Origin of the sequence: Streptomyces sp. 2A115, from assembly GCF_052245575.1 — a bacterium.
Lineage (GTDB): Bacteria > Actinomycetota > Actinomycetes > Streptomycetales > Streptomycetaceae > Streptomyces.
The window spans coordinates 1-115,343 of the sequence record NZ_JBQQCG010000031.1; the positions used below are offsets into that span (position 1 = coordinate 1).

A 115,343-nucleotide genomic window follows, 5' to 3' on the forward strand; every position below is an offset into this window, starting at 1 on the left:
CCTTATACCTGCGCTGGCTCGGCTACACGGACATACGGCGAGCCGACCAGCGGCCGCCCTCCGGCATAGGCCTGGCGGCCCGCGGGATCGTCGCCCAGGTCGACCCGACCGTCCGCCCCGCCTCCCTGCGCGACGTGGAGTGCCTGTGGCTGACGGCGATGACGGAGTCGACGGGCTGCGTCTACTTCTCGCTGGCCGGCTACGAGGAGGACGCCCGAGCCTGCGCCGACTCCCTCGGCATCCCCCTCTTCGTCCTGGACCTCACCGGCACCCCGCAGCCCGTGAACAGCCTCGCCGACGAACTCATCGCCACCGGAGCCTGACCGCCCCGACTCTCCAACTCCCCCCAATGGTCGAGCCCGTCAAAGAAATCGACGAGGCCGGCCCCGAAACCACATACTCGACCGATGCCCATCAGACCCGCCGCTCCCGCCGACCTCCCGCTGCTCCAGGACATCGAACGCGCCGCGGGCGAATCCTTCCGGGCCCTCGGCATGCCGGAGATCGCCGAGGACGAGCCGCCCGCGCTGGACCTGCTGGAGGGCTTCCGACTGGCGGGCCACGCCTGGGTCACCGAAACCGAAGCGGACGGCCGGGTCGTCGCGTACCTGATCGGCGAGCCCGTCGACGGCGCGTTCCACGTCGAGCAGGTCTCCGTCCACCCGGACGCCGCCCACCGGGGCGTGGGCCGGACCCTGATCGCGTACGCCGCCGAGCGCGCACGCGACCAGGGCCTGACCGGTCTCACCCTGACCACCTTCACGGAGGTCCCCTGGAACGCGCCCTACTACGAGCGCATCGGCTTCCGCGTGCTGGGCGAAGCCGAACTCACCCCAGGACTACGGAAGATCCGCGCCGCCGAGGCCGACCACGGCCTCGACCGCTGGCCCCGGGTGTGCATGTACAAGGCCACGGACCCCGCTTAGCCACGGGCACGCCGCCCGCCCGATCCGCGTAACTCTCGCCTAGTCCGCGTACGTCTCCCGCAACTCGATCTTCCGTACCTTCCCCGACACCGTCATCGGGAAGGACTCCAGGATCCGCAGCCGACTGGGCACCTTGTAGTGCGCCAACTGCCCCTCGCAGAAGGCCCGCAGCTCCTCCAACGTCAGCGGATCCGCGGAGTCGCGGGGGATGACACAGGCGAGCACCTCCTCGCCGTACCGTTCGTGGGGCACACCGACCACCTGTACGTCGGCGATCTTCGGGTGCGCGTACAGGAACTCCTCGATCTCGCGCGGGTAGATGTTCTCGCCACCCCGGATGATCATGTCCTTGATCCGGCCGACGATCTGCACGTATCCGTCGTCGAGCATCACGGCCAGGTCCCCCGTGTGCATCCAGCGCCCGGAGTCGACGGCCTCCGCGGTCTTCTCGGGCTCGTCCCAGTAGCCGAGCATCACGCTGTAGCCGCGGGTGCACAGCTCGCCCGCCGAGCCACGGGGCACCGTCACCCCCGTCGCCGGGTCGACGACCTTGACCTCGATGTGCGGCAGGACGCGCCCGACCGTGCCGGTGCGGTGCTCCAGGTCGTCGTCGCGGCGGGTCTGGAGGGACACGGGCGAGGTCTCGGTCATGCCGTAGCAGATGGACACCTCTTCCATGTGCATCTCGGCGACCACCCGTTTCATCACCTCGACCGGGCAGGGCGAGCCCGCCATGATGCCGGTCCGCAGGGAGGAGAGGTCGTACGTCGCGAAGTCCGGGAGGTTCAACTCCGCGATGAACATCGTCGGGACGCCGTACAGCGACGTACAGCGCTCCCGCTCGACCGCCCGCAGCGTCGCCGTCGGGTCGAAGGACGGTGCCGGGATCACGATGCAGGCGCCATGGGAAGTGGCCCCCAGATTTCCCATCACCATGCCGAAGCAGTGGTAAAAGGGCACGGGCAGACACACTCGGTCCTGCTCGGTGTAGCCGATCGTCCGGCCCACCCAGTAGCCGTTGTTGAGGATGTTGTGGTGCGAGAGCGTGGCACCCTTCGGGAAGCCGGTGGTGCCCGAGGTGTACTGGATGTTGACCGGATCGTCACAGCTCAACTCGACCTGGGCGGCAGCCAGTTGCTCGTGCGGAACTGAAGCCGCTCCGGCTGCGAGCGCGTCCCAGCTCGGATCACCGATGTAGACCGTCTCCCGCAACTCCGGGCATTTTCCCCGTACTTGGCCGACCAGCGCCCGGTAGTCGCTGCCCTTGTGCGCGAGCGAGGCGACCAGGACCGAGATTCCGGCCTGCTTGAGCACGTACTCCAACTCGTGGGCGCGGTAGGCGGGGTTGATGTTCACCATGATCGCGCCGATGCGCGCGGTCGCGTACTGGACGAGGACCCACTCGGGGCAGTTGACCGCCCAGATGCCGACGCGGTCGCCCTTCAGCACACCCTTCGCGAGCAGCCCGCGCGCCACCTCGTCGACCGCTGCGCCGAACTCGGCGTACGTCCAGCGCCGTCCGGAGGGCACGTCCACGAGCGCGTCCCGCGAGGGATACTCGGCGACGGCCCGGTCGAGGTTGGCGCCGATGGTGTCACCGAGGAGTGGTGTCGTGCTGGTCCCATGCGCATACGAGAATCCGCTCACCGGAAGTCCTCCTCGCGGTACTCGGCGTCCGACCCCGCCGCCGTCGCCTCACGCAGCTCGATCCGCCGGATCTTGCCCGACACGGTCTTGGGCAGCTCGCCGAACTCCAGTCGGCGGATGCGCTTGTACGGGGCGAGGACGGTGCGCGCGTGCTCGAAGAGCACCTTCGCGGTGTCGGGCCCCGGCTCCCAGCCCTCGGCCAGGACGACGTACGCCTTGGGGACGGCGAGCCGCAGCTCGTCGGGGGCGGGCACCACAGCCGCCTCGGCGACCGCCTCGTGTTCGAGGAGCGCGCTCTCCAGCTCGAAGGGGCTGATCTTGTAGTCGCTGGCCTTGAATACGTCGTCGGCGCGACCCACGTACGTGATGTAACCGTCCGTGTCGCGCGAACCGATGTCGCCCGTCCGGTAGTAGCCGTCCGCCATCGCCTCGGCCGTACGGTCGGCGTCGCCGTGGTAGCCGGTCATCAGGCCCACGGGGCGCGCGGACAGGTCGAGCGCGATCTCGCCCTCCGCCGCGCCCGGCGCACCCGACACGGGGTCGAGCAGCTCGACCCGGAAGCCCGGGCTCGGCCGCCCCATGGATCCCGTCTTGAGTGGCTGACCTGGGCTGTTGGACACCTGCACAGCCGTCTCGGTCTGCCCGAAGCCGTCCCGGACGGTCACACCCCAGGCCTGCCTCACCTGCTCGATGACCTCGGGGTTGAGCGGTTCCCCGGCGGCGACGGCCTCGCGCGGCGGCGTTCGCAGCTGGGTCAGGTCGGCCTGGATGAGCATGCGCCACACGGTGGGCGGGGCGCAGAAGGTGGTGACTCCCGCCCGGTCCATCTCGGCCATCAGCCGGCCCGCGTCGAAGCGCGTGTAGTTGTGGAGGAAGACGGTCGCCTCGGCGTTCCAGGGCGCGAAGAGGTTCGACCAGGCGTGCTTGGCCCAGCCGGGCGAGGAGATGTTCAGGTGCACGTCGCCGGGCTTGAGGCCGATCCAGTACATGGTCGCCAGGTGGCCGACCGGGTACGACACATGGGTGTGCTCGACGAGCTTGGGGCGGGCGGTGGTGCCCGAGGTGAAGTAGAGCATCAGCGGGTCGTCGGCCCGGGTCGGGCCGTCCGGCCCGAAGGTGCCGGAGGAGGCTCGGTGGTACACGTCCTCGTACGACTGCCAGCCGTGGCGCTCGCCGCCGACGGCGACGCGCGTGTAGTCGCCGGGCACCTCGTCGAACTTGCCGGTGTCCTCGGCGCGCACGATCACGTGCCGCACCCGGCCCCGGTCGACGCGGTCCCGCAGGTCGGCGGGGCCCAGCAGCGGGGTGGCCGGGATGACCACGGCGCGCAGCTTCATCGCGGCGAGCGCCGTAACCCACAGTTCGGCCTGGTTGCCGAGCATGACCAGGATCCGGTCTCCGGCGCGGACGCCCAGCTCGCGCAGCCACACCGCGACCTCGTCGGAGCGCACGGACAGCTCGCCGAAGGACAGCCGGGTCTCGCGGCCGTCCTCCTCGACGATGTGCAGTGCGGTCCGGCCGTTGCCGTCCGCGATGACGTCGAACCAGTCGAGGGCCCAGTTGAAGAATTCGGGGCGTGGCCAGCTGAAACCCTCGTAGGCCGTGGCATAGTCCTCGCGATGCTCCAGCAGGAAGTCCCGCGCGCTGCGGAAGCGCTCCGTTGACGTCGGCGTCGTCGTCATCTGTCCTCCTCGGACCCGGCACCATTGCCGGATGGCTCAATGACATCGTGTAATCCGTGATGCGGGTCTCACTACCCCCGGACGGGGGGTGCGCGGCGGAGAAGGGACGGTCACGTGGCAACAGGCGCAGCCGAAGCGGTGGAGATGCGCGGCGCGCTGATGCGGCTGCGCCGGGCGACGGGACTGCCGGTCGCCTTCGGCGGGCTGGTCGAGCCGGGCCGGCGACAGGTACGTATCAGCGAGCTGAACGGGACCGCGACGGCGGTGCTCAGCGCGCTCGCCGTGTCGTCGGGCCACGGTCTGGGCGGCAAGGCGGTCGCCCTGGCCCGGCCGTGTGCCGTCACGGACTACTCCTCCTCACGCCAGATCAGTCATGAGTACGACGCCGCGGTCGCCGCGGAGGGGCTGCGCTCCGTACTCGCGGTGCCGGTCGTCGTACGGCGTCGGGTGCGCGGTGTCCTGTACGGCGCCCTGCGCACGGCCCAAGCCCTCGGTGACCGGACGCTCGCCGCGGCGGTGGAGGCGGCGCGGGACATGGAGCAGTCGCTGGTCGTACGGGACGAGGCGCGTGACCTGCTGGCAGCGGCGCGCGAGCCGGGGGTGACGGCGGAGGGCGCGGCGTGGGAGCAGGTCCGGGAGGCACACGGGGCCCTGCGGGCGCTGGCCCCGCGCATCGTGGACCCGGCGCTGCGGGCGGAGCTTCTCGCGGTCTGTGACACGCTGGCCGCCGCGCCGGCCCCGGTGCCGACGGACCGGCGGGTCCGCCTTACCCCGCGTGAGCTGGACGTTCTGGCCTGTGTGGCGGTCGGCACGACCAACGCGGCCGCCGCGGACCGCCTGGGACTGCGGCCCGAAACCGTGAAGGCCTATCTGCACTCGGCGATGCGCAAGCTGGGTGCGCACACGCGGCTGGAAGCGGTGGTGGCGGCGCGGAGGGCGGGGGTGCTGCCCTGAAGGTCCATCCCTCCCCCCGAGCGTTCCATTCATGCACGGGCGCTCTGAAATCCCGTATGCCAAATCTCTGTTATTTCCCTCACGATAGAACGCACCGAAATTCATCACCTCTTTGCATAATATTGAGCCGGACACGACACGGAAGGAGCGGTGCGCGTGCGACGGGATTTCGAGGAGCCTGTCAGACCCCGTTTCGACCAGGTCGTCGGGGCAGATGAGCCGCTCAAACGAGCAGGTGAGCAGCTCTCCCGAGGGGGTAGCGTCCTGCTGCACGGCCCGCCCGGAATAGGAAAGTCGACCGTCCTGCGGGCAATCGCCGCGAATTACGCCGAATCGGCCAGGACCGTGTTGCGCTGCTCGGCGACCGAGTCCGAATCCCATCTCCCGTTCCTCGCGCTGGTCGATCTGCTCGGCCTCATCGCCGACGAGGTCGCGGACGCACTGCCCGCCCCGCAGCAGGCCGCGCTCGAAGCGGCGCTCACCGGCCGCGCCGAATCGTCTCTGCACCGGGACGGCCTCGCGCTACGGCTCGCGGTGCTGTCGGTGCTGCGCGCGCTGGCGGCCAAGGGACCCGTTCTCCTGGTCGCCGACGACCTCCAGTGGCTGGACGCGCCGAGCGCCGAGCTGCTCGGCTTCGCCGCCCGCCGCCTCGGCGGGATGCCGGTGCGGATGCTCGGCGCGGTGCGTACCGGCACGGAGCCGAAGGAGCAGGAGCATGATCCGTATCTACGCGCGTATCCTCCGGAGACGCTGGCCCTGCGGCTGACCCCGCTCTCCCGGCCGCACGTCGCCGAGCTCCTCGTCGCCCGCGGCTACACGGGGCTGCGTCGCTCGACCCTGCGGGACATTCACCACACCAGCGGGGGCAACCCGCTGTTCGCGCTGGAGCTCGCCCGCGCCCTGGCCGAGAGCCCGACGCCGCCCCGGCCCGGCGAGCCGCTGCCGGTGCCGACCTCACTGCGTGCCCTCGTGCTCAGCCGCCTCGAACTGCTGTCCGCCGACGCCCGGCAGACGTTGCTCGTCGCCAGCGCGGGAGCCCGCCCCACCCAGGCGCTGCTGCACGCCGCGGGCCGTACGAACGCTGAGGCCGAGACGGCACTCGCGGCCTCGCTCGGACTGGTGGCGGCCCATGGGCCGGACGGGCAAGGTCCGGACGGGCAGGAGGGTGCCGTACGTTTCGCGCATCCGCTCGTCTCGGCCGCGCTGTACGCGCAGGCGACGCCCCAGGAACGACGGGCCGCCCATGCCGCGCTGTCCACGGCTGCCTCCGATCCGATCGAACGGGCCCGGCATCTGGCGCTGGCGACCTCCGGCACGGACGAGCGGGTCGCGGCGCGGCTCTCCGAGGCCGCTGCCCTTGCCCGGGACCGCGGCGCCCCCTCGGTCGCGGCCCAACTCGGGCTGCTCGCCGCCCGGCACACCCCGCCGGGCAGCCAACCCGGCGCGGACGAACGGCGGTTGCGGTCCGCGGAGGACGCGCTGACCTCCGGCGAGATCGACCTCGCCCGCGAAGTGGCCCGCGACGTCCTGGACCGGGCGACCGACGCGGCCGTCCGGGTACGCGCCTGGATGGTCGTGATCGACTCGGCGGGCCAGGCGATGGCCGAGGTCGAGTCCGTCTTCCCTCAAGCCCTCGCTGACGCGGGTGAGGATCCGCGGCTGCTCGCACTGGTCCACTACCAACTGGCCTGGCGGGCACTGCTCGTGGAGGGCGAGATGGGCAAGGGCCGCGAGCAGGCCGCCGAGGCCGCACGGCTCGCCGCCACGGCCGCCGACCGGAGCACCGAGCTGCTGGCCCTGTCCTTCCAGGCCCAGATGGAGACCCTGATGGGCCACCCGGAGGCCCCGGCGACCCTCGAGCGGGCACTGACGGAACCGCAGGACCCGAGGGTGGCCTGCGACCACAACGGGGCGGGCGCCACCCGGTTCCGCTGGCAGATCATGAGCGACCAGCTCACCGAGGCGCGTACGACGATCACCCGGCTCCTGGGCGAGGTGCGTCGGCGCGGCATGGTCGAGAGCGAGGTGCACTTCCTGCGCGGGCTCGCCGAGACCGAACTCCGTGCCGGGCACTGCGGGCGGGCGCTCGATCTCGCCCACGAGAGCCTGCGGCTCGCCCGGGACACGGGCATCGGTGAGGCCGCGGGCAACATGTTCACCTCGCTCGCCGAGGCCGCGGGCGGCGATGTGCACCGGGCGCTCGTCCTGGCCGGCGACGCGGTGCGCCGCGCCGAGGACGACGGCGACCTGATCTACCTCTCGCGTGCGCTGGGCGCGCTGGGGCATGCCCAGCTGGTGGCGGGAGACGCGGCGGGGACAGTCCAGTCTCTGCGCCGGGCAAGGGAGTTGGAGCAGGGCCTCGGCATCTTCGACCCCGCTCGGGGCCGCTGGCACGGCGACCTCGCCGAGGCGCTCGTACGCATCGGCGAACCCGGGGAGGCGCAGGACGTCATCACCGCCACCCGTGAGCACGCGATACGGCTCCGGCGGGCGAGCGTTCTCGCCGTACTGGACCGGGCCGAGGCCCTGGTGAAGGCGGCCGGCGGCCAACACGAGGCGGCAGCGGAGCAGTTGACGTCGGCGCAGGACCGCCTGGCGCAACTCGGATACGGGCTCGAAGAGGCACGGGCCGCCCTCGCACTGGCGCGGCTGCGGGCGGAGCAGTCGGGGCCGGGACGGGGCTCTTACGACGAGGCGGCGCGCCTGTTCCGCCGCTGCAAAGCCGCGCCGTGGCTCCGCCAGTTGAACCCGGTCTCCGGGTCCGGCCCTGCCGCCACTCCGCCGATCATCGAGTCCGCCTTGCCCCAACTCGACCGGCTGGCCTCGACGGAGCGCCAGGTCGCGGCCCTCGTCCTGGAAGGCGCCACCAACCGCGAGATCGCCGCGCGGCTGTTCATCAGCGTGAAGACCGTCGAGGCGACGCTCACCCGGGTGTACCGGAAGCTGGGGATCCGGTCGAGGGTCGACATTGTTCGGTTGGCGGCGGGGCGGCAGCGGGGGGATTGAGCCGGGGGCGGCGGTCGCAGGGCCGGGGGCCCGGGGCGGCCCCGCGGTCCGGGGTTGGGTCGGGGTTGGGGTCCACAGCCTGGGTCGGGGTCTGGGGTCGAGGTCTGGGTCTGGGGTCGAGGTCTGGAGTCGGGGTCCGCGGTCTGGGGTCGGGGTTCCGCGGTCTGGGGTCGGGGTTCCGCGGTCTGGGTCGCGGTCTGGGTCGGGGCCTGGGTCCAGGCCTGGAGCCCACGGTCCAGGGTTGCGATTGCGGGTGTCCGCCAAATCCCGGCAGTCGGTGGCCGGCAGTCGGCAGGTCCAGCGGTAAGTGACCGGCGGTGCGGCGTGCTTGGCGACGGGAAGTCCGCCGCTCGGAGGCCAAGTGCCGCTCGGAGGCCAAGTGCCGCTCGGAGGCCAAGAGCCGTTCGAAACCAAGGTGCGGTCGGAGACCCTGGTGTCGTCAGCGGCCCACCGACGGGTTCAGCGGTTGGTGTCAGCCCGGAGGGCCGTGGCAGGTGACCGAGGGTTTTCCCTCGTCAACTCCCGCAGGGAGTTCCCTCATTGGGGAGAGGACGGGTCCGCTTCTAGCGTGGGACTCGCCCCGCAGGCTGTCGCTACACCCCCCACGCCACCCCCCACCGGCACTCCTGAGGAGAACCATGTTCGGGCTCACCCTTGCCAAGAAGGCCGCCGCCGTGACCGCGGCGATCGCCGCCGCCGCGACGACCGGCCTGCTCGGCGTGTCCACCGCAAGTGCCGCTCCCCAGCCCATCGTCGGGGGCTCGACGACCACGGCGTCGGCGTACCCGTACGTCATGCAGATCACCAACGCCTCGCAGTCCCAGTTCTGTGGCGGCACCCTGGTGTCGGCGACCAAGGTGGTCACGGCCGCCCACTGCATGGTCGGGAGAACCACGAGCAGTACCCGTGTGGTCGGCGGCCGTACCTACCGCAACGGCACCAACGGCACCGTCAGCCAGGTCAGCAAGATATGGATCCACCCCGACTACACGGACGCCGAGAACGGCGACGACATCGCGGTCCTGACCCTGTCCACCTCGATGCCGTACACGCCCATCAGCTACGTCTCCTCCTCCGAGACCAGCGTGTACGCGGCCGGCACCACCGCGCGGATCACCGGCTGGGGCACGACCAGCTCGGGCGGTTCGTCCTCCAACCAGCTGCGCACGGCCACGGTCCCGACCGTGTCCAACTCCACCTGCTCCTCGGCGTACGGCTCGTCCTACATCGCCTCCGACATGGTCTGCGCGGGCTTCTCCTCCGGTGGTGTGGACACCTGCCAGGGCGACAGCGGCGGCCCCTTCGTCATCGGCGGCAAGCTCGCCGGTATCACCTCGTGGGGCTACGGCTGCGCGGACGCCGAATACCCGGGCGTCTACACCCGCCTGACCACCTTCTCGAACCTCGTGACGACGCAGGTCAACAGCTAGCACCTCTCGCGGTACCTCTCAGTACAACGGTCGGCACACCTCCGGCACCTCTACCAGTACGTCCCGTCCCGAGACTTCCTGAGCACGACTCAGGTAGCGCCAGGGGGCGTTGCGGGCCTCCACGAGCGGCCCGCAACGCCCCCTTTCCATGTGCTGGGGCATCTGCCGGGACATGTACCAGGACATCTGCCAGAACATCTCTGGACGCGGTGTCAGTGCCGCCTGTTTCAATGGATTCCGGTGCGGGTGATGGGCTGAGCGATGGAGGTGACGGGCATGGTGTCGACGGACCGGTTCCTGGCTTTTGCGGTGATGTCGCTGCTGGTGGTCATGATCCCGGGGCCGAGCGTGCTGTTCGTGATCGGCCGGGCACTCGCTCACGGCCGACGCACGGCGGTGGCGACGGCCATCGGGAACGTCATCGGCTCGTATCTGCTGGTTGTCGCGGTCGCGCTCGGGGTCGGCTCGATAGTGGAGCGCTCGGTCGTCGTCCATATGACGGTGAAGCTGGCGGGGGCCGCGTATCTGATCTTCCTCGGCGTGCAGGCGTTCCGGCACCGCAAGGAGTTGAGGGCGTCAGCCATCGACCAGCACGCGGCCAAGTCGCCCGCCCGCGGCGATCTGCGGACACTCCTGGACGGCGCCCTGGTCGGTGTCACGAACCCTAAGGGCATAGTCTTCTTCGCCGCTGTTCTGCCCCAGTTCGTGGACCACTCGGCCGGTCAACTGCCCCTGCAGATGCTCGTGTTGGGCCTGATCCCGATATCCATCGGCCTGGTCACGGACACCGCATGGGGCTTGACCGCGGCCAAGGCCCGCAGCTGGTTCGCCCGCTCGGACCGCCGGCTGTCGATGATCGGCGGCGCGGGCGGCTTCACGATGATCGGGCTCGGGGTGACGGTGGCGACGACGGGCCGGGCGGACTGAGCGCGTCCATCGCACACATTTCGACCGCTCTTGTCTGTCACCTCTTGTCTGTCACCTCTAGCCGTTGTTGCCTGTCACCTCTTGGCCGTTCGTGGCCGTCAGCCTCGTACGACGGTCCCGAACCGGATGTCGTACGAGGACGCCTCACTCAGCACCGACAACATCCGCTGTCCTTCCTCGACCACGTCGTCGCGCTGCCTCTTGCTGAGCGTGCCGAACGGCTCGATGGTGAGCACTGCCTGGTCGCGGGACTCCTCCAGCCGCCATACGCCCTGGAGGAAACCGTCGACGAGCAGCGTGCAGTAGGCCTGGTTGCCCCGCCAACTGCGGCCCCGGTTCTCGGCTGAGACGACCCGGGAGCGGTCGGCGTGCGAGAGGAGCAGATTGTCGAACTCGGGCAGCAGGCGCGGCGGCGCGGGGGTGTCCGCGTCCGGGCGGGGCGCGTCCGGGAGATCGAAGAGTTCGACGCCGTTCTCGTCGCGGAAGGTGACCAGTTGGGGCCGCAGCCGTTCGAAGGCCTCGCGGAGCCGGGTCAGGCCCGCCCAGGTCTGCATGTCCTTGACGGAGGCGGGGCCGAAGGCGGCGAGATAGCGCAGGACGGTGGCGTCGGGGGCCGGGGTCGGCTGAGTCGGCCGGCCGAGCCAGTGCTCGGCGGTGGTGAGCGCGACCTGTCCGCTCTTCCCCCACATGCCACGAGGGGTGACCTGGACGAGGGGCAGTCGGCAGCGGGCCGCGATGGAGAGGGCCAGCGGATCGGCGTCCGGCCACTCGGCGAGCAGCACCTCGCGCAGCTGCTTCATGGTGCGTGGCTCGGCCTCGACCAGCTCCCGGCTGATCGCGGTGAGCCGGTCGAGGTCCACTCCGACGAGCCCCTTGCGGAAGCCGTACAACTCCCGCTCGCGCGCGGCCTGCACGAGCGGGCGGAGAGTGATGCAGTCGTCGGCGGTATGGGTGTGGATGGTGGAGCGCATGGTCACGATCCGGACGACCTCGCGGGCGCCCATCGCGGCCGACAGTTCCTGGGGCGTGAAGCCGTCCAGGCGGGCGGCGAGGGCGTAGTACGGGGGCTTCACGTTCTGCGCCTGGAGGCCGACGAGGTGTTCGACGGCCTCCGTCGCGGACAGGGCGGTCCGGCGCAGGAGGAGTTGCCGGTCGAGGGTCGCGCGGTTCAGCTCGCGGACGCGCAGCACGGGGTCGGTCGAGGTCTTCGTCATACTCCGCACGCTATCGGGACTTGCGGACACGTTCGGTCCGCAATCCTGCCGATCTCTGCATCCAGCGCACGCCCCACGCGCCCATCTGGCTTACCAGTGGCCCTCTCTACATTTCGGGGCGGGCTGGTGTGAGCGTGAGCCGGTTGTCGCTGCCCGGCGTCTTCCAACTGACGGCGTTGGCGTGGACGATGTATGCCTCGCTGATGTCGTCCTGGCCCTCAACGCATATAAAGCGGCGGCTTCCCTTGACCGCCCCTCGGTCGATCTGGGTGAAGTCAGGGAAGGAACGCAGTATGGGGGTGATGTAGCGGGTGCCGAAGATGTCGAAGACCTCGTACTTCTCGGTCGTGTTGCGCTTTTGGTAGGCCAGACGGAGGTAGTGCGCCCCGGCGCCTTGGACGATCATGCGGTAGGCGGGGTGGCCTGGGACGGTGCCGAGGGTGGCGTTCTGGACGTTGCCTTTGTTGCCGGTCATCCCGAACAGCTTCAGGCCGTCGACCAGGGGGGCGATGGGCTGGGTGCACCAGGAGTCGGCGTCGGTGTAGATACCGCCGTACTGGGCGAGGAGTTCGAGGCGCAGCAGGTCGGCCCGTATGGCAAGCGGCTGGTCGGCCAGGGCGTCGTAGATCCACTTGTTGTGGAGTGGGGGGAGGTTCTTGTCGGTCCAGAGCTGGACCTGGTAGTCCGGGTTGTGCTTCTTCCAGGTCTGGAAGTTGTCCCGGTAAGGGAAGGCGTTCTTGCCGATCCATATGACGTGAATCAGTTTGGGCATGCCTGCCCGCGTGGTGTCCGCCGATATGGCGGCTGCGGTCGCAGCGGTGGGTGTGCGAAATCGGTTGAGGATCACGGCGCCTCCCAGCGGACCATGGTGACGGAAAGGTCGGCCGCCTGCGATGCGGCGATCGGCTCGTTGCGCTCGGCTGTCCGGGCCGGGTCGAAGCGCTCCGAGTCCTTGGTCGAGACGACGGGCAGGCCGCAGCGCATGGCCTCGACGGTCGTCGTGCCGAACGACTCCCGGCTTGAGATGACGGCGGCGAGGGCGATCGGGTGGGCAGAACCCATCAGAGAGAGGAACAGGGGCTCGTCGCGGTGGCCGAGCACCGAGACGGTCTCGACGTCATGCTCGGCAAGGTTGTACGTCGTCCGGATCGCCCTCCCAATTCCGTAATCGCTGCGTAACGCTGAGGAAATCTGCATGCGTCCCCGTATCTCCTTCTCATCCAGCTAACCGAGGGCTAGACCGGAGAGTTGGTGGAATGGTTGGGCTTGCTTACCAACTTGTTCTCGAAGAGTTGGGCTATCGGTAACCGCTTTCGGGAACGTTTTGCCACTGAGACGCATCAGGGAGTCCCCGCGCAGTGTCAGACCCCCGTCCCTGAGGGCGAGTTGCGACTGGACCGCGGGTTTTTGGACGGTGATGACGGGTCAGGTGGGCTCGGTCCGAGGCACCTGCGCCGTGTCCGCCGCCCCGGCCGGAGCCCACGCGAGCGGCCAGGTGACGCCCGCGCCGCCGGGGGCGCCTCGCCGTCAGCGGCGTACCGGACGTGGTGCTCGCGCGGTGGGCGGGCCTACACGAACGCAGCCTTCACCAAGGCCAAGTGCGTACGTGCACCCTGGCGTAGCGGACCTGCGCCCGGCGGCGACGGCGTGAGACGCCTTCGCACGGCGCCGGCAGCGACGGCGGGTGAGAAATGTGCGACCGGACCGGATCACTACTCGATCAGCGGACGTAGCGTCTGACTTGGCCCTGAAGAGCGTGCGGTAGTTTGACCCGTATATCCTGCGCCGTGATCGGAACGACAGACGTTCGACCCGGGAGGCAGCCGCGATGCCGGAGCGCCGAGCCCGCCCCGCACCCAGCACAAAGGGCAACGCGAAGGGCAACCGGAAGTCGGTATGGCGCCGCGCCATGACCGCGGCGACGCCACCGCCGAAGGATCCCCCGGCACCTCGTCCGGCCGACGCCGAGACGACCCCGGTGGAGCCCGGCAGCGTCGTACAGGCGGCGCTCTACCGCGACGGCGTGCGCGTCTCGACACCCGCCTCCCTCGCGGACACCTACCGCGAGCTGCGCAAGCAGCAGGACGGTATGGCGTGGATCGGTCTGGCCCGTCCGACGGGGGAGGAAATCCTGTCGCTGGCGGCCGAGTTCGACCTTCACCCGCTCGCCGTCGAGGACGCGATGGAGGCCCACCAGCGACCGAAGCTGGAGCGCTACGGCGACACGCTGTTCGTCGTCCTGCGCGCCGCCCGCTACCTCGACGCACCCGAGGAGGTCGACTTCGGCGAGCTGCACGTCTTCATCGGCCCCGACTTCCTGATCACGGTCCGGCACGGCGCCGCCCCCGACCTCTCCGCCGTCCGCCGCCGCATGGAGGAAACCCCGGAGCTGCTGAAACTCGGCCCCGAGGCGGTCCTCTACGCCATCCTCGACGCGGTCGTGGACGGTTACGCCCCCGTCGTGGCCGGTGTCCAGAACGACATCGACGAGATCGAGACCGAGGTCTTCGGCGGCGACCCCTGGGTCTCCCGGCGCATCTACGAACTCTCCCGCGAAATGGTCGAGTTCCAGCGCGCCACCCGCCCTTTGGTCGGCATGCTGCACGGCCTGATGGCCGGCTTCGCCAAGTACGGCACCGACGAGGAGCTCCAGCGCTACCTCCGCGACGTCGCCGACCACGTCACCCACACCAGCGAACGCGTGGACGGCTTCCGCCAGGCCCTCACGGACATTCTCACGGTCAACGCGACCCTGGTCACGCAGCAACAGAACGCCGAGATGCGGGCCCTCGCCGAGGCGGGTTTCGAGCAGAACGAGGAGATCAAGAAGATCTCGTCATGGGCGGCGATCCTGTTCGCTCCGACCCTGGTCGGGACCATCTACGGCATGAACTTCGACCACATGCCGGAGTTGCACTGGGTACTCGGATACCCCTTCGCGATCGTCCTGATGGCGGTTGTTTGCACCAGTTTGTACGTCATCTTCAAGCGGCGAGACTGGCTCTGAGTAGTCGGCTCGCAAGCGTCGGCACACCGGGCCCGACGGCGCGAACACGGCTGCCACAGGCACCGTTCAAGCCGCTGGGGAGAATCTGGGGAGAATGAAACGCGCCTCGCTTCGGCCGACCTCCCCCATCGCGAGGACTCTGCCTGGATCGCTCCCTCCGCACCATTGACCACCCGGAGCGTTGACAGACACGGAGAGTAAGCAACTTTGCAGGCTACGAAACACCGAGGAGGGGCGCAGCAGCGCTGCGCCCCTCCTGTTCCCACACCATAGGGAATCGTTTCTTCTATGCGGTTCCCGGAGTCCGATTGAGCAGGGCGTCGATGGCACCGCGCCCCTTCCCGCCGGCCTCGGGCATGAGTGGGCGTAGAAGTCCAAGGTGATGGTCGGGCTGGAGTGCCCGAGCCAGCGCGCAAGGGTGACGACGGATTCTCCCGCTTCGAGAATGACCGAGGCGTACGTGTGTCTCAGCACGTGGAAGCCGTCCTTGCGGGACGCCTTCCAGCGCTCGCCCTGCTTCCGCATGGGGATCACACCAGCCGCGGCCAGGGCGGGCTTCCACACGTCGACGTTGAAGATGTTCGCCCGGATGGCGTTGCCGTATGTCGTGGTCAGGATGAGCGGGAACTTCTCCCTCTCGCGGTCGGGCTCAGGACCTCCCCACGGCAGTTCGACCTCGACTGCGGGGTACTCCATGAAGTACTCGGCCAGCGCCGAGGCAACCGAGGAAGGCATGTCGACGACGCGCGTCTTGCCGCCCTTCGGGAGCGTGAAGTACAAGCGCCCGTGAAGGAGTTGAACCTGCCGACGGATGCGCAGCAGTCCGCGGCGGAAGTCGACGTCCTCCGGTGACAGCCCGAACACTTCGCCCTGTCGCAGTCCGCAGCCCAGGGCGACCACGGCGGCGATCCGATAGCGCGGGTTGATCGAGTCCCGAACCCGCAGCGCGGTCTCCAGCGGCCAGGCTTCCCGCTGGTCGTCAGGAGCCTTGGGCCAGCGCACCGACTTGGCCCGCAGCGGGTTGCGCACCAGACGCTTGTCGTCGATGGCGGTCTCGAAGATGTTCGAGAGCGTGGAGAGGATCTGTCGCGAGTACCGCGGGGAGAGGTCACTCACCAGCGTGGCGATGTAGCCCCGCAGAACCGTCGGTGTGATGTCGCGCAGGGCTGAGCTGTCGGCCGCGGAGACGGACGCCGAAGTGAACGTGCTGCCAGCCAGGGTCTTCCTGCCCGCGGCGACGGGCCGCGGACGGACTCATACGTCGAGGCGAACGGCACCTCATGCACAGTGCCTCTCGCGCGAATGCCGCTCACGCCGATGGCTGTGACTGCCGGGTCGGTCCAGTGGTGAGGGCCGTCGGCCGCGCCGGGACCGTGGTTTCGCCAGGTCCGCACCGGTACCTCCGAACCGACCATGAGGCAGTCGTCCCGTCCATCGTCCTGCACTACGGTTGCCCGCATGCCTGTCGAACAGAACACCGACCCCGCCCGCGTCGAGGCGGCCTGGCGGAACATCACCGCATGGCTCGCCGAACACGCACCCCTCTCGCACGCCTCACTCCTGCCGCCCGCGTCCGAGGCTGAGATCGAGCGCGCCGATACTCTTCTCCGCGAACGCCTCGGCTTTGAACTTCCCGCTGAACTTCGGCAGTTGTGGCGACTGTGCGGTGGTGTGGAGCACCAGGACATCGAGGCCGACGAGCAGGGCGAGGTCTTCTCCGGGGCGTTCTTCCCGGACGGGCTGCTTCTGTCGCCGTCCAAGGCGCTGGGGCCGCGCCTTCCCGGGCCTGGGACGGAGGACTTCTGGGGCGCCGAGGTTGTTCCCTGGCTCACGGGGGACGACGAGGACGCTCCACTGCAGGGCACCTACATCGGCGCCCGTGGTGTCGGGAAGTGGTCGTTCGAGGACAACCCGGCCGGCACGCCCGATTACCCGTCGATGGCCGTCTACCTGGAGAGCGTTCACCGCACGCTGAACGTAGGGCCTGCGAACCTGATGGGCTCCAATGTGCCCGGCGTCGTGTGGGGCTGCCTGATCTGGGACCGTCCTCAGGGGTCCTGGCTGACGGATGCCGCGGAGCACTGGAGCCCGGTTCACTGACCAAAGCGGTCCCCGCCCGGATCCGGGCGGGGACCGTCAAGGATTACTTGCTACGGCTTGCTACGGCTTGGCCATCGTGCAGACCAGTGTGGCCTTGGACGGGTCACACGCCTTGAACCAGGCATTGCCCGGGTCGAGGGTGTAGGCGTCGCCGTCCAGAACCCGGAACGTCTTGATGAATGTCGGATCGGTGAACCCGAACTTGTTCATCGATCCGGAGTTGACCTTCAGCGACATCGACGACCGGCCGCAGTTTTCCGCGAACGTCGGGGCGTCGTAACGGGTGTCATCGAGCAGGTGTTCACTGCCGTCGTCGGTCTTGGCCGCAACGGTCTGGATGCACTCGCCGCCACCGTTCGCACCAGCGGTGTTCATCCCGCCGTTCACCTTGGGCGTGCCGGGGGATTGGTAGGTGGAAGAGAACGGGAACTCATCGCAGGAGATCCCTTCAGCGGCGCCTTCGGTGATCTCCGGGTGCAGGGCCGTCCAGGGGTGCTTGAGGAACGGCTTGCTGGGAACCCATCCGTCTGTGCGCTTGGACCGGGACTTGGAGCACATCACCTTTTCCCGGTTGTTATCAGTGTCATAGCCGGTCGCGTTTCGCTTCTGGGGCGGCAGATAGGTCAGTGGATCGGAGCGGTTCTTGCCGCTTCCCTTGACCTTCGACTTGTTCTGGATCAGCCAGGCATGCGCCGCGGCGGCCGGGTACTTGCCGGTGTTGAACTTGTACTGAGGGAAGTGCTGCGGCAGCACACAGCCGGGGTCGGCGCCGTTCGCCGTGACCTTGTCGCAGCGCACGTCGATGCGCGGAGAGCGGAACGGAGTGTGAAAGGTGTCGTCTTTCTTGCCCTCGGCCGGCTCGTAGTAGGTGTCGAACTGGCCGATGAACCAGACCGGGAGCCCCTTCGACAGGTCGATGTCCCGGGAACCGGTGGCGCTGTTGACCGAACCGTCCCACTTGTGGCTGGCCGTTCCCGTGGCCATGTGGGTGTCGACCGGCTGACTGTCGCCGCCGCCCTTCCAGCTCAGGTCGTTGTAGAAGTCGAAGTTCCTCACGTCCCTGCTGTCCACGGCTCCCTCGCAGGCAGCGCTGAAGCACATGGAGTCGATGTACGCATCCTCGCTTCCCGCACCGAGCAGCACCGACTCGTCATGCCCGGGGAAGTCGTTGAAGATGGGGTTGATCTGGATCCACGTCTTGATGTCGCCGTTCTTCGGGTCGGTCTTGACCTGGTAAGCGACCTCGAAGGATGCGTGATGCTCGGCGACCGGGACGCCGTTCCAGCTGTATGTCGCGGTGAAATCCAGGCCAAAGAACAGGCACGCCTCATTGCGTGTGATCAGCGACTTCTGCGCTTCGCCGTACAGAGAGGGCTGGCACCAGTCACCCTTGATGATCGGGTCCGGGTAGTCGGGCGCCCGGGTCTCGTCCCGCTGAGCGGCTTCCTTCGCTGCCTTACGGGTCCCCTCCAGCGAGCGTTCCTGCAGCGGGGTGACGGTCACCCTTGTGCCGCCGCTGTCGAAGGTTCGCGGCTCCCAGCCCTTCCACGCGATGTTCCCGTCGTCCGGGTGGGCAGGCGGCGGCTGCGGGGCATCTGTCAGCACCGGGTCCACGGAGGCCGTGTCGAGCACGGGGAGCTTGATGTCCACCTTCTGGGCGCGGTTGTAGTTCCGGTTCCCGGCGGTGAACCCGTAGTCCTTGATCGGTCCCACGTTGCCAGCCCGGTCCACGGTGCGTGTCTGCGTCAGGTGGTTGCCGTCGGCGGCCGGGGTCGCGGTGTAGGAGGCTTCGGGCGCCACGGCCCTGCCGGACCCGGTCGGCGTGGTGGTGCGTACGGATGACCAGCCGTAGTCCGCGGCGTCGTCCTCGTAGGGGTCGAGGCGGTACTGCACCTCGTACGGGGACGCGTCGCCAGTCGCGACGTCGAAGGTGCCCACGACGCCGGCGCCGCCGCCGCCCCAGTTCTCCGGGTAGGTGGCGGAGGTGATGGAGGCCGGCTCGCCGGGTGCGGTGGTGTCGACGACGAACTGGGTCCAGCCGGACCAGCTCAGGTTGTAATGGGTGCCGTCGTAGGGGTTGGTGCGGAACTTGTAGGTCTTGCCGTCCCGGAGCTGGCCGGCCGGTACGGTGACGGACGCCGGCGTGCCCGAGGCGACGAAGGCGGAGACGAGCAGCCCCTCACCCGCCGGTGTGGTGATCGGGGTGTTGGTGGCGGCGTCGTAGACCTGGAAGGTGCCGTTGACGGTGTCACCGTCCGGGTCGGTGAAGGTGTCCCGCAGGGTCGGGGTGGTGGTGTTCACCACCCAAACCCCCGCGTACGACCGGAACGGGCCGCCCGCCTGACGGTTCGTGCCGTCGGAGGGACGGTAGTTGTACGTCACCGACAGCTTGGGCTGGTTGGCCGTGGCGTTCGCGGAGTTGACCCGCTTCCACGCGTCGGTAGAGTCGGTGGCGGCGCGCAGGCCCATGTGACCGCGGGTGGCCTTGGCCGAGGCCCAGGTCTGCACGAGGGCGTCGACGTCGGCGTTGATCCAGCCGTCCGGCTGAGTGGCCGTGCAGGACGGGTTGCCCTTGGTCTCCGTGGAGGAGTGGTACTCCTGATTCCACGTGGGCTGGGACGTCCAGCGCGAGGACGTGGAGGGGGCGGTGGTGTCCCAGACGGTCCACTTCTGGGCGCTGCAGTCGGTGTTGCCGGAGTGGAAGTTGTACAGCGACAGGTTGGTGTCGACGATCAGCGCGTCCTGGATCGGTGTGGTGTTCCAGGTGATGAAGGAGCGTGCGGTGCGTGGGGTGCCGTTGGAGTTGGTGGTGCCGGGGTTGCCGAGGTCGAGTTCGACGTCGCTGGACCAGTCGACGGTCTCGCCCTGCTGCACGTAGGTGTCGAAGGTGTTGGTCAGCGCGGAGGTGGACGGGTCGACGGTCACCGGGTACCGGGTGCCCGGGTCGGCGAGGAAGCCGGCGTCCGGGGTGACGACCAGGTCGAGCTCACCGGCGCCCTTGTCGACGACCTCCATGGCGACACGGACCCGGTTGGTGTGCTCGCCGGACCTCTTGTCCACGGCGGAGTCCCACATCACCGGGGCCGGCATCACGGCGCGCTCGGCGCCGGTGGCGGCGTCGGTGAAGGTGACCGAGCCGTCCTTGTTCGCCTTCGCCTTCAGGCCCTTCGCTTTGACGGGCAGGGTGTAGGAGTAGGCGCCGGAGGGCCGCTCTCCGATCTCCACGAACTGCTCGAAACCGGTACGGGTGGCCTCGACGATGACATCGGCGCCGGGCACCGCGTTCTCGTAACGGGCGCGGGGACCGTCCAGCTCGGGCTCCGGCAGACCGCCCTTCCACCCCAGCGTCACCTGGTCGTCGCCGGCACCGAGGGTGACCAGGTCCCGGGCTGTGGCGTCCTGCGCGGCGCGCAGCGACTTGGGCGGCGTGCCGCCCTTGCCGCCCAGCCGCAGCCCGTTCGGATGTGCCTTGGCGGTGATGGTGCCGTCGGCGGCCTTGGTGAGGGTGGCGTCGACCTTCCGCCACGCGCCGTCCTGCCAGGTCCGCTCCGGACCGGCGGTCAGCTCGGAGGTCAGCGTGCCGTCCGGATTGGCCACCGTGTAGGTGGTCGCCGACGTCTCGTCGGTGACGACGGTCTTCTTCCCGGTCCGCTCAGCCTCGGCCAGCGCCCACGCCCGCGAGCCCTTGGCGTGCGCGGCGGCCCAGGCCCGGTCCGACGCCTCGATGTCCGCCTTCGAGGGTTCTACGCCGCCGACCGAGGATTCCCCGTCACCCGGGGTGGGGGCCGCGACGGCCTGCCCGGTCAGGGCGATACCGGCCTGCGCGGTCAGCAGCAGAGCGGCGATCGCCGCCATGTGTCCGAGGCGTCTGCGTCTTGGCGCTAAGCGGGATCTCTGGTGTTGTTGCACGATGCACCGCGTCCTTCCTATGGAACTCCTGTGCGAAAAAGGGCACGAGGAGGGACTCTAGGAAGGGAGACCCACTTGGTGAATGAACTTTCCAGCCGAGCATGATCACGCCAAAGTCGGCGGCGCTAGCGGCGGAGCTGCCAAGGGTCCGCCGCCTCAAACGTAAGTAGCATCACATGGCTCGGCTCTTCCCAACCCGCTGGTCGCCCAGGCTTTGCCCGCCCCGCCACCAACTCCGCCCGCACCTCCAAGGGCATCGCCGACCCGTAGAAGCGCTGCGGCGGCAGACCAAGCACAGGCCGGCCCGGCTTGCCGCCGGCCTATAGCGGCCGCACCCGGCCCTGTTCGGCTAAACCGCTCCGGGACATCGGCTCTCTGCACCGCGGCTGTAACCGCTTGGGTTCTTCCTGATCGGACGCCCAGCCGTCCTTCCACTGCACGGGCGCAGCCGCCCGAGCAGACAGCTGGCCGCGAGGGCAGCGACCGCGGTGACGACGATGGCCATTACGACCACCGCATCCCGATCGGAGCGGTGTCGACGCGGTGCGCGGGACCCGGCGCCCTCAGGCGCGGTCGTCAGGCGCGGTCGTCCGGGGCTTCCGGCTTCCGGCTTCCGGCTTCCGGCTTCCGGCGTCCGGCTTCCGGCTTCCGGCTTCCGGCTTCCGGCTTCCGGCTTCCGGGGAACGAGTCGGCTGTGGGGCGCTGCGCCACACGGCGCTTCACGCAGCGCCCAGGGCCCTCCGCGATCAAGGGATTAAGAGGGGCTGGCTCAACCAGCGGGCTTTCAGGGCCGGTTATGCGGAGACTGAGGTTCCTGATGGTGCGGCTGGGCTGTGTGATGATGCACGGATGATGACCGGCCCTGGGGAGGGACCGGGTGCGTGAGAAGGGACCGGGAGCGCATCGTGGGCAAGGGTGGGGCGTCCATACCGGACGAGGAGTGGGAGCGCTTCCTTCGGGAGGCCGAGGCCGGGACTCAGAGCGCGCCCGAGGAGCCGTCGGCGCGCGCCCGGATGGTGACGCGGCGGCTGCGGGAGGAGACCGGCCGGCCGGAGGGGTGGCGGACTCACCAACCGGCGCGGCGGCGACGGGGCATGGGCTGGTACGCGGTCGGTCTGCTGGTCGCGCTCGTCCTGCTGGTCGTGGCACTGGCTCCGGGGCGGGTGGCTGGATGGTTCGGAGGCGGAGGCGGAGGCGGCGAGAGGCCACCGCTCGCCGTGGAGTCGGAGCGTCCGGATCAGCCGCCGGCGACCGCGGCGGCGGCCCAACTGCCCACGGTGGAAGAGCCGTTCCGGGGGTCGCCCGCGGTGCGGTGGGGTGACGGGACGGCAGGGATCGGCCTGCCCGCGGCACGGGCGACCGGCTGGATGAGCAAGAAGCAGGTCGCGCAGGCCCTCGATCGGACCCGGGACTTCCTTGCCGCGTCCAGTCTGGATCCTGGTGTGCTGCGCGGGGAGCGGCCGCGGAAGGCGATCGCGTTGATCAATCCGCATCAGCAGGATGTCCAGGACTACCTGGCGACCGCGTTCCGCGCGCCCAGCCGGGAGAACGATCCTCTGCTGTTGTTCAGCCGTTTCGCGAAAACGAAGGTCCGGCCGGTCGGGGACGTGGTCAAGACACGAGGCCGGATCGCGTACCGGGAAGGCAAGCGCGGTGCGGTCGAGGTGACCACCGATGTCACGTACGTCTATCCGGTTGTACGCGCCGCAGAGGGAAGCGGTGAAGTCGCACGCACCATCGTGCGCCGCGAGGTCGTGATGAGCTGGGACGACCCGGCCAAGGTGGTCGTCGAGCCGGGGACGTTCTCCCTCGTCTCCTACAAGGTGGACACCACCAACGGTGGCTGCGACACCTTCACCGGCTTCTTCATCCCCGAGTTCAGCGCCGAGCGCGTGGCACAAGGCCCGGGGGACGGCTCCGAGGTCGACCCGTACGACCGGAGCACGTCGATGGACGCGCGTATGCGAGAGGCCGCCGAAGAGGGATGTGGGACCGCCACACGGTCGTGAGCGGTGATGGCGGTGGGTTCCCGAACGGTCTGCCTGACGGCACGTCAGATTGGAGGCCGTCGTCAGGCAGAGCCGTCAGGCAGGCTGTCACCGTCGCTGTCGCTGTCGCTGTCCCAGAGCACATGCAGGGTGGGCGGCTTGCGGAAGACCAGGCCGTGCGGCGTGGTGGGACGGTCCGGGTCGAGGCGCAGGGCGGGGAGGCGTTCGAGCAGGTGCTGGAGGGCGATGCGCGTCTCCAGGCGGGCGAGGTGCGCGGCGAGGCAGTAGTGCGCACCGTGTGCGAAGGCCAGTTGAAGACGCGCGTTCTCGCGGCGGGCGTCGAACCGGTCGGGGTCGGGGAAGACGGCCGGGTCGCGGTTGGCGCCCGTCAGGGAGACGGTGACCAGGTCACCCCGGCGGATCGTGGCCGCGCCCAGGACGGTGTCGCGGGTGGCGTAGCGGTCCACGACCGCCGCACCGGGTTCGAGGCGCAGCGATTCCTCTATCGCGCCGTCCAGCAGGTCGGCGTCGGCCCGGACAAGGGCGAGTTGGTCGGGGCGTTCCAGCAGGTGCAGTAGCGCATTGGTGATCATCGCCTCGGTGGTCTCGATGCCTCCGAACATCAGCACCGCGGCATTGGACGCCACCTCGGGCAGCGCCAGCCGCCCGGCGGCGGAGACCAGGAGCGAGGCGGCGTCCCGGTCCGCGACGGTGGCTTCCACGGCGGCCCGTAGCTGCGCGTAGGCCGCGGCGCCGGCGGGCCCCGTCTCATGTCCGGCGGTGATGTCCGAGACCGACCGCACGATGGAGTCGTACCAGGCCAGGACCGTGTCCGCGGTCGTGCCGACCAGCCCGAGCGCCTCGGTCACGACGGCGACCGCGAGCGGCCCGGCGAAAGCACGGCGCAGTTCGACGCTGCCCGCCGGTTCCAGTGCGCTGATGAGCCGGTCGGTCTCCCGCTCGATGAACGAGGCGAAGCCGTCGTGCACCTCTCGGGGGCGAAAGGGAGCCGTGAAGGGCTCGCGGTGGCGGGCGTGCTGGTCGCCGTCCAGGGACAGCATGCTCGGCCCGACGATCTGTGCGGTGGAGAACCGGGGATCGTCGACGGTGAAGATCGCGGCGTCCCGCATCACGTTCAGCGCGAGGTCCCGGCGGGTCACCAGCCAGCCGCCCAGTTCGGGCAGCCAGGACACGGGTTCATGCGCCCGGAGCAGCGCCAGTCGCGCATGCGGATCCCGGGCGAGTTCGGCGAGCGTGGTCGCGGCGCCGAGCGGAAAGGAGTCGATGACGCTCATCGCGAGGCTGGGCCGGGTTTCAGGAAACGGATCACAGCCCAGGCTAACAATCGGCCCGCAGGCACGTCGCCCGTCGGTACGTCGCCCGCAGGCACGTCACCCGCCGGCCACGACCCCATCCTTGACTACTCCCGGGCCGTCGCCGGAGCCCTTTTCTTCGTCCCCTCGGCCGACTTCCTCCAGCCCATCCCCGGCAAGCACCCGTCCGATTGACCCACGCCAATCGGACCAACCCACGTCAGAGGGGCCCCCGCGGTACGCGGAGAGCCCCCTCAGTTGCGGTCGGTCAGCCGGTCGCACCGTCACCCGCCGACGGACCGCCCGTTCCGTTCACGTGTCCGCGTCGGTAGGCGAACCAGGGCGTGGTCGCCCTGCACGACCTCGGCCTGGCCGCCGTATACGCCGACCGAGCCGCCGTCCTCCACGACGGCCGCACCGCGGCCGACGGACCGCCCGCCGAGGCCTTCGAGGCCGGCCTCCTCACCCGCGTCCACCGCCAGCCCGTCGAGGTCCTGCCCCACCCCCACCGGCGCACCGCTCGTCCTGCCGGAACGCGCTCCCTGACGGGCAGGATCCCGGATCACCAGCCGGGCTTCAGCGCAACGTCAGCCGGTAGGTGAGCGGCGATCGTCCGGTGATCAGGACGCGGACGCCGTCCGGTGTGAGCGAGCCGTTCATCCAGGAGTACCGCTCGCCCGCGTCCACCACCGGCGGCTGCTTGCCGCCCTTTCCGTTGCCCGGGCCGAAGGTGATGCGGTCGCCGCCGACGGTGTACGTGGCTTCCCCGGTCACCAGGTGGTACTTGTCCGGGGAGTCCTTGACCTCCTCCAAGCCGGCGCCGGCCAGGGTGCCGCCCCGGCGGAAGCAGAGCTCCAGGGCGAACGGGACCTCGGAACCGGCCAGTTGGACGTCCAGGGCCCAGGAGCCGTCCGCCGACTCCTTCACCACCACTTCGGTACGGAGGGTGCGGTACTCCTTCGGCCGGTGCGGGAAGTCCATCGCCGACCAGAAGCGGCCGTCGTCGGTGAGCGGGTAGAGGCCGTCGGGGCGGCGGTGCTGTGGCGGCAGGGGCTGGTGGAAGGCGGCCCGCACCTCGGCGGTGAGACGCCAACCGCCGTCCGTGCGCTCCAGGTTCTCCGCCCGGAAGTGACCGAGCGAGAAGAACTGCGGGGCCAGCCGGAGGGAGTCGAGAATCGCGGCTCCCTTGCGCATCTTGAAGAAGGTGGGGTTCGTGGACAGCCCGGACGAGATGGCGTGCAGGTCGGGGAAGTCGGTACCGCCGAAGATGCTCGCGGTACGGTCGCCACGCCGTACGCGGACCAGGGCGCAGGCGGTGTCGTGGTGCTCGAAGTCCGTGGGAAGATCGGCCACTTGGGGCAGTTTCCGGGCCAGCTCCGGTCGGTCCAGGACTTCAGCGAGCCGGTCGCCCAGCGGGGTCTCACCGAACGTCTGACCCGCTCCCCGTTCCCGCAGGAGCGCGGCCACCGCCGCGAACCGGCCGTCCCCGTCCCGGATCGCCAACTCCCGGTACTGGAGCCAGAACTCCGGCAGGTAGCGCAGGGTGGTCTGGTCCTGCCGACGTGAATGGACCATCTCCACCTCGCCGTTGGGCTCGATGACGGGGAGGGAGGCGTTCAGATTCTCCCGGACGTTCGCGTACAGGTCCGGGCGGTCGTGGAAGCGGGCGATCGTCAGCAGGGCCGGGTTCGACACGACCGCCGCGTAGGTGGGGCTGCGCTCGCTGTACTCTCCGCCGGGCAGCTGATCGATGCCCTCCGCGAGCCAGTCGTCGATGCGCCGCGGGTACGCCGGGTCGGGCCAGCGACGGTGGATACGGGCCAGTGCCGCGCACACCAGCCAGCGGTGGTTCGCGGTGTGCAGCCCGCCGGTGGCGAGCGCCGGTCCCGCCGCACGCAGGATCCGCTCAACGGTGGCTCGTAGCGCCCGGGTCGGCCCGTGACCGTCCTCGTCCAACAGGCTGTACGCCAGGTTCAGGTCGACGATCGAGAAGGCGGTGTCCGGCGGCGAGTGGGCCGCGCCCTGGTCCCAGAGTCCGTCGTCGAACTGCTCCTCGGCCAGCGTGTCCGCCAACTCGCCCAGCGGGCCGAGCAGTTCGCCGTCGTGGTGGTGCGCCGACTCTTCGTGCACGTAGACCGAGGTGAGGGTGCGCAGCGCGCGGGCGGAGGAGCGCGCCTTGCCCTGGTCGCGCAACTCGGTGAGGTAGGCGGCGTATCCGTCGAGGATCGACTCGGCGCGGGCGTCGGCGGCAGTGGTGAGGAAGGCGAGGAAGTCGGTGTCCAGCCGGTCCCCGTCCTCACCGACTCCCGTGGCGGCAGCGGCGGTTCCCTGCCCGACAGGGGCCGTCGCGGCGGCACTGGAGGCGAGAAAGGTTCTGCGGGCCATCATGCGGTCTCCTTGTCAAAAGCGGCGGACTCCTCCGGAGCGGCGTCGACGCGGGGGGACAACCGCACGTCGACCGCCGTCAGCGCCAGCGCCAACGGCCCCGGTGCCAGGAACGCCAACGGAAGCAGCATCCACGCACACAGCGCGGCCGCCGCCAGGGCGAGCAGGACGAGTCCGCTGCCACCCACGTCCCGTACGGAATCCCGGGCGGCCCCGCCCACCGCCGCCCGCCAGCCGGTGAGCGACTCGGGCCGGGCGCAGGCACGCAGGCCGATGACGGCGGCGTACGCGCCGATGCAGGCGGCGACGACCGCGAAGACCGGCGCGCCCGGCAGCCCACCCCGGGCCAGGGCCAGGTCCGCCAGCACCAGCAGCACGCCCGCCACGGAGAGCGCACCGGCGGCCAGGTCACCGACGCGCAACCGGCGCCGCAGCACGGCCAAGTACCGCCCCGCCGTCGCGGGTTGGTCCTCGCGTGCCCCGCGCAGGACCGCACACGCCGTGGACAGCGCGGCGGGCAGCGTGACGACCGGCAGCGACGCCACCGCCGTACACACGCCCACACTCAGCACATCCGCGAACAGCGTCATCCGCGGCCCGAAGATCTCGCCCGTCTCGCGGGCCTGGCCGCCGCTCACCCCTTGATCCCGGAGTTCGCCATGCCCTCGACCAGGAACCGCTGGAAGGCGAGGAAGAACAGCACGATCGGCAGCAGCGCGATCACCGACATCGCGAACATCGGACCGAAGGCCGACTGGCTGGAGGCGTCCACGAACTGCCTGAGTGCCAGCGTGAGCGTGAACTTCTCCGGCGAGAAGAGATAGATCAGCTGGGTGAAGAAGTCGTTCCAGGTCCAGATGAAGGTGAAGATCGCCGTAGTGATCAGCGCGGGCCGGGTCAGCGGCAGTATGACGAGGAAGAAGCTGCGGAACGGGCCGCAGCCGTCGATCCGTGCCGCCTCCTCCAGCTCGCGCGGCAGCCCGCGCATGAACTGCACGATGAGGAAGACGAAAAAGGCCTCCGTGGCAAGGAACTTGGGCAGGATCAGCGGCCAGTACGTGTTCACCATGCCGAGCTGGTTGAAGATGATGTACTGCGGGATCAGCACGGCGTGGTGCGGCAGCATGATCGTCGCGATCATGAACGCGAACAACGGCCCTCGGAAGCGGAACCGCAGCCGGGCGAAGGCGTAGGCGGCGAGAGAACACGACAGCACGTTGCCGATGACGGCGCCGCCCGCGATGAACAGCGAGTTCCCGAGCAGCCGCCATACGGAGACGTCGTTCACGCCGTCGAGGGCGGTCGTGTAGTTGGACCACTCCAGGCTGCTGGGCAGCAGGTCGAGGCTGGCGATCACCTCGTCGGCGGGCTTCAGTGAGGTCGCGAGGAGCCACGCCAGCGGATACAGCATCACCAGGAGCGCGGCGAGACAGCCGACGTGCAGGGCGACGCGCCGCCAGGCAACGGGCTTGCGTACAGCGGCAGTTGTGGCGGTTGAGGTGGTCATCGGTCCCCCTCGGAGGCGTAGAAGACCCAGGAGCGCGAGGTCCGGAACAGTACGGCGGTGACGGCGCCGATGACGATCAGCAGTGTCCAGGCCATCGCGGAGGCGTAGCCCATGTGGGAGGCGACGAAGCCGCGGTCGTAGAGGTAGAGCGTGTAGAAGAGCGTCGAGTCGGCGGGGCCTCCCTTGCCGGCGCTGACCGCGAACGCGGGGGTGAAGACCTGGAAGGCCTGGATGGTCTGGAGCACCAGGTTGAAGAAGATCACCGGGGACAGCATGGGCACGGTGATGGACAGGAACTGCCGCCACCGGCCGGCCCCGTCCACGGCGGCCGCTTCGTACAACTCCCCCGGGATCTGCTGGAGTCCGGCGAGGAAGATGACCATCGGCGCGCCGAACTGCCACACCGTCAGCAGCGCGACGGCGAACAGCGCCCAGCCGGGTTGGTTGACCCAACCACCCGTCCCGAGCAGGTTGTCGACTGTGCCGCCGTCGTTGAAGACCGCTCGCCACACGAGGGCGATGGACATGGAGGCGCCGAGCAGGGAGGGCGCGTAGAAGGCCGAGCGGTAGAAGCCCCGGCCGCGCCGCATGGACTTCAGGGCGAGCGCGACGACCAGGGCGAGGCCGAGCTGGAGGGGCACAGCGATGACGACATACGTGAGGGTCGCGACCACCGAGCGCCAGTAGCGCGGGTCCTCGGTGAACATCTGTGTGTAGTTGCGCAGGCCCACCCACTGGGGCGGGTTGAACAAGTCGTAGTCGGTGAAGGAGAGATAGAGCGACACGGCCATCGGGAGCAGGGTCAGCACGGACGCGCCGAGGACCCACGGGGAGAGAAACACCCAGGCGGCGCCCTCCCGTTGGCGCTTGGACGGCTTCGCGGGGGCGGCCTTCGCGGCACGCGCGGGAGCCGGTACCTCTGTGGTGGTCATGACCTCAGCTCCGCCTTCGCCTCGGTGACGTAGTCCTCGGCCGCCTCACGGGGCGACATCCGCTCGAACGACACCTGGTCGTAGTCGCGCTGGAAGGTGGTCTGCAGGGCACTGTCGCCCGAAGGGGGCGCCTGGGGCGGGTCGTTGAGGTCGCCGTCCAGGGATGCCTGGAAGTCGGCGACCGTCTTGTCGAAGTCCTTCAGCTCGGGCGCGAGGTCCTCACGGATGGTCTCGTTGACGGGGATGCCGCGGGTGGCGCCCAGGATCTTCGCGGCGTCGGGGTCGTTCAGCATGAAGTCGATGAGCCGGGCCGACTCCTTCGGATGGCCGGAGCTGTCCGCGATGCCCATGAACATCGACGGCTTGAAGTACTGGCCGGGCGTGCCGTCCTCGCCGGACGGCATGGGGCCGAGGGTGACTCCGGTCGGGACGAGGGCCAGGAAGCCGCTGGACGGCGCGTCCCAGTTGTTGTCCGAGAGGGCCCTGCCGCCGCGCCCGAGCGGGGTGTTCTCGACGGTGCCGTCGAGCTGGGTGGTCTCCTCCGCCGGTGAGACGGCCCCCTCCCGGCGCAGTCGGTCGGTAAACGTCCAGTAGCGCGTCAAGTCGTCGGCGGTGAAGCCGAGTTTCCCGTCCTTGGTGTACAGGGACTTGCCCTGGCCGCGCAGCCAGACCTCGAAGGCGTCCTCGCTCCATCCCGGATCGGTGCCGCCGGGCTTGCCCGTCCTCTCGGCGAGGGCGCGCATGGAGTCGGCCCAGTCGCTCCAGGTCCAGCCCTCACGGGGCAGCTCGACTCCGGCGTCCTTCCACTGCTTCGTGTCGTACACGATGGTCTCGGTGCCGCGCGCCTGCGGGACCGCGTACTGCTTGTCGTCCACCACGCCCGTGGCCAGCAGCCCCGCGTCGATGTCCGCCGTGCTCAGCGTGGACCGCTGTTTCGCGAGGTCCAGCAGCACGCCCCCGGACGCGTACTGGTCGATCATGCGGTAGTCGAGCTGCATCACGTCGGGGGCGTCGCCGCCGGCCGCCTGGGTGGCCAACTTCTGCTTGTAGGCGTCGTATCCGGAGAACGACGTCTGTACGTCGACACCGGGGTTCCGTTCCTCGAAGAGCGCGACGGCCTCCTCGGTGCGTGCCGCCCGGTCCGGGTTGCCCCACCAGGTATAACGCAACACGACCTTGCCACCACCGCTCGATTCGCCGGATCCTGAGCAGCCGGTGAGCACCGCACAGAGTGCGAGCACCGTGGCCGTCGCGCAGGACCTCCTTGTCCTGTTTCCGGGCATGCGTTGGGTCACCTCTCCCAGCTAGAAAGCGCTTGCACCCACCACGGACCCTAGGTAACGTCCGGATGTCAGAACAAGACCCCTGCAGCGATAAACGGAAGGAACCCGACCGCCAACCTAGCTCTCGGCGGACGGATCCCGATCCTCACCGACTCCCGGTGGGCCGGGGTGACGGCCTCGCGTTGTGCGGGAGACGGTGTGAGCGGTCGCGACGCGGCGGAGGTTTCTCGCCGTGCACGGTGTCGGGCGTCAGCCGCCTTCGCTGTGGCCGACCGCCCTCGGGCGGGCCGTCGGCATCCACGGCTGGGACGCGTGACGCCCGACGCCCGCTCCCCCGTGGTCCGTCGGCGCGGCCCTTGTCATCCTCTGTGATCCGCAAGCGAACGGAGAGACTCCATGACTCCCGACACCGCAACCGCACGCCGCCGCTGTGCCGTGGTGGGCCTGGGCGCCCGCGCCCGGCTGTTCACCGAGGCGCTGTCCGGTCCTCACTCCGACCGGATCGACCTGGTGGGATTCTGCGATGTCAACGCGCACCGGATGTCCGTCCACAACGACTGGCTCGCGGCCGACCACCCGGGCCGAGAACCCGTACCGGCGTACGCGGCCGAGGACTTCGACCTGATGCTGCGCCGCGAACGCGTGGACCTGGTCGTGGTGTGCAGCGTCGACCGCACTCACGACCACTACATCGTGCGCGCCCTGGAGGCGGGCTGTGACGTGGTCACCGAGAAGCCGATGACCACCGACGCCGAGCGGGCCCGCCGCATCCTGGACGCCCGGCAGCGGTCCGGCCACGAGGTGCGGGTCGCCTTCAACTACCGCTACAACCCGGTGCATTCGGCCGTACGGGAACTCATCGCGGCCGGTGAGATCGGCGAGGTCGGCTCGGTGCACTTCGAGTGGCTGCTCGATCTGCGGCACGGCGCCGACTACTTCCGGCGCTGGCACCGGGACAAGGCCAACTCCGGCGGCCTCATGGTCCACAAGGCCACTCACCACTTCGACCTGGTGAACTGGTGGCTCGGTACACAGCCGGAGACGGTCTACGCACAGGGTGGATTGCTCTTTTACGGTGACGAGGCAGGGCAGCGACGCGGCCTCGCCCGCCCCTACGATCGGGCTCACGGCTCGCCCGCCGCCGATGGCGATCCCTTCGCCGTACGCCTGGCCGACTCCCCCGTGCTCAGCGCGCTGTATCTCGATGCCGAGGGGGAGGACGGCTACCACCGGGACCAGAACGTATTCGGCCCCGGCGTGACCATCGAGGACGACATGGCGGTACTCGTGCGGTACGCGTCCGGTGCCTCACTGACGTACCACCTCACCGCGTACGCCCCCTGGGAGGGCTACCGCGTCTGTTTCAACGGCAGCGAGGGGCGGCTCGAACTGCTCGTCGAGGAGACGACGTGGGTCCGGCCGGACGTCGAGCCCGGGGGTGCCGCCGGCCCGGTCATGCACGGCTCCGCCGTCGGCGAGGAGGCCGGGCGCACCGAGCTGCTGCTGCGCCGCTTCTGGGAACGGCCGCGTGAGGTGAAGGTGGCGAGCGGGGAAGGTGGCCACGGGGGCGGGGACGTCCGGATGCTGGCAGATCTGTTCGGGACGCTGACGGGCTCGGACACGGGGGCGGATGCGTTGGGGCGGGCGGCGGACGCGGTCGATGGGGCGCGGTCGCTGGTCACCGGTCTCGCGGCCAACGAGTCGTTCGAGACGGGGTTGCCGGTTCGGGTGCGGGATGTGCTGGACGTCTGAGGTCGCCGGGCCGCGGGCGGCATCACCAAGTGAGGGCGCCCGTCACCTGGTCCTTACGTGACTGAGCCCTCGTCGACCAACCGGACGCTGTGGGCGAACCCTGGCAGCAGTGCGGCGTGCTGGCCGACGCTGCCGGACCCCACGGTATGCGCTGGGGGATGTGACACTTCTCCGCAGAGTGTCACATCCCCTGACCGGCTACCCGGCCGGAGAGGATTCGCCCACGGCTTCCGGCCAACCGGCGGGGGCTCAGCGCCCGCTGTCCGGGCACCCTACGCATCGGGCGCATCGCGTCCTTTCATGGCAGCTCTCCCCGGCTCCGGGCGTTGGCCAGCGCCACGCCCGCCGACAGCCTCTCCGCCGCGGTAGCAGGCCGCAGAGGACCGTGCGCGTCCCACTCCCGCCCACCGCCGGGCGGCTTGAGCTGCCAGTACGGGCCGATGCGGTCGACGACCCGGCCGACCTTGCGCGTCGCCTCGTCCCATACGAGATCACCGATCTCCGGTGTGTACCCGTTCATGCGCACCCCCGCTGGACCACGTCGGCCAGCCGCAGCGCGACATCCGCGCGCACCCGGCCGAGGGCGATCAGGTTCAGTGAGGGCGGCGCCGTATCCGCCCTCAGCGACGGCAGCACGATCCCCGCCGCCGTCAGTGCTTCCCTCAGAGTGTCGACCGCCGCCGTGACACCCGTGGTACTCGGCTCTTGCTGTGCTGTTGCCATGAATTCAGCGTCGTGGGAAGCAAGCTGAGAGGGTCGGCGCAGGATCTTGGAGAACTGGCACGCGGAACTGTGGCTCGACGACGCCGACAGCGTCTCGACCCACCTGACAGCACGCCCGTCAGGGCACGCATACGATCACGACGTGGCCCTCTTCCTCATCTGCCGGAGCACACCGCTCGCCCCGATGGAGGCCTGGCGGCGGCTCACCGCCTGGGAGCGGCACGCGGAAGTGGTGCCGCTGACGCGGGTCGGGGTCGTCACGGGGCCGCCCACCCAGGAGGGGACCGTGTTCGTGGCCCGGTCCGGCGTGGGGCCGGTGGCGTTCGACGACCCCATGGAGGTGGTCGTCTGGCGGCCCCCTCAAGGCGAGGGCTCCGGGATGTGTCGGCTCGTCAAGCGGGGCATGTTCGTCATGGGGTGGGCCGAGATCGAGGTGCATCCGGTTCCGGTCGTGGGCGGAGGCTCGCGGGTGGTGTGGCGGGAGGAGTTGGCCGTGCGGGTGCTGCCCCGGCTGGTCGATCCCCTGTTGAAGCGGGCGGCTCGGTGGATGTTCGGGCGAGCCGTGGATCGATTGTTGCTGCGTCCCTGAAGGCCTCGGGAGCCGAGCCGGAAACCCCCGGGCAGCGCGTCGTACTTCAAGAACGCCTCCCGGCGACTCGGGACGAAGCGCCATTCCGACAGCACCAGCCGCAGCTCGGCCTCGATGCGCTTCAGAAACAATTGGAGTGGCCTGGGCCCAAGTTGCGAGACTTGGACTCATGAGCGACATGGAGCGGTTCCGTCGGGCGGTCGTGGAGTGGGCGGCCGGCGGCGCCGACGCGGCGGCGGCTGCCGTGGCCGCACAGGAACTGGCGGTCGGCGTCGGCGTGCGTACGGTCGTGCTCGTCGAAGGGGGCAGTGATCAGGTCGCGCTGGAAGCACTGGCCGCGCGTCGAGGCCGCGACCTCGACGCGGAGGGCGTCTCGGTCGTGCCGCTCGGGGGTGCGACGAGTGTCGGAAGGTTCGTGGATCTGTGCGGTCCTCAGGGGCTCGACGTGCGGCTGGCGGGCCTGTGCGACGCCGGTGAGGAGCGCTTCTTCCGGCGTGCTCTCGAGCGGGCCGGCCTCGGCTCCGATCTCACGCGCGACGGACTGGAACCACTCGGTTTCTACATGTGCGACGCGGACCTGGAGGACGAGTTGATCCGCTCCCTCGGCGCCGCCGCCGTGCAGCGAGTCATCGTCGCTCAGGGCGAGTTGCGCCCCTTCCGGACCTTCCAGAACCAGCCCGCCCAACGCGAACGCACCCTCGAGCAACAGCTCCGCCGCTTCATGGGTACCCACAGTGGCCGCAAGGCCCAATACGCCCACTCACTCGTCGAGAACCTGGACCTCACCCGGACACCACGGCCTTTGGACCGCCTGCTCGCGCACGTCTGACGTATCCCGGTCTCGATCCTGACCCCGGCCCGGACCCTCGACGACGTGCGAGATCAGCGAGTGGCGTCCAGCCGACGCCGGTACCGGACGCCAGGGCGCCCGTCGATCGTGATGTCCCCCACCGGGGTGAACCCGTTCCGTGCGAGCACGGTCCTGGACGCCGGGTTGTCGAGGGTGGTGACCGCTCTGAGTGCGGAGAGGCGGTAGGTCGCGGCGGCGAGGCGGCACGCCTCCGCGACCGCGGCGGTCGCGACACCCCGGCCCGTGGCGCGCTCGCCGATCCGGTAGCCGAGTTCGGCGCCGTCCTCGTCGACGTCGATGAGGTTGACACGGCCGATCAGGTCCCCGTGCTCGTCCAGGACGACATGGAAGTGGCAGACGCCGGCGTCCTGTTCGGCGAGGCGGGCGAGGAGGAGGGAAGCGAACTCGTCGAAGTACGCGTCGCCCCGGTCCGGCACGGACCGCGCGAAGTACTCCCGGTTCCGCTGCTCGAAAGCCAGCAGGGCAGGCGCGTGGTCGTCCCGGAGCCTCTCCAGCCTCAACATGCCCGGCATCATACGTAACGGTGATCGCGCCTGGATGCCCAGCGTCAGGCCACCGACCCGATCCGTCCCACCGGCGCCGACGTCGCCCCCGTAGCCGACGTCACGTCATGGTGAATCGGCGTGTGCGCCCCGGTCAGCGAAACCCCGCTCCCCCCACGCCGGTTGGCGACGATCTCCGAAGCGATGGACAAGGCCGTCTCCTCGGGCGTACGCGCCCCGAGGTCCAGCCCGATCGGGGACCGGAGCCGGGCCAACTCCAGTTCGGTGACGCCGACTTCGCGCAGCCGATCATTGCGGTCCAGATGCGTGCGGCGGGAGCCCATCGCGCCGACGTACGCGACCGGCAGCCGGAGGGCCAGCCGCAGCAGTGGCACGTCGAACTTGGCGTCGTGGGTCAGGACGCACAGGACGGTCCGTCCATCGACCCGCGTGCGCTCCAGGTACTTGTGCGGCCACTCGACGGCGATCTCGTCCGCGTCCGGGAAGCGGGCCGCCGTCGCGAACACGGGGCGCGCGTCGCACACCGTCACGCGGTAGCCGAGGAACTTGCCGATGCGGACCAGTGCCGACGCGAAGTCGATCGCGCCGAACACGATCATGCGGGGCGGCGGGACCGACGACTCGACCAGAACCGTGAGCGGTGCTCCGCAGCGAGAGCCCTGCTCGCCGATCTCCAGGGTGCCGGTGCGGCCGGCGTCCAGGAAGGCGCGCGCCTCGGCCGCCACCGTGCGGTCCAGTTCGGGGTGCGCGCGGAATCCGCCCTCGTACGGGCCGTCGTACGCGTCCTCGTACGAGCCCTCGGGGCGTACGAGCAGGGCGCGGCCCAGCAGTTCGCCCGGCCCGGAGACGATGCGCGCGACCGCCGCCGCCTCCCCGCGGGCGGCGGCGGACAGCGCCGACGCGAGCACTTCCCGGGCGGGCGCCGACGCGCGTACCGGTGTCACCAGGATGTCGATGATTCCGCCGCACGTCAGGCCCACCGCGAAGGCGTCCTCGTCGCTGTACCCGAAGCGTTCGAGGACCGACTCACCGTCCACCAACGCCTGTTGGCACAGCTCGTACACCGCGCCCTCCACGCAGCCGCCGGAGACCGAGCCGATCGCCGTGCCGTCGGCGTCCACCGCGAGGGCGGCGCCCGGCCGGCGGGGCGCGCTGCCGCCGACGGCCACCACGGTGGCCACGGCGAAGTCGCGTCCCTGCTCGACCCACCGGTGCAGTTCTTCGGCGATGTCCAGCATCTCTCGGTCTCCTGACAGCGGTTGGGCGGAGGGCTTCAGCAAAGCAGGTTCGACAAGGCGTCTAGTGGACGCCCATCCAGCTCTCGATCGGGTTCAGGGCGAAGAAGACGAGGAAGATCGCCGCGAGGCCCCACATGAACGCCCCGATCTCCCGGGCCTTGCCCTGGGCGACCTTGACGGCGACGTAGCTGATGACTCCGGCCGCGACACCCGCGGTGATGGAGTACGTGAACGGCATGATCACGACGGTCAGGAAGACCGGGATCGCGGTGGCGCGGTCCGCCCAGTCCACGTGCCGGGCGTTCGTCATCATCATGGCGCCGATGACGACCAGGGCCGCCGCCGCGACCTCGCCCGGGACGATCGCCGTCAGCGGGGTGAAGAAGAGGCAGGCCGCGAAGAACAGGCCGGTGACGACCGACGAGAGGCCCGTACGGGCTCCTTCGCCCACGCCCGTCGCGGACTCCACGAACACCGTCTGGCCGGAGGCGCCCGAGACGCCGCCGATCGCGCCGCCCGCGCCGTCGATGAACAGGGCCTTGGACAGGCCCGGCATACGGCCCTTCTCGTCGGCCAGCTTGGCCTCGGTGCCGACGCCGATGATGGTGGCCATCGCGTCGAAGAAGCCCGCCAGGACGAGCGTGAAGACGATCATCCCGACCGTCATCGCGCCGACCTGGCCCCAGCCGCCGAACTCGACGTCGCCGAAGATCGAGAAGTCCGGCATGGACACCGCGCTGCCGTGCAGCTCGGGTGCGCCGCTCGCCCACTGCTTGGGGTTGACGACGTCAAGGGCGTTGAGGACCACGGCCAGTACGGTGCCGCCGACGATGCCGAGCAGGATCGCCCCGGGGACGCCGCGCGCCTGGAGCATGAAGATCGCGAGCAGGGTCGCCGCGAACAGCAGGACCGGCCAGCCGGCGAGTTCACCGGCCGGGCCGAGCGAGACCGGGGTCGCCTTGCCCCGGTGGACGAAGCCCGCCTTGTAGAAGCCGATCAGGGCGATGAACAGGCCGATGCCCATGGTGATCGCGTGCTTCAGCGCCAGCGGGATCGCGTTCATGATCATCTCGCGCAGCCCGGTGACCACGAGCAGCATGATCACGACGCCGTACATCACGCACATGCCCATCGCCTGCGGCCAGGTCATCTGGGGCGCGACCTGTGAGGACAGGACGCCGGAGACGGAGAGTCCGGCGGCGAGGGCGAGCGGCACCTTGCCGAAGAAGCCCATCAGGAGCGTGGTGAAGGCCGCCGCGAACGCGGTCGCGGTGATCAGGGCGTTCTGGCCGAGCGTGTTCCCCGCCGCGTCCCTGCCGGACAGGATGAGCGGGTTGAGCAGCAGGATGTACGCCATCGCCATGAACGTCGTGACACCGCCGCGCACCTCACGCGCGACCGAGCTTCCTCGCCGGGATATGTGAAAGTAGCGGTCGAGCCAAGACCGGCCGGCCGGGACGCGGCTACCCGCGCCCGCGTCCGCCGCGACGGTCTTCGGCTCCAGTGACTGCTGGGTCATGTGGGCCTTCTCCCAAGGTTCAAAGGGGTTTGGGAAGGTGCTTCGGCCGCACGACCCGGGGGACGGCCCGAGACGAACGATCAGGAATCCGAGGGCGGGAGAGACGGAGTTCCTCCAGGAAGAACCCAGGAAGAACCCAGGAGGAATCCAGGAGCAATCCAGGAAGAGACCTCTCTCCCGGCCCCCGGAGCTTCTACGCCATGCCGGTCAGGTGTTCAGGCCGTACCGGCGTCCGGTTGAGCTCCAAGCCCGTCGCGTTCCGGATCGCCGCGAGGACGGCCGGAGTCGACGACAGGGTCGGGGCCTCACCGACGCCACGGAGCCCGTACGGGGCGTGGTCGTCGGCGAGTTCGAGCACGTCGACGGGGATGGTCGGCGTGTCGAGGATGGTGGGGATCAGGTAGTCCGTGAAGGAGGGGTTCTTCACCTTCGCCGTCTTCGGGTCGACGATGATCTCCTCCATGACCGCCATGCCCAGGCCCTGGGTCGTACCGCCCTGGATCTGGCCGATGACGGACAGCGGGTTGAGCGCCTTGCCGACGTCCTGGGCGCAGGCCAGCTCGATGACCTTCACCAGGCCGAGCTCGGTGTCCACCTCGACGACGGCGCGGTGCGCGGCGAACGAGTACTGGACGTGCCCGAAGCCCTGCCCCGTACGGATGTCGAAGGCCTCGGTCGGCCGGTGCCGCCACTCCGCCTCGACCTCGACGGACTCCTGCTCGAGTACGTCCACCAGGTCGGCCAGCACCTCGCCGCCGTCGGTGACGACCTTGCCGCCCTCCAGGAGCAGCTCGGCGGTGGCCCAGGCGGGGTGGTACGTACCGAACTTGCGGCGCCCGATCTCCAGGACCTTCTCACGGACGAGCTCGCAGGAGTTCCTGACGGCGCCACCGGTGACGTACGTCTGGCGCGACGCCGAGGTCGAACCGGCGGACCCCACCTGTGTGTCGGCCGGGCGGATCGTCACCTGGGTGACGCCCAGCTCGGTGCGGGCGATCTGCGCGTGGACGGTGACGCCGCCCTGGCCGACCTCCGCCATCGCGGTGTGGACGGTCGCGACGGGCTCGCCGCCCACAACCTCCATACGGACACGGGCAGTTGAGTAGTCGTCGAAGCCCTCGGAGAAGCCGACGTTCTTGATGCCGACCGCGTAGCCGACGCCGCGTACGACGCCCTCGCCGTGTGTGGTGTTGGAGAGGCCGCCCGGCAGTTGGCGGACGTCCGCCGCCTCGCCGGCGAGGAGCCACTGCTGCTCCGGCGGCATCGGCATCGCCTTGACTCGGCGCAGGAGTTCGGCGACGGGGGCCGGGGAGTCGACGGCCTGGCCGGTCGGCAGGAGCGTGCCCTGCTCCATCGCGTTGAGCTGACGGAACTCGACCCGGTCCATGCCCACCTTGTCGGCGAGCTTGTCCATCTGGGCCTCGTACGCGAAGCACGCCTGGACCGCGCCGAAGCCGCGCATCGCGCCGCAGGGCGGGTTGTTGGAGTAGAGGGCGATCGCCTCGATGTCGACGTCTTCGACCACGTACGGGCCGACCGACAGGGACGCCGCGTTGCCGACGACCGCCGGGGACGCGGAGGCGTACGCTCCGCCGTCCAGGACGATGCGGCACTTCATGTGGGTGAGCTTGCCGTCCTTGGTCGCCCCGTGCTCGTAGTGGAGCTTCGCGGGGTGGCGGTGGACGTGTCCGAAGAAGGACTCGAAGCGGTTGTAGACGATCTTGACCGGTTTGCCGGTGCGCAGTGCCAGCAGGCAGGCGTGGATCTGCATCGACAGGTCCTCGCGGCCGCCGAACGCACCGCCGACACCCGAGAGGGTCATACGGACCTTGTCCTCGGGCAGCCCGAGGACGGGGGCGATCTGGCGCAGGTCGGAGTGGAGCCACTGGGTGGCGATGTAGAGGTCGACGCCGCCGTCCTCGGCGGGGACGGCCAGACCGGACTCCGGGCCGAGGAAGGCCTGGTCCTGCATGCCGAAGGTGTACTCGCCCTTGACGACGAAGTCGGCCCTCTTGGCGGCCTCGTCGGCGTCGCCGCGGATGACCGGCTGACGATGCAGGATGTTCGGGTGCGGGACGTGGCCGAAGTGGTGGTCGGTGCGGCCCTCGTGGATCAGCGGCGCGTCCGGCGCGGTGGCGCTCGCCTCGTCGGTGACGACCGGCAGCTCGCGGTACTCGACCTTGATCTTGGCGGCGGCGCGGCGCGCGGTCTCGGGGTGGTCGGCGGCCACGATCGCGACGGGTTCGCCGTGGTGGCGGACCCGGCCGTGGGCGAGTACGGGGGTGTCCTGGATCTCCAGGCCGTAGTTCTTCACGTCGGTCGGCAGGTCGTCGTAGGTCATGACGGCGTAGACGCCGGCCTGTGCGAGGGCCTCGGAGGTGTCGATCGACACGATCTCCGCGTGGGCCACCGGGGAGCGCAGGATCTGGCCCCACAGCATGTCCTCGTGCCACATGTCGGACGAGTACGCGAACTCGCCGGTGACCTTGAGCGTGCCGTCCGGGCGGAGCGTGGACTCGCCGATGCCGCCCTTTGTCTGCGAACCCTGGGTGACCTTGGTCGGAGTGCCGACAGGGGCGCTGTTGCTGGGCATGTCAGACCGCCTCTCCCTGTCGGGCGGCCGCCAGGCGTACCGCGTCCATGATCTTCTCGTAGCCGGTGCAGCGGCAGAGGTTGCCCGACAGCGCCTCGCGGATGTCCGCGTCGGTGGGCGTCGGGTTGCGCTCCAGCATCTCGTCGGCCGCGACCAGCAGGCCGGGGGTGCAGAAGCCGCACTGGACGGCGCCGGCGTCGATGAACGCCTGCTGGATCGGGGCGAGTTCGGTGCCCTCGCCGGTCTGGGAGTCCTGGGGCCCGGCCTGCCACTGCCTGGCCGCGTCGAGCGGCGTCCCGGACGCACCGGCCGTACCGGCCGTACCGCAGGCGCCTGTCGCGCAACTCCCGTGCTCCGTACGCTGCTTGGCGTAGTCCGCCAGCCCCTCCACCGTGACGACCTCGCGCCCCTCGACCTGACCGGCAGCGACCAGACAGGAACACACCGGCACGCCGTCGAGCCGTACGGTGCACGACCCGCACTCGCCCTGCTCGCAGGCGTTCTTCGAACCGGGCAGGCCCATGCGCTCCCTCAGCACGTACAGCAGGGACTCGCCCTCCCACACGTCGTCGGCTTCCTGCGGACGCCCGTTGACCGTGAAATTGACGCGCATTACGCGACTCCCTCCGTGACGGCGGCGGTGCCGCGGTACGACTCCCAGGTCCAGGTCAGGGTGCGGCGGGCCATGATGCCGACCGCGTGGCGGCGGTAGCTCGCCGTGCCCCGGACGTCGTCGATCGGGTTGCAGGCGGCGGCGCAGAGGTCCGCGAACTGTTTGGCGACCGACGGGGTGATGATCTTGCCGTTGTCCCAGAAGCCGCCCTCGTCCAGCGCCGCGTTCAGGAACTCCTCGGCGGTCTTGGCGCGGACCGGGGTGGGCGCGGCCGAGCCGATGCCCGTGCGGACCGTGCGGGTCTCCGGGTGCAGGGCCAGGCCGAAGGCGCACACCGCGATCACCATCGCGTTGCGGGTGCCGACCTTCGAGAACTGCTGCGGGCCGTCGGCCTTCTTGATGTGTACGGCCCTGATCAGCTCGTCGGCCGCGAGCGCGTTGCGCTTCACTCCGGTGTAGAACTCGTCGATCGGGATGAGCCGGGAGCCCCGTACGGACTCGGCCTCGACCTCGGCACCCGCCGCGAGCAGCGCCGGATGGGCGTCTCCGGCCGGGGAGGCGGTCCCGAGGTTGCCGCCGACGCCGCCGCGGTTGCGGATCTGCGGGGAGGCCACGGTGTGCGAGGCCAGGGCCAGGCCGGGCAGTTCGCCGCGCAGGTGCTCCATGATCTGGGTGTACGGGACCGAGGCGCCCAGGCGGACGGAGTCCTCGCCGACCTCCCACTCGCTCAACTCGCCGAGGCGGTTCAGGTCGAGGAGGTACTCGGGCCGACGGTGGTCGAAGTTGATCTCGACCATCACGTCGGTGCCACCCGCAATCGGCACAGCGGTGGGGTGCTCGGCCTTGGCGGCGAGCGCCTCCTCCCAACTGGCTGGGCGAAGGAAGTCCATGACCGGCTCTCTTCTTCGTCTCGTGGGTCGTTCTGTTCAAGCCAGATCGTGTGCGGCGGGCCCGGCTCGTTCATGATTTGTTCACGTGGAATGAGCTCAGTACACAGCGCCGCCGCACGCCGGGGTCAGTCACCGAAACCATGAAGGAGTTGGCTGGCCAGGGCGTCCATCTTGTAGATTCATATGAATGGAGGTCACCAGTAACCTCCCCGCTTTGCTCTGGAAACACCACGAACAGCCTCGGGAAACCCGAGGACCCGCGCACCGGGTTCTCACCCCCGGATCCACCCGGCTCCCGCGAGATCCATCGTAGATTTCGAGACAAGAACGGCGGCGACGAGAATGCGCCTGCGCGCACTGCTGGACACCGACGCGCTGGGCCTGCGGCTGCTCGGCGGCGAGGACGAGCTGGACCGCACCGTACGCGGTGTGATGACCACGGACCTGCGCGACCCCAGTCGCTATCTCTCAGGCGGCGAGCTGGTCCTCACCGGGCTCGCCTGGCGTCGCGACGCCGCCGACTCCGAGCCTTTCGTACGGATCCTGGTGGGCGCCGGAGTCACGGCGCTGGCCGCCGGCGAGGCCGAGCTGGGCGCGGTCCCGCAGGACCTGGTGGTGGCCTGCGCCCGGCACCGGCTGCCGCTGTTCGCCGTCAACGAGTCGGTGGCCTTCGCGACGATCACCGAGCATGTCGTACGGCAGGTCTCGGGCGAGCGGGCCGGAGACCTGGCGGCCGTGGTGGACCGGCACCGCCGCATGATGACCTCGGGGCCCGCGGGCGGCGGCCCGGACGTGGTACTGGACCTGCTCGGCTCCGACCTGGACCTACGGGCGTGGGTACTCTCCCCCGCCGGACGCCTCATCGCCGGCTCGAACCTCTCCGAACGCGCCGAGCCGGGCCTGCCCCCCGACGTGTGCGCGGCGCTGGCCGCCGAGCATCTGGCGGCGGTACGCACCGGGCGGCGCGGACCGTACCGGGTCGCCCTGGGCGGCACGACGTACTCGCTGTTCCCGATCCGCAGCGGCGTGCGAGGGGCGGCGGGTACGGCGGGCTCGCGCGACGTGCGCGAGACGGTGCTGGCGGACTGGGTGCTCGCGGTCGATGCGGACGCCGGGGACTGGCCGGCGGAGCGGCTCGACCTGCTGGAGGGCGTGACGCAGCTGATCGCGGTGGAACGGGAACGGCGGGACGCGTCGCGCACCGTGCGGCGGCGACTCGCGCAGGAGGTCCTCGAACTGGTGCAGACCGGCGCCGCGCCCACCGAGATCGCGGCGCGGCTGCGGGTCGCGGCGCCCGTGCTGCTGCCGGGTCTCGGCGCGGCTCCGCACTGGCAGGTGGTGGTCGCCCGCGTCGAGTGGGACGGCGGAGAGATCGAAGGCGGGCCGGTGGCCCAGGCGCTGCTCGAGGAGATCCTCGTCGACCCACTGTCGTCGGGCCCCGAGCCGTCCGACCGGATCGCGGTCGCCCACACGGGCGACGAGGCCATCGCGCTCGTACCGCTCCCGGCGGTGTCCACGGGGCACGACGACTCGGAGGCCGGGGTGCTCGCCGACACGCTCCTGGAGGCCGTACGCGCGCCGCTGACCGCGGGCCTGGGCGACGACGGGCGGCTCACGCTCGGCGTCAGCGCCGCCGTGCACTCGGCGGAGGGGCTGCGCGGCGCCCTGGAGGAGGCCCGGCACGCGCGCCGGGTCGCCGCGGCCCGGCCCGGACGGGTGTGCGCGGCGGGCCACCAGGAGCTGGCCTCCCACGTCCTCCTGCTCCCCTTCGTCCCGGACGACGTGCGCCGCGCCTTCACGGCCCGGCTCCTGGACCCCCTCCGGGACTACGACAGACGCCATCGCGCCGAGCTGATCCCGACCCTCGAGGCGTTCCTCGACTGCGACGGCTCCTGGACCCGCTGCGCCGCCCGCCTGCACCTGCACGTCAACACGCTGCGCTACCGGGTGGGACGCATCGAACAGTTGACGAGTCGTGATCTTTCGCGCCTCGAGGACAAGCTGGATTTCTTCCTGGCGTTGCGCATGAGTTGAGGTCATGGGGCTGTGGGACGGACGGTTCCAAGTGCCGTCCGTCCCATGACTTTGCCACCTTCTCGGCCGTGAAGTGCCGAGTTCATGTACTCGACAGTTCACACCTCGTCGCGCTCCTGGGCACGGCTGGCTGCGGCATCAAGGTCGCATCCGCCCTGACGGGCGCGGGACCGGTGGCGTGGCCCACACCAGGGAGACCCCGGTGACTCCAGCCTGATCGACGCCAACCACAACCGTGTCCCCGGGTAAACCGGTTCGTGCCTTCAAAGGGCTCCCAGACCGGAACCATCAGCCTAGTCCACGTGAAATCTTTCACACACCCCCTTGGCCAGGCCGAGCGATTCGTGCTGAGATGCGGCCACCACTCAACAGCTCAATGGTGTGCTCGGGGAGGGCAACGTGGCGCATTCCGCCATGTCTGGTTACGGAACGGCTGCAGGGGACGATCCACTCCAGACCGCGGTATGGCGGCTGCGCTCGCGCGCCTGCTGGGTCGACGCGGCCGCGCTGCTCGAACCGCGTACGGCTGGGGCCGCCGTCCAGCGGGCCTCGCTCCTCGTCGAGCGGTGCCTCTACACCGAGCAGGGCTGGGCGGAGGCGGAGGACGCGCTCCGTACGGCGGAGGCGCTGGCCCGGAGCGACGACGAGCGGGGCGCCGCGGCCTGTGAGCGCGGGCAGCTCGCGTACGCGGCCACGCTGCTCGGCGTACGCGACCGGGCCGACGAGGCGCGGGCCGCGCTCGGCCGGGCGGCTGCCCTGATCGCGCCGGGCGCCGCGGGCCGGGCCCTGCTCGACTTCCGGCGCGGACTGCTGGCCGAGAACCTCGCCCACTCCCCGCAGGCCGCCCGCGCCGCCTACCGCCGAGCCCACGCGGGCGCCACCGCCCAGGGCGACGCGTTCCTGCTCTCCTTCACCTGGCGCCACCTCGCCGGACTCGCCCTGCGCGACGGCGAGTTGGCGGAGGCCCGGCACGGCTTCACCGAATCCCTCCGGATCCGGGAGGAGCTGGGCTACCTCGTCGGTACGGCCCCGGCACTGGCCTCGCTCGCAGACGCGGAGATCGAGCCGGAGGCGTCCCGGCTACGGGCGGAGGCGGGACGGTTGTTCCGGCTGCTGGGCGGCGTACCTACGTGGCTGGCGGGGCAGTTGGCGCCCCCGGCGGCCACGGCCTGAGCGCTCCGCCGGAAGAACGGTGATGCTGTGTCGATATGCGGCTCCGCCGCGTGCGCGGGCCGGTGGGGGCTGATCGCTCCCCCACTCTCGGCTCCTCCCCCACTCTCGGCTTCGCTCGAGCGGGTGGACCCCATGAGCGGGGGACCCATCGCGGCGGAGCCGCATATGTCACGGCCCCGCGCCCCCTTACGGGGCGCGGCACCGAACCGAACTCAACCAAGGCCGTTTGACTCACATACCGGCTACGCGCCCGCGAAGTGCTCCCGTACGAGGCACTGCACGACCGCCGTCTCCTGGGCGATCAACGCGTCGAGGAGCGCCGTGTGTTCGGCGGCGTCGGCCAGCAGGTCGGCTCGGGTGCGGCAGACGGGGGCGCCGGCGAGGGGCCACTGGGCGCGGCGGTGCAGGTCGTCCGCGATCTGTACGAGTTGCCGGTTGCCGGAGAGGGCGAGGAGCGCGGCGTGGAAGGCGCGGTCGGCCTCGGCGTAGCGCGCGCGGTCGCCGGTGGACGCGGCGGCCGCCGTCGCGTCGGCGAGCGGACGCAACTCCGCCCAGCAGGCGGCGGACACCGTACGGGCCAGCCGCAGCATCACCGGGACCTCGATGAGCGCCCGGATCTCGGCGAGCTCGGCGAGCTCGCGGGCGCCCCGCCGCACGACCCGGAAGCCCCGGTTCGGTACGACCTCCACGGCGCCCTCGAGAGCCAGTTGCTGCATGGCCTCCCGCACGGGCGTCGCGGACACACCGAAGCGTTCACCGAGCACGGGGGCGGAGTAGACCTCGCCGGGGGCGAGGTCACCGCCGACCAGAGCGGCCCGGAGCGCGTCGAGGATCTGACCCCGGACGGAGGATCGCTGGATCACTGGGCGGGGGGAAAGGCTGGGGGTGGGCGTACGGGCCGGGGGCACACTCCGCCCGTCGGGCACGCCTCGTTCGCGCGTGGCCTCGCGGGCCGCGCGCGGCTGCGGCATCGGCGGTTCGCTGTGCGTGTGCTCGCCGCGAGCCGTGTGCTCGGCGGTGGCGGCTGCGTCCCGGGGGACACTTTCGCGGCTCGCCCCGCGATCGCCGGCACCTCGGTCCCCCGCCGCGCGCTCCCGCTCCGCGTTCGCCGCGCGCCCCTGCTGAGGCACCCGGACGGCTCCCACGCCCGGACGGACGTCACGGGCCTCACGGGCCTCCGGCGAAGCCGAAGGGACCCCTGCGGAGCCGTACGCCTCGCGTGAGCCGGCCTTCTCCACGGGGAGCCTCCTTCGACGTGGGCGGTGGTGGCGGGTATTTCGGGTGGGGTCCGGAGCGACCCCGACAGAACAGGGTAAACCTCGACCCTATCGGGTAAGGTAAGCCTTACCTGCAAACGATCGTGATCGGTGGTCCTTGCGTGCCCGTTCCCGCCCCGGCCGAGACCTCGCCCGGCACCGACGCGCGCCCGGCTCTCTCGGCCGTCACGGAGGCGTACGTCCGCCTGACCGAGGTGCTGCCGGGCCTGGGCGTCACGGAACTCGCGCCAGGGGAAGCCGCTCCCACGGGCGGCGGCCGGGTCGCCGCCGCGAAGCTCGCGGCGGGCGGGCCGGACCTCGACGCCTTCCTCGCGTGGGACGAGGCCCAGATGGAAGAGGACTACGGACAGCGGGCCCGCCCCGACGTCGTCGCCGGCTTCGGCCTGCACCGTTACGCCTGGCCGGCCGCCCTGCTGATCACCGTGCCGTGGTTCCTGTTGCGCCGCGTACCCCGCCTCCCGGTGGAACAGGTCACCTTCCAGCGCATGCCCGGCCGTATCTCGGTGCGGGTCGGCGAGTTCGCCTGCCTGCCGGACGACGCGGCGGCCGTACTGCCCGGCGCCCGCGTCGTCCCGAACGAGGAGGCCCTGCGCGCGGAGGTGCGGGCGGCCGTGGCCGAGCACATGGAGCCGGTACTCGGCGGTTTCGGACCCCGGACGCGGCGCCGGGGCCGCGCCCTGTGGGGCATGGCGACGGACGACGTCATCGAGGGACTCTGGTACGTGGCCGGCCTACTCGGCGAGAAGCGGCGCGCGACGGACGAGCTGGAGCGGCTGTTTCCCGGGGCGACCCGGCCGTACGTCGGCTCGGCCGGGTTCCGCGAGCTGACCGGTCCGAACGGCGAATGCCTGCCCGCCCGCGACCGGGCCGGCTGCTGCTTCTTCTACACCATGGACCCCGAGGACACCTGCGCGAACTGCCCGCGCAACTCCGAAGCGGTCCGCATCGCGAAGCTGACGGCGGAGGCCCAGGCGACGGCAGACGCGACAACAGAGGCGGCGGGAACAGAGATGGCAGGGGTAGCGGCATCGGGCTGAGCCCGCGTCCCGTAGGATCAGCCGGGCCCCTAAGATCAACTCGGCTTGAAATCAACTCTCTTGGTTACAGTCGATTCACAGAACCCTCACTTCCCGCAAGAACTTTCCGTGGAACCACCCGTACGGGTAATCTAACTCGAACTCAACTCCCGCTCCTCAAGCGGCAGTTCGAGCAGAATGCCGTCCTCGCGCGCCCCCTTGCACTTCCTTGGCGGCCTCTTGCCCCGAAACCCCCTGAGGACGCACAGGATTGGGCCACTATGGCGGGCGTTACGCCCTATCCCAATGCAAGGGACCCCAGATGAGACTGACCGACATATCGCTGAACTGGCTGCTTCCGGGCGCCGTACTGCTCCTGGGCTTGCTGGCGGCGGTTGCGGTGCTCGCGCGCGGCAAGCGCGCCGGGGAGAAAACCCGCGCCGACGATTCGTGGGAGCGCACGGAAGAGCGGCGCAGGCGCAAGGAGGCCGTCTACGGCACCGCCTCCTACGTGCTGCTTTTCTGCTGCGCCGCGGTCGCCGCCGCACTCTCCTTCCATGGCCTGGTCGGCTTCGGCGAGCAGAACCTGAATCTCTCCGGTGGCTGGCAGTACCTGGTGCCGTTCGGCCTGGACGGCGCGGCCATGTTCTGTTCCGTGCTCGCGGTGCGTGAGGCCAGCCACGGTGACGCGGCCCTCGGCTCCCGGATACTCGTGTGGACGTTCGCGGCCGCCGCCGCCTGGTTCAACTGGGTGCACGCCCCCCGAGGCCTCGGGCACGCGGGCGCCCCGCACTTCTTCGCCGGCATGTCCCTGTCGGCCGCTGTTCTGTTCGACCGCGCACTGAAGCAGACCCGCCGCGCCGCACTGCGCGAGCAGGGCCTGGTGCCCCGTCCGCTGCCGCAGATCCGGATCGTACGGTGGCTGCGTGCCCCTCGTGAGACCTACGGCGCCTGGTCGCTGATGCTCCTGGAGAACGTGCGCAGCCTGGACGAGGCCGTCGAGGAAGTGCGCGAGGACAAGCGGGAGAAGGAGCAGAACCGGCAGCGTCGGCGCGACCAGGAGAAGCTGGACCGTGCCCGCATCAAGGCGATCACGCGCGGCCACCGCGGAATCCCCGGACGCGGCGGCCGTCAAGCGGAACTCCAGCCGGCCCCGACGGCCGCTCAGGTCACCGCGGAGCCCGCCATATCGACGCCGGAACTTCCCGTACGCGCCCGGCCCTCGCTGCAGCCCGTCCGCCGCGGCAGTGAGTCGTCGACGGTCGATCTCACCGCGGAGGACGACACAATGGCCCTGCCGCGGCTCGACTCCCTTGAGCGGAAGCTGAAGGACCTGGAGCAGCAGTTCGGCTGAGCGGGATCCAGGCCCCTGGTGGCCTCAACTCCGGATGGGGGCGCGGCAGTCTATGCCGCGCCCCCATCCAGTTCGAACCACACCACCTTGCCCACGCCGTGCGCCCGTACGCCCCAGGCGTCCGCGAGGGACTGCACCAGGACCAGGCCTCTGCCGTGCGTACCGTCGTCGGCGTTCGGTACCCGCAGCCTCGGCCTGCGTCCCACGAAGTCCCGCACCTCCACCCGGAGTCCGCGCGGGCCGACGGTGGCCGTCAGCATCGCGTCCCGGTCGGTGTGGATGAGCGCGTTGGTGACGAGTTCGCTGGTCAGTAGTTCCGCTATCTCGGATCTGCCGGGCCTTCCCCAGTGGGTGAGCAGGTCCCGCAGCGCCTTGCGGACCTCGGGCACCGCCCGTAGGTCGGACCGCGCGAGCCTCCGCCTGAGCTGCGGAGAGCCATGCTGGTCCGGCACGCTGTCCGCCGCTTCCTCCGCCGTCTTGGTCGTCTTCACCGTCTTCACCGAGAAGGCCCCGGATACGACGGGACCGCCTCCTCGCGCCTGCCTCTTCATGACCCCCGCCCGCACGCCGATGTCGGATCCCCTCCTGCTCGAACACGTTCACGGAATGCATGCCCCGCCCTGAACGTGACAGTCATGTCGAATCATCAACCACCTGCCGGCCGACCGGAGTGGAATCCCTACTCGCTGTCGATGCCCCTGGCTGTCGATGCCGCTGGTTCTGCTCGGCCATGAGTCAACGCGCCCCTCAGGTTTCCTGGGATCCCTTCACGTCGCCCCATGAACTCCCAGCGGCGCGGTTACACCTCCCATACGGCCGCAGCCGTCCGGTCGTCGGCGTATCCCTTCACGCGGACCAGGGTGTCCGCGAGGAACTCGGCGAGGCCGGGCGGATCGCCGCCGGACCAGCGGGAGGTGAGGTGCTCGGCCAGGCGGGGTTCGCCGCGGAGGGGTTCGGCGAGGCCGCTGGTGCACAGGAGGAGGGTGTCGCCCGGCCGGGCGACGGAAGCGCGGAAGCGGAAGGGGGCCCGGGGTGGTGGCTCGGGGGCGGGTTCGTACGGGCTCGGGGGTGTGGTGATTCCCAGGTCCATGGTGAGCCGGTCGCCGTCCGGGGTTTCGTGGGGCAGTGATCCGAACCCGACGACGGGCTCGCCGGTGGTGTCGGCGACGCGCGGCTCGATGTCCTGCCACTCCCCCTCACGCAGCCGGAAGAGGCCACCGGCTCCGACCCCGAAGAAGACCCGCGTACGGCACTCGGGGTCGGCGGGGAGCAGCAGGCAGCGCAGGTCGGCGGTGTACTCCTCGGGTTCGACGCCCTGCTCGGCCGCGCTGGCCCGCAGCTTGCCGATGCTCCGGTCGGTGAGCCGGTGCAGGCCCGACTTCAGGTCCCCGCGCCGGGCGGCCCTGATGTCCTCGGCCAGCCGAGCGTGACTGCGGCCCACGGCCTGCCCGATCCACTGGCACGCCTCGGCGGCGGCCCGGTGCGCGCCGGGCGTCGCGCGCGCTCCGGTCGCCATGGCGACGAGCACCAGCGCGCCGTCGCCCACGCCGAAGCGGGCGGTCAGCAGGGAGTCCCTGCGCGGCTCCCCCCGGTACCGCGCCGAGTCCCCCCGCACGGACACGGCCCGCAACGTACACGTCCCGTACGACGCCCCGTCCATCACGGTGTCGGCCACGAGGTCGTCGAGGTCGTTCGGGTCGGCCGGCGGCAGGGCGGTGGGTTCGGCTTCGTAGGTGGGCGGGCCGGAGCCCACGTAGTCGAGGGAGGCGGGGACGTGAGGGGCTTCTACCGGGGCTTCTACCGGGGGTTCGGCCGAGGAGACGTCCGAGGGAGCGTCGGGAGCGTCCACCGGAGTGGCGGGTGGGCCATCGGAAGAAAGGTCGGCGGAGGTGTTCGCCGATGTGTTGTACGGGGCGGATGGACGACGGCCGGCCTGGGCATCGGACCGTCCGGCCTGGAGGCTGTTGGCCCGGTCATCGGTCCACCCGTCGGACGGGGCCTCCGCGGGAGCGCCGGTGCGCCCCGGGGACGGGCTGCCGTAGGGGACATCGGCTCGTCCCGCGGCGCGGTTGCCGACGAGGGGATCCGTCGGCCCGACGAACGGGCCGTCTCGGCCTGGGGACCGGCCGTCTGCGGGCGGGCGGTCCGTCGGCGAGCCGTCTATGGGCGGGCGGTCCGTCGAAGGGCCGTCCACGGGCGGACCCCCGGCCGGGCCGTTCGGCGGCTGAGGGCGCTCGGGGGTGGCGGCGCCGGAAGGCGGACCCGTATCGGAAAGAGCTGCGTGCGGTGGCCCCGCGTCGGCGTACGCCGACGGCGAAGGGCCCTCGGCGGGCCCAGGTGACGCGGGCATCGCCGCCCCGGGCACCTCCGGGGGCGCACCGCGACGAGGCCCCGCTCCGTGGAATCCAGGTGACTTGGGTCCGGGCGGAAAGGAGTTCGGCCCGGGAGGTTCGGCGGGCGGAGCCTCCCAGGGGGCCCGCTGCCGCTGAAGCCCGCTGCGCCGCAACGCGTCGGCTTTCGACCCACTCGCCCCACTCGCCCCACCGTCCCGGAGTTCACCCCCGCCGGAGCCGTACGTGCCGGCCGCGAACCCATCGGCCACGTCGGTGCCGGATCCCGCTGGCTCCGCCCCACCCCCGAGCGGGTGTCGACGCTCGGCCGGTGCCCCCGTGCGGGGAGGCGGAATGCCGGGCCCCGCGGCGGACGGGAGGCTCGGTTCCCGCGCAGGCGGGGGCGGGGCCGAAGGAGGCGGGGGCGGGGTCTCGTCGCCGGGCACCCCCACCGTGTCCGCCGCCGAGGCGAAGCGGTCGTCGACGGAGTCGGCCGCGGGCGCCGGCCCGGTGTCCCCTGCGGAGTCGTCGTACAGCTGCCCCCACCAGTCGTCCTCATGACCGTTGGGCGTCTCCCCCTGCTGGCTCATGCCCCTAATTGTCCACTGCGCGGGCAGGATGAAAACGGTGCATCCGGAAAAACCGGCCGCGGGGTTGGTGCCGGACGGTGATACGAAACCGCCGGACGGTCCCACCCCCCACGGGAGAACCGCCCGGCGGCGCCGGTGTGACCAGGGCCTGACGCATGCCGTAGGCCCGGGCCACGGTCTGGACGACCGAGTCGGACTCGGTCCGTTCGGCCTCGAGTGTGGACTGCTTCCCTGAGCCCGAGCTGTGCTTCACGGCCGCGGCCCACCTACCATCCTGCTCGCCGACCGCCGCCCACGTCACGCGGGGTCCGAATCCGAGTCCGGATCGGAAGCGGAGGCGGAGGCGGACGCGGAAGCGGCGGAGGCGGCGGTCGGTCCGGTGGCCTGGAACGACGGGACTGACCTGCGATTCCGCCCGCGCTCCGGCACCCTGGGCACATGGGAGCGTGGGAACTCCTGCTGGTCGGCGTGGTGATACTGCTCGGCCTGGGCGGAGTGCTGGTACCCGGCGTACCAGGGGCGTGGCTCGTGTGGGCCGCGGTCCTGTGGTGGGCGTTCGAGGACCCCCAGGGGGTCTCCTGGGCCGTGCTCGTGGGCGCCACCGCCGTCCTCTTCCTCGCCCAGGTGATCCGCTGGCACCTGCCGCCTCGTCGGCTGCATACGAGCATCGCGACCACCCGGATGGCGGTACACGCGGGAGTCGGGGCTCTACTCGGCTTCTTCCTGCTGCCGGTGATCGGCGCGATACCCGGTTTCCTCGGCGGCGCCTACCTCTCCGAACGGCTGCGGCTCGGCGGGCGCCGGGAGGCCGTGGCGTCCGTCCGCTCGATGATGCGGATGGGCGGGACCAGCGTCCTGGTGGAACTGTTCGCGTGTCTGCTGATCATGGGTGCGTGGCTGTTCGCTGTGCTCTGGGGCTGAGCCCCGGACGACCTGAGGGCTGAGCCCCGGTACGACCTGGGGCTGAGCCCCGGACAACCTGAGGGCTGGGCCTCGGTACGACCTGGGGCTGAGCCCTGGACTCCCGCAACACATCGGATCTCTCCCTTCTTATTGACGACCACGCGCACCTTCTCTACGTTGCGTCCCGGGATAGCTCCGATGTATCTCCGTGTGCACGTAACCGCATGAGCCGCCAGGAGGCGCGATGCCCAGCCCGTCCAGCCATCCGTCCCGCCGCCCGTCCAGACGTACCGTGCTCGCCACCGGATCCGCCGTCGGCGGGACGCTTCTGGCCGGCGGTCTGCCGACGCAGGCGAACGCGGCCGACCCGGAAAACGCACCCTCCGCACCGTCCTCCGACCCCTGGCGCACCGTCCTCGACGACGCCGACCTCGTCTGGCAGCGGATGCCGAAGACCTGGTACGAGGGCCCGTATCTGGGCAACGGCTTCCTCGGCTCCGGGATCTATGCCGAGCCGAGCGCCGAAGGCACCGACCCGGACACCGTCAAGGCCATCCGCTTCAACATCCAGCACTCCGAGGTGCAGGACCACCGCCCGCAGTTCGGCTCGCTCTTCGGACTCGCCCGGCTGCCGATCGGCTACTTCACGCTGGAGCCGACAGGCGCGATCACCGGCATCGACTGGCGGCTCGGGCTGCGCGACGCCGAGCTGACCGGCACGCTCACTACGGACCGGGGCACGCTCACGATCCGCGCGCTCGTGCATACCTCTCGCTCCGTGCTGGCCGTCGAGGTGACGCCGAGCGAGGGCGAGCGCGACTTCCGGTGGGTGTTCCACCCGGCGGAGGCCATCAGCCCGCGCGCCGCGTTCCGACCGCTGCCGGAGGGGTACGCCGGCAACCCGCCCGCCGAGACCGGGGAACACGACGGTATCTCCGCCGCCGTACAACCGCTGCTGGCCGGCGGGCAGCACGTCACGGCGTGGCGGGAGCGGGCACGGGGGTCCGCGCGAACGCTGTACGTCCATGTCGCGCACTCGTATCCGAAGACCACGGCGCTGGGGCGGGCGCTCGGGGCCGTCCGGGACGCGGCACGTCTGCCGTACGACCTCCTCGCCGCCCCGCACCGCGCCTGGTGGCACGCCTTCTACCGCAAGAGCTTCCTGTCCCTGCCCGACGCGCGTATCCAGCGCTTCTACTGGATCCAGCTCTACAAGACGGCGTCGGCGGCCCGCCGCGACGCTCCCGTGATGGCCACGAGCGGCCCCTGGCTGGAGTCCACGCCCTGGCCGGCGACCTGGTGGAACCTGAACGTGCAGTTGGAGTACTGGCTGATCCACGGCTCCAACCACCTCGAACTCGACGCGGTGACAAGGGCGTTGAGCGAGTTCCGCGACAACCTCACGGCCGAGATGGCCACCGCGTACCGCGCCGACTCGCTCGGCATCCCGCGCACCACCGACGCGTACCTGGTCAACGGCGGCGCGACGAGCAACGCCCAGGGCTACGGCGTGGGCATCCCCGGCCAGGACCCGCCGACTCCCGAGGTCGGCAACCTCACCTGGGCCCTGCACAACGTCTGGCTCAGCTACCGCCACACCATGGACGAGTCGATCCTCCGCGATGTCCTCTTCCCCCTCCTCCGCAAGGCGATCAACTACTACCTGCGCTTCCTGGAGCCGGGCACGGACGGCAAGTTGCACCTCCCGGCGACGTTCTCACCCGAGTACGGCGGCAACAGCCGCGACTGCAACTACGACCTGATGCTGCTGACCTGGGGCTGCCGTACCCTCCTGGACTCCGCAGAACTCCTGGGCGTCGAGGACGAGTTGGCGCCGCGCTGGCGCGAGGTCCTGGACCGGCGGGTCGCGTACCCGACGGACGCGAACGGCTTCATGATCGGCGCGGACATCCCCTTCGCGAAGTCCCACCGCCACTACTCGCACCTGCTGGCCGTATACCCGCTGTACGAGCTGACGGGCCGCACTCCCGACGAAATAGCCCTGATAGAGAAGTCGTTGGCCCACTGGGTCGGCTTCGAGGGTGCCCTCCAGGGCTATACGTTCACGGGCGCGGCCTCGATGTCGGCGCTGCTCGGCAAGGGCGAGGACGCGCTCACGTACCTGGGCCAGTTGATGACCCGCTTCATCCAGCCCAACACGATGTACAAGGAGTCCGGCCCGGTCATCGAAACCCCGCTCTCGGCCGCCCAGTCACTCCACGACATGATCTGCCAGTCCTGGGGCGGCATCATCCGCCTCTTCCCCGCGCTGCCCGCCGCCTGGGCGGATCTGACCGTGCACGACTTCCGTACGCAGGGGGCGTTTCTGCTCAGTGCCGTGCGGAAGGACGGGGTGACCCGTTGGGTGCGGCTGGTCAGTGAGGCGGGCGCCCCCTGTGTCGTACGGCATGGGATCGAGGGAGCGATCGAGGTGCGGGACGGGCGCGGGCGACCGCTGCGGTACGAGGCCGCCGACGACGGAGCGATCCAAGTCGCCCTGAAGAAGGGCGAGTCGGCGCTGATCACCGCCAAGGGCGACCGGCCGGACCTGCGGATCGCGCCCGTGGAAGCGAACGAGGCGGCTCCTCGATGGGGGCTGCCCACGGCGTGAGTCACCCGGCGAGATCTTTGGGGATGCCGAGGAGACCTGCGAGATCGATGCTGTCGGCCATGGCCCGCATGCCCGCGTCGTTGAAGTGGAGGTGGTCGCCGGGGTCGTAGGCGGCCAGCATGCGGTGCGGCCGGGACGGGTCGCGGACGACGGCGTCGAAGTCCGCGACCGCGTCGAACAAGCCGCCGTAGCGGATGAGTTGGTTGACCGCACGGCGTACGCGCTCTCGTTCCTCCGTGTAGGCGCCGTGGCCGCCGAACGGGGTGAGCGTGACGCCGACGACGCGGATTCCGCGGGCATGGGCTCGCCGCACGATCTCGCGGTACGCGGTGCCGAGGGCGGCCGGGTCGGTCTGGTTCGGCGCGTTCTTGATGTCGTTGATGCCCTCCATCACGATCAGCGTGCGCACTCCGGTGCGGGAGAGGACGTCGGCGTCGAACCGGGCCAGGGCACTGGGCCCGCGGCCTTGGAGCAGCAGACGGTTCCCGGCGACTCCCGCGTTCAGGACGCCTCGTCGGCCGTTCGGCGGCAGCGCGCGGAGGCGTTCGGCGAGCCGGTCGGGCCAGCGACGGTTGGCGCTCGGCGTCGAAGCGGAGCCGTCGGTGAGGGAGTCGCCGAGCGCGACGACACTGCCGGCGGCGTGTGGGCCGCGTACGTCGACGCCGGTCACGTAGTACCAGGAGGAGGTCGTGGCGGTGTAGGAGGCGCCGGTCACGTCGGCGGTCCGATTCCCTTTCCGCGCGAGGAAGTTGGTCTGCAGGGCTGAGCGGTGGTAGGTCGCCGGGCCCGACTCGACCGGCGTGTAGAGGGTGACGAGGAGGTTGGCGGCGGCGGGGACGTGGAGCGTGACGGGATCGGTGACCACGTCCTTGCCCGCCGGCACCGTGACCTTCTTCCGGCCGCCGAAGGTGAGCGTACGCATCGTGCCCGGGAGCGCGTTCGGGCTGGTGGAAGCGTTCGGTACCTGCCGGGCCAGGGTGGCTCCGCCGAGGGCGAGCGGCCGGGTGCCGAGGCGGTTGGAGATGCGTACGCGGACCTCCGTACCGCCGACGCTCGTGTGGACGACGTTGCGGATCGAGGTGCCGGGGAGAGCGGCGGCGGTGCCGGAGGCGGCGGCTTCCCAGGTGCCGGTCCAGTGGGCGGCGGCCGCTGTAGCGGCTCGCGGAACGGGCTCAGGGCCTGCCGCGTGGGCGACCGTCGCGCCCGCCACCGTGAGCGTCAGCGCTCCGGCCAGTGCGACCAACCTCCGTACGGCCTCTGCCCGTTTGCCCTCTGTCCGACTGCCCTCAGCCCGTCCGTCCTCAGCCCATCTGCCCTCAGCCCGTCCGTCCTCAGCCCATCTGCCCTCAGCCCATCTGCTCTCAACCCGCCCGACATCTGTTCGTCCGACCTCGCCCATGCGTGCCTGCCTTCCACCGACGGAACCTCACGCGGCGGCGTAGGTCTCCGGGTCTAGGGCAAGGATCCGATGCGGGTTGCGGGATTCCCGTGTTTGGCTGCTGACATGACCGAATTCAGTGAAGCCGAACGGGCGTACCTAAAGTCCCAGCGCCTGGGCCGACTGGCCACCGTCGACCAGCACGGGCAACCGCAGGCGAACCCCGTCGGTTTCTTTCCGCAGGACGACGGGACGATCCTGATCGGCGGTTACGCCATGGGGTCCACCAAGAAGTGGCGCAACCTGCAGAAGAACCCCAAGGTCGCCCTCGTCATCGACGACATCGTCAGCTTGCATCCCTGGAAGGTGCGCGGCGTGGACATCCGTGGCGAAGCCGAACTCCTGACCGGCCCCCACGAGTTGGGCCCCCACTTCAGCGAGGAGCTGATCCGCGTCCACCCGCGGCGGATCCACAGCTGGGGTCTGGAGGAGTAGCCCGCGACGGCGCTCTCCTCGTAGACCGAACCTCAGCCAAAGCTCACCCTTCTGCGCGATGGACCTCGTCCCTGGGCGGGGAAATGCTGTCGGCATGGCAGAGACGGTGGAGATCCGCGTCCACGGCGTCAGCGGCACACACCCGCAGAGCCTTCTGGAGATCGAGAGCATCCGGCAGGTCGACGGCGACGACACGGCGCGGTTCTTCCGCCACTCGCCCGTGCCGCCGGCGTCGGGGACGCGGTGCGAGGCATTCCACTGGGGGACGATGACCTCCGGTTCCATTTCCAAGGCGCTGTGGCTCCTGATGGCTCCGTTCGGGGTGATCAACCTCGCCCGGTACACGCTGCCGATGAAGTCGGGGGCGGAGAGCAGGGGCACGCGGGTACGGGCCCGGGAGGTCGCCGACGTCTCCCTGCGGCTGCTCGGCCTGGTGATGACAGTGCTCCTGGTCACCGCCATCGCCTTCGTCTCGATCGACCTGGTCGCCTGGCAGTGCGGTGGCAGCCCGGAATGCGTGCGGCAGGTACCCCTCGTCGGCAGTCACGAGATCGGCTGGTCCTGGCGGCTGGCGTTCGGCACGGCGGTGGCCGCGGCCGTGGTGTGGCTGCTCGGCTCCTTCAGCACGAAGGTCTACCTCCACCCTGCCCGCGGCGCCGTACCGGTCAGGGCCAGGACCGGGCCGGAGGCCGAAGCCTCAGCCACGCCCCCACCCGGCCCCACGGCCCAGGCCAAGCTCGACTCCGACCCCGTAGGAGCCCTGAGCCAACGGGAGTTCTGGTCCCCGTCACCCCGTACCTCGTTGCTGCGCGTACTGCATCTCGCCACCGCGCTGGCTGTCGTCACGATGCTCGTCTCCCACCTGTCGACGCACGAGGCGTCCGGCCTGGACCCGGCCGACGGCTGGTCCCGCACCGCGCTGTGGGCACTGTTCTGGGCGGCCGCGGCGATCGCCGTCTGGTGTTTCGTGGTCACGGCGGCAGGCCAGGCGGTGGGGGCGAAGGACGTGGAGGCAGCCATCGACCCGAGCGCGGTCCCCACCGCCTACCGATGGCTGAACAGGGCCGCCTGGACGGTCTTCGCCGCCGCCGCGGTGATCGCGGCCGGCTTCGGCAGCCGTTCCGTACAGCGGCCGGACGACATGCGCTCGGCACGCCTGACGGGCTTCGACTGGGCGTTCCAGGCCCACTACGCGGCAGCCGCACTGCTCCTGCTCGTCCTCGCCGTGTCCAACCTCGTCCTGTCCCGCCGGTTCCCCACCCCGAACGTCCCACCCACACCGATCAACCCGACCATCCCACCGGCCTCAGTCACCCCGACCATCCCAGCGGCCTCAACCACCCCGACCGCCCCGACCATCCCCGCCGCCGTCAACCCGTACCGACGCATGTGGTCCGGCATGGCATGCACGATCCTGACAGGCTTCGCGGTGCTCCTGGCCACCGGCTTCACCTCCGGACTCGCCCTCCAGACGGCCCGGCTACTCGGTCACCCGGACCAGGTCACGGACACCGAGCAGCCGCTGGAACTCCCGGAGCTGTTCCACGTGACAGCCCTTCTCTGGGGCCTGCTGGTGGTCCCGCTGGCGCTGCTGGCCGTCGTCTTCCTGGGCTGCCGCTACCTCTGGCCCCGACTGCCCGGCGGCATGGATCTCCACTCCCGAATCACCGCCGACTACGCCCCCGAGGAAGTACCCGAGCGCACGGTCAAGGCTGTCGGCGCGGCCTGGCGGCGGTCCCGGCTCAAGTACCGGCTGCCCGTCTGGCTGGCAGGCCTGGGCATCGTCGGCGCGGTCGCCTCGGTGATACAGGGTGTCCTCGCCACCGCCGCGGTCCTCCCCGGCAGGGACCCGGGCCCGGACTGGATCAGCGAGAACGTGTACGGCACCGGTGGCCGCGCGACCTTCTTCTCCTTCTGCGCCGACGTGCTAGGCACTTGGTTGCTCACGGGCATCGCCCTCGGCCTGGCATTTCTCGGCGTACGCGCCTTCCGCAACCCCAGCTGGCGCCGCAGCGTGGGCATCCTGTGGGATCTGCTGGCCTTCTGGCCCCGCCTGACCCACCCGATCGTCCCGCCCCCGTACGGCGGCCGGGCGGTCCTCGCGCTCGCCCAGCGCGTCGAGGACAAGACCGGGGACGGCGGAAAGGTCGTCCTGTCGGGCCACAGCCAGGGCAGCCTGATCTGCGTGGCCGCGGCACTCACCGTCGCCCCTCGCGCCCGTGAGCGGCTCGCCCTGGTCACCCACGGTTCGCAGCTGATGTGGGCGTACGCGCGACTCTTCCCGGCGTACGTCGGCCAGGAGACCCTCACCGGCCTGTACGCCGATCTCTCCCACCGCTGGCGGAACCTGCACCGCTGGAGCGACTCCATCGGCGGTCCGGTCCTGGCTCATCCGGTCCCGGGCCCGGTGGATCCCGTACGCACCGACACGGCATGGCGGCGGATCGACGGCGTACCGATCTCCTCCCCGCGGCCCGAGTCGTCCACCACGGACGGGGTCTGGCTGCGCAAGTTGGGCCCCGAGTACCAACTGCGGGACCCGCACAACGTCAACGCCCGCGACGGCCACCCGGCCTCACCCCTCCTCGGCCACAGCTCGTACTACGCCGACCCCGCGTACGACATCGTGGTCCGGGAACTGTCGGACGCCATCGACTCCCCCATCACCACCCCTCCGCCTCCGCCTCCCTCCGCCCTTCCAGAGTCAGAAGCTGCCGCTTCCGCTCCAACCCGCCCGCATAGCCAGTGAGGGAGCCGTCCGCGCCGATCACCCGATGGCACGGACGGACGATCAGCAGCGGGTTGGCACCGATCGCGCCCCCAATGGCCCGTACCGCGGCACGTGGCGCACCGATCCTCGCGGCGACCTCGCCGTACGTGGTGGTCGCGCCGTAGGGCACGGAGTCGAGCGCGGCCCAGACCTTTTCCCGGAACCCGGTACCGGCAGCCCTCAACTCCAGCTCGAATTCCTTCAGTTCACCCGCGAAGTATGCGTCGATCTGCCGCTCGGCATCCCGAAAGCGGTCCGGCGCGTGCCACCAGCCGGGCTGGACGGTACGACCGCCTCTCTGGCCGGGCACGGAGAGGGAGGTCAGAGCCCCGAACTCGTCGCCGGTCAGAAGGAGTTGCCCAACAGGACTGTCGACGGACGCGTAGTACGTACTTTCCTTGGTCACGGTTGTTCAACTTCCAACTCGACTGGGCGCAAGGGGACTTGTGAAGCCGCGGCAGCCTCCAGGTGCCGCAGGGCATAGGAACGCCAGGGCCGCCACGCATCGGGAACGGACACACCGGGCGGGGCCACGTCGGGGTCACCAAGGGCACGGGTACGGATCACAGCCACGACCCGCGGGTCCACGCCCGGCAGGGAGAGCAGCGCCTCCCGCGCGTCATCACGGTCGGCACCCGCGTCGAGGCGCAGCTCGCCGTCGGCGAGGGCGGCGGCCAACGCGCCGAGACCGCCCCCGACCCCTGGTGCCCCCGCCAGCGCGGCCGGCTCGGGAAGGACATGCGTGAGCGTCCCGCAGGCCGCGTCCAGCACCTTCCCGTACGCGCGCACGAGCCGCTCGGCCTCGCCCCGCCCGACGAGCGCGCGCACAGCCAGCTCCTCCGGGTCCGCGGTCCCCGGCGAACGCAGCCCGGGCCGGGCGGCCACCAGCGGAGCGAGCCGCGCATCGGCACCCAACCGCTCATCGACGGCATACGGGTCGGCATCGAGATCGAAGAGCCGCCGCAGCCGCTGCACGGCGGTGGTGAGATCACGAAGATCCGTGAGATGCAGCCGGGCGTCGAGCCAGCCCCCGGCATGGGTGGCGGTCACCCGGGACGACTGGCCGGAGGCACCCGCACCGCGCCGCTCCTCCACAGCCACGATGCCGGTGCCGTAGGGGAGGCGGAGGGTACGCCGATACGTCCGGGAACCCGGGGCACCGGCCACCTCCTCGATGCCCGGGAGAGCCTCGGCGGCCAGCAGATCGAAAACAGCGGCGGTCTGGTACGGGCCCCGGTGGGCGAGGCGCAGCGGGATCCCCGCCGAGGGAGTGGCGGTACGACGCGACGCGGCACCCCGACGGGGCGTGGCGGCACGCAGCTCACTCGGCGTCGACGCGTACACCGCCCGGATCGTGTCGTTGAACTGCCGCACGCTCGCGAACCCGGCAGCGAACGCGATCTCCGTGATCGGTAGCTCCGTGGTCTGCAACAGCACCCGCGCGGTGTGCGCCCGCTGGGCCCGCGCCAGGGCCACCGGCCCAGCGCCCACCTCCTCGGTGAGCTGCCGCTGCACCTGCCGGGCGCTGTACCCGAGCCGCACGGCCAGCCCGGCGACACCCTCACGGTCCACGACCCCGTCACCGATCATGCGCATCGCCCGCCCCACGACGTCCGCGCGCACGTTCCACTCGGCGGACCCCGGCACCGCGTCGGGACGGCACCGCCGGCACGCCCGGTACCCGGAACCCTGCGCGGCCGCCGCCGTCGCGTAGTACCGCACGTTCTCCCGCTTCGGTGTCACCGCCGGACAACTCGGCCGACAGTAGATCCCCGTCGTCTCCACGGCGAAGAAGAACTCCCCGTCGAACCGGGCGTCCCGACTCCGCACGGCTTCGTACCTGGTCTCTTCGTCAATCACACCTCCCAGTGTGCGGCGACGCCGACCACTGGGCTGGCGGAATTCGGACATGACGTTGCCTGCCCTGTGGGGACCAGCGGGGGCTTGTCGCGCAGCCCTCGCCCCCCTGAGGTGCGTGCGGGGAGGGCTGCGCCCCCTTTCAGGGGCGCGGGGCGTGGACACTGTGCGGCTCCGCCGCGTGGGCGCGACCAGCCCTCACCCACCCGCAGACAACAACCGTCCAGGCTCAGTGCCAACGCCCTCGCTTGACCTCCATCGCGGCCCGCCCCTCAGCCCCTCGCCGCTTCCACTCCTTCCGGAGCTCCGCGCGAGCCCGCGCATCGGTCTTCGCCACGATCCGCTGGTTCTCCCGCAGCAGCTTGCGATAACTCTCGAGCCGCCGCTCGGGCAACACCCCGGAGGCAACGGCCTCCAACACCGCGCACCCGGGCTCCGCCACATGCGCACAGTCCTGGAACCGACACGAGGCGGCAAGCTCCTCGATCTCCGAGAACACCTGCCCGACCCCGCTCTCGGCGTCGAAGAGCCCCACACCCCGCAGCCCCGGCGTATCGATGAGAACGCCCCCACCGGGAAGAACGAGCAGGTTACGGGTCGTGGTGGTGTGCCGCCCCTTCCCGTCCACGTCACGTGCGGCCTGCACAGTCATCACCTCCTCACCGAGCAGCGCGTTGGCGAGCGTCGACTTGCCGGCCCCGGACTGCCCGAGCAGCACGGACGTACCTCCGGAGACGACCGCGGCAAGGACATCGAGCCCGTCCCCACCCGTAGCGCTGACCGCCAGCACCGGCACACCCGGCGCCGCGGTCTCCACGTCCCGCACCAGATACGACAACGAGACAGCGTCCGGCACGAGATCCGCCTTGGTCAGCACGACCAACGGCTGCGCCCCCGACTCCCAGGCCAGCGCGAGAAACCGCTCGATCCGCCCGAGATCGAGCTCGACCGCCAACGACACGGCGATGATCGCGAAGTCGACGTTGGCGGCAAGGATCTGCCCTTCCGACCGTTTGGACGAGGTCGACCGCACGAAGGCGGTACGGCGCGGCAGATACGCCTGTACGTACCGGGGATCGCCGCCGGCGTCGACGGCGGCCCAGTCCCCGGTGCAGATGACCCGCAGGGGATCGTGCGGAGTGACGAACTCGGTGTCGACCCGTACGAGCCCGTCGGCAGTGACCACATCGCACTGTCCACGGTCGACCCGCACGACCCGCCCCGGTTCGAGCCCACGCTCGAGATAGGGGACGAACTCAGCGGCCCACTCCTCGTCCCAGCCGTAGGCCGCGAGCGGATGTACGGAGAGGGCGGCAGAGGGGGAGGAAGACGACGCCGCGGACGAAACCGACGCGGACGAAGCCGAAGACGACGCCGAGAAAGACGACGAAGAAGAGAAAGACAAGGGGTGACCCTTCGAAGGGTGGCCCCGGCCGCGCGCACTCGGGCGCGGAGAAGAAGGGTGTCAGCCGGTGACCACAGAGGTGGATTCGATGAACTTCCGGATGCGGGCAGCGCCCATCTCGATGACAGCCATCGGTCACACCTCCCTGTTTCACACCAGCACAGCACCAGCGGCGAGCAACACCCGCCGTGAGAACACCCTCACCCTAGCCCGCGCCCCTCCGACCGGGCCATCGGTTTTTCAGCCCGAGTGCGTACAGCTCCGCCCGTTCAGCGTGAACTCGTCCGGCGCCGAATTCCCGCCCTTCCGCGAGGCGAGGAACCCAACGGAGAAGGAGTTCCCCGAAGCGACGGACTTGTTGTAGTCGGCGGCGGTGGCGGTCACCCGCGAGCCGTCCTGATCGAAAGTGCCGTCCCACATGCTGGTCACCTTCTGCCCGTCGGGGAACTTCCAGCTGACGCGCCAAGTGTCGAGGGCGTAGCGGGTCTTGACGGTGACGGTGGCCTGGAACCCGTCCGGCCACTCGTTGACGAGCTCGTATCGGGCATGGCACACGGCGGGCTCACTGGGGTTGGCCTCGACCTCACCCTGCTCCGCGGAGGACGACGAGTCCCCCTGGGTCGCCTTGTCGGAACCCGCGCCGGAAGCCGAACCCGACCCGTCGCCCGAATCCGAATCCGACGGCCTCGGCGAGGAAGTGGAGGACGTGGAGGCGTCCGACGCCGAACCCAACGGCGGGGAGCCGAACGGCGGCACCTGATCCCCCACCGGCTGTCGCCCCACCGCCTCCCCCTCCACGGACCCGCCGTCGGAGTCGAAGGGAACCAAGGAAACGACGAGCGCCAGCAGGGACACCACGGCGGCCGCGACGAGCATCCCGGCACGCCCGATCCGGGCCCTGCTCTCCTTGGGTTCGGGCGTCGACTCGCCCAGGTCGTCGGCCACTCCACGACTGAGCCCCGACTCGACGGCCCTGCGCCGCCGTTCCAGATAGGCGAGCCCACCCCAACCGATCACCCCGCCCGCCAGTGCGGCGGGCAGTCCGGTCCCGCTCCCGTCGAGCCGCAGGCAGGCGGCGGCCTCCGCGCACTCGACGCAGCGCGCGAGGTGTCGTGACAGGTCGGCGGGTATGTCGGCGCCGGGCGAGCGGGTGACGGCGTCGAGGAGCCGGGCGTAGCTGCGGCACTCCTCGGTGAGCGGGGTGTCGAGATGGTTGCGGTGACAGCGGTCGCGGAACACACCGCGGACCTGCTGGAGTTCGTCGGCCGCGCTCTCCGGGTCGAGGCCGAGCCGACGGGCAACGGCGGTCAGCGGCAGCGCCTCGACCTCGGCCAGCCACAGCAGCGCCGCGTCGGGCTCCTGCATGTCCCGCAGCCCGCGCAGCGCGAGCGGCCGTTCCAGGGGCGGGCCCGAAAATCGGGCAGCTTTCTCGGAGTTGAGCCAAAGGCGCAGGTCGGGGTCGAGTCGGCCGCCCTGGCCCTTGGCCTCCCAGGCGGCGGTCGTATGGCGTACGGCGGTCAGGAGCAGCGGGATCCGGGGCAGCCGGGGCGTACGGGCCCGGCGTCCGAAGCTCCTGCCGCCGGTGCCGGTCTCGGCCTCGGCCTCGGCGGCACGCGCTTCGCGTATGCCGAGGGAGAAGGCCTCGGAGGCAAGTTGGCGGGCGGTGGCGGAACCGCCGGTGCAGAGATCGGCGTACGAAAGGACGGCGTCCCAGCATTCCGAGAACAGTGTTGCCTCGGCGGCGTCCTGAGGGGTCGGCAGGTCGGGCATGGGTGGGGACTTCACCTGCATCCACAAGCGGGGTCAACTCACCTGGGTAATACGGGAGTTGGAGGGGCCGTCTTACGACGGATCCCGAGTTTTTCACGGTACCTGCACAACTGACAAGCGGCACCGGCAAATCCGGTTACCGCCTGCCATACGTCCCACCAGGCCCCACGGGCCTCAGAGGTGCGCTTCCACCCTCTCGTCCGCACCCTCGTCGGCCGGCAAGCTGTCCATGAACGAGCTCACCGAGAAGACGGCACGCCCCGGTCCGGGAGGACCGTATCCGGGCGGCGAGGAGAGCCCGAAGTCCTCCATCGTGGAGCGGTAGGCCTCGAGCAGGCGGATGTGGTACTCCAGCGGCGCGCCCTGTGGATTGGCCTTGCCGAGCGGCGTCGTGACCTCGGGGCACCACGTGGTGAACCGGGGGGTGATGCCGTGCGACATGAAGAAGCGCAGTCCCTCCGTGGTCGACGCGATGGCTTCGTCGACCGTCGTGAAGCCGAAGGGCTCGGCCATCTCCACGCCCGCGACGAAGTTGGGGATGACGTTGCGCGCGCCGAAGATCTCGGCGGAGTCGAGAATCCGGCGGTGCCACTCGTCGCGGCCGACGTAGCGCTCCTTGCCCGGGCAGTACAGCTCGAACAAGCGCCGGTCCCACACCTCGTAGTTGGGGTGGTAGATCTGCACCCCGTAGTCCTTGAACCGCTGCACGTCGTCCCTGGGCAACGCCTGCGCGACGACCTTCCCGATCCACCGTCCCGGGAACCGCTCCTCGATGGCCTTGGCGTAGTGCCCGTAGAAGTCGGCCTCGTCGCGCCCGGCGACCTTGGAGGTGATCGCGCCGCCGGTCAGCGTGTAGGCGGTGGACACCTTGGCGGTGTCGTACCGATCGATGATCTCGAGCGCTTCGAGGACTTCCTCGACGTCCTTCACCCCGGTGTACGGGCGGCCCGCCGCCTTGTGCTGGCGCCAGTTGTGGTTGATGTCGCAGTACTGGCACTCCTCCTTGGCGCCGAAGTACTGGCAGACCCGGAAGACCGTGAGATAGATCAGGTAGCCCCACTGGATCGTCGGGGCCACCTCCATCACGGACTTCCCGCTCGCGAGCGTGTGCCGGTAGTACTCCGGCATCGGCGGCACCCCGACGTCCGAGATCCGCTTCCCGTCGAGGTAGAGCCCGAGCATGCCGTCCTCGTCGGCGGCCACGCGATACGGCGAGGCGGGATTCACGCGCACGGACACGACGGTCCGGCGCAGGTCGTACGGACCACCGGTGAGGATGATCTCCTCGGGCGGACGCCTGAGCGCCGCCGCACCCAGCTCGGGCAGCGTGCCGTGGTCGAAGGAGAAGATGAAGTACGACTTCGGCTTGACGTCACCGTCTTCGTTGTCGGACAGCGCCGAGTCGTCGAAGGCCACGCCCCCTCGCAGCAGGTCCTCCTTGAAGACGGCTTCTCGCGGTACGTGCGGGAACCGTTCCATCAGATCCTCGACCAGCCCGGTACGGCTGCCCATCCCGTCCTCCTCGCTCCCGACTCGCCACGGTTTCCGTGCTCGACTCCTCACGGTATGCCCCTCCTTCCCGGTGCGGCCGTGCCGGGTCCCCTCTCGGCGGAAGAGTCGCGTCTAGAGTCACGCCGTGACCACCACCCCACCGGTACGCCTCCACCACACGGATCACCCGGGCACATCCCCCGCCCTCCTCCTCGTCCACGGCTGGGGCGGCGACGGCGACGACTGGACACCCACCCTCCTCCACTGGCGGCACCGGGTGATCGTTCCGGATCTGCGGGGTCACGGGCGCTCCCCCAAGCCCGCGAGGGGTTACGGCCCGGGCGACTTCGCCGCCGACCTCGCAGAGCTGCTGAACCGGCTGGCCCCCGGCCCGGTGGTCGCCGTCGGCCACTCGATGGGCGGACAGGCGGTCACGGCTCTCGCGGTGGAACACCCGGACCTCGTACGGGCCTTGGTGGTCGTCGACCCGGCGTACGGAGCCGACGAGGCGGAGGCGGCACGGATCCCCGGAGAGCAGCAGGAGCTGCGTCGGGAGGGCTCGGAATGGGCGGCGCGATTTGTGGCGGAGGCGTTCCGGGACGGGGTTCACGATCAGCTCCGGGAGCGGCAGCGGACATTGATGTCAGCCATGGATTCGGAGGTACTCGCCCAGTGCCGCGACGGCATGTACCTCACCCCGGACGCCTTCGGCCTGCGCCCCGCCACACGCGCCTACCTGTCCCGCCGAACCCACCCTGTGCTGGGCGTGTACTCGAACACGCCCGCCGCGGGCTTCGAGCGCGGGACGCTCACGCACCCGTCGTCCCATGTCGAGGTCTTCGAGGGGTGCGGCCACTTCCTGCACGAGGAGCGCCCCGGGGAGTTCGTCGAACTGGTCGAGCACTGGCTGACCGAGGTCTGACGTTCCCCGGGGACAGGCGGGTATCACTCGCCCCAGTCGAGCTGTGCCTCCGGCACACCCACCGACCTGCCGTAGTCCACCGCCGCGGCGCGGGCCTCCGTGTCACCGCGCGCGTAGCGGAAGACCCGGCCGGCGAAGACCACGAACACCTCCTCCGCCGTGTGGAAGTCGACGTACCAACCGCCTTGTGCGGCAAGGCAGTCGGCGAAGGCCGCCGCCAGTGGTCCGGCGGCCTCGTCCGGTGCATCGAAGTCGAGGAGGGTCCACTCCCCCGGCTGTGCGGGTGCCGCGGACGGCATCGCGATCCGTGACAGCTTGGTCACCCGCAGGGGCACCGAGTCCAACTCGGCGCCCACGCGCAGGCTTTCGGCGATCAGTACTCCTGTAAGCACTCGGCGAGGCTACAACGGGTCTACGGGCTACAGGTCTACATCGGCGCCTCGTCCGGCAGCTGGTACCAGAACTCGACCTCCGAGAGGTTGCAGCGGCCGTCGTGGGCGTCGTACACGCGGATCCTCTGGTACGAGGCACGCTCGGGGAGCTTGGCCTCGTACCACTGGGCGGCGGCGACCCCGCTGAGTGTGTGGATGTCGGTCCATGTCGTGCCGCCGTCGTTCGAGCCGCGGAAGACCGTGCCGTTGGCGCGGGTGAGATGGGTGGCGCGCGGGAAGACGCGGATTCGGTCGACGGTGATCGGGCCGGCGGTGCCCGCGTCGATGTCGATCCAGCTCTCGGTGGCCGTCAGGTCCGTGTATGTGGCGGTGTCGCCGTCGAAGGCACGCCAGCCCGCGGCCTCCTTGGTGCCGGTGCCGGGCCACTGGGTGGTGGAGGCCGCGACCATGGTCTGCGTCACGGCGAACTTGCGCAGCAACGTGTCGACGGAGACGAGGAGTTCATAAGCCGCGTACACCTCGTCGATCCGCTTGTCCTCGGTCTCGCCGGCCGCCTTCTCGACGCGGTCCAGTTCGGTGGTGAAGGCCGCGTACGACTTCTTCGTCCAGTCGGCCGGGTCCGTCTTCCGTGCTCTGGCGAGGACTTGGGCCAGTGTCTCGGCGACCGCCAGGGCCTCGGCGGAGTCGCGGATGCCGCCGCCGACGAGCGTCGCCGACACCTTGTACGAGCGCGTGCCGTGGCGCAGGTTCTTGTCCTCGTACGCGTACGAGCGCGTGTCCTTCTCTACAACTTCCCATTCCCCGGCACCTGTTGACCGCGAGAGGGTGAAGGTCAGGGCGTCCTCCGGCTTGTTCCAGCGGACGGTCGCGGTGTCGGCGTCGCGCTCGACGGAGAGCAGCACGGCCTGAGCCCCGAGGCCGTCCGCCGCCACCTCCGCGAACTCCGCGTCGCCGGTCGCCGCGAAGCCCGCGTGGACCGCGTACGGGAAGGGCGTGAACAGGGACGCGACGGTCACCCAGGTCTTTCCGTCGGTCGAGACCTGGCCGTGCACGCGGTGGGTGCTGATGTCGCGGACGATCCGTAGGTACGGCGTCGCGGCCAGGGTCTGCCCGTCGGGCCGCCGCGTGATCGGGGAGCGCTGGTCGTCCTGCCAGTCGTGGCGGCTGTCCCGGGTTCGGTTGTGGAGGACGAGCCGGCCGTCCTTGTCGGCGCCGAAGAAGAGGTGGCGGGTGTCGGCGGCGATCCGGTCCCGGAGCATCAGTCCGGTGAGCGGGCCGCGGGCTCCGGAGACCCGTGCGGTGAGTGTGAAGCTGCCCGTCAACGGGCGGCTCACGTAGTGGAGTTCGTCCTCGATGTCGCGGGACGGCACCTTGTAGTCGTCGCCCTCGCCGAGCCCGTCCCCGCGCGCCCCGAGCACGCGGACCGTCGAGCCGCGCACCGCCGCGCTGCCCGGCCGCGCCTTGAAGAGGGCGTCGTCGCGCCAGCCGGAGTTCCTGAGGCCGGGCGAGACGGACGGCGGCAGCTCGGCCCGGATGGTGTGGGAAGTCCAGCCGGCGTCTTGGCCGTTGACCGCCGTGACCGTGTAGAAGTACGTCTCGCCCGGTCGCGCCGACGCGTCCCTGAAGTGACGGGCCGTCACATCGGAGGCGATGACCTCGTACGGTCCCTGCCGCCGTGTCGCCCGCCGCACCACGTAACCCGAGGCGCCGGCGGTCGTCTGCCAGGTCACCGTGATCGCACCGTCACCGGGCAGCACGTGTACGAAGTCGACGTGCGCGGGCGGGAGTTCGGACACGTCGGCGGTCGGGAGCCTGAGCACAAGGCCGGTCTTCGGCGGCACGCTGACCTTGCCGGAGCGCACCGGAAGTTCCTTCCCGCTCACCAGATCAAGGACGGCCGTACCTACGGACGACGGCACCTCCACCTCGTACGCCCGCTCGTTCCCGTACACCGTCCGCGTCGTGTTGAAGACGAAGAGGTAGCGGCCGTACCGGGCTGTCAGCAGGTCCGGATAGCCCGAATACGCGTGGTCCGCCTCGAAGTTCTCCCGGCGGACCGTGCCCACGCCAGGCTGGAACGTGATCGGCGCGAGCTCGCCCGCGAGGGCCTGCGGGGCCGAGGAGTCCCCCGTCTGCTGGTCTTCCATGAAGTCGACGTCGATGTTGTCCATACGGGCCCAGTAGTCCTCGTACTGGAAGCGCCCGTTGGTGTTGAGCTGCACGATGTGGTCCCGGTTCGCCTGACGGACGTGCAGTCGGCCGTTGCGGGCGAACCCCCGCTGCCGCTCGTTGAGTTGGCCCCACAGATGGAGGTCGCCGTCCCTCAGCGACACGAACATGCAGTCCACGTCGACCCACGCGAACCGCTCGTAGTCGCCCTTGTCCACCGCGAGCGCGTCCAGCTCGGCCGCCGTGTAGTACGCGAAGTCCGTGTGCGGGTGGACGATGCCGGTCGGCTCCTGGGACTTCAGGTAGGCGTAGGTCTCGCCGAGCGTGAGGTCGTACTTGTTCTTGCCGGTGACGGACCCGAAGGAGCTGAAGTACTGGCGGTCGGCGATCTGCTGCTGCGCGAAGCCGACCGCCTCGCGGGCGTACGAGCGGGTGGCCGCCCAGTCGTCTCCGGCGTACCGGTCGGCGTGCTCGGTCATGTGCCGTGCCAGGGAAACGTAGTTGAGGATCTTGCCCTCGGAGATCCGCAGTGCGTAGCCGGGGAATCCGGGGAAGTTGGTGTTGCGCTCGTCGATCACCATCTCCATGCGCATGGTGCGCTTGAGGTTGTCGTCGAGGTCGGTCATGCGGGCGAGGGACCGGGCGTGCAGATTACGCAGTGCGAGTTCGAGGATCCGGTCGTTCAGCTCCTCGTCGCCCTGGTGGCCCCAGGTGCGGTGGAACCACTCGGGCAGGTAGTTCGTGGATTCACCGTAGTTGGCGACATAGCCGTTCTCGCGGGTGTGGCCCGCCTCGGTGATCGTGGTGAAGTGCTTGCCGAGGGGCAGCCGGCGCACCACGTTTCCGTCCTTGTCGAGCTTCGACTTGGCGAGGCCCTTGATGACGTACTTGATGTAGTCGTCGGTCCAGCGGGCCGTGGCGTCGTGGTAGAAGAGCGAGTGGAAGAGGTCCAGGTCCTGGCCGTCCGGGCCGACGAGCACCTCTTCGCCGAGGAAGGGCAGCCAGCCGAGCGCCTCACCCACGATGCGGTGACCGCGCGCCTTGCCCTCGTGGAAGGCGGAGCCGATGACCCGCAGGCCCTCGTGTGCCTCCCAGGCACCCTCGTACGTGTACATCACCTGGTTGTAGATGTACGAGAGCCGCGAGCGGGCGTAGTCGAAGTTGGCCTTCAGCACCCGGCCCCAGGCGGCACGGCGGGTCAGCCGGGAACCGTCGAAGTCGACGTCCTTCAGGGACGTCTGCCCCTCCTGCGTGCCTGTCACGAACTCCTCGTCCAGGAACGCCTCGAAGGCCTCGCGCCCGTAGACATCGTTGTCGGCGATCAGATTCTCGACGACGTACAGGGCCTCGCCGAGCGCCCCGTAGTAGCCGCCCCAGTCGCCCTGATGGCCGCCGCGCGCCAGGAGCCTGGTGTTGGCGTAGTAGTCCTTGGTGTGGTTGTCGACGCACTTGAAGACCCGCAGCAGCGCCGCTCTCCGCTCGGCGGCGGACCGCGCCGGGCACCAGCTCGCCTGGGTCAACGCGGTGGCGTAGAAGCGCAGTTCGTCCTGGTAGCGGACGATGCTGAGCCGGGCCGTCGCCGAGGCGTCGACCTTCGCCGAGTAGGTGTCGAAGAGCTTCACCTGGCCGGCCACGTAGCCGTCGACCAGCGCCTGCTTCTGCTCGTCCGACACATCCGCGACCGTGTCCGTGGGCGGCGTGAAGTCGGCCTGCGGCTCGTCACTCACGTCCAGGTACGCACCGGTGTGCGTGTAAGCCCGGTAGTAGCCACGCGAGTTGGCGGTGACCTTGGCGACGAAGCCGCCGTCGTACGTACGCAGAGTGATCTCGGCCCGCTCCCGCCCCTTCGTGTGCTCCAGCGGCAGCATCACCGTCGCGTAGAAGAAACGTCCGGGCAGCGGGCGGTTCGTGCCGGTGTTCAGCGCCTCGTAGTCGCCGGAGCGGCGGTAGCCGATCTGCTCGCCGTTGATGTACGCGATCGTCTTGTACGTGGAGGTGTCGCCGCCCCAGAACTTCACGGTGAGGTAGTTCTGATGGAGCGGATCGACCTGCACGGTGAAGCGGAGGTCGCCGCCCTTGATGTCGGGCGTGGCGAGCGGCTTGGCGACCCTTGCCCGGTCGCCCGCGTTGCCGTCCACCACCGCCGAGTCCGGGGCGTCCAGGTCATGTGCCGCCTCGGACTCGGGGTCACCGAAGTCGACGAGGTCGAGGCGTCTCGCGCCCTCCCCGTCCCCGTCCCCGTCGGCGGATGCCTGCTCGGCGGCTGTCCAGGACCACCCGGTCAGCGCGAGGGTTCCGGTGCCGACGGCGGCTCCGGCCAGGACGGATCTTCTGGAGACGGACATGCTGGATCCTCACGAGACGGCACGATAGAAACCGGTCTCTACGGAAGCTAGAGGTGCCCTCCGGAGTCGGGCAAGACGTCGTACCGAGATTAGTGCGCTCGATTCCACAATCCCCCCAGGTCTGAACGGGATTTCGAACTGGTAACCGTGGCGCGACAGACAAACCGGGGCTCAAAGAGACCGGTTGCCCAGATAGCGGGCGTCAGCCGCCCCCACCTGGGGGCACGGGGCTGTATCGATATGCGGCTCCGCCGCATGGACGCGACCAGCCCACAACTACCCGCACACCCCCACCGGCCTAAGCCGATCGCCGGGTGGAGTCCCGCAACACCACATGCGTACCGAGCACCAGATGCTGGCTGTCGGGCAGCTCTTCACGGTGCAGCGCCAGCCGGACGGCCGCCCGGCCCAGCTCCTCCTGGGGAATGCTGACCGTGGTCAGCGAGGGATAGACGTCCTTGGCGACGGGAATGTCGTCGTAGCCCGCGACGGCCACATCGTCGGGGATCCGCCGCCCCGCCTCGCGCAGGGCCTGGATCACGCCCGCCGCGACCATGTCGGTACCCGCGAAGATGGCGGTGAACTCCAGCCCGGACGCGAGGAGTTCACGGGTCGCCTGATAGCCGTACGAGCGGGTGAAGGGGCCGTCCAGGATCAGCTTGGGATCCGGGGCGAGGCCCAGCAGCTCGTGGGCCCGGGTGAAACCGCTGATGCGCTGGCTGCTGGTGGACAGGTCGGGCATCCGGGCCAGGTAGGCGATGTTCCGGTGTCCCGCCGACAGCAGGTGCGTGGTCATCGCGAAGGCGCCGCCCTCGTTGTCGTAGTCGACCACCGTGGCGGGTACGCCCGGGCCGAGCGGCGGCCGGCCCACCAGGACGAGCCGCGAGCCCACCCGGTCCAGGGCGTGCGCGAAGTGCGTCATACGGTCCTGGTACGCCTTGTCCCGCCAGGCGCCGCCCACGACGATCACGGCGTCCGCGCGCTGCTCACGCATGGTCTCCACGACGGCGAGGACCCGCTGCGGGTCACCGTGTGTGGTGCACAGCATGCAGAGCCGGCCTTCGGCCGACGCCTGTTCCTCGACGCCGCGCGCGATGTGCGCGTAGAAGGGCCCCGTGACGTCGTCCACGACGAACGCCACGGTCTTGTTGGTCGAGCCGCCCAGTGCGCGGGCGTGCGCGTTGACCACGTAGTCGAGGTCGCGGATGGCCTTGAGCACCCGGGCGCGGGTGCTCGCGGCGACCGGGTAGGTGCCGCCGAGGACACGGGAGACGGTCGAGGCGGAGACCCCCGCCCGTGCGGCGACGTCCCTGACCGTGGACGCGTCCCTGCTCGCCTCGGGCTCCGTTTTCTTGGTCACCGCTCGGCTCCCTCCCCGCATTGGTGCACGTCACACTACGAGACGCCGGGCGGGTTCGCCCCCGGGCTCCCGGCGCTCGCCCCGTCGGCGGCGTCGGCGCGCAGGGTGATCGTCATGCGGTGCGCTCCAGTGCCGCATGGTCGATCCCGTGGGCCAACTCCCGTCCGGACAGTAGCCGCTCGGCCTCCTCCGCCACCGTGAGGCCGAGCCGGGCCACCTCGTTGCCCTGCGAGCCCGCGAGATGCGGCGTGATGAACGCGTTCGGCAGGTCGAAGAGCGGCGAGTCGGCCGGCAGGGGCTCCGGGTCCGTGACGTCGAGGATCGCGCCGAGCCGGTCGGCGCGCAGCTCGTCGATGAGCGCGTCGTGGTCGAGGAGGGCGCCGCGCGCGGTGTTGACCAGCACCGATCCCGTGGGCATCAGGGCGAGTTCGCGACGGCCGATCAGGTGATGGGTCTCGGCGGTCTGCGGGGCGTGGATGGTCACGATGTCACTGTTACGCAGCAGGTCGTCGAGCGGCAGCAGGGAGACACCGAGAGTGGCGGCCTCCGCCTCGTCCACGTACGGGTCGGCGAGGCTCACCTTCAGGTCGAAGGGGCGCAGCAGCTCGATGAGCCGACGTCCGATGCGGGACGCGCCCACGACGCCCACGCGGCGGCCGAAGTTGCCGATGTCCTGGACGATCTCCCCGTAGGGGAAGACGCGTTGGGTGCGGAAGCGGTCACGGTGGGCGAAGAGGTCCTTGCCGGCCAGCAGGATCATGGCGAGCGTGTACTCGGCGACCGGCAGCGCGTTGGCCCCGGCCGCCGACGACACGACGAGACCGCGCTCCCAGACCGCGGGCGCGGCGAGGCCCTTGACCGAACCCGCCGCGTGCAGCACGGCCCGCAGCTTCGGCGCCGCGTCCAGCACGGCCTCGTCGATACGCGGGCAGCCCCACCCGGTGATCAGGATCTCGGCCTCGGCCAGCGCGTCCCGTACACGGGGGTCGGTGAAGTCCTCGACCACCAGAGTGGGATCGATTTCTACCGCGTCCCGCAGCCGGGCGAGCACCTCCGGTGGGAAGATCTGCGGCACGTTCTCAGTAGTCATGGCGAACAGTGCCAGGGGGCGCTCGGGCAAGGGAGGTGGCCTTCCGGGTCGGTGAACTCATCGATAGCAACCGGTCTCTACGGTAGGTGTCATGGAGTGAGGGGGTCAATGGACATGAGGTTGGGGGGTCTGCGGGCCGTTCTGTCTCTGCGGGCCGACTGTGGCTGGTCGCTCCCCCACTCTCGGCTTCGCTCGAGCGGGGGGACCCCCATGAGCGGGGGGACCCCCATCACGGCGGAGCCGCACGGTGTCACAGTCCCGCGCCCCTTACGGGGCGCCGGTCAAGGTAGCTTCCATCCGTGACCGGTTCTCATCGGCAACGGAAACTTCATGGGAGGGACGACGGATGGCAGAGCCCCTGACCAACTGGGCGGGAAACATCACATACTCCGCCAAAGAGCTGCACCGCCCGCACTCCCTCGACGCCCTCCGGACCGTCGTCGCGGAGAACGAGCGGGTGCGGGTGCTCGGCAGTGGGCACTCGTTCAACGAGATCGCCGATCCGGGCAGTGAGGGCATGCTGCTCTCGCTGACCGCGTTGCCGCCGTCGGTCGAGGTGGACACGGCGGGTCGTACCGTTCGGGTGGCGGGCGGCGTGCGGTACGCGGAGTTGGCGCGGGTGGTGCAGGGGCACGGGTTCGCGCTGCACAACATGGCCTCGCTGCCGCACATCTCGGTGGCCGGCTCGGTGGCGACCGGCACCCACGGTTCAGGCAACACCAACGGCTCGCTGGCCTCGGCCGTACGGGAGGTCGAGCTAGTCCTCGCCGACGGCTCGCCCCTCACGATCGGCCGGGGTGACGCCCGCTTCGACGGTGCCGTGACCGCTCTGGGCGCGCTCGGTGTCGTCACCGCGCTCACCCTCGACCTGGAGCCGGACTTCGAGGTCGCCCAGCACGTTTTCGGTCAACTCCCGCTCGTGGGACTGGACTTCGAGACGGTGTCGGCATCGGCGTACAGCGTGAGTCTGTTCACGGACTGGCGGCAGTCGGGCTTCGTCCAGGCGTGGGTGAAGCGGCGCACGGACCAGCCGTGGGGCGGCTTCCCGTGGGCCGCGCCCGCCACCGAGGCCATGCACCCCGTGCCGGGCATGCCCGCGATTCACTGCACCCAGCAGTTCGGTGTGCCGGGGCCCTGGCACGAGCGCCTGCCACACTTCCGGCCCGAGTTCACCCCGAGCAGCGGCGCCGAGCTCCAGTCGGAGTACCTGCTTCCGCGCCCGTACGCCCTCGACGCCCTGCGCGCCCTCGACGGGATCCGAGAGTCGATCGCGCCGGTGCTGCAGATCTGCGAGGTACGCACGGTCGCCGCCGACCAGCAGTGGCTGAGCCCTTCGTACGGGCGCGACACCGTGGCCTTCCACTTCACCTGGGTCGAGGACACGGCGGCCGTCCTGCCCGTGGTCCGGCGACTGGAGAAGGCACTCGCGCCCTTCGATCCGCGCCCGCACTGGGGCAAGGTGTTCACCGTGCCGCCGGCCGTGGTGCGCGAGCGCTGTCCGCGGATCGACGCGTTCACGGCCCTGGCCGACGAGCTGGACCCGACCGGCACGTTCCGCAACGCGTTCGTCCGCGAGGTGCTGGGCGGGTGACGGGCGGGTGACAGGCGGAGTGGTCGGCGGGTGACGGACCGCGTTTGCCCGGGATTGACGCACGGCGTGATCGGCTTCTGCCTCGCGGCGGCGCGGAGGACTTTATAAAACCCCTTTCCTAACCCCTTGTCGAAAGTCCTCGCGGGTCATAGCCTTGCGCCGCGCCGAGGCCCCCGGGCCTCGCCATGGCCTGAGGGACCGAGGGGGCACGTTCTGGTGAAGCGCACGTCACGCGACATCCGCACCGCAAACCGCTACGAGGTGCTGCGCCAGATCATCGCCCGGTCGCCCACCTCCCGCCAGGAGCTGGCGGCCGCGACCGGGCTGAGCCTCGCCACGGTCGCCACGCTGGTCGGTGAGCTGCTCGATCTCCGGATGTTGACGGAGGTCGGGTTCGAGGACTCCGCGGGTGGCCGCCCGCGGGGTCTGGTGGCCGTCAACGCGTCGGGGGGCGCGTTGATCGGCGTCGACATCGCGGAGACGTACGTGCGGGTCGAGCTGTTCGACCTCGCGCTGAACATGCTGGCCCGCGCAGCCGAGGACATGCGCCCCGGTGAGATCCGCCCGGAGCAGGTCGTCGGGCATGTCGCCACGGCCGTCGGCTCGGTGGTCGCGCAGGCCGGGGTCGAGGGCGCACGCGTTCTGGGGGTGGGCGTCAGTGTGCCCGGCCAGGTGGACCGGGAGGCGGGTGTCTCGGAGTACGCCCCGAACTGGGACTGGCACGACGTGCCGCTGCTCGACCTGCTCTCCGAGCACATCGCGTATCCCCTGTACCTCGACAATCCGCTGCGCGCCTGCGCGGTCGCCGAGCTGTGGTTCGGGGCCGCCCGAGGGCGCGGAGACGCCGTGGTGGTGAACCTCGGGACCGGGGTCGGTGCCGGGCTCGCCCTTGGCGGCGGGCTGCACCGAGGCGTGAGCAACAGCGCCGGCGAGTGGGGCCACACCACACTCGTTCTCGACGGCCGGCTGTGCCACTGCGGCAACCACGGGTGTGTGGAGACGTATGTCGGGGCGCCCGGAATCATGCTGAACCTCAGGGAGTTGAGCCCGCGCAGCCCGCTGCTCCACCCCGAGGACCAGACGGCCACGATCGACGCGCTGGCGCGTGGAGTCGCCGCCCAGGACCCGGTGGCGATCAAGGTGGTCCGGGACACCGCGCGGTACCTCGGCGCCGGTATCGCCGACCTGGTGAACCTCCTCAACCCTGAAGTGATCGTACTCAGCAGCTGGGTCGCGGCGGCGCTCGGCGAGCCGCTGCTGGCCGAGGTGCGGGAGGCCGTGGCCCGGCACGCGCTGCGACGACCGCTGGCCGCCACGGAGATCGTCCTCTCCCCCATTCCCACCGATCCGGTGTGCCTCGGCGCGGCGACCTTCGCGCTGGAGGGAGCTCTCACCTCGGTGAGCCAGAAACCGGCGGGCGGCAGAGCCGCAGCACGTCGCGCGACCACTGCCGCTGCCGCCGCCGCGAGGAGCCGTACAACACCACGTTCATGACGGCCGCGGGCCCGCCATGTCCGGTATCTCGAACCCTCCACAACGCTTCGAACCGACTTTGTCCAACCCCTTGCCGAAGCCTTAGGCGAAGGTTAACTTCCCCGCACCGCACAGCGTTTTGAGCCACCGCCGTACTCGAGACAAGGACGTCAGAATGTCGGCACTGAGCAACAGCAACTGGGACCGTCGATCCGTACTGCGAGCCGCCGCAGGGCTCGCCGCCCTCGGCCCGCTGGCCGCGTGTGGCGGCAACACCGGCCGTGAGGGCGGGGGTTCTTCGGGCAAGGCCCTCACGCAGTACTTCCACGCGTACGGGGAGGCCGGTACGCAGGAAGCCATCAAGAAGTACGCGAAGGCCTACGACGATGCCCGCGTGACCACCCAGTGGATCACCGGCAACAACTTCGAGAGCAAGCTGTTCTCGTCGCTGCTCACCGACAACGCGCCGGACGTCTTCGAGTTCCACCCTCAGCTGCAGCTGATCAAGAGCGGTCAGGTGGCGCCGCTGGACGACATCCTCGGCCCGGTCAAGGACGACTTCAACCCGGCCGACATCAAGTCGCACACGGTCGACGGCAAGGTCTACGGCGTCCGGATGATCGACGACCCGCAGTTCTTCTTCTACCGCAAGTCGGTGCTGGAGAAGGCGGGCGTGGGGGTGCCCCAGACCCTCGAAGAGCTCGCCGAGGCCGCCGAGAAGCTCACCACCGACAAGGTCAAGGGCCTGTTCATCGGCAACAGCATGGTGTCGACGAACTACGCCCTGGTGTGGGCCGCCGGCGCCGACCAGCTCAACGCCAAGAACGAGATCGCCTACCACACCGACGAGGTGGCCGCGGCGCTGAAGGTGTACCGCAAGATGTTCACCAGCGGCCACCTGCTCCTGGACGCCCCCGCCGACTACTGGGACCCGTCGGCCCTGGTCCAGGGTCTGACCGCCATCCAGTGGTGCGGCATGTGGGCCATGCCCGTGATGCAGAAGGCCCTCGGCGACGACCTCGGCATATTCCCCTTCCCCTCCGCTGCTCCCGGCGCCAAGCCCGCGGTCTACAACGGCGGCTGGTCCATGTTCGTCAACGCCAAGGGCAAGAACGTCGACCTGGCCAAGGAGTACGTGAAGTGGCTCTGGATCGACCAGAAGGAGTACCAGGAGGACTGGGCGCTCAGCTACGGCTTCCACATCCCGCCGCGCACCTCGATCGCCGAGACCGCCACCAAGCTCAAGTCGGGCCTGCCCGCTGAGGGCGTCAAGCTGTTCACCGACTACGGGCGCTTCGACAACATCTCCTGGACCCAGGCGATGATCACCGCGTTCGAGGAAGTGATCGCCAACTCCGTCCGCAAGGGCACGGACCCGGAGAAGGCCCTCGACGCCGCGGACAAGAAGGTCAACCTGGAACTCAAGAAGCTCTTCGGATAGGCCGACGGACAGGTATCGAGATGTCGACCACCACGACGCGCGATGCCACGCGCCCCGCCCCGGCCAAGGTCTCCAAGACCAAGCCGCGGCGGGGCCTGCAGGGCAGCACGCTCAACTTCTGGCTCTTCACGGGCCCGTTCCTCATCGGTCTGCTGATCTTCGTCTACATCCCCATCGGATGGAGCGCCTGGCTCAGCTTCTTCGAGGCGCGCTACACCGTCACGCCCGACAAGTTCGTCGGCTTCGACAACTACAAGCTGATGCTGACGAACGGCGACTTCACCAAGTCGCTCGTCACCTTCACCGTCTTCGCCGCGATCATCGTGCCGGTCACCTGGGCACTGTCGCTCGGCCTGGCGCTGATGGTGCACCGGCTGCGGTTCATGAAGGCGTTCTTCCGGTCCGTCTTCTTCCTGCCGACGGCGTGCAGCTTCGTCGCCGCCTCGCTGATCTGGAAGATGTCCATCTTCAGCGGTGTCCGCTTCGGTCTGATGAACACCATCCTCAACGTGTTCGGGATCGAGAACGTCGCCTGGCTGGCCGACCCCAACCCGCCCTGGTACTGGCTGGTCATCGTCACCGTCCGGCTGTGGCTCCAGGCCGGCTTCTACATGATCCTGTTCCTGGCGGCCCTGCAGAACATCCCGCCGGAGCTCTACGAGGCCGCCGCGATCGACGGCGCCAAGCCGGGCTGGCAGACCTTCCGGTACATCACGCTGCCCCAGCTGAGGGCCACGTCGACGGCGGTGATCCTGCTGCTGCTGGTGGCCGCGTATCAGGCGTTCGACGAGTTCTTCAACCTGCTCGCCAAGACGACCTGGGGCCGTCCGCCCCTCGTCGAGCTGTACTACACCGCCCTGGGCGACGACCAGGACTACGGCGCCGGCAGCGCGGGCGCGGTCATCCTGACCCTGCTGATCTGCATGGTGACGATGCTCCAGGGCAGGTTCATGGGCTTCGGAAGGGGGGAGGAGACCAAGTGACGACCCTCATGGAAACCCGCAAGACCGACGTCGAACCTCCGAAGAAGCGCGAGCGCAGGCGCGACCGGCGTGGTGTCTTCGGCTCCGCCGGTCTCTACACCGCCACCGGCATCTGCGCCCTGCTCTTCCTGGTCCCCTTCTACCTGATCATCCGCAACGCCCTCTCCACGGACGCCGAAATCACCGGCGAGGACTGGCAGTTCTTCCCCACGGACATCCAGTGGGGCAACATCACCGAGCTGTTCGACGACCCGACGGTCCCGTTCGCCCAGTCCCTGTGGAACTCGACGGTCGTCGGCGTCCTGCACACCGTCGGCACCCTGCTGGTCTGCTCGCTCGCGGGATACGGCCTCGCCCGGATCCCGTACAAGCACGCGAACAAGATCTTCTACGCGGTCCTGGTGACCCTGATGGTCCCGGCCGCCGTGACCTTCGTACCGAGCTTCGTGCTGGTCTCGTCGCTCGGCTGGGTGTCGAGTATGCAAGGTCTCATCGTTCCGGGGCTCTTCAGTGGTTTCACCTGCTTCCTGTTCCGGCAGTACTTCCTGGGGTTCCCCAAGGAGCTGGAGGAGGCGGCGCGCGTGGACGGGCTCGGGTACTGGGGTGCGTACTGGCGCATCGTGGTGCCCAACTCGCTGAACTTCTTCGCCGCGATCGCCACCATCACCTTCATCAGCGGCTGGAACGCCTTCCTGTGGCCCCTGGTCATCGGTCAGGATCAGGAGGCGTGGACCGTACAGGTCGCGCTCTCCTCGTACATGACCAACCAGACCGTCAACTTCCATCTGATCTTCATGGCCACGGCCATCTCGATCCTGCCTCTGGTGCTCGTGTTCCTCTTCCTCCAGCGCTGGCTGGTGCAGGGGGTCGCGCAGACCGGCATCAAGGGCTGACCTAGGAGACCGATGTCTTTCCGCACCACCACATCCGTCGACTACGTCGAGGACGTCTCGCCCGGGAGCGGCGCGCTGCCGCCCCGGGCGTGGTACGCGTCCTCGGACGCCGCTTCCCTTTCGCTGAACGGCAGTTGGCGTTTTCGGCTGTCGGCGACGGCCGACGCCGAGGACGACTCCTTCGCGGCGGAGGGGTTCGACGCCGGGTCCTGGGCCGAGGTGTCGGTACCGGGCCACTGGGGACTCCAGGGGCACGGCTCGCCGATCTACACCAACCACCTCTACCCGTTCCCGGTGGATCCGCCGAGGGTGCCGACGGAGAACCCGACGGGTGACCATCTGCGGGTCTTCGACCTGCCTTCGTCGTGGCCTTCGGACGGTGGGGGCGTGCTCCGTTTCGACGGGGTCGAGTCCTGCGCCCGGGTGTGGCTCAACGGCACGGACATCGGCGAGTTCAAGGGATCCCGGCTGCCGCACGAGTTCGCGGTCGGGCATCTGCTGAAGCCGACGGGGAACGTGCTCGCCGTCCGCGTTCACCAGTGGTCGGCGGGCTCGTACCTGGAGGACCAGGACCAGTGGTGGCTGCCGGGCATCTTCCGGGACGTCACACTGCTGCACCGGCCGGCGGGCAGCGCGCTCGACTTCTTCGTGCACTCCTCGTACGACCATCTCGAAGGCACCGGGACCCTGCGCGTCGACTCCGACGTCGACGGCCGGGTCCTCGTGCCCGAGTTGGACATCGATGTCGCGACCGGCGAGTCCGTGACCGTGCCGGTCCGGCCGTGGACCGCCGAGACGCCCCGGCTGTACGACGGGACGCTGGTCACGGAGGGCGAGCGGGTGCCGCTGCGCATCGGCTTCCGTACGGTCGTGCTGGCGGACGGCCTGATCAAGGTCAACGGCAAGGCGGTCCTCTTCAGGGGCGTCAACCGGCACGAGTGGCACCCCGAGCGTGGCCGCGCCCTGGACCTGGAGACCATGCGCCAGGACGTGCTGCTCATGAAGCGGCACAACATCAACGCCGTGCGCACGTCCCACTATCCGCCGCACCCGGCCTTCCTCGACCTGTGCGACGAGTACGGGCTGTGGGTCATCGACGAGTGCGACCTGGAGACGCACGGCTTCACCGAGCAGGCCTGGCGCGACAACCCGGTGGACGACGACCGCTGGACCCCGGCGCTCCTCGACCGCGCGTCCCGCATGGTCGAGCGCGACAAGAACCACCCGTCGATCGTCATCTGGTCCCTCGGTAACGAGGCCGGCACCGGGCGTGGGCTCACCGCCATGGCCGAGTGGATCCGCGGCCGGGACGGCTCGCGGCTCATCCACTACGAGGGCGACTGGGACTGCCGCGACACGGACATGTACTCCCGCATGTACGCCGACCACGCCGAGACCGAACGGATCGGCCAGGGCCTCGACGGCGGCACCCTGAAGCGTCGTCAACTCCCCTTCATTCTCTGCGAGTACGGGCACGCCATGGGCAACGGCCCCGGTGGCATCGCCGACTACCAGCGGATCTTCGAGACGTACGACCGGATCCAGGGCGGCTTCATCTGGGAGTGGATCGACCACGGCATCAAGGACGAGCGGTACGGCTTCGCGTACGGCGGTGACTTCGGTGAGGAGCTGCACGACGGGAACTTCGTCTGCGACGGGCTGATCTTCCCGGACCGGACGCCGTCGCCGGGGCTCGCCGAGTACAAGAAGGTGATCGAGCCGGTCCGTATCGAGAGTGACGGTGCGGACGGGACGGTCCGGATCACCAACGGCTACGACTTCGCGGACCTGTCGGCGCTGGCCTTCGAGTGGTCGTACGAGGTCGACGGCGAGACGGTCGAGGCGGGAGCCCTGAACGTGCCCGCGCTCGCGCCGGGCGAGTCGGCGCAGGTGAAGCTGCCGGAGCCACCGGCGGACACGCGTGAGGCGGAGAGCCGGTGGACAGTTCGGGCGGCACTCGCCGCCGACACGGCGTGGGGGTCGAAAGGGCATCTGGTGGCGTGGGTCCAACTGCCCTTCTCTGAACGCCCGTTGGTGACCGTCGCCGCCAGTGAGCGCCCTGTCCTCGACGATCAGGGGTGCATCACGCTCGGGCCCGCCGTCTTCGGCGCCCGGACCGGCGAGCTGGCGACGATCAACGGGATCGACGTCATCGATCTGAAACTCGACGTGTGGCGGGCTCCCACCGACAACGACGAGGGCGCGGAGTGGCAGCCGGACACCCGCTACGGAGCGCTGTGGCGCAAGCTCGGTCTGCATCGGATGCAACACCGACTGGACGCCGTCGAGTTGAGCGACGACGCCCTCACCGTACGCACCCGGGTGGCACCGGCCGCCGCGGAGGTGGGCCTGCGCACGGTCTACCGGTGGACGTCCGACGGGACACGGCTGAGGCTGACCGTGTCCGTGGCCCCCGAGGGCGACTGGAACGTGCCGCTGCCACGGCTCGGCATCCGCCTGGGGCTGTTCGCCGGCAACCGGGTGAAGTGGCACGGCGGCGGGCCCGGCGAGGCGTATCCGGACACCAACTCGGCCTCGATGCTGGGGCGTTGGGAGTCCACGGTGGACGACTTGCAGACCCCGTACGTCCGTCCGCAGGAGAACGGCGCCCGTGCCGACGTCCGCTGGGCGGAGATCAGCTGGGGGGAGGACTTCTCCGCGCTGCGTGTCGAGGGCGAGCCGGAGTTCTGGTTCACCGCCCGCCGCTGGACGAGCGAGGATCTGGACGCGGCCGAGCATCTGACCGATCTGACGCCCGGCGACACCGTGTGGGTCAACCTCGACCACGGCCAGCACGGCATCGGCTCGCAGTCGTGCGGTCCGGGCACGCTGCCGCAGTACTTCCTGCGGGCCGAGCCGACGGAGTTCTCGTTCGTCTTCTCGGCGACGGATTAGTCCAACTCGTTGATCAATTAATCCATTGACCGATTGATCGACATTCTGACACCGTCGTGACGTCCTCCGCGGCCGGTCGACTCCCGTCGACCGGCCGCGATTCACGTGCCCTGCAAGGGAGTCCCCGACGTGAGCGGCAGTATCGAGGTCCGCGGCCTGTCCCGGACCTTCCACACCACCGTGCGCCGCCCCGGCTTCCTGGGCGCGGTGCGGTCCCTCGTCAATCCGGAGCGGGTCGCCAAAGAGGCCGTCTCCGACATCACCTTCGACGTCTCCCCCGGCGAACTCCTCGCCCTGCTCGGCCCGAACGGCGCCGGCAAGTCCACCACCATCAAGATGCTCACCGGCATCCTCACCCCCACGTCCGGCGAGGCACGGGTCGCGGGCGTCGTCCCGTACGAGGAGCGGGAGCGCAACGCGCGCAACATCGGCGCGGTGTTCGGGCAGCGCACCCAGCTGTGGTGGGACCTGCCGGTGCGGGAGTCCTTCGCGATCCTGCGCGACATCTACGACGTGCCGGAGGCCGAACACCGCGCCAGGCTGGGCGAGTTCGACGAGCTCCTCGACCTGTCCTCGTTCTGGGACACCCGCGTACGGCATCTCTCGCTCGGCCAGCGCGTGCGCTCCGACCTGGCCGCCGCGCTGCTGCACGATCCGCCGGTGGTGTTCCTCGACGAGCCGACCATCGGTATGGACGTGGTGGTCAAGGAGCAGGTGCGCGAATTCCTCCGGTACCAGGTGGAGGAGCGCGGGCGCACGGTACTGCTCACCACGCACGACATGACGGAGGTCGAGCGGCTCGCCGAGCGGGTCGTCCTGATCAACCACGGGCGGCTGGTCCTGGACGGCTCGCTGGACGAGATCCGCCGGAAGTTCGGCTCGACCTGGCAGGTGCGAGCCACACTCGCCGATCCGCACGCGCCCGTCGAGTCGCTGCCGGGGATCGCGCTGCTGCGGCGGGAGGGCCCGCAGGTCGTCTTCGGTCCGGAGGGGCTGGACGGGCCGGACGCCTCCGCGGCTCCCACCGTCCACCAGGCGCTGAAGCAGGTCATCGAGCGGTACGAGGTGACCGACATCGCCCTGGACGAGGCCGACCTGGAGGACGTGATGCGGGCGGCGTACGCCCAGGCGGGGGGCGAGTGACCGTGGCCGTCCTGCGTGCCTGGCGGGTCACTCGCGTCACCCCGCTCGGCGAACTCCACACCCCGCCCCGAATGACCGCCGCACTGCTGCGGCTGACCGTGCAGATGGTGCTCGTGGCCTCGCTCTGGCGCGGCCTGTACGCGGCGACGGGCACGACCGCCGGCCTCTCCCGCGACCAGGCTGTCACGTACGCCGTACTGGCCGTACTGGCCACCCGCATACGGGAGTTGGACCAGTTCGCGGGCCGGGACAGCGTGATCCAGCACATGCACTTCGGCACGATCGTGTACTGGTATCTGCGCCCGATGTCGCCCCAGCGCTACTACGCGCTCCGGGCCCTCGGCGAGCAGCTGTACGGCCTGGTGTGGGTGCTCGCCGGATACGTGGTCCTGCTCGCGGCGGGGGTGGTGGATCCGCCCGAGTCGGCCGCTGTGGCAGGGGTGTTCGCGGTGAGCGCGCTGCTCGGCCAGTGGGTCCTCTACTACGTGATGCTCGCCATCGACCAGCTGTGCTTCTGGACGCTCCGCAACGGTGCCGCGATGCTGATCCTGATCTTCGCGCAGAACCTGCTGTCCGGGGTGTACGCGCCGCTGTGGTTCTTCCCCGACTGGTTCATCACCATGAGCGCCTTCCTGCCGTTCCAGGCGACGCTCAGTGTGCCGCTGTCGCTGTACGTGGGTCGTATCGAACTGTCCGACGCGGGACCGCAGTTGGCCCTGCAGGCCGCTTGGGTGGTGGCCCTCGCGCTGCTCACCCGGCTGCTGTGGCGGCGGGCTGCCCGGCGCGTGATCTCGCAGGGAGGCTGATATGTCGTTGCGGGCTTTTCGCGTCGCGTGGCGCATCACGCGGCTCAACTTCAGGGCGCAGCTGGAGTACCGGTCCGAGTTCCTGATGATGATCGCTATCGGTGCGGTCTGGCAGGTGTCGGTGATCGTGTTCGCGACCGTGCTGCTCACCCGGTTCACCGGGATGGGCGGCTGGCAGAGCGCGGACGTCCTGCTGATCGCGGCGATCCGAATGCTGGCGCACGGGCTGTTCGTGCTGTTTCTGGGGCGAGTACACGGGATCGGCCAGCACATCCAGGAGGGGGTGATCGACACGTACCTCGTCCGCCCGATGCCGGTCTACCGCCAACTCCAGCTACGCGTCTTCCCCACGAACGCGATCGGCGACCTGACGGTGGCGGCGGGTCTGATGGCGGGGGCGCTCAGCCGCAGCGACCTCGACTGGAACGCGGGCCGGATCACGTACCTCATCGTCTGCGTGCTCGGCGGGATGCTCCTGGAGGCCTCCCTGTTCACGGTGGTGGCGTGTGCCTCGCTGCGCTTCCCGGCCGCCGACTACTGGGGCCGCTGGCTGGAGGAGCTGCTCGGCACGTTCGGCAGCTATCCGCTCAACGTGCTGCCGAAGGCGGTCGGCGGTTTCCTCACCTTCGGCCTCCCGCTCGCCTTCGTCGCGTACTTCCCGGCCGCGGTGCTGACCGGGCACGGGGGCGACTCCGGGGTGCCGTACTGGCTGGCGGCCGTCTCCCCGCTGCTGGGAGCTGTCGCCTATCTGGGGTCCCGGGTGCTGTGGCGGTGGAGTCTGCGGCACTACACCGGGGTGAACGGATGAGCACGACGGCGACATCGGGACCCAGGTCAGGCAGGGCCGGGTGACCTCTCCGGACGCGCCAGGCGCACCGGGGTGAACAGTGCCAGTACGGCGATGAGCAGGCAGCACGCACCGGCGACCACGCCGACCGCGGCCGTGCCATGGCGCTGCGCGGCCCAGGTGAGAACGGCCGCGCCGACCGGGGCCGCCGAGTAGTGGATGGTCCAGAACGCGGAGGTGACCCGCCCCAGCAGGTGCTCGGGAGTCACCTCCTGCCGCAGGGACATGGAGCAGGTACCCGCCATGCTGGTGAAGCCCAGAAACGCCGCGGCGAAGGCGGCGACGGCCGGCACGCTGCCGGCCCAGCCCACTCCCGCCAGCGCGAATCCACAGACGGCCACGGCGCCGATCCAGGTCCGGCCGAAGCCGAGTCTGCGGCGCACCGGGGCCACGAGAAGGGCTCCGGCGATCGTGCCGAGCGCGCCGACCGCGAAGACGGTGCCGACCGTGCCGTCGTCCCGGCCGAGGTCGTGCTTGAGGTGGTAGATGAGCAGGTCGTTCAGACCGAGCGTCAGGAAGCTGAAGAAGGACAGCAGGACGGTCAGGACACGCAGCACCGGGTGCCGGATCAGAAAGGACGCCCCGGCGAGCAGGTCCTTCCCCAGCCGCTGGCGGACCGCGGCGGCTCCCCGTCCGGGATGTGTGCCGCCCTTGAACCTTACGAAGCTGACGCAGACCGCCGACACACCGAAGCTCGCCGCGTCCACGCCGACGGCGGCCGCGGGCCCCGACCACGCCGCAACGAGGCCCGCGCACACCGGACCGACCACCCCGGCCGCCGCCGCGGTCGCGTTCAGCCTGCCGTTGGCCTCCGTGATCCGCTCGGCGCCGACCAGGTTCCGGACGACGGTGACGTACGCGACGGAGAACAGCATGCCGACGGCCTCGCACAGCGGCAGGATCACGTAGAGCAGCCAGATCTGCTGCCCGAAGATCCAGACCAGCGGAATGACCGCGTACAACACCATGCGGACGAGGTCGCAGCCGATGAGCAGCTTCCTGCGGTCCACCCGGTCCACCACGACGCCGGCGAAGACTCCGGCCACGACCGAGGCCGCCCCGCCGACCGCGGTCAGCAGACCCATTTGCGCGACGGACCCGGTGGCGTGCAGCACGAGCAGCGGCAGGGCGATCAGGGCGAAGGAATCCCCGAGGACGGACAAGGTCTGCGCCGCCCAGAAGACACCGAAGTTCCGCTCCCGCGACAACGGACGCGCGCCCTGCGGCAGCGGCTCACGGGCAGCGGACGAACCGGTGGCGGATGCAGCGGCCGCGGATTCACCGGCAGCAGACTCACCGGTAGCGGACCTCCCGGCAGCGGATTCAGGTTCCGTGGACACATAACCCCCGCGCCACACAGCCCCCTCGCCCCGGTCCCGAAGCAATCAGCCTAAACCGGCGGCGCGCGGAGTCAAATGCCGCCCGAGCGATCCGCGTCGGGCCGGTGCTGCCGGAGGTCGCGGGCCGTCTGGCCGTACTGCGACTTCAGTGCGCGGGCCAGGTGGCGTGGGTCGTGGATGCCCCAACGGGCGGCGACGGCAGCCGTCGTACGGCCGTCGTGGGCCGGGTCCAGGAGGTCGCGGCGGACGCGTTCGAGGCGTTCGGCGCGCAGCCAGGCCGCGAAGGGGATGCCGGTGCGGCGGAAGAGGCGGTGCAGCTGACGGGCCGAGATGCCGTGGGCCGCGGCCACCGACTCGACGCACAGGGACGGGTCGGAGATGTTCGCCAGGGCGTAGACGCGGATGCGGTCGACGAGTTCGGTCGCCGTGTCCATCCGTCCGGGTTCGGTCTCGGTGAAGGCCGCGGTCAGCAGGGACACCAGGGCGTCGCCCACGTGCGCCTGAGCCGGTCCCGCCAGTTCGTCGAGATGACGGCCGAGGCCCAGCAGGAACGTGGCGAGCACCGCCGGCGCACCGGTGTCGGCGGGCAGCCGCCTGGCCACCCGGCCGGCGACGAGGTCGGCGTGCCGCCCCAGCTCGGTGCGCGAGATGCCGACCGCAATGACATCGCATCCGTCGACGACCTCGAGCCGGTACGGGCGGGTCATGTCGAAGACCACGAAGTCACCGCTGTGGGCCCGGGATTGGGTACCTTCCTGGTCCGCGGTGGCGGGTTTCGACCGGTGCAGGGTCAGCTTCAGCAGGTCGGGGTCGGAGGAGGAGATCGCGCGGGGTGACCGCTGGACCAGATGCCCCGATCCCCGGACCCGCGCCACCGCCGCGCGCCCCACCACCGCCGCGTCGATGTCGGCCCGGAAGGGGTTCGCCTGCGCGTGCGCGTCCGGGGCGGTCACGGCGAGCGGCGCCAGGACCGTGGAGGCGGCCGTCTGTAACTCGTCGATGGTGGCGTGGTGTACGTGTAAGGCGCCACCGTCCATGGAGCCGCTCCCTGCCCGCCTCGTGCCTGCCTGCCTGCCTTGTGTCTGTCTGCCCGAGTCTCATGTCCGTATATCCGTTGACGTACACGGGAGTTACCCGGTTCCGCGTCGCGAATCGGTGACGGTTCGGGCGCGATGTGGAGACTCGGCGGGGTGTTGCTTCCGTAGCGTGTTTCCGGGGGAGCGACGTCGGCTGGAACCTTCACCACAGTTCCAGCCGACTGCTCCGGTCACCGGCCGTGTGGCCGTACTTCCGCTAGGGGCAGCTGATCCGCGTGTCTCCCGCGTCCGTCGTGCACGAGTCCGTGCCGGAACCTCCGTTGGCCGTGTCGTTGCCGAAGACGTTGTCGACGGTGTTGAGCCGGTCGCTGCCGGAGTTGCCGATCAGGTTGTCGTTGCCGGGGCCGCCGTTCAGGGTGTCGTTGTGGAAGCCGCCGTCGAGGCGGTCGTTGCCATGGCCGCCGTACACGGTGTCGTAGCCGTAGCTCGCGTTGACGGAGTCGTCGCCGCTGAGGGCGCAGATCACGTCGTTGCCGAAGCCGCCGTTGAGGACGTCGTTGCCGCTGGTGCCGATTCTGGTGCAGCCGCGGGCGTTGTTGACCGTGGTGGTCGCCGTCGCGCTGTTGTTGCCGGAGTTCGGATCGGTCTGGGCGGCGGTGACCGTGGCCCGGTCGGAGAGAGTGCCGGTGGCCCTGGGCTCGGCGACGACCGTCACGACGGTGCCGGTTCCGGGGGCGAGGGTGCCGAGGGCGCAGGTCGCGCCGGTGGCACTGGTCGTGCAGGTGCCCTGGCTGGGGGTGGCCGAGATCACCGAGGCCGCGGGGCCGGTGAGCGTGTCGGTGAGGGTGACGCCGGTGGCCGAGTCGGTGGTGCTGTTGTTGGTCACCGTCACGGTGTACGTGGCGCGGTCGCCGATGCTGACCGTGCCGGTGCCGGTCTTGCCGACCGCCAGGTCCACGCCGGCCGGCGGCGGGGGCGGGGGCGGCGGGGTGCCGGCGCCACCGAGGTAGCGGGCCAGGGCACGGTCGTCGCCGCTGCTGCCGTACGCGACGATCCTGCCGTCGGACTGCAGGGCGAGGCTGAGCACCGCGGCACCCTCGGCGCCGAAGTCGGTGGTCGTCCTGCCCCCGGTGCCGAAGCCGGTGTCCGGGGAGCCGTCTGGGTTGTAGCGGGCCAATGCGAAGTCGCCGCCGGCGGCGCCCCCGGCGACGATCCGGTCGTCCGGCTGGACCGCGAGCTCCCGCACCGCGCTGCCGGGGCCGAAGTCGGTGGTCACGACGCCGCCGGTGCCGAAGCCGCCGTCGAGGCCGCCGTCGCTGTTGTAGCGCACCAGTGTGAAGTCGTCGCCGGTCGATCCGGAAGCGACGATCTTGCCGCTCGACTGCACCACCACGGCCCGGCCCCAGTTGTAGCCGCCCAGGTCCGTGGTGACCCGGCCGTCACCGCTGAACGAGGTGTCGGGACTGCCGTCGGTGTTGTAACGGGCGACCGCGAAGTCGAAGGAGGTGCTGCCGGAGTATCCGACGACGACGATGCGGCCGTCCGGACCGAACGCCATGTCGTAGCCCAGCGCGCCGCCCTCGAACGTGGTGGTGACCCGGCCGTCACCGCCGCCGAAGCTCGGGTCAGGACTGCCGTCCCCGGGAAGGTAACGGGCCACCGCGAACCGTCCGCCGCTCTGGCCCGCGGCGACGATCCGTCCCTCGCTGTCCACCAGGACCGCCTGGGCGTCGTCGGCACCGCCGGAGCCGAAGTCGGTACGGAGCCAGCCGTCGCCGCCGCCGAACGTGGTGTCGAGGCTGCCTTCGGCGGTGTAGCGGGCCACCGTGAACCAGCAGCAGCCGCCCTCCGGCCTCTCGGTCCGGCCGACCACGACGATCTTCCCGTCGGGCTGGAGCGCCACCGAGTGCGCCTGGTCGTCGCCGCCCTCGAAGTCGGTGACCACCTCGCCACCGGTGCCGAACGAGGTGTCGACTGTGCCGTCGGCGTTGTGTCGCTTCACGGAGAAGTCAGTGGGGGACGTGGTGCCCCATTCGGTTCCGGCCGTGACGATCCGGCCGTCGGGCTGAAGGGCTACCTCTTCGCCTTCCGAGAAGTACGCGAAGTAGTCCTGATCGATGGAGACCCTGCCGCCGGTGCCGAAGGAAGGGTCCAGGTCACCGGGTGCGGCCAGGGCGCTGTTCGGCAGGGCGAGCACAAGCGCCAGCCCCGCGGCGAGCGCCATGACGGCTCGTTCCGTGAGCGAGCGGTGGCGGCCCGGGGGCCGGGAAGTAAGGGTGGGCATGCGCAAAGGCTCCGGATGCCCGTACGAGACCTTCGGTCGGCTGGCCGGGGATGGGCCCAGTGGACGCCGGAGTTCCACCCGCCGGAGTGACGGCAGCCGGCCTGCTTGTCAGTACGGACTGGCGTCCACGCTGCCAACGCAGTTGAGGAAATCGGTGCTGTCGGCCCACTGGTCCACGCTTCCCGTCAGCGGCAGAACGCGCAGTTCCGGGTCGGTGACCGTCCGGCTCAGGGCGTGGACGAAGCGCTCGGCGTGCAGGACCAGGAACGGGCGGCCGTGATAGGGACGGCGGGCCGGGTCGACGGGCTCCGCCGGCCCTGTCGTGTTCTGGAGGGCGCCGATCGCCTCGTACGCGTCGCACAGATGCCGTTCCCGGTCCGCGTGCTCCGTCGCCGCGAGCGCCCCGCGCAGCGACGGGGTGAGGTCACCGGCCATCGGCAGCCGTGCGAATGCGCTGCCGAGCCACTTGCCGTACGGCGCGTACCGCCGCTCCAGCAGGAAGCACAGCCGCATCAGGTCACGGACGAGCCGCCCGGCGACCACCGCCGAGCCGAGCTCGTCGCCGACCTCCGCGCAGCGGCCGACGAACGCCTCCTCCTGGGAGAGCCGTTGCCACTGGCAGGCCAGCAGGTAACACCACACCTGGTCGGGGTACCAGGCGAGACGCCGCCGCACCTCGTCCAGCGCGCCGAGCCCGTCGTGGAACACCGCACCCGCGGTGACCTCCGCGAGTCGCTGCTGGGGCATCGACAGCCAGTCGCGCACGGTCGGTTCCGCGGCGTGCGCGTCCACGCCGAGCCGCCCGGTCAGCCAAGCCCCGAGCCCGTCCACCGACACCCGGTGGTCGACCGGACCGTCGGTCGTCTCCATGTGTCCGGACGCCGGGTCCAGCGCGTCGTCCCGGTGCCGGAAATGGGTGGGCCAGCCGCGCACCTGCTTGGGCAGGCGCTCGGCCAGGAGCCGGTGGATCCGCTCACCGTGCTCGCCGACGTCCTCGGCGGACAGGAACAGATTCAGCCGCGGCCCCCACTCGTGGTCCGCGGACCGTGGGGTGTCGAAGCCGAGCACCTCCGAACCCGAGCCGATCCGCGCGGCCGTGTACCGCAGCCCCGGACACGCCTCGGCGAGCAGCGGCCGCACCGCCTCCTCGTACAGGATCCGGGACAGTTCGAGGCCGGGCACGAACGCGGCTGAGATCGGCATGGGCTCACCCTGCACGGAGCCGGACCTCCTCAACCACCGAATTAACGGCGGCTCAGTGGTTCGCGCAGCACGGTGTCGGATCCGGCACCTCGAACGGGACGAGCATGCCGCCCGCGGCGGGCATGAGGGTCAGGACGAGTTCGCCGTTCTGCCACTGCGGCCGTACGTGACTCCTCGTCATGACTCGCTGGTCCGACGGTGGATCGCCGGGCGAGCCGAGGGCGGTGACGCGGTCGATCGCGGAGGCCGACAGTAGTTCCGCGACCGTCACCGTGCCGGTCAGGGCATCGACACCCGGGTAGACGACGGCCCGGCCCACCTCGTCGGGTGCGCCGGCCGTCACCTCGTACCCCTTGGCCGTTAGCCGGCGTGCCGTCTCGGGGTCCGCCGTGGTGAACGACAGCAGGACGCGCGGTCGTTCGCCCCGCACCAGGTGGGTACAGCCGAACCCGCCCTCCGGCAGGGCGAGTTCGGCTGCCATCACCTGGAGCAGGTGATCGGCGTCTCGCAGGTCCCTGACCCCCGCGTCCACCCCGCAGACGTACGGTGTCACGAGGGCAGGACCCACACCGGGTTGGAGTAGAACCACAGGTCGCGCCACGGGTCCGCGTCGCCGACGACGTCGATGGCCGGGCCCGCCGGGTCGACTGCCGCACCCATCGCGCCCACGGCGGACCGGTTGCCGTCGGAGCCGCGCAGGCGGACGTACAGCGGGCGGTCGACGCGGCCGAGCGCGTAGGTGAGCCGGACCGTGCCGGTGGACTTGTCCACCTCGTACGACTTGACGACCTTCGCCGTCGGCGCGGTGAACGTGTCCTTGTCGGCGACCGGGCCTGTGACATCGCCCTGGATGACGTCCACGCGGGCCAACTTCGGCACGAAGCCCGCCCAGTTGGCGCCGTCGGCCAGCGCGACGTCCACGGTCAGCGTGACGTTCGTGCCCTTCTTGACGTGCAGCGCGCCGCCGAGCGTCGCCCAGCGGCTGCCGCCCGAGACCCGGACGTCGAGACCGCTGATGAGCTGACCGTGGTCGACCCACACGCGCCCGGCCCGGATGCCGTCCATGACGGCCGCGTACGAGAAGCCGTCGGCGCCGACGTGGGTACGGCTGTACTGGCCGGGCCAGTAGTCGCCCTGGGTGGTGTCGATCTTCCCGCCGTACACCGGGTCCTCGTACTTGCCGTTGGCGTTGAAGTCGCCGCCGGGCCCGCGCACGGCGGTGTCCGCGTAGACCTGGTGCGAGTCGGAGTTGGCGCTGATCCACCAGGCCTTGCCCTCGGCGAGCAGGCTGTCCCACAGGCCGCCGACGGTTGCGGTCATCCAGTCGAAGCCGCCCCAGGTGCGGTAACTCTCCAGCGGGTAACCGGCGAAGGAGTTGGCGCTCGGGTTGTTGTCGTAGATGCCGCGAGCCCGGCCCGCTCCGAGAGGTCCGGGAAGACCGGCGGCCTGGTGGCCCGGCGCCCCCTCGAAGCCGACGGCTATCTGGTGGCTCGCGGGGGTCGCGTCACGCCAGGCGCGGATCTCGTGCGGGGAGTCGACGCCGCGCCGCGCCGGGTGGTTGGCGAGCATCAGGGCGTCCTTGACCTTGCTCCGCCGCACCTGCTCACCGAGGAAGGTGAGGCCCGCGACGGCGAGCGCCTCGTTGGCGGGCGTCGAGTCGGAGGCGCCCTTCACACTGCCGTCGTAGTCGGTCTCGAACTGCTTGAGGACGGAGACCTCGTTCTTGCCGGGGTGTACGAAGACCGTGCCGTGCTCGGCGCCCGGGATGTTCCACTCCAGGCCCTGGAAGACGAGGGTGTCCTCGTAGGCGTCCCGGGCCGCCTTGATGTCCGGGTTGACCTTGTCCACACCGATCTTGGCGTGCGTCGTGCTGCCGTGGTCCGTGATGACCAGCCAGTCCATGCCGTGCTTGGCACCCTGCCGGACCTGGTCGACGACGCGGTACTTGCCGTCGCTGCTGTACTGGGTGTGGATGTGGTGGTCGCCGGCCAGCCAGAGGAAGCCCTTCCCTCTCCGGCTGCCCGCCGAGGTCTGCGCTGCGGCCGCCGCACCGGCCTGCCCGCCGAGCACACCGGCCGCCGCGAGGCCCGCGCCGAGGAGTCCCGCGCGGCGCAGCATGGAGCGGCGTGACTGCTGGTCGGGGGTCAGGGCCTCGTCGGGTACGGAGGTGTCGAAGGCCGCGGGCAGGGCCGTACCGCCACCGTGATCATGAGCGTGGTCGTGGTCGTGATGGTGGTGGTGATGTCCGTGCCCCATGTCGGCCTCCTGTGTCCGGCGCCGCCGATGCGGCCGCGCGGTATGGAGACTCGATGTGAAACATGAACTTCGAACGACCGCGGGGTGATCCCCGGGCGACCCGAACACGGCAGATCGCCTCGGCTCTCACTGTTTCCCCAACAGACCTTGTACGTCACACTGGTTGACCTTGAACCTGAGCACCGTTCATGTTCCCCGCCGTTCTTCCACCCCCTTTCTGTTTCCTCCGACTGGAGACACCCCCCATGAGAAGACTCATCGGCACCCTGATGGCCGGCGCGCTGGCCGTCGCCGGGCTCACCGCCGCCGCCACGGCACCCGCCGCTGCCGCCGCCCCTTCTTCGGGCACCTTCAACGTCCTCACGTACAACGTCGCGGGCCTCCCGGAGGGCCTGAGCTCCGGCAATCCGGAGAGGAACACCCCGCTGATCTCCCCGCGGCTCGGGGCGTACGACATCGTGAACGTGCAGGAGGACTTCAACTACCACGCGGCGCTGTACGCGGGCGACAACCACCCGCACCGCACGGCGACCAGCGGTGGCGTGCCCTTCGGCGACGGCCTCAACACCCTCTCGGACTACGCCTTCGAGGACTTCGAGCGGGTGAAGTGGAACGACTGCACGGGCACCAACTGCCTTACGCCGAAGGGCTTTTCACTCGGCCGGGTCCGGATCGCCGAGGGTGTGTTCGTCGACCTCTACAACGTGCACACGAACGCGGACTCGACGGACGACGCCCTCGCCGCCCGCCGGAAGAACGTGGACCAGCTCTCGGACTTCATCCAGGCGAACTCCTCGGGCAACGCGGTGATCGTCATGGGCGACACCAACACCCGCTACACGCGCACGGGCGACAACATCCGCACGCTCGCGTCCGAGAACGGCCTGACCGACGCATGGGTCCAGCTGGCCCGCGGCGGCAGCGCGCCCGCGCAGGGCAGCGAGGCGATCGTCTGCCCCGAGACCGCGCCGACGAACACCTGCGAGGTCGTCGACAAGATCCTCTACCGCGGCAGCGACCTGGTGAACCTCTCCGCCACCCGCTACAACAACGAGTGGTCGAAGTTCCTGGACTCGGCCGGTGCCAACCTCTCCGACCACTTCCCGCACACGGTCGACTTCTCCTGGAAGCTGTCCTCGACCCTCCGGGCCAGTGACTTCTTCGGCGGCCCGCACGGCACGGCCTTCAACGACGCCGACAACCTGCCGTCGGCGGTGTCACCGCGCACGCTGACGCTGCGCGGCGCCTCCCGGCTGGACGCGGTGTCGCTCGCACACGACGGCGGCACGTCCCTGACCCACGGCGGCACGGGCGGCACGACCTCCTCCCTCACCCTCGCCGCAGGCGAACACCTCACCTCCGTGAAGCTCACGCGCGGCCAGAAGGACGGCCGGACGCGCGTCTTCTCAGCCGCCTTCACCACGGACAAGTCCCGTACGCTGTCCGCCGGTTCGGCCACCTCCGACACCGTGACGTACACGGCCCCCACCGGCTGGCAGATCGTCGGCTTCACGGGCCGCTCGGGTACGGAGATCGACAAGCTGGGCGTGCTGTACGCGCCGATCAACTGAACGTCCGCGACACAGTGAGCTCCCGCCCAGACGGTCTTGTGCGTCCTGTCCGGGCGGGGTTCCGCGCGCCCTCCCTCGCGCAAAGCTGTTGCGCGGTCCTCCACGGCCAGTGCACCCTCCAGACTCCTGGAGCACTGCCCCGAGAGGAGAACGATCATGAGTGAGACCCCGCCTGACCTGTACTACGAGGTGCGCGGCAGCGGGCCCGTACTGCTCGTCATTCCCGGTGGAGCCGGGCACCCCATGGGGCTCGACGGGGTGACGGACCGGCTCGCCGACCGGTTCACCGTCGTGACGTACGACCCGCTCGGCCTCGCGCACGGCCGGCTCGGCCTGCCTGTCGAGGAGCAGCGGGTGGCGGCGTGGAGCGAGGGTGCGTACCGGGTGCTCGGTGAGGTGTTACCGGACGGCGAGTCCGCGTACGTCTACGGGAGCAGTTCAGGCGCCATCGCCGCGCTCGACCTGCTGGCACGGCATCCGGAGCGGCTGCGGCGCGTGGTCGCGCACGAGCCGCCGGCGGTACGGGTGCTGCCCGACGCCGCGCGGCGTCGGGCCAAGGCCATGTTCACCGACGTGTACGACACCTATCGCACGGCAGGACTGGAGGCCGCCGGGGCCCGGATGAGCGCGGGGCTTGAGGAGCAGACCCCGGACGCGACGGAACCGGACGCGTCGGAGCCGGACACCCTGGAGCCGAACGCACCGACGCCGAACACACCGCATCCCCAGGCCCAACCCCCCAGCCCCGCCGAGGAGTTGTCCAACCCCATGGCCCTCTTCCTCACCCGTGTCCTGCGCCACTTCACCGCGTACACACCGGACCTGGCGGCCCTCGCCTCCCACTCGTCCCGCCTCGTCCTCGCCGCCGGTGCCGACTCACGCGGCCAACTGCTGTACCGGACGGCGCAGTTCACGGCCGAGCTCAGCGGCAGCGGCTTCGCCGAGTTCCCCGGCGGGCACATCGGCGTCATCACGCACCCCGTCGAGTACGCGGAGCGGCTGGCCGAGTGCCTCGCGGAAACGTCGCCTCCGGTCACCACCCCAGGAGTCCCGCTGACCACTTAGACTGGAAGCTTCGCCGGTGTCACGTGCCGCCCTGGGGGAAGGGAGCGCGGCTTGTCCCAACCGCAGCTGCGACGCGGTCCGTTGAGACCGGATCCGGTGCCGCCGTCCGTACCGCCCACCCCGCGGCCCACGCGCTTCGTGCGCTGGCTGGGCGGGTTCGGCTGCGCGGCCGCCGGTTACGCGGTGTTCCAGTCCCTGGTCGGCGTGCTGCCGGACAGCATCGACGGAGACTCCGCGCGCTACGCGATCGCCGCGGTGAGCGGGATCGGCACGGCCGCCGCGGCGTGGCTGTCGGCGGCGCTGCTGCGGTCCCGGTATGCGGACAACTCCCCTGTGACGACAGGACAGTTGACCGGCCTCGCACCTGCCCTCGCGGGTCCCGGCCCGCTCCCCGAGGTCTTCTCCGCCGCGTACGACACGCTCGCCGAACAGGTCTGCGTGGTCGACGACCCCGTGCGCGGGCGGCTCACCGGGTGGGCGCACTTCCTCGACGAGAGCGGTCCCGGCCGGCCCACCTCCGTCGGTACCGCGTACGGCCTGCACATCATGCTCGATCTCGGGCTGCCCGACGGGCGGGTCGGCGCGGGCGAGCTGGTGGAAACGCTGTGGCGGCTGCGCCTGCCGGACGGCGGCTGGTCGGCGCGGTCGCAGGGCTCCCAGGCCCGCCCCGAGGTGACCGCCCTGGTACTGGGCGCGCTGGCCCGGGCGGGCGCCTCGCGGGAGCGGCTCACCGAGGAGGTGGCGCGCTGCGAGTCCGGCTTCACCCACGAACTCGACCGCACCGGGCGGGAGTTGACGCACGTCGTGACGACCGTGCTGCGCGGTCTGCTGCGCGCCGCGCCGAGCTCGGACACGCTGCCGCTGCTGCGGGACGCCCTCGTCGAGGGCGCTGTCACCGATCCGCGCCGCCAGCACCGCCGCTGCTGGGGCTACCGGCTCGCGTCCTTCCACGGCCCGCCCTCCCCGTTGCACACCGCCCAGGCCGTGGTCGTCCTGGACCGGGCGGCCCGTGTCCTGGGCGAGAGCGGCAACGCCCGCGCGGCTCGTGAGGACGGCGTGCGCTGGCTGCTGGCCTGCCCGGACGCCCCGCACGACGCCTGCCTGGACCTGTCCAATCTCCGAGAGGAGGTGCGCAGGCCGCGCGCCGACGACCCGTCCCACCACGAGGTCCTGAACGTACGGCACTTCACCGCATCCTGGATCGTCCGCGCCCTCCTCACCCCCGGCGCCCGCGACATCGCGCGCGAGGACGGCCTGGAGGAGGAATGGCGCGAGCGCCTCAACGGTGCGGCGACCGCGGTATGGGCGGGACAGACGGACGGCATCTGGACCTGGGTCCGCGACGACACGAGCGAGTTCCGCCGTCCCATGTGGATGACCTATCAAGGTCTTTCGGCGCTGCGTGCCCATGCCTTATGGATGTACCAACCGAATGGCTGAAGCTGAAAGCTGAGGGCTGAAGTGGGAGGAGCGTGCATGGGCGGGCGGCAGCTCCTGGCGGCACGACGGTTGCTGACCGAGGCACTGGACGGCGAACTGCCCGAGCACGAACGAGTGTTGGCGGCCCGCTCGGTCATCGCCGAACTGGGCTCCCCGGACCGCCTGTTGGAGCTGACCGCCGAACTCGCCTCCGGCGAAGGTGACCCGGAGCGCTGCGCCCGGCTCTCGTACCGCCACGTCCTCGGCTTCGACAAGCTCCTGCTCATCGACGGCGGGCCGCGCCACATGCTGCGCGCCCATCTGTGGCATCCCGGCCGCGGCGCGATCGGCAAGGAGGACATCCACAACCACCGTTCTCCGCTGGCCTCTTATGTCGTACGGGGGCGGCTGGCGATGGAGCTGTACGCGCCCCGGGGCGACGGCGGGGTCGAGGCGGACCGCTACCAGGAATCCCTCGCGGACGAGTCCGCCGACTGGCTGCTGGAACCGACGGGCCCTGCCCGGCTGCACCTCACGCAGGTCGCGGAGTACACGGCCGGGAGCACGTACGCCCTTCCCGCGCACACCTTGCACCGCGCATGGTGCGACACGACGGAACCGACGGTGACGCTGTTCCTGGAGACGGGGAGTGAACGGCGGCGCCACACCGATGTCTTCACGGCGGCGGGGCCGCATCCGGGGGCGGTGCCGAAAGTTCCGCTGAATGTGGACGACTACCTGGCCGAACTCGACGCGTTGGCGGAGTTGCTCAGGAGCTCGTGAGGGGGGAGCGGTGGTCCGGACGCCGAAAAGGCCGGAGTCAGGAACGCTGGACAGCCTGTCGCACGATGTCGAGGTTGTACTCGTCGATGTCGACGCCGGACAGCTCACCCGGGGGCAGCCAGACGTACGCCTGATCCGGCTCGGGGAGGGTGATGTGCCGTGAAAGAGGCCTGACCAGGAAGTTGTCCTGCCAGTTCTTGACCTCTTGCCCTTGATATTCGCTCACGAAGGACGATTCCCCGACCTTGCGGACGACCTCGCCGAGGAGCCCGGTCTCTTCCTTGAGCTCCCGCAGCACACCGTCCTCGGGACTCTCACCGGGCTCCAGCTTGCCGCACGGAACACCCCACACCCGGGGCAGGAACCGCTCGGTCTCACTGCGGCGCACCAGCAGGACAAGGCCCTCGCGCATCACGACGGCAGCGGCCAATCGCTTGTTACCGGGGATTTCCATGATCCTGGGTCCCTCGCCGGTCGGAGTCCACAGAGTCTTATACCCACGAAAGCATCAACGGTACCAGGAACTCGTTCCGGACGGCTGGGCCCGCTGTACCAGCACCTGCACCTCGGCATACGTCGGCGCGGCCCACCCCACGGGCCGACCCGCCCGGATCTCCGCCGCCATCTCCAAGGCAGCGCCAAGGGCCCGCCGGTAGAGCAGCGAGCCGAGGCTGATCCGGCGTACGCCCAGGTCACCGAGGGCGGGGACGGTCGGACCTGTGGGTGAGTAGAGGATGTTGAGGGGTACGTCGAGGCTCTTCACCAGGGCGGCGATGCGGGCGGGGTCGGTGAGCCCGGGGACGAACACACCGTCGGCGCCGGCCTGTTGGTAGGCGCCGAGGCGGGCGTCCGTCTCCGGTCCGATGCCGTCACCTTCACCGTCGCCGTCGCCGAGCCAGTACGTGTCCGTGCGGGCGTTGACGAAGAGCCCCGGTACGGCGGACTTCACGGCCGCGATCTTCGCCGCGTGGAGCCTGGCGGGGACCAGGGTGCCGTCGGGGCGGCCGTCCTCCAGGTTGATGCCGACGGCCCCGACGGCGGCGAGTTCCCGGGCCACCGCGGCGACCTCGTCCGGGTCGTCGCTGAACCCGCCCTCGGCGTCGACCGAGAGGAGGAACGGGCCGTTGCCGAGCGCGAGAGCCAGGCTCAACGTCGCGTCCCGGGTCGCCGCCACCGCGTCGGGCAGTCCGGCGGCCGCGGCGACTCCCAGACTGGTCGTGCCGATCGCGGCGAAGCCCTGGGCGGCGAGGGCCGCCGCCGAGGCGTGGTCCCAGGCGTTGGGGAGCAGCAGCGGGGTGTCGGCGTGGTGGAGGGCGGCGAAGGCGGTCACGTCAGCACGCTCCGGGTGCCGGCCGGGCAACGAGTACTTCGTGCGTGGTCATACGGCAACGTTAGAGGCGGAACACTTCGGTACCGGCCGAACGATCCGGTGCGCCGGCCGAACGCGAGATGACCAACCAAGGCAACCTCCCGCCCCCCGGCGGCAACTTCGAGGCATGACCTCCGCAAGACGCACCATCAAGGCCACTCATTCCACGCACACCACGCACCGCCGTCGCCGTATCGCCCGCAAGCCCCTCGCGGGCGGGCTCGCGGCGACCGTCGCACTCGCCGGAGCCTGGTACGCGACGGCGACGGCGGCGCCGACGACCAAGGCGGCCGCCGGGCCCCTGACCGTCACGAACACCACAGTGAAGCTGCCCGCCAAGTTCCCCTACTTGTCGGCGGGTTACAACAATACCCGCGAGTGGACGCGCACCGCGACCGCCGTCGCGCCGGACGGCACCCTGCGCGTCGCCTGGCCCGCCGCCGACGGCATCCACGTCACGGCGCTCTCCGCGGCGGGCAAGCGGTCCGGGGCCGACACGGTCGTGAAGGGCACGAAGGAGGTCGGCGGCCTGGTCGCGCACAACAACGGGTTCGCGCTGCTGACCCGGGTCTCCGACACGAACAAGTGGAAGGAGACGGCCGCGGCGCTGATCCGCTACAAGAACGGCAAGCAGGCGTTCCGTACGAAGCTCACCGGTACCGCCAGCAAGGACACGGCACCGCTGCTCGACGGCCAGCTCGCCTGGAACGGGAAGAAATACGGGGCGTACTTCGTCGTCCACGGCGCGGGCGGCTTCGCGGACGGCCACTTCGGCGACAAGCTCGCGTACGTCAGCTCCAAGGGCGCGAAGCTGAGCGGCGGTTGGGGCTGGGCATGCAGCCACAACGAGGGCATCGCGCTGCGCGCCGAGTCCACCGGCGCCTTCACCTCCCTCTGCTTCGACGACTGGCGCTCGGGCCTGTTCGTCTCGACGGGCATCGGCGCTCCGGACACGGCCCCGGTGGTCCAGCGGGAGCAGTGCTGGGCGGGCTACTGCGGCGGCACGTTCGCCGGACGCACGGGCGACCTGGTGAAGTCGTCCACCGGCCGTTACGCCACCGCCTTCGCCTCCCGCGGCGCCGCCTCCGCCGCCAAGAACCCGGACGACGCGAGCGGCCGGGGCTGGACGGTGAAGCCGAAGACGAAGACCCACCAGGTTGCTATCGGCTTCCTGAAGAACCGCAACTCGCCCTCGGGCAGGCCGGTTTACCTCACCAACGCCCCCGGCACCGAACACGTCAACGTCCGCGTCGCCCCGTACGGCAAGAACCGTCTCCTCGTGTCCTGGGAGTCCTTGAAGAACGCCAAGTGCGCGGACGGCACGTGCACCGGCACCTTCACGGGCACCCACTTCCGCCTGGTCGACTGGAACGGGAAGGTCCAGGGCGCGGACAAGGTCGTCACGGCACGGATCACGGGTGACATCGCGGTCCTCAAGGACGGGACCCTGACCTGGGCGTACGCTCCGGTCACCCCGAAGTACACGACCGCCCTCACGGGTGCGTCACCGACCGCGACATCCCTGAAGATCGCCCGCCTCACTCCCTGAGGGCGTACCGCTCCCGCCGTGCAACCTCCACTGGGGCTCGGACGTCTCAATGGGGACCAGGAGCGGTGCACGCGCGGACGGGGGAGGGCGGTGCGACGGCCGGCAAAGGGTGGCACGGGTTCGCACGGAGCGTGCGGCGGTTCTTCTGGCTGCCGCACGGGACGCCACGGCGTGCCGCACCGGCGCGACCGATGGTGTGGACCTGGCTGTATTGCCTGGTCGTGGGGGCCGTACTGGCGGCGTTCACCTGGGACGAGGAGGTGGCGACGCCGTCGATGACGATGGTCATCGTCTGGCTGGCCATGCTCGACGACGTGGGCAAGGGCGTGCGGAACCGCTGGCCGGCCTTCGTGGCCGCGTGCGTGGTCCTCTGGGGTTGCGTCAAGCTCGCGTATGTGGCGGTGCCCGCTCTCGCGGACTCCCTGTGGGGCGAGTTCGCCGCCTTCGCTCCCGCGACAGGGGCGGCGCTGGCGACGTTCGTCGCGATGACGCGCCTGCCGCGGCTCCGACGCGCGTGACCCACGCGCCTCAGGCGCCCGCCACCACGACCGCCCCGTCCTCCAGCCGGGCCCGCACCTCGGCCCCTCCGCTCCAGCGAACGTGGACCTCGTTCGTCCCGTCCACGCTCACGGCCACCGAATCTTCGAGTGGTACGGGGTCCGACTCGGCGGTGAGGCGAGCGAGTGCGACGAAGAGGGTGTCCGCGGAAGCGGTGCCGCCGGTCAGGCCCGTCAAGCCGGTGGGCGAGTCCAACAAGCCATGGGCGGGCCGGAGTTCAGCCCGTAGCCCCTCCCCCGCCACCCAGCCGGTGACCCGTACCGAGGTCCCCTCGGAAGCGCCCGACACACGGAACGCCCGTACCTCCACCGCACCTTCGGCCAGTACGAGGCTCGTGACCCGGGCGCCGGAGGCCGTCGTGTGCCGGGAGGCCGCCCAGCCCTCGCCCACGCCCAGCGGCTCGATGCCGGAGCGGCTCGGGTCGTCGCCCACGATCACGCTGTTGTCGTTGTCGTTGTCGTTGTCGTTGTCGTTGTCGTTGTCGTTGTCGTTGTCGTTGTCGTTGTCGTTGCCTTTGCCCTTGCCTTCGTCGTTGTCGTTGCCGTTGTCGTACGACGCCGAAGGTTCCGTGACCGTCGAGTACGCGAGCCGCGTGTAGTACGGGTCGTAGCGCACGTCCTCGCTGCCGTGGTTGTGGAGGCGGACCAGGCCGTCCGAACGGGTCGACTGGAGCAGCCAGTTGGGCGGGCCGACCGGCCGGATCTCGTCGTCCCGTTCCACCGGGCCGGGCCGCTCGGTCGACGTCCACACCTCGTGGTCCGGCGGCAGCAGCAGGCCGAGGAAGCCCTTGCTCGCCCAGTACGGGGACGCGGGGCCGGAATAGCCTTGCAGGACAGCCGAGTTGGGGCCGTGCCAGCCCAGAGTCAGCAGGCCGCGGTCGTCCACGGCGCCACGGTCGAGGAAGTACTTCAGCGCGCCGGACGCCAGCCGTCGCGTCTCCCCCGGCGGCAGCGGCGTACGGCCGGTGAACGCGCCCAGCCACAGGGGCGCCGTCGTCGCGAAGCGGTACGTCAGCGAGCGGCCCTGGTGCATGGGGGCGCCGTCGCCCCCGAACAGGCGGGCGTAGTCGGCGAGATGGGCCGACAGCCGGCCGCCGTACAGGTCGAGGAGCCGCTCGTCGTCCGCCAGCCACGCGTGCAGCACCGGGTACAAGTGCATTGCCCAGCCGTTGTAGTAGTCGAAGGCCCGGCCGTCGCCGTCCGTGTACCAGCCGTCGCCGACGTACCACTGTTCGATGCGGTCCAGGCCTCGGTCGATCGCGGCACGGGACGACGATGGCTCGTACCCGATCTCCGCCAAGAAGCCGCCGACCGTCACCGGGAACAACTCCCAGTTGCAGGGCCAGGGTTCGGCCGTCAGCGCGTCGCCGAGCCAGGCCGCGGCCCGCTGCCGTACGCCGTCGTCGAGGCGGTCCCACAGCAGCGGCCGCGTGAGGCGCAGGGCGAGCGCGATCGAGGCGGCCTCGACGAGGGGCTGGCTGCGGTCCTCGATGCGCGGCCAGACGCCGGACGTTCCGGCGGCGAGGCCGTCGGCGTACCGCTCCAGGGCCTTCTCGTCGCGGCGGAAGGCCGCCAGGAGGATGGTGCGGGCGTATCCCTCCAGGCCGTCGGAGAGGCGGCCCGACCAGCTCTCGCGGTCGCCGGGCAGGTGGTAGAGGGCGCGGTCCTCGGTGGCGTACGGCTCTACGGCCGCGAGCAGGGAGTCGGCGGCCGCCTCCCAGTGGGCACGCGTGTAGCCGGTGTACGGGCTGAGGGTGCGGTCCTCGGGAACGCCTGCGGGGCCTGCGGGCACGGCTGCTGGCATCGGTCGGGCTTCCTGTTCTCGTTCTGGGTCGTAAGGCGTATCCATGGAGCGGGATGCATACCTGGGGCGCCCCGGTTCCGGACGGGACGCCCCAGGAGTTCAGCTCACCTCACCAGGCGCTCGGGCACCAGATGCTGGGCGAGAAGTTCGTCGCGGACGAGTTCCGCGTACGCCGTCGCTCCACGCGCGGAGGTGTGGGTGTTGTCCCGCTTCTCGTTGTAGAGGTAGAGCGTCTTGGAGCCCTCGACGCCCAGCGACTCGACCATCGCCTTCGTCTTGGCCGTGAGGTCGATGAGCGGGACGTTCCGCGCGGCGGCGACCGAGCGGGTGACGGCCGGGTGATCGACGCCGAGGCCGTTCACCAGGAGGGCCGTGCCGTTGTTGAGGGTGCCGTCGGTGTTGAACCAGCGGCGGACGATCGGGGTGACCAGGACCGGACGGCCGCCCTTGTCGCGCACGCCGGCGACGAGCGCCTCCAGGTTCGCGCGGTACGTCGGCTCGTCGGTCTGCTTGTCGTTGTGGGCCAGCTGGATGAGGACCAGGTCGCCCTTGCGGATCAGCGGCTGGACGGTCGGGAAGAGCTGGGGGTTGGCGAGGTAGGAGACCGTACTCTCGCCGGAGTCCGCGTAGTTGGCGACCGAGAGACCCTTGCGGAGGTACTGCGGGAGTTGCTGGCCCCAGCCGGAGTAGGGGTCGCCGGGCTGGTCGCAGACCGTGGAGTCGCCGACGAGGAAGATCTGCCGGGAGTGGTGGGGGCGGGCCGGAGTGACGCGGATGTCGGCGAGCGCGGGCGCCGAGCCGCCGATGACGAGGTCCAGGCCGGGGGTGCCCTCGGCTCCGGTGGGCTCGCCCTCGGGGGTGCGGACGTTCACCGTGAAGCTGCGGGCAACGGGCTCGCCGGCCTCGGTGGGCGTCTCGGGGAGCAGGGAGCGCCGGGTCTCGCCGCTGATGCCGGTGCTTGCCGCGGTGTCGCCACCGAGCCGGACGCGTACGTCATAGGTGCCCGGGGCCAGGTCGAAGTGACAGGCCGTCGAGGTGCAGTTCTCGATGCCCGGGGCGCGGCCACTTGCTTGTGCCGGAGTGTCGGACAAGGCCGGAGTGGCGGACAGGGCCGGAGTGGCGGACAGGGCCGGAGTGGCGGACAGGGCCGTGGTGACCGTCAGCCCGGCCAGCAGGGTGATCGTGGTGCGCCTCAAAGGTCTCGAGGGTCTCAAGCGTCTCAACGCGGCTCCTCCAACAGGGCGACGGGTGCTGGCCGCTGGACCGTACCCCTGAAGGGTAAGCGCTTTCTAGAGGGGGTGCCGAGAGTGCGTGACCATGGCCGAAAACCGCCCTACGGCACTCACGGCACGCTGCCGCGACTGCCCGGGTTGGACTCGCGGTGTGCCCGCCGGCCCAACCCGGGTCATGGCCTCAACTCGCGCGGGTCCACTGCTGGTTGGTGGCCCCGTTGCAGGTGTAGGTGATCAGCGCGGCACCGTCGGCGGTCGACGCGCCGTTCACGTCCAGGCACTCGCCGGTCGCACGGGACTTGATGGTGACGTAGGAGCCGGTGGTGGTGAGCGACCACTGCTGACTGGTCGCCGTGCTGCCGCAGTTCTCCTGGGTGACGGTGTTGGCGTTCTCCTGCACGCACAGGGAGCTGCTGCGCACCATCAGCTGGTAGTAGCCGCTGCCGACGGACTTGAACCAGTACTTCTGGTTGTTGCCGCCGTTGCAGGTGTACTGCTTGATCTGGGCGCCCTGCCACAGCGACTGGCTGGTGACGTCGGCGCACTTCGAGGAGTTACGGGCCGTCAGCGTGTTGTACGTGGCGCTCGCCCCGCTGATCGTCCCGGCGGTCGTGTCGACGGTGACCTCCGGCGACCAGGACATGGACATCGTGGTCGAGCTCGGGAAGGTCAACGGCAGCCAGACGTAACGGGAGTCGTTGACGGTGCCGCCGAAGGAGTTGCCCCAGCGGTCGCCCATGTAGAGGTAGGAGGTGCCCGAACTGCCCTGCACGGGAAGGACGTACGCGGTCTGCGAGCCATAGGTCGTCGAGTCGCCGACGTTCTTCATGGCGGTCCACGGCCCGGCGATGCTGGTGGCGGTGGCGTACTGCTGCTGGTTGGGGTTCCAGCCAGTCGCGCCCGAAGTCAGCATGAAGTAGACGCCGCCCCGCTTGAAGAGCGCCGGGGCCTCACGGTGGCCGCCGTGCCAGGGGTCGGCGACCAGACTGGCGATGCCCGTGAAGTCGGCGGTCAGCCGGTAGATCTGGAGGTCGTAGTTCTCGCGGGCGGCGGAGATCATGTAGCCGGCGCCGTCCGTGTCGACGAACACCGTGATGTCACGGGACATGTGCGTGCCGAGCGGACGGAAGCTGCCCTTCCAGCTGTAGTCGCCGTCGACCGTGTCCGACACGGCGACCGCCGCGCGGGCCTCGCTGTAGTCGGTGCCGTTCTCCTTGTGCATCCACATGACGAACTTGCCGGTGGCCGCGTTGTACATGACCTTGGGCCGCTCGATGTTGGCGGTCGCCAGCTCCGGGTCGCCGGCCTCGGTCAGGACGTGGTTGCGGAACTCCCAGTTCTTCAGGTCGGTGGAGCGGTAGGCGTCCACGTACCGGAAGGTGTTGTCGGAGTTCCGGTTCTCCCCGAACCAGTAGTAGTACGAGCCGACCTTGATGACTCCGCCGCCGTGGGCGTGCACGGGGTTGCCGTTGACGTCGGTGAACTGCGTGCCGTTCGTGATGGTTTGGGGAGCGGCGCTTGCCGGGCCCGCGGTCGCGAGGGCTCCGGCGAAGGCGAGACAGAGGGCGAGGAGGATCGAGTAGGCACGTCTCACGGAGCCCACGGTTCTCATCGAAAACACGCCCCTCATGGAAATCCCGAGTCTCATGGAAATCTCGCGTCTCATCTTCAGACACTCTCCTTCAGGACGGTGAAGTGGCGTGCGAAGCCGGTGAGTCCGGGCACCTGCCGGATGGGGGTCCAGGTCTTCAGACCGTCGAGACTGTCGCTGTAGTAGTACTTCTTCTCGGCATAGCCGTCGAAGTAGATCCGCCAGCCGCCGTTGTCGAGCCGCACCAGGGCCGGGCCCTCGCGCCAACTGCCCCAGCCCGCCCAGTCGCCCGTGCCGACGAAGGTGTAGGGCCCGGCGAGCTTGTCGGCGGTCGCGTACTCCAGGTACTTGGTCGTCTCCTGCTTGGTGATGGCGTGGTACTTGCCGCCGTGCCGGACGATGAACGTGTCGATGTAGTTGGAGTCGTCCAGGCCCGAAAGAGGCCTGGGGACCGACCAGTTGCGCAGCGAGGCGTTGGTCGCCGTGAGCAGGTGCGGCCGGAAGATGTAGTTGTTCGTGGTGTCGAGCGAGACGACGACATTGACGCTGCCGTTCGCGTCGACGAACCACTCGGGCGCCCAGGTGCGGGCCAGGCCGGGCGTGGAGAGGGTGTGGTTGGCGACGAAGGACCAGGTCGTACGGTCCTTGCTGCGCGCGAACCCGATGGTGTTCCCGGTCCAGTTGGTGGTGTAGACGATCCAGTAGTGCCCGTCGGTGTGCTTGATGATCGACGGATCGCGGATCAGACCGGTGGGCGGGGTGAAGGCGGGGCCCTTCAGCAGGGAGTACGACAGTGCGTCCGGCGACTCGTAGACGTACATGTTGGATTCGCTGCTGTTGGTGAACGCCGTCATCGTGTAGCGGGTGGTGGCCGCGGTCTTGCGGACGGGCGTGTCGGCGACCGGGATACCGAAGTCCGGTGTGCCGTCCGGCTTCCAGCCCAGCTTCTGGATGCGGGTGTGGCGGTTGGGGTCGTTCAGCGGGTCGCCGACGATCTCCTTGTACTGGCGGGCGTGGTAGACGATGACGTCCGTGCGGCCGTCCTCTGCGACGGTGAAGGTGTTGTGGCCCGGTCCGTACTGCTTGGTGGTGTCGTTGCTGGTGAAGACCGGGTTCGGCGACTTGGACCAGCTCGCCGGGTCCATGAGGTCGCTGTCGGCGTCGGCGGTCAGCAGGCCCATGCAGTAGTTGTGGTCGGTGGCGCTCGCCGAGTACGACATGAAGACGCGGCCGTTGCGCTCGATGACCGACGGGCCCTCGTTGACCTTGAACCCGATGGTCTCCCAGTCGAACTCCGGTGTGGTGAGCCGCACTTGGGGACCGGTGAGGGTCCAGGGGTTGGCCATCTTCGAGAGCCAGATCGCGGTGTTGTTGTCCATGCCGGGCTCGTGCTGGGCCCAGGAGAGGTAGCGGGCGCCGCGGTGGGTGAAGGTGGTGGCGTCGAGGGAGAAGGTCTCCCAGGCCGTCTTGAGCTGACCCTTCTCCGTCCACTCCCCTTCGAAGGGATTGCGGCCGGCGTTCTCGAGGACCCAGATGCGGATCGCCCAGATGTCGTTCGCGGGCGCGGCGGCGAAGTAGATGTACCACTTGCCGTCGATGTGGTGGATCTCCGGCGCCCAGATGTGCGCGCCCATGTCACCGCTCGTGTGCTTCTTCCAGATCACGGACTCGGCGGCCCTGGTGAGTCCGCGCAGGGTGCGGGAGCGGCGCAGGACGATGCGGTCGTACTCGGGGGCCGTGGCCGTGAAGTAGTAGTAGCCGTCGGTGTGACGGTGGATGTGCGGGTCGGCGCGGTTGCGGACGAGCGGGTTGGTGTACGAGGGCCCGGCGGCCCCGTCCACGGCGTCCGGGGTGACGGCCTGGGCGACCCCGGGTACGGCCGTGAGCGCGCCCGCGGCCAGGGCGCCCTTCAGGACGAGTCTGCGGCTGGGGTCGTCAGGGCCGGCGTCAGGGCTGGCGTCATTGCGGCTCATGCGGACTGCCTCTCCGGGTGGGGGGCGCGGCAAAGAGAAGCTGATGTTCGACATTTCGCACAACATCTGTCATTCCGAACGCCGAAAAGGTACGGGTGTGTTACGAGCAGGTCAACGGGTCGGACGAAACAAAATTGACCGCCAAATTTCTGTTATCCGCCGCGGTCGAGTCCCGTCTCCGATGATGTGCACAGCGATATCCACAAGACAGCAGCGGCCGCCGGAGTCCTGGCGGCGGTCGCCCTCATGATCTCCGCTCCCGGCTCGGCGGCCGCGCCCGCCGGAGCCGACGACGTCACCGCGGCCGTACTCGCCGACCGCGACGTGACGCTGAGCGGCGACACGGTGGTGACCGTGCCGGCCGGGAGCACCACGTACGACGGGGTGTTCCGCGGCGAGGGCACGCTCACCGTGCGCGGCTCCGGCACCCTGATCCTGACCAAGGACAGCGACTTCACGCTGCCCAAGGCCCGGCAGCGGCAAGCGGTGCGGACGCAGGGCGGCAACCACCCGTACGTCACCACGGCCAACCCGGACCCGCCCGCGATCACGGTCGAGCGCGGCGCGACCCTGCAGTACGGCAACGGCGGCACCACCGGGCTGATCGGCCACTTCCCGTACAACACCCCGGCGTTCCGGCTCAACCAGGACAACATCCGGGTCGACGGCACCCTGCGGCTCTCTCTGAAGAGCGCCTACAACCTGGGCACCATCAGCGGCTCCGGACTGATCACCCAGCCGAGGTTCCTCTGGGGCACCTGGGACCTGTCGGGCGCCCACTCCTTCTCCGGGGTGATCGACAACGGCACGCAGGTGAACGCCGGACGCCCGGAGTTCGCGACGTCGCTGCCGAACGTCCGCAAGATCCTCAACCAGGGCACGTACACCGTGGACACCCCGCTGGGCCAGACCGTCACCATGGGCATGGACTTCTACCAGCGCGAGTACGGCAGCGACATCAACGTCCAGTCACGGCCGGGCAGCAAGGTCGTCCTGACCGGCCAGTACAGCTGGTCGAACCAGGGCGGCGACACCAACCCCTCTCTCAGCGACCCCGCCCTGAACTGGACGCCCGCGCACAAGAACATCAACAAGCGCGGCACCAACATCAAGGGCGCCAACGTCCAGTGGGGCAACGGTACGACCAGCAAGATCTTCATGCCCGGCACGGCCGAGACGGTCTACATCAACCTCCTTGCCGCCAGGTCCCGTTCGCTGCTCACCTTCGACTACAACGGCCCGGTGACCCTGGGCGCGCCCATCGGCGGCGGCGTGTTCCACGACACGCTGTCCACCCCCGGCGCCGGGGACATCGTCATCAAGGGGACGCGGGGCAACGACGTCACCTTCGCCGCCGTCCAGTACTACAACGGCTCGACGACCGTCCAGAAGGGCGCGGTGCTGCGGCTGGGCAGCGGAAAGGCGGGCGGCGACGGCGGGCTGTACACCAAGGGCGACCTCTACAAGGTGGTCAACGACGGCTCGCTGGTCCTCCGCAACACGTCCAAGCCGCTCGCCCTTTCCCGGATCAGCGGCAGCGGGTCGGTCACGCAGTCGGGCGCCGCGACGACGACGCTGAGGGGCGGGACGGTCACGTACACGGGGCCGACCACCGTCACCAAGGGCACGCTCGCGCTGGACGGGACGGGCCTGGCCCGCAGCAAGGCGTTCCGGCTCACGACGGCGGGCGCGCGGCTCGATGTGCGCAAGGCGCCCGGGCAGGCGCTGAACCTGACCACATCCCTGTCCGGCAAGGGCAAGGTCGTCGGCTCGGTGACGAGTACGGGCAAGGTCTCGGGCGGAGTGACGGTGACCGGGGACTACACGCAGCGGGCGGGCGGCGAACTGGTCGTAGGCAAAAGGGCGTTGAAGGTAGGCGGCAAGATCCGACTGGCGGGGAAGCTGGATGCCCACGCGGCCGCTTCGGCTTCGGCTTCGGCTTCGGCTTCGGCTTCGGCTTCGGCTTCGGCTTCGGCGAAGGTCGTGCTCATCGATCACGCCGGCAAGACGAAGACGACCGGCACGTTCACCGGGCTCAAAGAGGGAGCCACGGTCAAGGTCGGCAAGACCAAGTACCGGATCAGCTACCGGGGCGGCGACGGCAACGACGTCGTCCTGACCACCAGGACCGCGACCCCGTCCGCGACCGCCCGCGCATCCGCGGACTCCGCCGTGCCGAAGGCCGCGGATGCGGGAACGGGTACGGAGAACGCGGCCGACCAGAGCTCCATACCCCGTGCCTGGTGGCTGGTCGCGGCCGCGCTGGGACTGCTCGCCGCGCCGATGATTCCGGTGGCCAGGCGCAGGCGAGGGCGAGGGCGGCGACAGGGCGGCCGGCATGCCTCTACGGGGTGAGCCCCGTCAGGTAAACGCCCCGCAGGGGGAACGCATCTCAGGGTGAACGCCTGCCTTGGGCCTCAGCCGAAGCCGACAGTCCTCGCGACCTTCCGGGCCGCCCGCAGATAGTCGAGCACCAGCGGGCGGCGGTCGTCGGCGCGGGCGGCCACCGCGAGTCGGCTGGGCGCGATGCCGTGGACCGGGCGGGTGACGACGCCGCCGAGGCTGATCAGGGGCGCGTTCCCGACGGCGACCAGGCAGACGCCGCGGCCGTCCACCAGTGCCTCGTACGTCTCGTCGGTGCTCGCGATCTCGGCGCCGACACGCGGTGGGCGGCCGTCCCGTTCGTCGAGGGCGAGAAAGTGGTCGCGCAGTGCCCCGGCGCTCTTCGGCAGGGCGAGGAACGGTTCGTCCAGCAGATCGGCGAAATCGACGGACTCGCGGGCGGCCAGTGGATGTTGCTCCGGCAGGGCGACCAGACGCGGTTCCTCGGCGACCACGATGTACGTGTAGCGGTCGGGGTCCGGGATCGGCAGCCATACGAAGGCCACATCGACCGTGCCGTCCGCGAGCCCGGCGCTGGCGTCCTCCCAGCCGATCTGCCGGAGCCGGACGGTGACCGCGGGCCGGGCCTCGGTGAAGCGCGAGCGGATCGCCGGGAGCAGGCCGCCGCGCGCGGGGCTGGTGCTCATGCCGACGAGCAGGGTGGCCGCCTGCTCGGCCTTCGCGCGTTCGGCCGCGTCCAGGGCTTCCTGCCAGGCGGCGAGGACGTCGCGGGCGTACGGCAGGAGGGCCGAGCCCACGGGCGTCAGCCGTACGCCCTGACGGTCGCGCTCGAACAGCGGAGCCCCCAACTTCCCCTCCAGCGCCCTGACTTGCTTGCTCAGCGCGGGCTGGGAGACATAGAGGCGTTCGGCGGCGCGGGTGAAGTGCAGTTCCTCCGCCACGGTGACGAAGTAGCGCAGGTCCCGAGTGTGGGCGTCCATAGCCACTGGTTATCACGACGGGTCTTGGACGGGCGAGGTGTGCGCGCACGAGGCTGGGAGACACAGGGACAGACGGAGTCGACGAACGAGGAGACCCTGATGAGCAAGGTATGGCTGGTGACCGGGGCGAACAGCGGATTCGGGCGGGCGATCACGGAGGCGGCCGTCGCCGCCGGGGACGTCGTGGTCGCCACCGCCCGCCGCCCGGCCACGCTCGACGACCTGATCGCCGCCCACCCGGACCAGATCGAGGCACTGCCCCTGGACGTCACGGACACGGCGGGGATCGAGGCGACCGTGCGGGACGTGGTCGAGCGACACGGGCGGATCGACGTACTGGTCAACAACGCGGGCCGCAGCCACGTGGGCGCGATGGAGGAGACCACGGACGCCGAACTGCGGGAGCTGTTCGACGTGCACGTCTTCGGACCGGCCACCCTGGTCCGGGCCGTGCTGCCGCACATGCGCGCCCGCCACTCCGGTGCCGTCGTGCAGCTGAGCAGCATGGGCGGCCAGCTGTCCTTCGCCGGGTTCTCCGCCTACAGCGGTACGAAGTTCGCGCTGGAGGGCATGTCCGAGGCGCTGGCCGACGAGGTCCGGCCGCACGGCATCAAGGTGCTGATCGTCGAACCGGGAGCCTTCCGCACCGGCCTGTTCGGCAACATCAGCGCCAGCGCCGAGCTGGACGCGTACGCCGACACGGTCGGACCCACCCGCCGCATGGTCGCCACCGGCGACGGCACCCAGCCCGGCGACCCCGCGAAGGCCGCCGCCGCGATCATCACCGCGCTGGAGGCCGACAACACACCACTGCGCCTGCCGCTGGGCGACGACGCCGTGGACGCCGTTGTCGGGCACCTCGACATGGTCCGTACGGAGATCTCGGCGTGGGAGAAGGTCACACGGGCGACGGCGTTCGGCGACTGACCGCGGGCGGGGTCGCGTACGGCCAAGCTTCAAACCTCACCTCACCCCGGGTCCTGTGACGCTGTCGAGCTGCCGGTTGTACCTTCTGCATGTGACCGTCACCGCGGATGACATCGACGTGGCGATCTCCAGCGTGGCGGCAACGATGCGACCCGCGACCGGCCGGGACTGGTTGGCGGCGACCGGCACCGGGGACTGGGACTGTTGGCATACCGCCGAGCACATCGGCGATTGCCTGGTGTCCTACGCGGCGCAGCTGATCGCCCGACCCGCCACGCGCTACGTTCGTTTCATAGCCTCCGCGGACGAGGACGCCACCCCCGCCGAAGTGCTTGAGTTCGCGGTGACCGGCGGGGGGCTCCTGTCTGCCGCGGTACGTTCCGCGGCATCGTCTGTCCGCGCATATCACCCCACGGGTATGGCAGACCCCGAAGGTTTCGCGGGAATGGGATGTGTGGAAGCGCTGGTGCACGGCCAGGACATCGCGCGCGGCCTCGGTCTCGCCGTCGACCCGCCTCGTGACATGTGCGCCCGCGTGCTCGCCCGGATGTTCCCGCAGGCCTCCGCCGATCTCACCGACACCGATCCGTGGACGGCACTGCTGTGGGCCACCAACCGAACCGAGCTCCCTGGCCGTCCACGGCAGGAGGGTTGGCGATGGCGCGGCAGCCCACTGAACACATAGCGGCAGCCCGCTGAGCGCATATGCGTCGTGGACGGCAACGGCGATAGCGGTGGCGAGTTGGTCGGAAAACCCCGCGCGGACTCCCCCACCCCCTTGCTACCGTCCCCGGCATGAAGCGCGCCCATATGACGACGACGCCGGAGAGTGTCCCGGCGCGCTGAGCCATGAGCCAGTCCGAAGCCCCGGGGCGAGTGCCCCGGGGCTTCGGCTTGTGCGGGCACTCGCTCGGGACCGTCCGCGAGGAGACCGCCACCATGAACAGCCGCGACAGCAAGGGCGACGGCAACGACCACCGCAGACTCGGCCGCGAGCTGGGCCTGTTCGACACCGATCCGCTGATCGGCGCGGGGCTGCCGTACTGGCTGCCCGACGGCGCGGTCGTACGGCACACCCTGGAGGAGTACATCCGCGCTGAGGAGCGGCGGGCGGGGTACCGGCACGTGTACTCCCCGGTCCTTGGCAAGCGGGAGTTGTACGAGATCTCGGGGCACTGGTCGCACTACAGCGACGACATGTTCCCGCCGATGGAACTGGGCGCGGAGCAGGTCGTGATGCGGCCGAGCCTGTGTCCCCACCACGCCGTCATCTACCGCTCCCGCTCCCACAGTTACCGTGAACTACCCCTGAGAATGGCCGAGTTGGGCGACATGTACCGCGCCGAGCTGTCCGGTGTGCTCGGCGGACTCACCCGCGTACGCGCGATCCATCTCAACGACGCGCACATCTTCTGCACCTTGGACCAGGTGGCGGACGAGTCGTGGTCCGCGCTGGAGATGATCCGCCGGGCGTACGAGGCGCTCGGCATCCGCCCGGCCCGCTACCGGCTCTCCCTGCCGGGCCCGGGCGGCAAATACGTCGCCGCGCCCGAGCTGTGGCAGCGGTCCACCGCGCTGCTGACCGAGGTCCTGGACCGCTCAGGGCTGCCGTACGAGGCGGTCGAGGGCGAGGCCGCGTTCTACGGTCCGAAGATCGACGTCCAGGTCGCCGACGGGGCGGGGCGGGAGTCGACCCTGTCCACCGTGCAGGTCGACTTCCACCAGCCCCAGCGGTTCGACCTGCACTACGTCGGC

General features: G+C 70.1%; 84 protein-coding genes and 5 pseudogenes (1 of these 89 running past the window's edge). 41 read left to right on the forward strand and 48 right to left on the reverse strand.

Annotation, left to right across the window (positions count from 1 at the left end; all coding sequences use genetic code 11):
* A pseudogene (locus tag ACTWQR_RS25690) lies at positions 1–323 on the forward strand (hypothetical protein); the annotation flags it as partial.
* Positions 324–407: 84 nt separating this feature from the next.
* Entirely contained in the window at positions 408–926 is a 519-nt protein-coding gene (locus ACTWQR_RS25695) for a GNAT family N-acetyltransferase (protein ID WP_443229526.1), read from the forward strand.
* Positions 927–965: 39 nt separating this feature from the next.
* Here ACTWQR_RS25695 and ACTWQR_RS25700 read toward each other — a convergent pair whose 3' ends face one another.
* Together ACTWQR_RS25700 and ACTWQR_RS25705 are read right to left on the reverse strand one after the other, a co-directional pair.
* The gene (locus ACTWQR_RS25700; RefSeq protein ID WP_443229527.1) at positions 966–2,573 is read right to left on the reverse strand and encodes an AMP-binding protein; all 1,608 of its coding nucleotides are present in this window, start codon (positions 2,571–2,573) and stop codon (positions 966–968) included.
* Positions 2,570–4,255: an AMP-binding protein gene (locus ACTWQR_RS25705; protein ID WP_443229528.1), complete on the reverse strand. Its 1,686-nt coding sequence runs from the start codon at positions 4,253–4,255 to the stop codon at positions 2,570–2,572. The genes ACTWQR_RS25700 and ACTWQR_RS25705 overlap by 4 nt, the downstream gene beginning before the upstream one ends.
* A gap of 144 nt (positions 4,256–4,399) precedes the next feature.
* On the opposite strand from ACTWQR_RS25705, the gene ACTWQR_RS25710 reads away from it, so the two are divergent.
* The 4 genes from ACTWQR_RS25710 (at position 4,400) to ACTWQR_RS25725 (ending at position 10,572) form a co-directional block, all read left to right on the forward strand.
* A complete protein-coding gene (locus tag ACTWQR_RS25710; protein ID WP_443229609.1) occupies positions 4,400–5,209 on the forward strand; it encodes a response regulator transcription factor in 810 nt (269 codons plus the stop codon).
* Positions 5,210–5,359: 150 nt separating this feature from the next.
* A complete protein-coding gene (locus ACTWQR_RS25715; protein WP_443229529.1) occupies positions 5,360–8,215 on the forward strand; it encodes an AAA family ATPase in 2,856 nt (951 codons plus the stop codon).
* Positions 8,216–8,853: 638 nt separating this feature from the next.
* Positions 8,854–9,645: a S1 family serine peptidase gene (locus tag ACTWQR_RS25720; RefSeq protein ID WP_443229530.1), complete on the forward strand. Its 792-nt coding sequence runs from the start codon at positions 8,854–8,856 to the stop codon at positions 9,643–9,645.
* Between the two features lie 276 nt (positions 9,646–9,921).
* Positions 9,922–10,572, forward strand: a complete 651-nt coding sequence (locus ACTWQR_RS25725) for a LysE family translocator (RefSeq protein WP_443229531.1) — start codon at positions 9,922–9,924, stop codon at positions 10,570–10,572.
* A 98-nt stretch (positions 10,573–10,670) separates the two neighbouring features.
* Here the strand turns inward: ACTWQR_RS25725 and ACTWQR_RS25730 are convergent, their stop codons facing one another.
* From ACTWQR_RS25730 to ACTWQR_RS25740, 3 genes and pseudogenes are all read right to left on the reverse strand, one after another.
* Positions 10,671–11,786 carry a winged helix DNA-binding domain-containing protein gene (locus ACTWQR_RS25730; RefSeq protein ID WP_443229532.1) on the reverse strand — a complete coding sequence of 372 codons (1,116 nt, stop codon included), beginning with the start codon at positions 11,784–11,786 and terminating at the stop codon, positions 10,671–10,673.
* A 106-nt stretch (positions 11,787–11,892) separates the two neighbouring features.
* On the reverse strand, positions 11,893–12,558 hold the full coding sequence (locus ACTWQR_RS25735) for a glycosyltransferase family 32 protein (protein ID WP_443229533.1): 666 nt from the start codon (positions 12,556–12,558) through the stop codon (positions 11,893–11,895).
* Between the two features lie 182 nt (positions 12,559–12,740).
* Positions 12,741–12,902, reverse strand: a pseudogene (locus tag ACTWQR_RS25740) (glycosyltransferase); the annotation flags it as partial.
* A 712-nt stretch (positions 12,903–13,614) separates the two neighbouring features.
* On the opposite strand from ACTWQR_RS25740, the gene ACTWQR_RS25745 reads away from it, so the two are divergent.
* Positions 13,615–14,793: a magnesium and cobalt transport protein CorA gene (locus tag ACTWQR_RS25745; protein WP_443229534.1), complete on the forward strand. Its 1,179-nt coding sequence runs from the start codon at positions 13,615–13,617 to the stop codon at positions 14,791–14,793.
* Between the two features lie 66 nt (positions 14,794–14,859).
* On the opposite strand, the gene ACTWQR_RS25750 is transcribed toward ACTWQR_RS25745, so the two are convergent.
* Entirely contained in the window at positions 14,860–15,909 is a 1,050-nt protein-coding gene (locus ACTWQR_RS25750; protein ID WP_443229535.1) for a tyrosine-type recombinase/integrase, read from the reverse strand.
* Between the two features lie 342 nt (positions 15,910–16,251).
* Here ACTWQR_RS25750 and ACTWQR_RS25755 point away from each other — a divergent pair, with 342 nt between their 5' ends.
* Complete coding sequence (locus ACTWQR_RS25755) at positions 16,252–16,893, forward strand: hypothetical protein (protein WP_443229536.1); 642 nt, start codon at positions 16,252–16,254, stop codon at positions 16,891–16,893.
* 1,962 nt (positions 16,894–18,855) lie between these two features.
* On the opposite strand, the pseudogene ACTWQR_RS25760 reads toward ACTWQR_RS25755, so the two are convergent.
* Positions 18,856–20,748: pseudogene (locus tag ACTWQR_RS25760) on the reverse strand (DNRLRE domain-containing protein); the annotation flags it as partial.
* Between the two features lie 959 nt (positions 20,749–21,707).
* Between ACTWQR_RS25760 and ACTWQR_RS25765 the strand changes: the two are divergent.
* Complete coding sequence (locus ACTWQR_RS25765) at positions 21,708–22,811, forward strand: hypothetical protein (RefSeq protein WP_443229610.1); 1,104 nt, start codon at positions 21,708–21,710, stop codon at positions 22,809–22,811.
* A gap of 62 nt (positions 22,812–22,873) precedes the next feature.
* Here the strand turns inward: ACTWQR_RS25765 and ACTWQR_RS25770 are convergent, their stop codons facing one another.
* A complete protein-coding gene (locus tag ACTWQR_RS25770; protein ID WP_443229537.1) occupies positions 22,874–24,085 on the reverse strand; it encodes a cytochrome P450 in 1,212 nt (403 codons plus the stop codon).
* A gap of 362 nt (positions 24,086–24,447) precedes the next feature.
* On the opposite strand from ACTWQR_RS25770, the pseudogene ACTWQR_RS25775 reads away from it, so the two are divergent.
* Positions 24,448–24,649, forward strand: a pseudogene (locus ACTWQR_RS25775) (hemin ABC transporter ATP-binding protein); the annotation flags it as partial.
* A 30-nt stretch (positions 24,650–24,679) separates the two neighbouring features.
* On the opposite strand, the gene ACTWQR_RS25780 reads toward ACTWQR_RS25775, so the two are convergent.
* From ACTWQR_RS25780 to ACTWQR_RS25800, 5 genes are read right to left on the reverse strand one after another with little or no spacing between them, the layout of a single operon-like run.
* Positions 24,680–26,491: a hypothetical protein gene (locus ACTWQR_RS25780; protein ID WP_443229538.1), complete on the reverse strand. Its 1,812-nt coding sequence runs from the start codon at positions 26,489–26,491 to the stop codon at positions 24,680–24,682.
* The gene (locus ACTWQR_RS25785) at positions 26,488–27,126 is read right to left on the reverse strand and encodes a hypothetical protein (protein WP_443229539.1); all 639 of its coding nucleotides are present in this window, start codon (positions 27,124–27,126) and stop codon (positions 26,488–26,490) included. Before ACTWQR_RS25785 ends, ACTWQR_RS25780 begins: the two co-directional genes overlap by 4 nt.
* Entirely contained in the window at positions 27,123–27,995 is an 873-nt protein-coding gene (locus ACTWQR_RS25790) for a carbohydrate ABC transporter permease (RefSeq protein ID WP_443229540.1), read from the reverse strand. Before ACTWQR_RS25790 ends, ACTWQR_RS25785 begins: the two co-directional genes overlap by 4 nt.
* On the reverse strand, positions 27,992–28,927 hold the full coding sequence (locus tag ACTWQR_RS25795; protein ID WP_443229541.1) for a carbohydrate ABC transporter permease: 936 nt from the start codon (positions 28,925–28,927) through the stop codon (positions 27,992–27,994). The genes ACTWQR_RS25790 and ACTWQR_RS25795 overlap by 4 nt, the downstream gene beginning before the upstream one ends.
* Positions 28,924–30,210 carry an ABC transporter substrate-binding protein gene (locus ACTWQR_RS25800; protein WP_443229542.1) on the reverse strand — a complete coding sequence of 429 codons (1,287 nt, stop codon included), beginning with the start codon at positions 30,208–30,210 and terminating at the stop codon, positions 28,924–28,926. Before ACTWQR_RS25800 ends, ACTWQR_RS25795 begins: the two co-directional genes overlap by 4 nt.
* A 396-nt stretch (positions 30,211–30,606) precedes the next feature.
* Between ACTWQR_RS25800 and ACTWQR_RS25805 the strand changes: the two genes are divergently transcribed.
* Positions 30,607–31,962 (forward strand): Gfo/Idh/MocA family protein, encoded by a 1,356-nt coding sequence (locus ACTWQR_RS25805; protein WP_443229543.1) that lies wholly within the window; start codon positions 30,607–30,609, stop codon positions 31,960–31,962.
* 298 nt (positions 31,963–32,260) lie between these two features.
* Here the strand turns inward: ACTWQR_RS25805 and ACTWQR_RS25810 are convergent, their stop codons facing one another.
* Positions 32,261–32,482, reverse strand: a complete 222-nt coding sequence (locus ACTWQR_RS25810; protein WP_443229544.1) for a hypothetical protein — start codon at positions 32,480–32,482, stop codon at positions 32,261–32,263.
* Positions 32,479–32,685 (reverse strand): hypothetical protein, encoded by a 207-nt coding sequence (locus ACTWQR_RS25815; protein ID WP_443229545.1) that lies wholly within the window; start codon positions 32,683–32,685, stop codon positions 32,479–32,481. The genes ACTWQR_RS25810 and ACTWQR_RS25815 overlap by 4 nt, the downstream gene beginning before the upstream one ends.
* Positions 32,686–32,827: 142 nt before the next feature.
* Here ACTWQR_RS25815 and ACTWQR_RS25820 point away from each other — a divergent pair, with 142 nt between their 5' ends.
* On the forward strand, positions 32,828–33,274 hold the full coding sequence (locus ACTWQR_RS25820) for an SRPBCC family protein (protein WP_443229546.1): 447 nt from the start codon (positions 32,828–32,830) through the stop codon (positions 33,272–33,274).
* 169 nt (positions 33,275–33,443) lie between these two features.
* Complete coding sequence (locus tag ACTWQR_RS25825; RefSeq protein ID WP_443229547.1) at positions 33,444–34,103, forward strand: TOPRIM nucleotidyl transferase/hydrolase domain-containing protein; 660 nt, start codon at positions 33,444–33,446, stop codon at positions 34,101–34,103.
* A 53-nt stretch (positions 34,104–34,156) separates the two neighbouring features.
* Here the strand turns inward: ACTWQR_RS25825 and ACTWQR_RS25830 are convergent, their stop codons facing one another.
* From ACTWQR_RS25830 to ACTWQR_RS25855, 6 genes are all read right to left on the reverse strand, one after another.
* Positions 34,157–34,648, reverse strand: a complete 492-nt coding sequence (locus tag ACTWQR_RS25830) for a GNAT family N-acetyltransferase (RefSeq protein ID WP_443229548.1) — start codon at positions 34,646–34,648, stop codon at positions 34,157–34,159.
* A gap of 44 nt (positions 34,649–34,692) precedes the next feature.
* Positions 34,693–35,886, reverse strand: coding sequence for an XdhC family protein (locus ACTWQR_RS25835; protein ID WP_443229549.1), 1,194 nt, complete (start codon positions 35,884–35,886; stop codon positions 34,693–34,695).
* 61 nt (positions 35,887–35,947) lie between these two features.
* The gene (locus ACTWQR_RS25840) at positions 35,948–37,405 is read right to left on the reverse strand and encodes an NCS2 family permease (protein ID WP_443229550.1); all 1,458 of its coding nucleotides are present in this window, start codon (positions 37,403–37,405) and stop codon (positions 35,948–35,950) included.
* Between the two features lie 193 nt (positions 37,406–37,598).
* Positions 37,599–39,998 carry a xanthine dehydrogenase family protein molybdopterin-binding subunit gene (locus ACTWQR_RS25845; protein WP_443229551.1) on the reverse strand — a complete coding sequence of 800 codons (2,400 nt, stop codon included), beginning with the start codon at positions 39,996–39,998 and terminating at the stop codon, positions 37,599–37,601.
* 1 nt (position 39,999) lies between these two features.
* The gene (locus ACTWQR_RS25850; protein WP_443229552.1) at positions 40,000–40,611 is read right to left on the reverse strand and encodes a (2Fe-2S)-binding protein; all 612 of its coding nucleotides are present in this window, start codon (positions 40,609–40,611) and stop codon (positions 40,000–40,002) included.
* Positions 40,611–41,501, reverse strand: a complete 891-nt coding sequence (locus ACTWQR_RS25855) for an FAD binding domain-containing protein (protein ID WP_443229553.1) — start codon at positions 41,499–41,501, stop codon at positions 40,611–40,613. The genes ACTWQR_RS25850 and ACTWQR_RS25855 overlap by 1 nt, the downstream gene beginning before the upstream one ends.
* Before the next feature lie 342 nt (positions 41,502–41,843).
* Between ACTWQR_RS25855 and ACTWQR_RS25860 the strand changes: the two genes are divergently transcribed.
* Both ACTWQR_RS25860 and ACTWQR_RS25865 read left to right on the forward strand, forming a co-directional pair.
* Positions 41,844–43,535: a PucR family transcriptional regulator gene (locus tag ACTWQR_RS25860; RefSeq protein WP_443229554.1), complete on the forward strand. Its 1,692-nt coding sequence runs from the start codon at positions 41,844–41,846 to the stop codon at positions 43,533–43,535.
* A 399-nt stretch (positions 43,536–43,934) separates the two neighbouring features.
* Positions 43,935–44,708 (forward strand): hypothetical protein, encoded by a 774-nt coding sequence (locus ACTWQR_RS25865; protein ID WP_443229555.1) that lies wholly within the window; start codon positions 43,935–43,937, stop codon positions 44,706–44,708.
* Positions 44,709–44,950: 242 nt separating this feature from the next.
* Here the strand turns inward: ACTWQR_RS25865 and ACTWQR_RS25870 are convergent, their stop codons facing one another.
* A complete protein-coding gene (locus tag ACTWQR_RS25870) occupies positions 44,951–45,946 on the reverse strand; it encodes a GntR family transcriptional regulator (RefSeq protein ID WP_443229556.1) in 996 nt (331 codons plus the stop codon).
* 140 nt (positions 45,947–46,086) lie between these two features.
* On the opposite strand from ACTWQR_RS25870, the gene ACTWQR_RS25875 reads away from it, so the two are divergent.
* Together ACTWQR_RS25875 and ACTWQR_RS25880 are read left to right on the forward strand one after the other, a co-directional pair.
* Positions 46,087–47,022 carry a (2Fe-2S)-binding protein gene (locus ACTWQR_RS25875; RefSeq protein WP_443229557.1) on the forward strand — a complete coding sequence of 312 codons (936 nt, stop codon included), beginning with the start codon at positions 46,087–46,089 and terminating at the stop codon, positions 47,020–47,022.
* A 301-nt stretch (positions 47,023–47,323) separates the two neighbouring features.
* A complete protein-coding gene (locus ACTWQR_RS25880) occupies positions 47,324–48,355 on the forward strand; it encodes a DUF2637 domain-containing protein (RefSeq protein WP_443229558.1) in 1,032 nt (343 codons plus the stop codon).
* 50 nt (positions 48,356–48,405) lie between these two features.
* Here the strand turns inward: ACTWQR_RS25880 and ACTWQR_RS25885 are convergent, their stop codons facing one another.
* Both ACTWQR_RS25885 and ACTWQR_RS25890 read right to left on the reverse strand, forming a co-directional pair.
* Positions 48,406–48,846 (reverse strand): ATP-binding protein, encoded by a 441-nt coding sequence (locus ACTWQR_RS25885; RefSeq protein WP_443229559.1) that lies wholly within the window; start codon positions 48,844–48,846, stop codon positions 48,406–48,408.
* 308 nt (positions 48,847–49,154) lie between these two features.
* The gene (locus ACTWQR_RS25890) at positions 49,155–51,275 is read right to left on the reverse strand and encodes a protein phosphatase 2C domain-containing protein (RefSeq protein ID WP_443229560.1); all 2,121 of its coding nucleotides are present in this window, start codon (positions 51,273–51,275) and stop codon (positions 49,155–49,157) included.
* A gap of 438 nt (positions 51,276–51,713) precedes the next feature.
* Here ACTWQR_RS25890 and ACTWQR_RS25895 point away from each other — a divergent pair, with 438 nt between their 5' ends.
* Positions 51,714–52,196 (forward strand): DUF456 domain-containing protein, encoded by a 483-nt coding sequence (locus tag ACTWQR_RS25895; protein WP_443229561.1) that lies wholly within the window; start codon positions 51,714–51,716, stop codon positions 52,194–52,196.
* 226 nt (positions 52,197–52,422) lie between these two features.
* Complete coding sequence (locus tag ACTWQR_RS25900; protein WP_443229562.1) at positions 52,423–54,789, forward strand: glycosyl hydrolase family 95 catalytic domain-containing protein; 2,367 nt, start codon at positions 52,423–52,425, stop codon at positions 54,787–54,789.
* Between the two features lies 1 nt (position 54,790).
* Here ACTWQR_RS25900 and ACTWQR_RS25905 read toward each other — a convergent pair whose 3' ends face one another.
* Complete coding sequence (locus ACTWQR_RS25905; protein ID WP_443229563.1) at positions 54,791–56,032, reverse strand: SGNH/GDSL hydrolase family protein; 1,242 nt, start codon at positions 56,030–56,032, stop codon at positions 54,791–54,793.
* A 261-nt stretch (positions 56,033–56,293) separates the two neighbouring features.
* Between ACTWQR_RS25905 and ACTWQR_RS25910 the strand changes: the two genes are divergently transcribed.
* Positions 56,294–56,662 carry a PPOX class F420-dependent oxidoreductase gene (locus ACTWQR_RS25910; protein ID WP_443229564.1) on the forward strand — a complete coding sequence of 123 codons (369 nt, stop codon included), beginning with the start codon at positions 56,294–56,296 and terminating at the stop codon, positions 56,660–56,662.
* 94 nt (positions 56,663–56,756) lie between these two features.
* Positions 56,757–59,411 (forward strand): hypothetical protein, encoded by a 2,655-nt coding sequence (locus ACTWQR_RS25915; RefSeq protein ID WP_443229565.1) that lies wholly within the window; start codon positions 56,757–56,759, stop codon positions 59,409–59,411.
* Here ACTWQR_RS25915 and ACTWQR_RS25920 read toward each other — a convergent pair.
* From ACTWQR_RS25920 to ACTWQR_RS25940, 5 genes are all read right to left on the reverse strand, one after another.
* Entirely contained in the window at positions 59,326–59,838 is a 513-nt protein-coding gene (locus ACTWQR_RS25920; RefSeq protein ID WP_443229566.1) for a methylated-DNA--[protein]-cysteine S-methyltransferase, read from the reverse strand. The genes ACTWQR_RS25915 and ACTWQR_RS25920 overlap by 86 nt on opposite strands.
* Positions 59,835–61,343 carry an AlkA N-terminal domain-containing protein gene (locus ACTWQR_RS25925; RefSeq protein ID WP_443229567.1) on the reverse strand — a complete coding sequence of 503 codons (1,509 nt, stop codon included), beginning with the start codon at positions 61,341–61,343 and terminating at the stop codon, positions 59,835–59,837. Before ACTWQR_RS25925 ends, ACTWQR_RS25920 begins: the two co-directional genes overlap by 4 nt.
* A 175-nt stretch (positions 61,344–61,518) precedes the next feature.
* Positions 61,519–62,694: a ribosome small subunit-dependent GTPase A gene (rsgA, locus tag ACTWQR_RS25930; RefSeq protein WP_443229568.1), complete on the reverse strand. Its 1,176-nt coding sequence runs from the start codon at positions 62,692–62,694 to the stop codon at positions 61,519–61,521.
* A gap of 240 nt (positions 62,695–62,934) precedes the next feature.
* Entirely contained in the window at positions 62,935–64,464 is a 1,530-nt protein-coding gene (locus tag ACTWQR_RS25935) for a cellulose binding domain-containing protein (protein ID WP_443229569.1), read from the reverse strand.
* 174 nt (positions 64,465–64,638) lie between these two features.
* On the reverse strand, positions 64,639–65,976 hold the full coding sequence (locus tag ACTWQR_RS25940; RefSeq protein ID WP_443229570.1) for a radical SAM protein: 1,338 nt from the start codon (positions 65,974–65,976) through the stop codon (positions 64,639–64,641).
* Between the two features lie 124 nt (positions 65,977–66,100).
* On the opposite strand from ACTWQR_RS25940, the gene ACTWQR_RS25945 reads away from it, so the two are divergent.
* Positions 66,101–66,877 carry an alpha/beta fold hydrolase gene (locus ACTWQR_RS25945; protein WP_443229571.1) on the forward strand — a complete coding sequence of 259 codons (777 nt, stop codon included), beginning with the start codon at positions 66,101–66,103 and terminating at the stop codon, positions 66,875–66,877.
* Between the two features lie 23 nt (positions 66,878–66,900).
* On the opposite strand, the gene ACTWQR_RS25950 is transcribed toward ACTWQR_RS25945, so the two are convergent.
* The 4 genes from ACTWQR_RS25950 to ACTWQR_RS25965 form a co-directional block, all read right to left on the reverse strand.
* Positions 66,901–67,269 carry a hypothetical protein gene (locus ACTWQR_RS25950; protein ID WP_443229572.1) on the reverse strand — a complete coding sequence of 123 codons (369 nt, stop codon included), beginning with the start codon at positions 67,267–67,269 and terminating at the stop codon, positions 66,901–66,903.
* A gap of 35 nt (positions 67,270–67,304) precedes the next feature.
* On the reverse strand, positions 67,305–71,783 hold the full coding sequence (locus ACTWQR_RS25955; RefSeq protein ID WP_443229573.1) for a Tat pathway signal protein: 4,479 nt from the start codon (positions 71,781–71,783) through the stop codon (positions 67,305–67,307).
* A gap of 298 nt (positions 71,784–72,081) precedes the next feature.
* The gene (locus tag ACTWQR_RS25960) at positions 72,082–73,143 is read right to left on the reverse strand and encodes a LacI family DNA-binding transcriptional regulator (protein WP_443229574.1); all 1,062 of its coding nucleotides are present in this window, start codon (positions 73,141–73,143) and stop codon (positions 72,082–72,084) included.
* Between the two features lie 112 nt (positions 73,144–73,255).
* Positions 73,256–74,263: a hydroxyacid dehydrogenase gene (locus ACTWQR_RS25965; RefSeq protein WP_443229575.1), complete on the reverse strand. Its 1,008-nt coding sequence runs from the start codon at positions 74,261–74,263 to the stop codon at positions 73,256–73,258.
* A 316-nt stretch (positions 74,264–74,579) separates the two neighbouring features.
* On the opposite strand from ACTWQR_RS25965, the gene ACTWQR_RS25970 reads away from it, so the two are divergent.
* The 9 genes from ACTWQR_RS25970 to ACTWQR_RS26010 all read left to right on the forward strand — a co-directional run bounded on the left by ACTWQR_RS25970 (position 74,580) and on the right by ACTWQR_RS26010 (position 86,266).
* A complete protein-coding gene (locus ACTWQR_RS25970; RefSeq protein WP_443229576.1) occupies positions 74,580–75,824 on the forward strand; it encodes an FAD-binding protein in 1,245 nt (414 codons plus the stop codon).
* A gap of 216 nt (positions 75,825–76,040) precedes the next feature.
* A complete protein-coding gene (locus ACTWQR_RS25975) occupies positions 76,041–77,318 on the forward strand; it encodes an ROK family protein (RefSeq protein WP_443229577.1) in 1,278 nt (425 codons plus the stop codon).
* A gap of 154 nt (positions 77,319–77,472) precedes the next feature.
* Entirely contained in the window at positions 77,473–78,738 is a 1,266-nt protein-coding gene (locus ACTWQR_RS25980) for an ABC transporter substrate-binding protein (RefSeq protein WP_443229578.1), read from the forward strand.
* Positions 78,739–78,758: 20 nt separating this feature from the next.
* Complete coding sequence (locus ACTWQR_RS25985; RefSeq protein WP_443229579.1) at positions 78,759–79,721, forward strand: carbohydrate ABC transporter permease; 963 nt, start codon at positions 78,759–78,761, stop codon at positions 79,719–79,721.
* Positions 79,722–79,729: 8 nt separating this feature from the next.
* Positions 79,730–80,614 (forward strand): carbohydrate ABC transporter permease, encoded by an 885-nt coding sequence (locus ACTWQR_RS25990; protein ID WP_443229611.1) that lies wholly within the window; start codon positions 79,730–79,732, stop codon positions 80,612–80,614.
* A 12-nt stretch (positions 80,615–80,626) separates the two neighbouring features.
* Positions 80,627–83,509, forward strand: coding sequence for a glycoside hydrolase family 2 TIM barrel-domain containing protein (locus tag ACTWQR_RS25995; protein WP_443229580.1), 2,883 nt, complete (start codon positions 80,627–80,629; stop codon positions 83,507–83,509).
* A 129-nt stretch (positions 83,510–83,638) separates the two neighbouring features.
* Positions 83,639–84,652, forward strand: a complete 1,014-nt coding sequence (locus ACTWQR_RS26000) for an ABC transporter ATP-binding protein (protein WP_443229581.1) — start codon at positions 83,639–83,641, stop codon at positions 84,650–84,652.
* 2 nt (positions 84,653–84,654) lie between these two features.
* Entirely contained in the window at positions 84,655–85,458 is an 804-nt protein-coding gene (locus tag ACTWQR_RS26005; protein ID WP_443229612.1) for an ABC-2 family transporter protein, read from the forward strand.
* Position 85,459: 1 nt separating this feature from the next.
* Positions 85,460–86,266, forward strand: a complete 807-nt coding sequence (locus ACTWQR_RS26010; RefSeq protein ID WP_443229582.1) for an ABC transporter permease — start codon at positions 85,460–85,462, stop codon at positions 86,264–86,266.
* A 26-nt stretch (positions 86,267–86,292) separates the two neighbouring features.
* On the opposite strand, the gene ACTWQR_RS26015 is transcribed toward ACTWQR_RS26010, so the two are convergent.
* The 6 genes from ACTWQR_RS26015 to ACTWQR_RS26040 all read right to left on the reverse strand — a co-directional run bounded on the left by ACTWQR_RS26015 (position 86,293) and on the right by ACTWQR_RS26040 (position 94,425).
* Complete coding sequence (locus ACTWQR_RS26015; protein ID WP_443229583.1) at positions 86,293–87,513, reverse strand: MFS transporter; 1,221 nt, start codon at positions 87,511–87,513, stop codon at positions 86,293–86,295.
* 203 nt (positions 87,514–87,716) lie between these two features.
* A complete protein-coding gene (locus tag ACTWQR_RS26020; protein WP_443229584.1) occupies positions 87,717–88,682 on the reverse strand; it encodes an AraC-like ligand-binding domain-containing protein in 966 nt (321 codons plus the stop codon).
* A 256-nt stretch (positions 88,683–88,938) separates the two neighbouring features.
* Positions 88,939–90,966 carry a calcium-binding protein gene (locus tag ACTWQR_RS26025; RefSeq protein WP_443229585.1) on the reverse strand — a complete coding sequence of 676 codons (2,028 nt, stop codon included), beginning with the start codon at positions 90,964–90,966 and terminating at the stop codon, positions 88,939–88,941.
* A gap of 108 nt (positions 90,967–91,074) precedes the next feature.
* The gene (locus tag ACTWQR_RS26030; RefSeq protein ID WP_443229586.1) at positions 91,075–92,169 is read right to left on the reverse strand and encodes a DUF4037 domain-containing protein; all 1,095 of its coding nucleotides are present in this window, start codon (positions 92,167–92,169) and stop codon (positions 91,075–91,077) included.
* A 52-nt stretch (positions 92,170–92,221) separates the two neighbouring features.
* Positions 92,222–92,722, reverse strand: coding sequence for a hypothetical protein (locus ACTWQR_RS26035; protein ID WP_443229587.1), 501 nt, complete (start codon positions 92,720–92,722; stop codon positions 92,222–92,224).
* Positions 92,719–94,425: a PHP domain-containing protein gene (locus tag ACTWQR_RS26040; RefSeq protein ID WP_443229588.1), complete on the reverse strand. Its 1,707-nt coding sequence runs from the start codon at positions 94,423–94,425 to the stop codon at positions 92,719–92,721. Before ACTWQR_RS26040 ends, ACTWQR_RS26035 begins: the two co-directional genes overlap by 4 nt.
* A gap of 245 nt (positions 94,426–94,670) precedes the next feature.
* Here ACTWQR_RS26040 and ACTWQR_RS26045 point away from each other — a divergent pair, with 245 nt between their 5' ends.
* The 4 genes from ACTWQR_RS26045 to ACTWQR_RS26060 all read left to right on the forward strand — a co-directional run bounded on the left by ACTWQR_RS26045 (position 94,671) and on the right by ACTWQR_RS26060 (position 99,263).
* Positions 94,671–95,996, forward strand: a complete 1,326-nt coding sequence (locus tag ACTWQR_RS26045) for a jacalin-like lectin (RefSeq protein ID WP_443229589.1) — start codon at positions 94,671–94,673, stop codon at positions 95,994–95,996.
* 156 nt (positions 95,997–96,152) lie between these two features.
* Entirely contained in the window at positions 96,153–97,061 is a 909-nt protein-coding gene (locus ACTWQR_RS26050; RefSeq protein WP_443229590.1) for an alpha/beta fold hydrolase, read from the forward strand.
* 51 nt (positions 97,062–97,112) lie between these two features.
* Entirely contained in the window at positions 97,113–98,501 is a 1,389-nt protein-coding gene (locus tag ACTWQR_RS26055; protein WP_443229591.1) for a hypothetical protein, read from the forward strand.
* A 36-nt stretch (positions 98,502–98,537) separates the two neighbouring features.
* Positions 98,538–99,263 carry a hypothetical protein gene (locus ACTWQR_RS26060; RefSeq protein ID WP_443229592.1) on the forward strand — a complete coding sequence of 242 codons (726 nt, stop codon included), beginning with the start codon at positions 98,538–98,540 and terminating at the stop codon, positions 99,261–99,263.
* A 37-nt stretch (positions 99,264–99,300) separates the two neighbouring features.
* Here ACTWQR_RS26060 and ACTWQR_RS26065 read toward each other — a convergent pair whose 3' ends face one another.
* Together ACTWQR_RS26065 and ACTWQR_RS26070 are read right to left on the reverse strand one after the other, a co-directional pair.
* Complete coding sequence (locus ACTWQR_RS26065; protein ID WP_443229593.1) at positions 99,301–99,717, reverse strand: NUDIX hydrolase; 417 nt, start codon at positions 99,715–99,717, stop codon at positions 99,301–99,303.
* 54 nt (positions 99,718–99,771) lie between these two features.
* A complete protein-coding gene (locus tag ACTWQR_RS26070; RefSeq protein WP_443229594.1) occupies positions 99,772–100,593 on the reverse strand; it encodes an isocitrate lyase/PEP mutase family protein in 822 nt (273 codons plus the stop codon).
* Between the two features lie 166 nt (positions 100,594–100,759).
* On the opposite strand from ACTWQR_RS26070, the gene ACTWQR_RS26075 reads away from it, so the two are divergent.
* Together ACTWQR_RS26075 and ACTWQR_RS26080 are read left to right on the forward strand one after the other, a co-directional pair.
* Positions 100,760–102,181 carry a hypothetical protein gene (locus tag ACTWQR_RS26075; RefSeq protein WP_443229595.1) on the forward strand — a complete coding sequence of 474 codons (1,422 nt, stop codon included), beginning with the start codon at positions 100,760–100,762 and terminating at the stop codon, positions 102,179–102,181.
* 65 nt (positions 102,182–102,246) lie between these two features.
* Positions 102,247–102,699, forward strand: a complete 453-nt coding sequence (locus tag ACTWQR_RS26080) for a hypothetical protein (RefSeq protein WP_443229596.1) — start codon at positions 102,247–102,249, stop codon at positions 102,697–102,699.
* A 10-nt stretch (positions 102,700–102,709) separates the two neighbouring features.
* On the opposite strand, the gene ACTWQR_RS26085 is transcribed toward ACTWQR_RS26080, so the two are convergent.
* The 5 genes and pseudogenes from ACTWQR_RS26085 to ACTWQR_RS26105 form a co-directional block, all read right to left on the reverse strand.
* A complete protein-coding gene (locus ACTWQR_RS26085) occupies positions 102,710–104,542 on the reverse strand; it encodes a DUF2264 domain-containing protein (protein ID WP_443229597.1) in 1,833 nt (610 codons plus the stop codon).
* A gap of 104 nt (positions 104,543–104,646) precedes the next feature.
* Complete coding sequence (locus ACTWQR_RS26090) at positions 104,647–105,738, reverse strand: GDSL-type esterase/lipase family protein (RefSeq protein ID WP_443229598.1); 1,092 nt, start codon at positions 105,736–105,738, stop codon at positions 104,647–104,649.
* A gap of 217 nt (positions 105,739–105,955) precedes the next feature.
* Complete coding sequence (locus ACTWQR_RS26095) at positions 105,956–107,368, reverse strand: RICIN domain-containing protein (RefSeq protein ID WP_443229599.1); 1,413 nt, start codon at positions 107,366–107,368, stop codon at positions 105,956–105,958.
* A 74-nt stretch (positions 107,369–107,442) separates the two neighbouring features.
* Positions 107,443–108,219, reverse strand: coding sequence for a glycoside hydrolase family 43 protein (locus ACTWQR_RS26100; RefSeq protein ID WP_443229613.1), 777 nt, complete (start codon positions 108,217–108,219; stop codon positions 107,443–107,445).
* A gap of 33 nt (positions 108,220–108,252) precedes the next feature.
* Positions 108,253–109,338 (reverse strand): annotated as a pseudogene (locus tag ACTWQR_RS26105) (glycoside hydrolase family 43 protein); the annotation flags it as partial.
* Positions 109,339–109,524: 186 nt separating this feature from the next.
* Between ACTWQR_RS26105 and ACTWQR_RS26110 the strand changes: the two are divergent.
* Positions 109,525–111,693 carry an autotransporter-associated beta strand repeat-containing protein gene (locus ACTWQR_RS26110; RefSeq protein WP_443229600.1) on the forward strand — a complete coding sequence of 723 codons (2,169 nt, stop codon included), beginning with the start codon at positions 109,525–109,527 and terminating at the stop codon, positions 111,691–111,693.
* Between the two features lie 62 nt (positions 111,694–111,755).
* On the opposite strand, the gene ACTWQR_RS26115 is transcribed toward ACTWQR_RS26110, so the two are convergent.
* Entirely contained in the window at positions 111,756–112,661 is a 906-nt protein-coding gene (locus ACTWQR_RS26115) for a LysR substrate-binding domain-containing protein (protein WP_443229601.1), read from the reverse strand.
* Positions 112,662–112,760: 99 nt separating this feature from the next.
* On the opposite strand from ACTWQR_RS26115, the gene ACTWQR_RS26120 reads away from it, so the two are divergent.
* From ACTWQR_RS26120 to thrS, 3 genes are all read left to right on the forward strand, one after another.
* On the forward strand, positions 112,761–113,588 hold the full coding sequence (locus ACTWQR_RS26120) for an oxidoreductase (RefSeq protein ID WP_443229602.1): 828 nt from the start codon (positions 112,761–112,763) through the stop codon (positions 113,586–113,588).
* 91 nt (positions 113,589–113,679) lie between these two features.
* Entirely contained in the window at positions 113,680–114,273 is a 594-nt protein-coding gene (locus ACTWQR_RS26125) for a maleylpyruvate isomerase N-terminal domain-containing protein (RefSeq protein WP_443229603.1), read from the forward strand.
* A 254-nt stretch (positions 114,274–114,527) separates the two neighbouring features.
* Positions 114,528–115,343, forward strand: partial view of a threonine--tRNA ligase gene (gene thrS / locus ACTWQR_RS26130; protein WP_443229604.1) — the 5' portion only. Its footprint extends 435 nt past the window's final position; 816 of the gene's 1,251 nt are visible here — the first part of the coding sequence; its start codon is at positions 114,528–114,530; its stop codon lies off the right edge, out of view.

Bases quoted from the DNA above. Each gene is read 5' to 3' on its own strand.
- ACTWQR_RS25855 (WP_443229553.1), bottom strand. From the start codon at position 41,501: ATGGACTTCCTTCGCCCAGCCAGTTGGGAGGAGGCGCTCGCCGCCAAG.
- ACTWQR_RS25770 (WP_443229537.1), bottom strand. From the start codon at position 24,085: ATGAGCGTCATCGACTCCTTTCCGCTCGGCGCCGCGACCACGCTCGCC.
- ACTWQR_RS25910 (WP_443229564.1), top strand. From the start codon at position 56,294: ATGACCGAATTCAGTGAAGCCGAACGGGCGTACCTAAAGTCCCAGCGC.
- ACTWQR_RS25780 (WP_443229538.1), bottom strand. From the start codon at position 26,491: ATGATGGCCCGCAGAACCTTTCTCGCCTCCAGTGCCGCCGCGACGGCC.
- ACTWQR_RS25755 (WP_443229536.1), top strand. From the start codon at position 16,252: ATGCCTGTCGAACAGAACACCGACCCCGCCCGCGTCGAGGCGGCCTGG.
- ACTWQR_RS26040 (WP_443229588.1), bottom strand. From the start codon at position 94,425: ATGGGGCACGGACATCACCACCACCATCACGACCACGACCACGCTCAT.
- ACTWQR_RS25895 (WP_443229561.1), top strand. From the start codon at position 51,714: ATGGGAGCGTGGGAACTCCTGCTGGTCGGCGTGGTGATACTGCTCGGC.
- ACTWQR_RS26120 (WP_443229602.1), top strand. From the start codon at position 112,761: ATGAGCAAGGTATGGCTGGTGACCGGGGCGAACAGCGGATTCGGGCGG.
- ACTWQR_RS25710 (WP_443229609.1), top strand. From the start codon at position 4,400: ATGCGCGGCGCGCTGATGCGGCTGCGCCGGGCGACGGGACTGCCGGTC.
- ACTWQR_RS25935 (WP_443229569.1), bottom strand. From the start codon at position 64,464: ATGCCCGACCTGCCGACCCCTCAGGACGCCGCCGAGGCAACACTGTTC.
- ACTWQR_RS25720 (WP_443229530.1), top strand. From the start codon at position 8,854: ATGTTCGGGCTCACCCTTGCCAAGAAGGCCGCCGCCGTGACCGCGGCG.
- ACTWQR_RS26010 (WP_443229582.1), top strand. From the start codon at position 85,460: ATGTCGTTGCGGGCTTTTCGCGTCGCGTGGCGCATCACGCGGCTCAAC.
- ACTWQR_RS25795 (WP_443229541.1), bottom strand. From the start codon at position 28,927: ATGACCACCACAGAGGTACCGGCTCCCGCGCGTGCCGCGAAGGCCGCC.
- ACTWQR_RS25725 (WP_443229531.1), top strand. From the start codon at position 9,922: ATGGTGTCGACGGACCGGTTCCTGGCTTTTGCGGTGATGTCGCTGCTG.
- ACTWQR_RS25925 (WP_443229567.1), bottom strand. From the start codon at position 61,343: ATGTCCGAATTCCGCCAGCCCAGTGGTCGGCGTCGCCGCACACTGGGA.
- ACTWQR_RS25695 (WP_443229526.1), top strand. From the start codon at position 408: ATGCCCATCAGACCCGCCGCTCCCGCCGACCTCCCGCTGCTCCAGGAC.
- ACTWQR_RS26085 (WP_443229597.1), bottom strand. From the start codon at position 104,542: ATGCCAGCAGCCGTGCCCGCAGGCCCCGCAGGCGTTCCCGAGGACCGC.
- ACTWQR_RS25790 (WP_443229540.1), bottom strand. From the start codon at position 27,995: ATGACCACCTCAACCGCCACAACTGCCGCTGTACGCAAGCCCGTTGCC.
- ACTWQR_RS25850 (WP_443229552.1), bottom strand. From the start codon at position 40,611: ATGCGCGTCAATTTCACGGTCAACGGGCGTCCGCAGGAAGCCGACGAC.
- ACTWQR_RS25985 (WP_443229579.1), top strand. From the start codon at position 78,759: ATGTCGACCACCACGACGCGCGATGCCACGCGCCCCGCCCCGGCCAAG.
- ACTWQR_RS26075 (WP_443229595.1), top strand. From the start codon at position 100,760: ATGACCTCCGCAAGACGCACCATCAAGGCCACTCATTCCACGCACACC.
- ACTWQR_RS25800 (WP_443229542.1), bottom strand. From the start codon at position 30,210: ATGCCCGGAAACAGGACAAGGAGGTCCTGCGCGACGGCCACGGTGCTC.
- ACTWQR_RS25830 (WP_443229548.1), bottom strand. From the start codon at position 34,648: ATGTTGAGGCTGGAGAGGCTCCGGGACGACCACGCGCCTGCCCTGCTG.
- ACTWQR_RS25880 (WP_443229558.1), top strand. From the start codon at position 47,324: ATGAGACTGACCGACATATCGCTGAACTGGCTGCTTCCGGGCGCCGTA.
- ACTWQR_RS26020 (WP_443229584.1), bottom strand. From the start codon at position 88,682: ATGGACGGTGGCGCCTTACACGTACACCACGCCACCATCGACGAGTTA.
- ACTWQR_RS25860 (WP_443229554.1), top strand. From the start codon at position 41,844: ATGCGCCTGCGCGCACTGCTGGACACCGACGCGCTGGGCCTGCGGCTG.
- ACTWQR_RS25840 (WP_443229550.1), bottom strand. From the start codon at position 37,405: ATGACCCAGCAGTCACTGGAGCCGAAGACCGTCGCGGCGGACGCGGGC.
- ACTWQR_RS25940 (WP_443229570.1), bottom strand. From the start codon at position 65,976: ATGGGCAGCCGTACCGGGCTGGTCGAGGATCTGATGGAACGGTTCCCG.
- ACTWQR_RS26065 (WP_443229593.1), bottom strand. From the start codon at position 99,717: ATGGAAATCCCCGGTAACAAGCGATTGGCCGCTGCCGTCGTGATGCGC.
- ACTWQR_RS25955 (WP_443229573.1), bottom strand. From the start codon at position 71,783: ATGTCCGTCTCCAGAAGATCCGTCCTGGCCGGAGCCGCCGTCGGCACC.
- ACTWQR_RS25900 (WP_443229562.1), top strand. From the start codon at position 52,423: ATGCCCAGCCCGTCCAGCCATCCGTCCCGCCGCCCGTCCAGACGTACC.
- ACTWQR_RS25805 (WP_443229543.1), top strand. From the start codon at position 30,607: ATGACTCCCGACACCGCAACCGCACGCCGCCGCTGTGCCGTGGTGGGC.
- ACTWQR_RS25990 (WP_443229611.1), top strand. From the start codon at position 79,730: ATGGAAACCCGCAAGACCGACGTCGAACCTCCGAAGAAGCGCGAGCGC.
- ACTWQR_RS25980 (WP_443229578.1), top strand. From the start codon at position 77,473: ATGTCGGCACTGAGCAACAGCAACTGGGACCGTCGATCCGTACTGCGA.
- ACTWQR_RS25845 (WP_443229551.1), bottom strand. From the start codon at position 39,998: ATGCCCAGCAACAGCGCCCCTGTCGGCACTCCGACCAAGGTCACCCAG.
- ACTWQR_RS25890 (WP_443229560.1), bottom strand. From the start codon at position 51,275: ATGAGCCAGCAGGGGGAGACGCCCAACGGTCATGAGGACGACTGGTGG.
- ACTWQR_RS26060 (WP_443229592.1), top strand. From the start codon at position 98,538: ATGGGCGGGCGGCAGCTCCTGGCGGCACGACGGTTGCTGACCGAGGCA.
- ACTWQR_RS25735 (WP_443229533.1), bottom strand. From the start codon at position 12,558: ATGCCCAAACTGATTCACGTCATATGGATCGGCAAGAACGCCTTCCCT.
- ACTWQR_RS25915 (WP_443229565.1), top strand. From the start codon at position 56,757: ATGGCAGAGACGGTGGAGATCCGCGTCCACGGCGTCAGCGGCACACAC.
- ACTWQR_RS26045 (WP_443229589.1), top strand. From the start codon at position 94,671: ATGAGAAGACTCATCGGCACCCTGATGGCCGGCGCGCTGGCCGTCGCC.
- ACTWQR_RS26050 (WP_443229590.1), top strand. From the start codon at position 96,153: ATGAGTGAGACCCCGCCTGACCTGTACTACGAGGTGCGCGGCAGCGGG.
- ACTWQR_RS26100 (WP_443229613.1), bottom strand. From the start codon at position 108,219: ATGACGGCGTTCACCAACAGCAGCGAATCCAACATGTACGTCTACGAG.
- ACTWQR_RS26030 (WP_443229586.1), bottom strand. From the start codon at position 92,169: ATGCCGATCTCAGCCGCGTTCGTGCCCGGCCTCGAACTGTCCCGGATC.
- ACTWQR_RS26115 (WP_443229601.1), bottom strand. From the start codon at position 112,661: ATGGACGCCCACACTCGGGACCTGCGCTACTTCGTCACCGTGGCGGAG.
- ACTWQR_RS25825 (WP_443229547.1), top strand. From the start codon at position 33,444: ATGAGCGACATGGAGCGGTTCCGTCGGGCGGTCGTGGAGTGGGCGGCC.
- ACTWQR_RS25745 (WP_443229534.1), top strand. From the start codon at position 13,615: ATGCCGGAGCGCCGAGCCCGCCCCGCACCCAGCACAAAGGGCAACGCG.
- ACTWQR_RS25815 (WP_443229545.1), bottom strand. From the start codon at position 32,685: ATGGCAACAGCACAGCAAGAGCCGAGTACCACGGGTGTCACGGCGGCG.
- ACTWQR_RS25730 (WP_443229532.1), bottom strand. From the start codon at position 11,786: ATGACGAAGACCTCGACCGACCCCGTGCTGCGCGTCCGCGAGCTGAAC.
- ACTWQR_RS25970 (WP_443229576.1), top strand. From the start codon at position 74,580: ATGGCAGAGCCCCTGACCAACTGGGCGGGAAACATCACATACTCCGCC.
- ACTWQR_RS25835 (WP_443229549.1), bottom strand. From the start codon at position 35,886: ATGCTGGACATCGCCGAAGAACTGCACCGGTGGGTCGAGCAGGGACGC.
- ACTWQR_RS25810 (WP_443229544.1), bottom strand. From the start codon at position 32,482: ATGAACGGGTACACACCGGAGATCGGTGATCTCGTATGGGACGAGGCG.
- ACTWQR_RS26025 (WP_443229585.1), bottom strand. From the start codon at position 90,966: ATGCCCACCCTTACTTCCCGGCCCCCGGGCCGCCACCGCTCGCTCACG.
- ACTWQR_RS25995 (WP_443229580.1), top strand. From the start codon at position 80,627: ATGTCTTTCCGCACCACCACATCCGTCGACTACGTCGAGGACGTCTCG.
- ACTWQR_RS25705 (WP_443229528.1), bottom strand. From the start codon at position 4,255: ATGACGACGACGCCGACGTCAACGGAGCGCTTCCGCAGCGCGCGGGAC.